Annotated in this window: 100 protein-coding genes and 2 pseudogenes (2 of these 102 cut by a window edge); 44 read left to right on the top strand and 58 right to left on the bottom strand. The window is 64.8% G+C overall.

All coding sequences use genetic code 11. The features are described from left to right. The 5 genes from AAFL97_RS22010 to gmk all read right to left on the bottom strand — a co-directional run. A protein-coding gene (locus AAFL97_RS22010) for a 3'-5' exonuclease family protein (protein WP_341646752.1) crosses the window boundary here: on the bottom strand, positions 1-304 show its beginning. Its footprint begins 1,118 nt before the window's first position; only the first 304 of its 1,422 coding nucleotides appear in the window; the start codon lies at positions 302-304; the stop codon falls past the left edge of the window. A 37-nt stretch (positions 305-341) separates the two neighbouring features. Then, positions 342-530, bottom strand: coding sequence for a DUF3460 family protein (locus AAFL97_RS22005; protein WP_263461093.1), 189 nt, complete (start codon positions 528-530; stop codon positions 342-344). Positions 531-613: 83 nt separating this feature from the next. Next, positions 614-2,818: a RelA/SpoT family protein gene (locus AAFL97_RS22000; protein ID WP_263461092.1), complete on the bottom strand. Its 2,205-nt coding sequence runs from the start codon at positions 2,816-2,818 to the stop codon at positions 614-616. Positions 2,819-2,842: 24 nt separating this feature from the next. Then, positions 2,843-3,058: a DNA-directed RNA polymerase subunit omega gene (gene rpoZ, locus AAFL97_RS21995; protein ID WP_263461091.1), complete on the bottom strand. Its 216-nt coding sequence runs from the start codon at positions 3,056-3,058 to the stop codon at positions 2,843-2,845. A 2-nt stretch (positions 3,059-3,060) separates the two neighbouring features. After that, positions 3,061-3,675, bottom strand: coding sequence for a guanylate kinase (gene gmk, locus AAFL97_RS21990; RefSeq protein WP_341646751.1), 615 nt, complete (start codon positions 3,673-3,675; stop codon positions 3,061-3,063). 174 nt (positions 3,676-3,849) lie between these two features. On the opposite strand from gmk, the gene AAFL97_RS21985 reads away from it, so the two are divergent. From AAFL97_RS21985 to AAFL97_RS21945, 9 genes are all read left to right on the top strand, one after another. Further along, positions 3,850-4,683 carry an aldo/keto reductase gene (locus AAFL97_RS21985; RefSeq protein WP_341646750.1) on the top strand — a complete coding sequence of 278 codons (834 nt, stop codon included), beginning with the start codon at positions 3,850-3,852 and terminating at the stop codon, positions 4,681-4,683. A gap of 98 nt (positions 4,684-4,781) precedes the next feature. Then, complete coding sequence (locus AAFL97_RS21980) at positions 4,782-5,114, top strand: helix-turn-helix transcriptional regulator (protein WP_341646749.1); 333 nt, start codon at positions 4,782-4,784, stop codon at positions 5,112-5,114. Then, positions 5,111-6,370 (top strand): type II toxin-antitoxin system HipA family toxin, encoded by a 1,260-nt coding sequence (locus AAFL97_RS21975; protein WP_341646748.1) that lies wholly within the window; start codon positions 5,111-5,113, stop codon positions 6,368-6,370. Before AAFL97_RS21980 ends, AAFL97_RS21975 begins: the two co-directional genes overlap by 4 nt. 276 nt (positions 6,371-6,646) lie before the next feature. Next, positions 6,647-6,901 (top strand): hypothetical protein, encoded by a 255-nt coding sequence (locus tag AAFL97_RS21970; protein ID WP_341646747.1) that lies wholly within the window; start codon positions 6,647-6,649, stop codon positions 6,899-6,901. Then, complete coding sequence (locus tag AAFL97_RS21965) at positions 6,859-7,596, top strand: DNA-methyltransferase (protein ID WP_341646746.1); 738 nt, start codon at positions 6,859-6,861, stop codon at positions 7,594-7,596. Before AAFL97_RS21970 ends, AAFL97_RS21965 begins: the two co-directional genes overlap by 43 nt. After that, positions 7,593-8,048, top strand: coding sequence for a BglII/BstYI family type II restriction endonuclease (locus AAFL97_RS21960; protein ID WP_341646745.1), 456 nt, complete (start codon positions 7,593-7,595; stop codon positions 8,046-8,048). Before AAFL97_RS21965 ends, AAFL97_RS21960 begins: the two co-directional genes overlap by 4 nt. Before the next feature lie 13 nt (positions 8,049-8,061). Further along, positions 8,062-9,348: a hypothetical protein gene (locus AAFL97_RS21955; protein ID WP_341646744.1), complete on the top strand. Its 1,287-nt coding sequence runs from the start codon at positions 8,062-8,064 to the stop codon at positions 9,346-9,348. Further along, the gene (locus tag AAFL97_RS21950) at positions 9,341-11,167 is read left to right on the top strand and encodes a DEAD/DEAH box helicase (protein WP_341646743.1); all 1,827 of its coding nucleotides are present in this window, start codon (positions 9,341-9,343) and stop codon (positions 11,165-11,167) included. Before AAFL97_RS21955 ends, AAFL97_RS21950 begins: the two co-directional genes overlap by 8 nt. A 46-nt stretch (positions 11,168-11,213) precedes the next feature. After that, positions 11,214-12,020 (top strand): protein NO VEIN domain-containing protein, encoded by an 807-nt coding sequence (locus AAFL97_RS21945; RefSeq protein WP_341646742.1) that lies wholly within the window; start codon positions 11,214-11,216, stop codon positions 12,018-12,020. Positions 12,021-12,295: 275 nt separating this feature from the next. Here AAFL97_RS21945 and AAFL97_RS21940 read toward each other — a convergent pair whose 3' ends face one another. Then, complete coding sequence (locus AAFL97_RS21940; protein WP_341646741.1) at positions 12,296-13,162, bottom strand: YicC/YloC family endoribonuclease; 867 nt, start codon at positions 13,160-13,162, stop codon at positions 12,296-12,298. Positions 13,163-13,254: 92 nt separating this feature from the next. Between AAFL97_RS21940 and AAFL97_RS21935 the strand changes: the two genes are divergently transcribed. The 5 genes from AAFL97_RS21935 (at position 13,255) to hemW (ending at position 17,789) form a co-directional block, all read left to right on the top strand. Continuing rightward, positions 13,255-14,211 (top strand): serine/threonine protein kinase, encoded by a 957-nt coding sequence (locus AAFL97_RS21935; protein ID WP_341646740.1) that lies wholly within the window; start codon positions 13,255-13,257, stop codon positions 14,209-14,211. 11 nt (positions 14,212-14,222) lie between these two features. Then, a complete protein-coding gene (locus AAFL97_RS21930) occupies positions 14,223-15,137 on the top strand; it encodes a PP2C family protein-serine/threonine phosphatase (RefSeq protein ID WP_341646739.1) in 915 nt (304 codons plus the stop codon). 15 nt (positions 15,138-15,152) lie between these two features. Next, a complete protein-coding gene (gene rph, locus AAFL97_RS21925; RefSeq protein ID WP_341646738.1) occupies positions 15,153-15,905 on the top strand; it encodes a ribonuclease PH in 753 nt (250 codons plus the stop codon). Further along, entirely contained in the window at positions 15,902-16,507 is a 606-nt protein-coding gene (gene rdgB / locus AAFL97_RS21920; RefSeq protein WP_341646737.1) for an RdgB/HAM1 family non-canonical purine NTP pyrophosphatase, read from the top strand. Before rph ends, rdgB begins: the two co-directional genes overlap by 4 nt. A 64-nt stretch (positions 16,508-16,571) precedes the next feature. Then, positions 16,572-17,789: a radical SAM family heme chaperone HemW gene (gene hemW, locus AAFL97_RS21915; protein WP_341646736.1), complete on the top strand. Its 1,218-nt coding sequence runs from the start codon at positions 16,572-16,574 to the stop codon at positions 17,787-17,789. 129 nt (positions 17,790-17,918) lie between these two features. Here hemW and AAFL97_RS21910 read toward each other — a convergent pair whose 3' ends face one another. Genes AAFL97_RS21910 through thiS form a run of 5 tightly spaced genes read right to left on the bottom strand, consistent with a single transcriptional unit; the run spans position 17,919 to position 22,239 of the window. Then, positions 17,919-18,545, bottom strand: coding sequence for a YbhB/YbcL family Raf kinase inhibitor-like protein (locus AAFL97_RS21910; RefSeq protein ID WP_341646735.1), 627 nt, complete (start codon positions 18,543-18,545; stop codon positions 17,919-17,921). A gap of 47 nt (positions 18,546-18,592) precedes the next feature. Beyond that, positions 18,593-20,428 (bottom strand): signal peptide peptidase SppA, encoded by a 1,836-nt coding sequence (sppA, locus tag AAFL97_RS21905; protein WP_341646734.1) that lies wholly within the window; start codon positions 20,426-20,428, stop codon positions 18,593-18,595. Positions 20,429-20,441: 13 nt separating this feature from the next. After that, entirely contained in the window at positions 20,442-21,173 is a 732-nt protein-coding gene (gene trmB / locus AAFL97_RS21900; RefSeq protein WP_445954548.1) for a tRNA (guanosine(46)-N7)-methyltransferase TrmB, read from the bottom strand. A 26-nt stretch (positions 21,174-21,199) separates the two neighbouring features. Next, a complete protein-coding gene (locus AAFL97_RS21895) occupies positions 21,200-21,985 on the bottom strand; it encodes a thiazole synthase (RefSeq protein WP_263461066.1) in 786 nt (261 codons plus the stop codon). 50 nt (positions 21,986-22,035) lie between these two features. Then, complete coding sequence (thiS, locus tag AAFL97_RS21890; protein ID WP_068635707.1) at positions 22,036-22,239, bottom strand: sulfur carrier protein ThiS; 204 nt, start codon at positions 22,237-22,239, stop codon at positions 22,036-22,038. Positions 22,240-22,436: 197 nt separating this feature from the next. On the opposite strand from thiS, the gene metX reads away from it, so the two are divergent. Together metX and metW are read left to right on the top strand one after the other, a co-directional pair. Then, the gene (gene metX / locus AAFL97_RS21885) at positions 22,437-23,564 is read left to right on the top strand and encodes a homoserine O-succinyltransferase MetX (protein WP_341646732.1); all 1,128 of its coding nucleotides are present in this window, start codon (positions 22,437-22,439) and stop codon (positions 23,562-23,564) included. Between the two features lies 1 nt (position 23,565). Then, entirely contained in the window at positions 23,566-24,156 is a 591-nt protein-coding gene (gene metW, locus AAFL97_RS21880) for a methionine biosynthesis protein MetW (RefSeq protein WP_263461064.1), read from the top strand. A 209-nt stretch (positions 24,157-24,365) separates the two neighbouring features. On the opposite strand, the gene AAFL97_RS21875 is transcribed toward metW, so the two are convergent. Beyond that, positions 24,366-24,683, bottom strand: a complete 318-nt coding sequence (locus AAFL97_RS21875; protein ID WP_263461063.1) for a hypothetical protein — start codon at positions 24,681-24,683, stop codon at positions 24,366-24,368. Positions 24,684-24,875: 192 nt separating this feature from the next. Here AAFL97_RS21875 and AAFL97_RS21870 point away from each other — a divergent pair, with 192 nt between their 5' ends. From AAFL97_RS21870 to AAFL97_RS21855, 4 genes are all read left to right on the top strand, one after another. Further along, complete coding sequence (locus tag AAFL97_RS21870; RefSeq protein ID WP_341646731.1) at positions 24,876-26,405, top strand: AmpG family muropeptide MFS transporter; 1,530 nt, start codon at positions 24,876-24,878, stop codon at positions 26,403-26,405. Then, positions 26,405-27,151: an AzlC family ABC transporter permease gene (locus AAFL97_RS21865; RefSeq protein ID WP_341646730.1), complete on the top strand. Its 747-nt coding sequence runs from the start codon at positions 26,405-26,407 to the stop codon at positions 27,149-27,151. The genes AAFL97_RS21870 and AAFL97_RS21865 overlap by 1 nt, the downstream gene beginning before the upstream one ends. Beyond that, positions 27,148-27,474, top strand: coding sequence for an AzlD domain-containing protein (locus AAFL97_RS21860; RefSeq protein WP_341646729.1), 327 nt, complete (start codon positions 27,148-27,150; stop codon positions 27,472-27,474). The genes AAFL97_RS21865 and AAFL97_RS21860 overlap by 4 nt, the downstream gene beginning before the upstream one ends. Before the next feature lie 92 nt (positions 27,475-27,566). Beyond that, positions 27,567-28,304, top strand: coding sequence for a uracil-DNA glycosylase family protein (locus tag AAFL97_RS21855; protein WP_341646728.1), 738 nt, complete (start codon positions 27,567-27,569; stop codon positions 28,302-28,304). A gap of 16 nt (positions 28,305-28,320) precedes the next feature. Here AAFL97_RS21855 and AAFL97_RS21850 read toward each other — a convergent pair whose 3' ends face one another. From AAFL97_RS21850 to AAFL97_RS21810, 10 genes and pseudogenes are all read right to left on the bottom strand, one after another. Then, positions 28,321-28,761, bottom strand: coding sequence for a hypothetical protein (locus AAFL97_RS21850; RefSeq protein ID WP_341646727.1), 441 nt, complete (start codon positions 28,759-28,761; stop codon positions 28,321-28,323). Beyond that, on the bottom strand, positions 28,758-29,513 hold the full coding sequence (locus AAFL97_RS21845; protein ID WP_341646726.1) for an AAA family ATPase: 756 nt from the start codon (positions 29,511-29,513) through the stop codon (positions 28,758-28,760). The genes AAFL97_RS21850 and AAFL97_RS21845 overlap by 4 nt, the downstream gene beginning before the upstream one ends. Before the next feature lie 290 nt (positions 29,514-29,803). Beyond that, positions 29,804-29,971: a DIP1984 family protein gene (locus tag AAFL97_RS24810; RefSeq protein ID WP_445954517.1), complete on the bottom strand. Its 168-nt coding sequence runs from the start codon at positions 29,969-29,971 to the stop codon at positions 29,804-29,806. Between the two features lie 140 nt (positions 29,972-30,111). Beyond that, positions 30,112-31,204, bottom strand: a pseudogene (locus AAFL97_RS21840) (IS5 family transposase). 40 nt (positions 31,205-31,244) lie between these two features. Beyond that, positions 31,245-31,592, bottom strand: a complete 348-nt coding sequence (locus AAFL97_RS21835; RefSeq protein WP_341646725.1) for a DIP1984 family protein — start codon at positions 31,590-31,592, stop codon at positions 31,245-31,247. A 106-nt stretch (positions 31,593-31,698) separates the two neighbouring features. After that, positions 31,699-32,202, bottom strand: coding sequence for a DUF3916 domain-containing protein (locus tag AAFL97_RS21830; protein WP_341646724.1), 504 nt, complete (start codon positions 32,200-32,202; stop codon positions 31,699-31,701). Between the two features lie 65 nt (positions 32,203-32,267). Next, the gene (locus AAFL97_RS21825; protein ID WP_341646723.1) at positions 32,268-32,582 is read right to left on the bottom strand and encodes a hypothetical protein; all 315 of its coding nucleotides are present in this window, start codon (positions 32,580-32,582) and stop codon (positions 32,268-32,270) included. A 343-nt stretch (positions 32,583-32,925) separates the two neighbouring features. Continuing rightward, the gene (locus tag AAFL97_RS21820) at positions 32,926-34,548 is read right to left on the bottom strand and encodes a methyl-accepting chemotaxis protein (protein ID WP_341646722.1); all 1,623 of its coding nucleotides are present in this window, start codon (positions 34,546-34,548) and stop codon (positions 32,926-32,928) included. Between the two features lie 301 nt (positions 34,549-34,849). After that, the gene (locus tag AAFL97_RS21815) at positions 34,850-36,745 is read right to left on the bottom strand and encodes a DUF3857 domain-containing transglutaminase family protein (RefSeq protein ID WP_341646721.1); all 1,896 of its coding nucleotides are present in this window, start codon (positions 36,743-36,745) and stop codon (positions 34,850-34,852) included. A 70-nt stretch (positions 36,746-36,815) separates the two neighbouring features. Further along, positions 36,816-38,906: a DUF3857 and transglutaminase domain-containing protein gene (locus AAFL97_RS21810; RefSeq protein WP_341646720.1), complete on the bottom strand. Its 2,091-nt coding sequence runs from the start codon at positions 38,904-38,906 to the stop codon at positions 36,816-36,818. Between the two features lie 189 nt (positions 38,907-39,095). Between AAFL97_RS21810 and can the strand changes: the two genes are divergently transcribed. From can to AAFL97_RS21770, 8 genes are all read left to right on the top strand, one after another. Next, a complete protein-coding gene (can, locus tag AAFL97_RS21805) occupies positions 39,096-39,743 on the top strand; it encodes a carbonate dehydratase (RefSeq protein ID WP_341646719.1) in 648 nt (215 codons plus the stop codon). 12 nt (positions 39,744-39,755) lie between these two features. Continuing rightward, a complete protein-coding gene (locus AAFL97_RS21800) occupies positions 39,756-40,649 on the top strand; it encodes an ROK family protein (protein ID WP_341646718.1) in 894 nt (297 codons plus the stop codon). A gap of 301 nt (positions 40,650-40,950) precedes the next feature. Next, complete coding sequence (locus AAFL97_RS21795; protein ID WP_341646717.1) at positions 40,951-42,243, top strand: MdtA/MuxA family multidrug efflux RND transporter periplasmic adaptor subunit; 1,293 nt, start codon at positions 40,951-40,953, stop codon at positions 42,241-42,243. Positions 42,244-42,257: 14 nt separating this feature from the next. Beyond that, positions 42,258-45,395 (top strand): efflux RND transporter permease subunit, encoded by a 3,138-nt coding sequence (locus AAFL97_RS21790; protein ID WP_341646716.1) that lies wholly within the window; start codon positions 42,258-42,260, stop codon positions 45,393-45,395. Continuing rightward, the gene (locus AAFL97_RS21785) at positions 45,392-48,481 is read left to right on the top strand and encodes an efflux RND transporter permease subunit (RefSeq protein ID WP_341646715.1); all 3,090 of its coding nucleotides are present in this window, start codon (positions 45,392-45,394) and stop codon (positions 48,479-48,481) included. The genes AAFL97_RS21790 and AAFL97_RS21785 overlap by 4 nt, the downstream gene beginning before the upstream one ends. 136 nt (positions 48,482-48,617) lie before the next feature. Continuing rightward, positions 48,618-50,003 carry an efflux transporter outer membrane subunit gene (locus AAFL97_RS21780; RefSeq protein WP_341646714.1) on the top strand — a complete coding sequence of 462 codons (1,386 nt, stop codon included), beginning with the start codon at positions 48,618-48,620 and terminating at the stop codon, positions 50,001-50,003. 60 nt (positions 50,004-50,063) lie between these two features. Further along, entirely contained in the window at positions 50,064-50,324 is a 261-nt protein-coding gene (locus tag AAFL97_RS21775; protein ID WP_341646713.1) for a type II toxin-antitoxin system RelB/DinJ family antitoxin, read from the top strand. Beyond that, positions 50,324-50,596 (top strand): type II toxin-antitoxin system YafQ family toxin, encoded by a 273-nt coding sequence (locus AAFL97_RS21770; protein WP_341646712.1) that lies wholly within the window; start codon positions 50,324-50,326, stop codon positions 50,594-50,596. Before AAFL97_RS21775 ends, AAFL97_RS21770 begins: the two co-directional genes overlap by 1 nt. A 64-nt stretch (positions 50,597-50,660) precedes the next feature. On the opposite strand, the gene AAFL97_RS21765 is transcribed toward AAFL97_RS21770, so the two are convergent. The 10 genes from AAFL97_RS21765 to AAFL97_RS21720 all read right to left on the bottom strand — a co-directional run bounded on the left by AAFL97_RS21765 (position 50,661) and on the right by AAFL97_RS21720 (position 64,539). After that, positions 50,661-52,838 carry a primosomal protein N' gene (locus AAFL97_RS21765; protein ID WP_341646711.1) on the bottom strand — a complete coding sequence of 726 codons (2,178 nt, stop codon included), beginning with the start codon at positions 52,836-52,838 and terminating at the stop codon, positions 50,661-50,663. 407 nt (positions 52,839-53,245) lie between these two features. Further along, complete coding sequence (gene hemE / locus AAFL97_RS21760) at positions 53,246-54,316, bottom strand: uroporphyrinogen decarboxylase (RefSeq protein WP_341646710.1); 1,071 nt, start codon at positions 54,314-54,316, stop codon at positions 53,246-53,248. Between the two features lie 98 nt (positions 54,317-54,414). Then, positions 54,415-55,872, bottom strand: a complete 1,458-nt coding sequence (locus AAFL97_RS21755) for a TrkH family potassium uptake protein (protein ID WP_341646709.1) — start codon at positions 55,870-55,872, stop codon at positions 54,415-54,417. Positions 55,873-55,887: 15 nt separating this feature from the next. After that, positions 55,888-57,291, bottom strand: coding sequence for a Trk system potassium transporter TrkA (gene trkA, locus AAFL97_RS21750; RefSeq protein WP_341646708.1), 1,404 nt, complete (start codon positions 57,289-57,291; stop codon positions 55,888-55,890). A 92-nt stretch (positions 57,292-57,383) separates the two neighbouring features. Then, entirely contained in the window at positions 57,384-58,631 is a 1,248-nt protein-coding gene (locus AAFL97_RS21745; RefSeq protein WP_263461041.1) for a sigma-54-dependent transcriptional regulator, read from the bottom strand. A 5-nt stretch (positions 58,632-58,636) separates the two neighbouring features. Then, positions 58,637-60,757 (bottom strand): sensor histidine kinase, encoded by a 2,121-nt coding sequence (locus AAFL97_RS21740; protein ID WP_341646707.1) that lies wholly within the window; start codon positions 60,755-60,757, stop codon positions 58,637-58,639. After that, positions 60,754-61,368, bottom strand: a complete 615-nt coding sequence (locus AAFL97_RS21735; protein ID WP_341646706.1) for a DUF4390 domain-containing protein — start codon at positions 61,366-61,368, stop codon at positions 60,754-60,756. Before AAFL97_RS21735 ends, AAFL97_RS21740 begins: the two co-directional genes overlap by 4 nt. Then, positions 61,319-62,569 carry a 16S rRNA (cytosine(967)-C(5))-methyltransferase RsmB gene (gene rsmB, locus AAFL97_RS21730; RefSeq protein WP_341647217.1) on the bottom strand — a complete coding sequence of 417 codons (1,251 nt, stop codon included), beginning with the start codon at positions 62,567-62,569 and terminating at the stop codon, positions 61,319-61,321. Before rsmB ends, AAFL97_RS21735 begins: the two co-directional genes overlap by 50 nt. Before the next feature lie 186 nt (positions 62,570-62,755). Continuing rightward, positions 62,756-63,637, bottom strand: coding sequence for a polyamine aminopropyltransferase (gene speE / locus AAFL97_RS21725; RefSeq protein WP_341646705.1), 882 nt, complete (start codon positions 63,635-63,637; stop codon positions 62,756-62,758). Positions 63,638-63,768: 131 nt separating this feature from the next. After that, positions 63,769-64,539 (bottom strand): TSUP family transporter, encoded by a 771-nt coding sequence (locus AAFL97_RS21720; RefSeq protein WP_341647216.1) that lies wholly within the window; start codon positions 64,537-64,539, stop codon positions 63,769-63,771. Between the two features lie 622 nt (positions 64,540-65,161). On the opposite strand from AAFL97_RS21720, the gene AAFL97_RS21715 reads away from it, so the two are divergent. After that, positions 65,162-66,259 carry a carboxynorspermidine decarboxylase gene (locus tag AAFL97_RS21715; protein ID WP_341646704.1) on the top strand — a complete coding sequence of 366 codons (1,098 nt, stop codon included), beginning with the start codon at positions 65,162-65,164 and terminating at the stop codon, positions 66,257-66,259. A gap of 36 nt (positions 66,260-66,295) precedes the next feature. Further along, positions 66,296-67,555, top strand: coding sequence for a saccharopine dehydrogenase family protein (locus AAFL97_RS21710; RefSeq protein WP_341646703.1), 1,260 nt, complete (start codon positions 66,296-66,298; stop codon positions 67,553-67,555). 77 nt (positions 67,556-67,632) lie between these two features. Here AAFL97_RS21710 and AAFL97_RS21705 read toward each other — a convergent pair whose 3' ends face one another. The 6 genes from AAFL97_RS21705 to rpmH form a co-directional block, all read right to left on the bottom strand. After that, a complete protein-coding gene (locus AAFL97_RS21705) occupies positions 67,633-68,739 on the bottom strand; it encodes a Fic family protein (RefSeq protein ID WP_341646702.1) in 1,107 nt (368 codons plus the stop codon). A gap of 119 nt (positions 68,740-68,858) precedes the next feature. After that, positions 68,859-70,220 (bottom strand): tRNA uridine-5-carboxymethylaminomethyl(34) synthesis GTPase MnmE, encoded by a 1,362-nt coding sequence (gene mnmE, locus AAFL97_RS21700; protein WP_341646701.1) that lies wholly within the window; start codon positions 70,218-70,220, stop codon positions 68,859-68,861. Then, on the bottom strand, positions 70,192-71,844 hold the full coding sequence (gene yidC / locus AAFL97_RS21695; protein ID WP_341646700.1) for a membrane protein insertase YidC: 1,653 nt from the start codon (positions 71,842-71,844) through the stop codon (positions 70,192-70,194). The genes mnmE and yidC overlap by 29 nt, the downstream gene beginning before the upstream one ends. A gap of 20 nt (positions 71,845-71,864) precedes the next feature. Then, positions 71,865-72,074 (bottom strand): membrane protein insertion efficiency factor YidD, encoded by a 210-nt coding sequence (gene yidD, locus AAFL97_RS21690; RefSeq protein ID WP_004350463.1) that lies wholly within the window; start codon positions 72,072-72,074, stop codon positions 71,865-71,867. Further along, complete coding sequence (rnpA, locus tag AAFL97_RS21685) at positions 72,071-72,433, bottom strand: ribonuclease P protein component (RefSeq protein WP_088178839.1); 363 nt, start codon at positions 72,431-72,433, stop codon at positions 72,071-72,073. The genes yidD and rnpA overlap by 4 nt, the downstream gene beginning before the upstream one ends. Position 72,434: 1 nt before the next feature. Further along, positions 72,435-72,569: a 50S ribosomal protein L34 gene (gene rpmH / locus AAFL97_RS21680; protein ID WP_002926183.1), complete on the bottom strand. Its 135-nt coding sequence runs from the start codon at positions 72,567-72,569 to the stop codon at positions 72,435-72,437. 294 nt (positions 72,570-72,863) lie between these two features. Here rpmH and dnaA point away from each other — a divergent pair, with 294 nt between their 5' ends. From dnaA to AAFL97_RS21660, 4 genes are all read left to right on the top strand, one after another. Then, positions 72,864-74,336, top strand: a complete 1,473-nt coding sequence (dnaA, locus tag AAFL97_RS21675) for a chromosomal replication initiator protein DnaA (RefSeq protein ID WP_341646699.1) — start codon at positions 72,864-72,866, stop codon at positions 74,334-74,336. A 47-nt stretch (positions 74,337-74,383) separates the two neighbouring features. Continuing rightward, positions 74,384-75,493, top strand: a complete 1,110-nt coding sequence (dnaN, locus tag AAFL97_RS21670; protein WP_341646698.1) for a DNA polymerase III subunit beta — start codon at positions 74,384-74,386, stop codon at positions 75,491-75,493. 174 nt (positions 75,494-75,667) lie between these two features. Beyond that, positions 75,668-78,163: a DNA topoisomerase (ATP-hydrolyzing) subunit B gene (gyrB, locus tag AAFL97_RS21665; RefSeq protein WP_341646697.1), complete on the top strand. Its 2,496-nt coding sequence runs from the start codon at positions 75,668-75,670 to the stop codon at positions 78,161-78,163. A 249-nt stretch (positions 78,164-78,412) separates the two neighbouring features. Further along, positions 78,413-79,405, top strand: coding sequence for a restriction endonuclease (locus tag AAFL97_RS21660; protein ID WP_341646696.1), 993 nt, complete (start codon positions 78,413-78,415; stop codon positions 79,403-79,405). A 321-nt stretch (positions 79,406-79,726) separates the two neighbouring features. Here the strand turns inward: AAFL97_RS21660 and AAFL97_RS21655 are convergent, their stop codons facing one another. Both AAFL97_RS21655 and AAFL97_RS21650 read right to left on the bottom strand, forming a co-directional pair. Next, positions 79,727-80,824, bottom strand: coding sequence for a hypothetical protein (locus AAFL97_RS21655; RefSeq protein WP_341646695.1), 1,098 nt, complete (start codon positions 80,822-80,824; stop codon positions 79,727-79,729). A gap of 231 nt (positions 80,825-81,055) precedes the next feature. Further along, positions 81,056-81,703 (bottom strand): acyl carrier protein phosphodiesterase, encoded by a 648-nt coding sequence (locus AAFL97_RS21650; RefSeq protein WP_341646694.1) that lies wholly within the window; start codon positions 81,701-81,703, stop codon positions 81,056-81,058. A gap of 170 nt (positions 81,704-81,873) precedes the next feature. On the opposite strand from AAFL97_RS21650, the gene AAFL97_RS21645 reads away from it, so the two are divergent. Beyond that, the gene (locus tag AAFL97_RS21645) at positions 81,874-82,401 is read left to right on the top strand and encodes a DUF3016 domain-containing protein (protein ID WP_341646693.1); all 528 of its coding nucleotides are present in this window, start codon (positions 81,874-81,876) and stop codon (positions 82,399-82,401) included. Positions 82,402-82,459: 58 nt separating this feature from the next. Here AAFL97_RS21645 and AAFL97_RS21640 read toward each other — a convergent pair whose 3' ends face one another. Further along, on the bottom strand, positions 82,460-83,767 hold the full coding sequence (locus tag AAFL97_RS21640) for an MFS transporter (protein ID WP_341646692.1): 1,308 nt from the start codon (positions 83,765-83,767) through the stop codon (positions 82,460-82,462). A 41-nt stretch (positions 83,768-83,808) separates the two neighbouring features. Here AAFL97_RS21640 and AAFL97_RS21635 point away from each other — a divergent pair, with 41 nt between their 5' ends. Beyond that, positions 83,809-84,810: a DUF72 domain-containing protein gene (locus AAFL97_RS21635; protein WP_341646691.1), complete on the top strand. Its 1,002-nt coding sequence runs from the start codon at positions 83,809-83,811 to the stop codon at positions 84,808-84,810. Positions 84,811-84,831: 21 nt separating this feature from the next. Here AAFL97_RS21635 and AAFL97_RS21630 read toward each other — a convergent pair whose 3' ends face one another. The 8 genes from AAFL97_RS21630 to AAFL97_RS21595 all read right to left on the bottom strand — a co-directional run bounded on the left by AAFL97_RS21630 (position 84,832) and on the right by AAFL97_RS21595 (position 90,587). Then, positions 84,832-86,049 carry a diguanylate cyclase domain-containing protein gene (locus AAFL97_RS21630; RefSeq protein ID WP_341646690.1) on the bottom strand — a complete coding sequence of 406 codons (1,218 nt, stop codon included), beginning with the start codon at positions 86,047-86,049 and terminating at the stop codon, positions 84,832-84,834. Further along, positions 86,046-86,918, bottom strand: coding sequence for an amino acid ABC transporter substrate-binding protein (locus AAFL97_RS21625; RefSeq protein WP_341646689.1), 873 nt, complete (start codon positions 86,916-86,918; stop codon positions 86,046-86,048). Before AAFL97_RS21625 ends, AAFL97_RS21630 begins: the two co-directional genes overlap by 4 nt. A 2-nt stretch (positions 86,919-86,920) precedes the next feature. Further along, the gene (locus AAFL97_RS21620) at positions 86,921-87,304 is read right to left on the bottom strand and encodes a hypothetical protein (protein ID WP_341646688.1); all 384 of its coding nucleotides are present in this window, start codon (positions 87,302-87,304) and stop codon (positions 86,921-86,923) included. 49 nt (positions 87,305-87,353) lie between these two features. After that, positions 87,354-88,217: an SPFH domain-containing protein gene (locus tag AAFL97_RS21615; protein ID WP_341646687.1), complete on the bottom strand. Its 864-nt coding sequence runs from the start codon at positions 88,215-88,217 to the stop codon at positions 87,354-87,356. 28 nt (positions 88,218-88,245) lie between these two features. Further along, positions 88,246-88,701: an NfeD family protein gene (locus AAFL97_RS21610; RefSeq protein ID WP_341646686.1), complete on the bottom strand. Its 456-nt coding sequence runs from the start codon at positions 88,699-88,701 to the stop codon at positions 88,246-88,248. A gap of 9 nt (positions 88,702-88,710) precedes the next feature. Continuing rightward, positions 88,711-88,950 (bottom strand): hypothetical protein, encoded by a 240-nt coding sequence (locus AAFL97_RS21605; protein ID WP_341646685.1) that lies wholly within the window; start codon positions 88,948-88,950, stop codon positions 88,711-88,713. Positions 88,951-89,034: 84 nt separating this feature from the next. After that, positions 89,035-90,027 (bottom strand): recombination-associated protein RdgC, encoded by a 993-nt coding sequence (locus AAFL97_RS21600; RefSeq protein ID WP_341646684.1) that lies wholly within the window; start codon positions 90,025-90,027, stop codon positions 89,035-89,037. 86 nt (positions 90,028-90,113) lie between these two features. Next, on the bottom strand, positions 90,114-90,587 hold the full coding sequence (locus AAFL97_RS21595; protein ID WP_341646683.1) for an SRPBCC family protein: 474 nt from the start codon (positions 90,585-90,587) through the stop codon (positions 90,114-90,116). A gap of 61 nt (positions 90,588-90,648) precedes the next feature. Between AAFL97_RS21595 and AAFL97_RS21590 the strand changes: the two genes are divergently transcribed. The 4 genes from AAFL97_RS21590 (at position 90,649) to efp (ending at position 93,616) form a co-directional block, all read left to right on the top strand. Further along, entirely contained in the window at positions 90,649-91,383 is a 735-nt protein-coding gene (locus AAFL97_RS21590; protein WP_341646682.1) for a 16S rRNA pseudouridine(516) synthase, read from the top strand. 202 nt (positions 91,384-91,585) lie between these two features. Next, complete coding sequence (locus AAFL97_RS21585; protein WP_341646681.1) at positions 91,586-91,819, top strand: hypothetical protein; 234 nt, start codon at positions 91,586-91,588, stop codon at positions 91,817-91,819. Next, positions 91,816-92,991 (top strand): elongation factor P maturation arginine rhamnosyltransferase EarP, encoded by a 1,176-nt coding sequence (gene earP, locus AAFL97_RS21580; RefSeq protein WP_341646680.1) that lies wholly within the window; start codon positions 91,816-91,818, stop codon positions 92,989-92,991. Before AAFL97_RS21585 ends, earP begins: the two co-directional genes overlap by 4 nt. Positions 92,992-93,058: 67 nt before the next feature. After that, positions 93,059-93,616 carry an elongation factor P gene (efp, locus tag AAFL97_RS21575; RefSeq protein ID WP_068635665.1) on the top strand — a complete coding sequence of 186 codons (558 nt, stop codon included), beginning with the start codon at positions 93,059-93,061 and terminating at the stop codon, positions 93,614-93,616. 57 nt (positions 93,617-93,673) lie between these two features. Here the strand turns inward: efp and AAFL97_RS21570 are convergent, their stop codons facing one another. Further along, positions 93,674-95,356, bottom strand: coding sequence for a hypothetical protein (locus AAFL97_RS21570; protein ID WP_341646679.1), 1,683 nt, complete (start codon positions 95,354-95,356; stop codon positions 93,674-93,676). 155 nt (positions 95,357-95,511) lie between these two features. Between AAFL97_RS21570 and uvrA the strand changes: the two genes are divergently transcribed. Beyond that, entirely contained in the window at positions 95,512-101,193 is a 5,682-nt protein-coding gene (gene uvrA / locus AAFL97_RS21565) for an excinuclease ABC subunit UvrA (RefSeq protein ID WP_341646678.1), read from the top strand. Positions 101,194-101,321: 128 nt separating this feature from the next. Here the strand turns inward: uvrA and AAFL97_RS21560 are convergent, their stop codons facing one another. Beyond that, a complete protein-coding gene (locus AAFL97_RS21560; RefSeq protein ID WP_341646677.1) occupies positions 101,322-102,206 on the bottom strand; it encodes an SdiA-regulated domain-containing protein in 885 nt (294 codons plus the stop codon). Positions 102,207-102,450: 244 nt separating this feature from the next. On the opposite strand from AAFL97_RS21560, the gene AAFL97_RS21555 reads away from it, so the two are divergent. After that, complete coding sequence (locus tag AAFL97_RS21555) at positions 102,451-103,149, top strand: cytochrome b/b6 domain-containing protein (protein WP_341646676.1); 699 nt, start codon at positions 102,451-102,453, stop codon at positions 103,147-103,149. Positions 103,150-103,254: 105 nt separating this feature from the next. Here the strand turns inward: AAFL97_RS21555 and AAFL97_RS21550 are convergent. Both AAFL97_RS21550 and AAFL97_RS21545 read right to left on the bottom strand, forming a co-directional pair. Next, positions 103,255-104,615 (bottom strand): IS3 family transposase gene (locus AAFL97_RS21550; protein ID WP_341646675.1). Its coding sequence is split into 2 segments (ribosomal slippage): positions 103,255-104,117 and positions 104,117-104,615, totalling 1,362 coding nucleotides; the frame shifts between segments, so codons are not numbered across the junction. A 97-nt stretch (positions 104,616-104,712) separates the two neighbouring features. Continuing rightward, positions 104,713-105,165: a c-type cytochrome gene (locus AAFL97_RS21545; RefSeq protein WP_263460994.1), complete on the bottom strand. Its 453-nt coding sequence runs from the start codon at positions 105,163-105,165 to the stop codon at positions 104,713-104,715. A gap of 277 nt (positions 105,166-105,442) precedes the next feature. Here AAFL97_RS21545 and AAFL97_RS21540 point away from each other — a divergent pair, with 277 nt between their 5' ends. Continuing rightward, positions 105,443-107,065, top strand: a complete 1,623-nt coding sequence (locus tag AAFL97_RS21540) for a methyl-accepting chemotaxis protein (RefSeq protein ID WP_263461121.1) — start codon at positions 105,443-105,445, stop codon at positions 107,063-107,065. A 57-nt stretch (positions 107,066-107,122) separates the two neighbouring features. On the opposite strand, the pseudogene AAFL97_RS21535 reads toward AAFL97_RS21540, so the two are convergent. From AAFL97_RS21535 to AAFL97_RS21525, 3 genes and pseudogenes are all read right to left on the bottom strand, one after another. Further along, positions 107,123-108,590: pseudogene (locus AAFL97_RS21535) on the bottom strand (DegQ family serine endoprotease). A 153-nt stretch (positions 108,591-108,743) separates the two neighbouring features. Next, positions 108,744-109,091 (bottom strand): hypothetical protein, encoded by a 348-nt coding sequence (locus AAFL97_RS21530; RefSeq protein ID WP_341646674.1) that lies wholly within the window; start codon positions 109,089-109,091, stop codon positions 108,744-108,746. Beyond that, entirely contained in the window at positions 109,055-110,848 is a 1,794-nt protein-coding gene (locus AAFL97_RS21525) for a TonB-dependent receptor plug domain-containing protein (RefSeq protein WP_341646673.1), read from the bottom strand. The genes AAFL97_RS21530 and AAFL97_RS21525 overlap by 37 nt, the downstream gene beginning before the upstream one ends. 130 nt (positions 110,849-110,978) lie before the next feature. Here AAFL97_RS21525 and AAFL97_RS21520 point away from each other — a divergent pair, with 130 nt between their 5' ends. Further along, positions 110,979-111,917 (top strand): hydrogen peroxide-inducible genes activator, encoded by a 939-nt coding sequence (locus tag AAFL97_RS21520; RefSeq protein ID WP_263460991.1) that lies wholly within the window; start codon positions 110,979-110,981, stop codon positions 111,915-111,917. 262 nt (positions 111,918-112,179) lie between these two features. On the opposite strand, the gene AAFL97_RS21515 is transcribed toward AAFL97_RS21520, so the two are convergent. Continuing rightward, the gene (locus tag AAFL97_RS21515; protein ID WP_263460990.1) at positions 112,180-114,765 is read right to left on the bottom strand and encodes a DNA topoisomerase III; all 2,586 of its coding nucleotides are present in this window, start codon (positions 114,763-114,765) and stop codon (positions 112,180-112,182) included. Positions 114,766-114,882: 117 nt separating this feature from the next. Then, a protein-coding gene (locus AAFL97_RS21510) for a DUF494 domain-containing protein (protein WP_263460989.1) crosses the window boundary here: on the bottom strand, positions 114,883-115,343 show its 3' portion. Its footprint extends 10 nt past the window's final position; only the last 461 of its 471 coding nucleotides appear in the window; the start codon falls outside the window, past its right edge; its stop codon occupies positions 114,883-114,885.

The raw sequence follows: 115,343 nt of genomic DNA, 5'->3' as shown, positions 1-115,343 counted from the left end.
TCTTGATGAAGCCGAAATCGAAGCGGGCATTGTGGGCGACGAACACGTGGCCGGCCAGCAAGGCCTGCACCTGGTCGGCGAGCTCGCCGAAGCACGGCGCGCCGGCGACCATTTCGTCGCTGATGCCGGTGATCTGCCGGATCAGCGGCGGGATGGGCGTCTGCGGGTCGACCAGGCTTTCCCAGCGGTCGACGAGCACGCCATCCTCGACACGGAGGATGGCGATCTCGGTGATGCGGTCGCGTACCGGATGGGCGCCGGTGCTTTCGACGTCGATGAAGGCAAGCCGGCGCGGCAGACTCATGCGTTCGGCGCCCGGCCCGGCAGCAAGGGGAGACGGCTCAGTGATTGGCGTCGTAGTAGTAGGGCTTCACCGGCACGCGCGCTTCCTGCAGGCGCTGCTGCTCCTCGACCGATTGCGGCTTGTCCCACCACAGGGCGCGGCCTTTCTTCTGCTCGGTCTGCTCTTCGGGATGCTTGGCCATCCACTCGCGCATGAACTTGGTGTGATCGGATTCGTACATCGCCATCGTCGGGCCCCCTGTTCTGAAGTGGCCGCAATTCTAGCAGCCGGCGGCGCCGCTGCGGCGATGCAGCGCCCCGTGCGCAGGCTTCAGACCGCGCGGCCGTCGCCCTTGACGCGGCCGATGCGCACCACTTCCTGCACCCGCCGCACCGCGCGCATGACGCGCGCCAGGTGCATGCGGTCGCGCACCTGCAAGGTGAAGTTGAGCGCGGTGTAGGCCCCCTGCTCGTTGTCCATGTGCACGCTCTGGATGTTGCAGTCTTCCTCGGCGATGGCGCTGGCCACCCGCGCCAGCACGCCGCGCGCGTTGCGCGTCAGCACGCGGATGCCGACGTCGAACAGGCGGTCGTCGCCGGCCTCCCATTCGACATCCACCCAGCGCCCGCGGTCGCCGCGCAGCTTGGCCACGCTCGGGCAGTCGTGGGTATGCACTTCCAGCCCCTGGCCCTTGCGCAGCGTGCCGATGATCGGATCGCCCGGGATCGGATGACAGCAGCGCGCCAGCTGTACCGCGATGCCTTCGGAACCGCGGATCGTGATCGCGCCCGCCGGCTTCGGCTTGATCACGTCGGGCCGGCCCGATTCCATGTCCTGCGCCTGCGCCAGGCGGCGCGCGATGATCGCCGGCAGGCGCTTGCCCAGGCCGAGGTCGGAGAAGATCTCCTTCTTGTGGCGCACGCCGCGGTCGCGCAGGAAGCGCTCCCAGGCGAAAGTCGAGATCTGGCCCAGGGTCAGGCCATGCGGCCGCAGCGCCTGGTTGAGCAGGCGCTCGCCCAGCGCGACGGACTCGTCCTGCTGGGCGTTCTTCATGAAATGGCGGATCTGCGCCCGCGCCTTGCCGGTGCGCGCATACGACAGCCAGGCCGGGTTGGGGTTGGCATGGGCAGCGGTGATGATCTCGACCTGATCGCCATTGTTCAGCTCACTGCGCAGCGGCATCAGGTCGCCGTTGATGCGGCAGGCCACGCAGCGGTTGCCGATGTCGGTATGCACCGCGTAGGCGAAATCGACCGGCGTCGAGCCCTTGGGCATCGAGAAGATCGTGCCCTTGGGCGAGAACACATAGACCTCGCCCGGGAACAGGTCGATCTTGACGTGCTCGAGGAACTCGGTGGCCTCGCCCGAGGCGGACTGCAGCTCGAGCAGGGACTGCAGCCAGGAATGCGTCTTCTGCTGCAGCTCGGTCAGCGTCTTCTCGTCTTCCTTGTACAGCCAGTGCGAGGCCACGCCGGCCTCGGCGATGTGGTGCATCTCGCGCGTGCGGATCTGCACTTCGACCGGCGTGCCGAAGGGGCCGATCAGCGTCGTGTGCAGGCTCTGGTAGCCGTTGGCCTTGGGGATCGCGATGTAGTCCTTGAACTTGCCCGGCACCGGCTTGTACATCGAGTGCAGCGCACCCAGCGCCAGATAGCAGCTCGACACCTCGCCGACGATGACGCGGAAGCCGTAGATGTCCAGCACCTGCGAAAACGACAGGTGCTTCTCGGCCATCTTGCGGTAGATGCCGTAGAGGTGCTTCTCGCGGCCGCTGACCTCGGCCGTGATGCCCCATTGCGGCAGCCGTTCCTCGATCGCCGTGCTGACCTTGCCGACCACTTCGCGGCGGTTGCCGCGCGCCGCACGGATGGCCTTGGCCAGCACCCGGTAGCGCAGCGGGTACTTGTTGCTGAAGGACAGCTCCTGCAGCTCGCGGTACAGGTCGTTGAGACCGAGCCGGTTGGCGATCGGCGCGTAGATTTCCAGCGTCTCGTTGGCGATGCGGCGGCGCTTGGCCGGACGCATGTGGCCGAGCGTGCGCATGTTGTGCAGGCGGTCGGCCAACTTGATCAGGATGACGCGCAGGTCGCTCGCCATCGCCAGCAGCATCTTGCGGAAGTTCTCGGCCTGCGCTTCCTCGTGCGAGCGGAACTCGATCTTGTCGAGCTTGGACAGGCCATCGACCAGTTCGGCCGAGACCTTGCCGAAGCGTTCGGCGATCTCCGCCTTCGGGATGTGGGTGTCCTCCATCACGTCGTGGAGGAGCGCGGCGATCAGCGCCTGCGGATCGAGGTGCCAGTCGGCCACCAGCGAGGCCACCGCGACCGGATGGCTGACGTAGGGCTCGCCGCTGACGCGGAACTGCCCGGCATGGGCATCGGCGGCAAAATGATAGGCAGCCTCCACGCGGCCGACGTCCTCGGCACGCATGTAGGTCAGCAGCTTGGTCTTCAGTCCCTGGAAGTCGAGCGACAGCACGCTCGACGGCGGCGGGCGAAAAGGTTCCTGAGGGGCTTCCCGCTCGCTCTCGTCCATGTGTCTAGCCCCTCACGACCCGGCTCAGGCCTGGCCGCGGTTCAACATCTCCAGCCCGACCTTGCCGGCAGCGACTTCGCGCAGCGCGATCACGGTGGGCTTGTCCTTGTCGGACGGGTCGAGCTCGATCTGCGGCGTGCTGCCGATGGTCAGCTGGCGCGCGCGGTAGGTCGCCGCCAGCGTGAGCTGGAAGCGGTTGGGAATCTTCTTCAGGCAGTCTTCGACGGTGATGCGGGCCATGTTCAATCCTGTTCCAAAAAGTCGAAATATTCGGGATGGCGCTTGTGCTGGCTGGCATGGCGCAGCCGCGAGGCGCGTACCACGGCAACCAGGTCGTCCAGCGCCTCATCGATTTCGTCGTTGATTATAACGTAGTCGAATTCCGCCACATGGCGCATTTCCCCGCGCGCGCCCAGCAGGCGCCGGCTGATGACCTCGTCGCTGTCGGTGCCGCGCCCGCGCAGGCGGGATTCGAGCTCCTCCATCGACGGCGGCAGGATGAACACCCCCACCGCCTCCGGGAAGGCCTTGCGCACCTGCTGCGCGCCCTGCCAGTCGATCTCGAGCAAGGTGTCGCGCCCGGCGGCGATCTGCTCGCGCAGCCAGACCTTGGAGGTGGCGTAGTAGTTGCCATGCACCTCGGCCCACTCGAGGAACTCGCCGCGGTCGCGCAAGGCGCGGAAAGCCGGCACATCGACGAAGTGGTACTCCCGCCCGTCCTGCTCGCCGGCGCGCGGCGCGCGCGTGGTGTACGAGATCGACAGCTGCACGCGCGCATCGCGCTGCAGCAGACCATGCACCAGCGTGGTCTTGCCGGCGCCGGACGGCGCGGTGACGATGAAAAGGGTTCCGGACATGGGGACGCTCGCAAATTCGCAAAAAGCACCGCCCGGTGGGCGGCTGAAGGCTGGGATTGTAACGCGGGCGGGACAGAGGGTCGTGGGCAGCGCCCGCGCCGCCTGTCGGCCGCCCTCTGCGGGCCCGGCTGATCTACGATGCGACGGCAAGCCGACAATCATGGGATGAAAAACATGAAGACCATTGCACTACCCTCCGGAGAGCACGTCCCCGCGCTGGGCATGGGAACCTGGATGATGGGCGAAGACCCGGCGCGCAGGGCCGACGAGATCGCCGCGCTGCAGCACGGCATCGAGCTCGGCATGACACTGATCGACACCGCCGAGATGTACGGCGAAGGCGCTTCCGAGACCTTGATCGGCGAAGCCATTCGCGGCCGCCGTGGCCAGATCTTTCTCGTCAGCAAGGTCTATCCGCACAACGCCGGCCGGCGCTCGATGCCCATCGCCTGCGAGCGCAGCCTGGAACGGCTCGGCGTGGATTGCCTGGATCTGTACCTGCTGCACTGGAGCGGCTCGATCCCGCTCGATGAAACCGTGGAAGCCTTCGCGCGCCTGCGGGCAGCCGGCAAGATTCGCCACTGGGGCGTCAGCAACCTGGACGTCCGGGACATGAAAACCCTGTTCGCCGAGCCGGAAGGGGAACGCTGCGCCGTCGATCAGGTGCTCTACAACCTGTCCCGCCGCGGCATCGAATGGGATCTGCTGCCCTGGTGCCAGGCCCGCAACATGCCGGTGATGGCCTACTCGCCGCTGGAGCAGGCGCGGCTGCTGCGCAATCGGGAATTCGCATCGCTTGCCGCATCGCGGGGTGTCACCGCCGCCCAACTGGCGCTGGCCTGGCTGCTCCATCAGGAAGGCGTGATCGCCATTCCCAAGGCAACGGGCCGCAGCCGGGTGGAGGAGAACTTCGGCGCGCTGGATGTCGTCATCGACGCCGAGCTTCGGGCAGCGCTGGATCGGATCTTTCCGCCGCCGACGGGACCCAGCCCGCTGGAGATGATCTGATCGGAGTTCAATTTTTATACGCCATAGCGACTTATGCCTTGCAAAAAACACGCTTTATCGTATAAATACAGCAAAGATGAATCGCTATGCCGTATAGCATGAAACCGCAATCGCGTGTCCGTAACCCTGAAACGCTCGCCCTGCTGGGCAAGCAGTTGCGCCGTGCCCGCGAAGCGGCCGGCTTGGCCCAGGGCAATGTGAAACACATGCGCCAGGGCACGGTATCGAAGATCGAGAACGGCCGCGAAGTCACGCTGGACACCTTCCTCACCTACGCCAGTTCTCTCGGCCTGGAGGTAGCGCTGGTTCCGATCGGGCAAGCCGCCCTGCTCGAGCAGAAACGGCTTTCCGGCAAATCGACCCCGCCCGTCTCTGAATCAGCCCCCATTGATCTGCTGACCGAATTCGAGCATCTGAAGGATCCGGAATGAATACCGTGCGCACACTGGAAGTGCGCCTGGGCGACCTGCGGGTCGGTCATCTGACGCATTATCCGGACGAAAAGACGGTCTTCGTCGTCAGTGACGACTACATCGACATCGGCGCTGCTCGTCCCATTCTCACACTGTCCATGGCCCGCCCAGGCGATGAGTCACAGACGCTGACACTGTTACGCGACGAGCGCCATAAATCCTCATCGATCAAAGCGCCACCCTTCTTCTCGAACCTGCTGCCCGAAGGGGGCTTGCGCTCCCGCATCGCCCAACGACTCAAGGTCCACGAGGATCGGGAGTTCCTGTTGCTGACCGCGCTCGGTCACGATCTCCCCGGCGCCGTGATCCTGGCGCCCACCGATACGCCGGACCATCTACTGCTGAAACGCGGTTTACCGATCTCGCCAGCAAACGACGAGTTGGCCGAACTGAAGTTTTCGCTCGGCGGCATGCAGATGAAGTTCTCGATGCTGCGCCAGGGCGAACGCTACACGCTCAACACCGGCGGCGATCTGGGCAACTACATCGTCAAGCCGCCGTCCAGGGACTTCGAAGCCCTGCCGCAAGTCGAGGCGGCAACCATGGAAACCGCGCGTGCCGTCGGCATCGATGTCCCCGAAGTGGCGCTGGTGCCGCCCGAACGGATCGACGGACTCCCCGACATGTCCGGCTACGACCGTGGCGAACCGTTCTACACGATCCGGCGCTTCGACCGTCCTGGGGACGGCCGCACGCATGTCGAAGATTTCGCCCAGGTCTTCAACCTGCGCCCCGCGCAGAAATATGGCCGGGTCAACTACGACATGATCGCGCTCACCCTGATGCGCTACGCAGGCGGCCTGCCCGACCTGAAGGAAATGACACGCCGCCTCGTGCTGAACGTCCTCCTGGGAAACGGCGACGCCCACATCAAGAACTGGTCCCTGATCTACGACGACCCGACACGCCCGCGCCTGGCACCGGCCTACGATCTGGTATCAACGGTGGCCTACACTGCCCATGACACCTCGACCGCGCTCAATATGGCAGGCGTCAAACGCTTCGACGCGATCGGCCTGGACACCTTTGCCGCCCTGTTCACCCGGATCGGTTTGCACGACCACGCGCACGACGACCTGCTGGAAGAAGTCCGCACCACGGTTCGCCGGGTACTGGCCACATGGGAAGGCAAGTTTGCAGAGGCTGGAGTGCCAGAAGATCTGACTCGCAGAGTCGGGGCACATGTACTGGCTAGCCCGCTAAAGGAGGCATGAGCCCTCCCGCAGAATTTACTGTTGCTACTATGACAAACAGCACACCGGAATTTGAAAGTATGGACAAGACTCTTGCCATATCTAACCTACTCATCGCCAGCATACATCACCCTAGCCTCCAGACCCTGACCCGAGCTCCAGGCAACTGTGTACAACCCCAAAGCAGCGCAGGACATTCCATAGACATGAAGGTCGCCTATGCCAAATCTGGATCTTTTACCAACAATGTAGGATGATAAAGCCTACACACGGAAATGCACTCAATGAGCCTCGCACATGAACCAAGAGCCTCTATCCACCCCTGCCACGACGGCGGTTCAACTCGTCAAAAGCAAAGCAACCCTGAAAGCGATCGTTGGCATGGATTATGCAGTTTGGCAAGGCGACGCAGAAACTCTACTCAATGCCATCCCCGAACAGCCGCTCTTCGATCTAGTCGTATCGTCCCCACCTTACAATATCGGTAAGTCTTACGAAAAAAAGGAGCATTGGAAGATTACCTTAAATGGCAAGAGCGGATTCTTGACTTAATCATTCCACGTTTGAAGAACACTGGCTCAATATGTTGGCAGGTGGGAAATTTTGTCGACAACGGAATGATTATTCCGCTCGACATTGAGATGGCTTACATTTTCAAGAAGCACGGACTCAAGCTACGCAACCGCATCATTTGGCACTTTGGTCATGGCCTACATAACAAACGCCGTTTCTCAGGTCGGTATGAAGTGGTAATGTGGTATTCGAAAACAGATGACTACCAGTTTGACTTGGATCCCGTTCGCGTTCCGGCAAAATATCCGGGTAAGCGCCATTTCAAGGGACCCAAGAAGGGGAAACTCTCCGGCAATCCATTAGGAAAAAATCCGGAAGACGTATGGAACATTCCAAACGTCAAAGCCAACCATGTTGAAAAAACCGACCATCCGTGCCAGTTTCCCGTAGGCTTGATTGAAAAGCTTGTTCTATCCATGACAAAGCCAGGCCAACTCGTTTTCGACCCATTTGCTGGAGTGGGTTCATCAGGCGTTGCTGCCGCCTTGCATAAGCGTCATTTTTTGGGCTGTGAGTTGATTTCTAATTACGCCAGACAGGCCAAAGAGCGAATTGATGAGGCGTTGGCTGGAAAAGCGCGTTATCGTCCGCACGATAAAGAGCTCTACGATCACACCAAGAGCAAACTATCTCAAGCCGTGCTGCCAGAAGATGAAGGAGTCGAAGGCACGTGAATTTCATAACCTATGATCATTGCAGCGGTTTAGCCGCTGTCCCAGCGGCATTGCGCCAGGAAATCGAGGCCGCAATTCATGCTTGTACCATCACACCAGCTCGTCGCAAGGCATCGGAGATAGGTAGCACCATCGTAGCCGGGTTGATCGCGTGTGGCTGGTCTGGAAAAGTGAAATTGGCGCGGGGCTCAAAAATCACGATCACCAGCACCAAAAACGGTATTGGTCTATGCCTTCAGACAGGAAATATGGCCCGCCTATACGCTGATTTACTCAAACTTCAACAAATGTTTCTTAATAAAACAATTAAGGCGGGCGTGATGATTGTCCCTACTCGCGCCGCAGCTAAGAAACTAGGAGACAATATTGCCCATGCTAACAGATTGCAGTGCGAGTTGGAGATTTTCCGTTCAGTTATCCACATGCCGCTGATTGTAATAGCGGTCGACTAGCTCTGAGGCCCTTATGACTAACCAACGCTTTGGCTATCCGTTTGAACTCAGACTCAAGGAACTCGCGTCGTCCAGGCCCACCACTCCCAGCGCGACGTTTGCGTTGGAGGTCAAGGGTGACAAGATAGAGCTGGTCAAATTCAAGGTTCCCATTGAACTCCCCAAGTATCGTCTCGAGAACGGCCGCACCGCCTCACTGCAGGAGCAATGGCTGGCCGAGAATCCAAGTCAAGACAGCTCCTATTTCAAATCGGACCCAGAACTGGATGTGGTTCAGGAGACGCAACACGAGCTTCTATTGAAGCTCATGAAGGATGCTGGACTGTACGCCTTCTTCAAGGAAAAAACCAACAAGCAAGTGGAACCAATCATCCTGGATGAGAACGGCTTCGTGGTAAATGGGAACCGGCGCCTGTCGTGCTGGAGGAGCCTGTACTATAACGAGCCAGCCGATTATCCGCATTTCTCTCATATCGATGTGGTGGTATTACCTCATTGTGATGACAAGGAAATCGACAAGATCGAGGCAAACTTTCAGATCAAAAAAGATATTCGTGCGGGCTACAGTTGGGAGGCACGGGCGATCATGATGCAGCGTAAGCAAAAGCAACATGGTTTCACCGACTCCGATTTGGCCGATATGTATGACATGACCAAAGCTGAAGTTGAGCAGGCACGCTCAATGTTGGAAATGGCCGACACTTATCTTAAGAGTCGTGGCCGCCAACACCAATGGTCTGACGTGCAAGCTGATGAGGAGGCATTCAAGCAGCTTTACAAGGCGGCACGCAAGAACATGTCCGTAGGTGAGCAGATACTCTTGAAACATACAGCGTTCACACTGATCGACCAGCCCGGCAAGGCTGGCGATCGATTGTATAGCGCTATTCCGAAAATCCAGGAGCACTTGGCCAAAATCAAGGCCAAACTAACCGATGCCTTCCCTGTAGCATCGACAACGCCTGATCCCCTTACGCAAGAGTTATTCGGTGGAGACGTGCCGGGTTCCTCACCGGACATCTCGTTTGCACTGGCTGCTGAGATAGTAAAACCAGAGAACTCAGACAAAGTACGAGGGCTCGTTGTAGAGGTGATCGAAACCGAGAACGAACTGCAAAAAGAGCGAAACAACGCAGGATACCTTCTCAAGCAACTGACCGATGCCAACACAAAGCTCCAAGCAGCGATATCCGATGGCATGAGGGAGGACTCCACGACCGCTGGCGCAGAAGAACAAATCAAGAGCATTGAGACCGCACTCGAAACAATACGCGATTGGTTAGCTAGCCGGAATGCTTAGGATTGCCTATCGTACTGCAGATCAACGCGCGGTCATCTCGTGGGATGATGGCGATGCCGATCGACCCTGGCTGCCGTTAGTCCGAGCACTATTCACCACTACACATCCCGACGCACAAGGAGAAGGTGGCAACGCGATCAGCTTGCCGTGGTGGAGTTTCGTTAGGTTGCGCGTTCAAATCGGCCAGCTCATGCATTCTTTTCAGATGCGCGCAGAGCAGGATTATGTAATCGACGTACCCGCAGCCGAACTCCTCCGACAGTCGGTTCGCAACACAAATTTCTATAAGGACGCCATTGCCGGCAGGCAAGTGGGTGAGCAGGAGTTATTGGCGAAACTTCAAACCACCGGGTTCGGTCGTGTCCTCAAATCTCATCAAATCCGCAATGTGCGCACACTGGCGGCATTACCAGCAGGAGCAACATTCTCCGTTCCAGGAGCAGGAAAGACGACTGAAGCATTGGCTACCTTCGCCTACCGACGCCAATCCGGTGACCGGCTGCTCATCATCGCGCCAAAAAACGCGTTTGCTGCTTGGGACGAACAGTTACAGGAGTGTTTCCCGAACACCCATGATGTGTTCGTTCGTCTTCGCGGCAATAACATTGCACGGGCGTTGCGGGAGGACCCTCCGTTCATGCTTATGTCGTATCAGCAATTGCCCATTTCTCGCGACATCATCACCCCACACTTGGCCAACCATCGTGTCCACGTTTTTTTGGATGAGAGCCATAGGATCAAGGCAGGCCCCCCAAATAAGACTGCCCAGGCCGTTCTGAGTGTGTCCCAGTTTCCTGTCAGCAAGCTGGTCATGTCGGGTACGCCTATGCCACAATCCCGCGACGACCTTCTACCTCAATTCTCATTCCTGTACCCAGAGATTCCTGCGACTGCCGATAACGTAGTAGAGAGGATGCGACCGATCTATGTTCGCACCAACAAGGGAGAACTCGGCCTACCTCCCGTCACACACCTCCGCAAAATCCTGCCCATGAACCCGTTGCAACTGGAGTTGTATCGGTTCATGAAAAGTGAAGTAGCCCGACAGGCTACGGCCTACTTGAGTGATCGAGGACGACAAGCATTCCGCTCGCTAGGCCGATCGGTAATGCGTCTGTTGATGTTTGTGTCGCACCCGGCATTGTTGTCCCGAGAGATCGATTTCGCAAAGCCTGGGCTGTTGTCCGCAGTGTTGGCTGAGGGCAAGGGGCCCAAAATGAATTACATCCTCTACCGGGCTCGCGAACTCGCGCGTCAAGGGAAGAAAGTGCTGATTTGGTCGTCGTTCCGCCAAAACGTGGAGTACATCTCGAACTCACTCCAAGACTTGGGCGCAGTTTATATCCATGGCGGTGTGGATGCCGGTGACGAAGATGACGATGGCACACGCGAAGGCAAAATCAAACTGTTCCATGACGACACGAATACCCGCGTCATGGTGGCCAACCCTGCAGCAGCAAGCGAAGGCGTAAGCCTCCACACGGTGTGCCACCACGCACTCTACTTAGATCGGACATTTAACGCGGCCCACTTCCTGCAGTCCATGGATCGAATTCACCGGCTCGGCTTGCCGCCGGATCAGACAACGATCATTGAGGTTGTGGAATGTGCTGAAAGCATTGATGAAACAGTTCAGTGGCGCCTGAGGACCAAGATCGATGCGATGGCCGCCGCCCTCAATGACACTAGCTTGCAAATTGACCCGATCCCAATGGATCCCGAATCGGTCGATGAAGATGACGATTGGTCAGAAGGGGGCATGGACTCTGACGACGTTCAGGCTCTGCTTCGCGATTTAAGCGGTATTTCCTGTGAGTGAGATGCTCTCACCTGGCGTAGCTTATGGGTGTTTCGAGTTACTCCACTTGCTCGACCAGCAACCTATGCCAATAACCGCCGCTCGCGCCCTTGGCAAGCTCGGAGTTGTATGTGCCAAGAGAGTGACCGACTGCTCAATACTTTTAGGGTGGACCGAAGTAAACAGCGCCGGACTCCTGACACCTAGTTTGCGTGGGCAGGCAATCAACACAATGCCACGCACCGAAGAGAGGTTGCGAGGAGCATTAGTGGATATGGTATCGGCTGTGGCCCCGCCCTGGGTACAAAATGCACGATTCGGCCGCCGTCGCGTGCTGCAATACGCCCCACCAGAAATCGTCCAAATATGTCGGGAAGCAGGACTGACAGACGTATCAACACCAGATGTCGTTGCGTTCTGGGACACTTTAGCAGCCCAGGCGCGTGGTCTTCGCAGCATGCGATTGAACGAAACGGGCCGAACCGGAGAGCGTTTGACTTTGCACTATGAAGAAATGCGGACGGGCCGCACTCCACAGTGGGTAGCACTCGACAGCAACGAAGATGGATATGATGTTCTGTCCAGCCTAAATGCTGAAGACCATACGCCTGTGTGTATCGAGGTCAAGACCAGTCAACTTGGTTTGAGCGGATCGTTCTACTTGACACGTCACGAGTGGGAAGCAGCAAAATCATTTCTGCACTACCATATACACCTATGGGATCTGAGTAACACAGTATCCTGTTTGGCGATCTTGAACCTTGAAGATGTGGCCCAACACCTACCGACCGATCACGGCAATGGCCGATGGGATGTTATTTGCATTCCATTTCACAGCTTCTCCGATCACTTCACCTCTTTTTCATTGAACTAATGGGAACGCACGAGTCACCTAATCATTATTCCTATTGACTTACTTGGCCTCGATCCATCGACACTTCACGGCAAACAGGAACGTGCGGAAGGAATAACGCAGCACATCGTTAACCGCAGTGGGCAAGCCGGCGTTGAGAATCCAGTAAAACACCCTGACGCTATGCAACGGCCGCACCTCTGTCGCGACCAGCTTCCCGACACCCGGGATGCACTGATGAATGGCACATAGCGCTGCCTTGAGATGCCTGTACGCTCCTGAGCTGCCCCCAAAACTCACTCGATGTTCTGCACCTGCTCCCGCATCTGCTCGATCAACACCTTCATCTCCATCGCAATTCCCGTGATATCGGTCGCCGGCGACTTCGACGCCAACGTGTTCGCCTCCCGATTGAGCTCCTGCATCAGAAAATCCAGCCGCTTGCCGGCCGCACCGGGCGCTTTCAGGATGCGCTCGACCTCGTCGAGGTGCGTGCTCAACCGAGTCAGCTCCTCCGCAACGTCGATGCGTTGAGCGTAGAGGGCGACTTCCTGGCGGATGCGGTCTTCGTCCAGGCTGGCGACTGCGTCGCGCAGTTTGGCGGTGAGACGGTCCTGGTATTCGGCGACGATGGCGGGCATGCGCGGCGAGGCGGTGGCGACCAGTTCGCGCATGCGGGCGACGCGCTCGCGGATGGCGTCGGCGAGCTTTTCGCCTTCGCGCTGGCGGGTGGCGATCATTTCGTCGAGGGCTGCGTCGGCCAGCGTGCGGATGTGCGGCAGCAGTTCGTCGAAGCCGAGGCTGTCGTCGGCGAGCATGCCGGGCCAGCGCAGCAGTTCGTTCACCGACAGCGGCGCGGCGTCGGGGAAGCGCGCGCGCAGCGTGGCTTGCGCTTCGGCGAGCTGGTCGGCGAGCGTGCCGTTCAGCGCCAGGCTGCGCGGGGCGCTATGGCCGGCCTGCAGATTCAGGCGGCATTCGACCTTGCCGCGGCCGAGGCGGGCGCTGATGCGTTCGCGGATGGCGGGTTCGGCCTGGCGCAGGTCGTCGACGATGCGGAAGCCGAGGTCGAGATAGCGTGAATTCACGCTGCGCAGTTCGAGGTGCAGGCTGACGCTGCCCAGGTCGCGGGTCTGGACCGCGAAGCCGGTCATGCTTTGGATCATCGGGGGTCTCCGGGAACCCGGCGCGATGGATTACACTGCGGGTCCCACTCAGGAAAGAGGCTGGGAAAGCCCGGATTCTAGCGCCCACGAAGATGCCGCCTCAAGCCAACTGCGCGCTGCCCGCAGGCTTCCAGCTCGACCAGTACCGCATCGACCGCCAGTTGTCGCTGGGCGGGTTCTCGATCGTGTATCTGGCACACGACGAAGTCGGCACGCCGGTGGCGATCAAGGAGTACCTGCCCAACTCGCTGGCGCTGCGCAAGGATGGCGAGATCGAGCCGCAGGTGTCGGAGGAGCATCTGCCCGCCTTTCGCTACGGCATGAAGTGCTTCTTTGAGGAAGGGCGCTCGCTGGCCAAGCTGCTGCATCCCAACGTGGTCCGGGTGCTGAACTTTTTCCGCGCCAACGGCACGGTGTACATGGTGATGCAGTTCGAGCGCGGCCGCACGCTGCACGACATCATCCAGAAGCATCGCGGCGAACTGAAGGAGTCCTTCATCCGCACGGTGTTCGTGCGCATGCTGAACGGCCTGCGCGAGGTGCATGCGCACAAGCTGCTGCACCTGGACATCAAGCCTTCCAACATCTACCTGCGCGCCGACGGCACGCCGGTGCTGCTCGACTTCGGCGCCTCGCGCCAGACGCTGGCGAGCAACCAGCCGGTGCTCAAGCCCATGTACACCCCCGGCTTCGCCGCCCCCGAGCAGTACGACCGCCGCGACCAGCTCGGTCCCTGGAGCGACGTCCCCAGCGTCGGCGCCGCGCTGCACGCCTGTATCGTCGGCAAGGCGCCGCCGCGCGCGGACGAGCGCGTCAAGCACGACACGCTGCAGCCGCTCAGCAGGACGCATGCGGAGAAATACAGCGCGCAATTGCTGGGGCTGGTGGACTGGTGCCTGCAGCTCGACCCGCTGGCGCGGCCGCAGAGCGTCTATGCGCTGCAGAAGGCCCTGGTGCAGAAAGCCACGGCGACGACCGAGGCCACGCCGCACACGCGCTGGTTCACCGATCTCGGCAGCCGGCTCAAGGCCTTCGTCGGCCGCAGTTGAAGGAGCGCAGCATGCGATTCACCATCTACCAGGAAAGCCGCATCGGCCGCCGCTCCGCCAACCAGGACCGCATCGCCTACTGCTATTCGCGCGATGCGCTGCTGATGCTGGTCGCCGACGGCATGGGCGGACATCAGCACGGCGAACTGGCGGCCCACATCGCCGCGCAGTACATCACCCAGGCCTTCCAGCGCGATGCCCATCCGGCGCTGACCGATCCGCTGCACTTCCTGTCGCGCGCGCTGACCGGCGCGCACCACGCCATCCTCGACGACAGCTTCGACCGCCATCTCGCCGAGGCGCCGCGCACGACGATCGTCGCCTGCGTGATCCAGGATGGCACGGCCTGGTGGGCCCATGCGGGCGACTCCCGCCTCTACCTGCTGCGCCGCGGCCGCATCCTGCAACAAACGCGCGACCATTCGCGCGTGCAGTTGCTGCTCGAACAAGGCATCATCAACGCCGCCGAAGCCTCCACCCATCCCGGACGCAACCGCATCTACTCCTGCCTCGGCGGCACGCATGCGCCGCAGATCGACTATTCGGAGCCCTGCGCACTGAAGGACGGCGACCTCATCGCGTTGTGCAGCGACGGCGTGTGGGGGCCGCTCGACGACGACACCATCGTCTTCGGCCTGAACGGCAAGCCGCTTGCCGAGGCCGTGCCGCAGTTGCTCGACCGGGCCGAATTCCACGGCGGCGACAAGGCCGACAACCTGTCGCTGGTGGCCATGTGCTGGCACGACGACACCGGCGCGGCGCAGCCCGACGCCATTTCGACACAGACCATGGCGCTCGACGACTTCGCCACCGAGATGGAGCTTTCCAGCCGCGGCAGCGGCCGCCTCGTCGACCTCGACGAGGACGAGATCGAACGCGCGATCCGCGAGATCAACGCCGCCATCCACAAATTCGACAAACGATAGCTACAGGACATCCCCATGCGACCCAGCCAGCGCAAACCCGAAGAACTCCGCAAGGTCCGCCTCGTCCGCGGCTTCACCTGCCACGCCGAAGGCTCGGTGCTGGTCGAATTCGGCGCCACCCGCGTGCTGTGCACCGCCAGCGTCGAAGACAGCGTGCCGGGCTTCCTGCGCGGCAAGGGCCAGGGCTGGCTGACCGCCGAATACGGCATGCTGCCGCGCGCCACCCACACCCGCGGCGCGCGCGAAGCGGCCAGGGGCAAGCAGACCGGCCGCACGCAGGAGATCCAGCGCCTGATCGGCCGCAGCCTGCGCGCGGTGGTCGACCTCGCCGCGCTCGGCGAGCGCCAGATCATCATCGACTGCGACGTGCTGCAGGCCGACGGCGGCACCCGCACCGCCGCCATCACCGGCGCCTGCGTCGCGGTGCACGACGCCATCGGCGGCCTGGTCGCCGCCGGCAAGCTGGCGCGCAGCCCGATGCGCGAATTCGTCGCCGCGGTGTCGGTCGGCATCCACCAGGGCACGCCGGTGCTCGACCTGGACTACGCTGAAGACTCGGACTGCGACACCGACATGAACGTGGTCATGACCGAAAGCGGCGGCTTGATCGAGGTGCAGGGCACGGCCGAAGGCGCGGCCTTCTCGCGCGCCGAGCTGAACGCCCTGCTCGACCTCGCCGAAGGCGGCATCCGCCGCCTGGTCGAACTGCAGCGCGCCGCCCTAAGTGACGCCACAACTCATGGCGCCGACACGAGGAACCCGACATGAGCAAACGACTGGTACTGGCGAGCAACAACGCCAAGAAGGCGGCCGAAATGCAGGCCCTGCTCACGCCGCTGGGCATCGAGATCATCCCGCAGAGCGCGCTGGGCGTCGGCGAGGCCGAAGAGCCGCACCTGACCTTCGTCGAGAACGCGCTCGCCAAGGCCCGCCACGCCGCCGCGGCCACCGGCCTGCCGGCGGTGGCCGACGATTCCGGCCTGTGCGTCGCGGCGCTGGCCGGCGCACCCGGCGTACAGTCGGCCCGCTTCGCCGGCGAGCCGAAATCCGACGCGCGCAACAACGCCCTGCTGCTGGAAAAGCTGGCCGCCTTCCCCGATCCGGAACAGCGCAGCGCCTATTTCTGCTCGGTGGTGGTGCTGGTGCGCCACGCCGACGATCCGCAGCCGCTGATCGCCGACGGCGAATGGCACGGCCAGATCCTCAGCGCCGAGCGCGGCGAAGGCGGCTTCGGCTACGACCCGCTGTTCTGGCTGCCCGAACTCGAACAGACCGCCGCCGAACTCGACGCCGCGTTGAAGAACACCCTCAGCCACCGCGGCGCGGCCATGCGCCACCTGCTCGCCCGCCTCGAATCACACCCGCTGTAAGCCGCCGGGCGGGCCAGGCGCGCAGTCCGGCGCCGCCCCGCTCCGCCCGGCCCTGGACCCTGCCGTGACCCGTCGCATCATCCCGCTCACCCCCGCCCCGGCGGCGCGCACCGTGCCGCTGCCGCAGCGCCCGCAACTCGATGCCCCGCCGCCGCTGGCGCTGTACGTGCATTTCCCCTGGTGCGTGCGCAAGTGCCCTTATTGCGACTTCAACTCGCACACACCACGCGACAACGGCATTCCGGAACAGGCCTGGCTCGACGCCGTGCTCGCCGACCTGCAGCACGCGCTGCCGCAGGTCTGGGGCCGGCGGGTGCACAGCATCTTCATCGGCGGCGGCACGCCCAGCCTGATGTCGGCGCGCGCGCTCGACGCCCTGCTCACCAATGTCCGCATGCTGCTGCAACTCGACCCGCTGGCCGAGATCACCCTCGAAGCCAACCCCGGCACCGTCGAAGCCGAGCGCTTCCGCGACTACCGCGCTGCCGGCGTCAATCGCATCTCGCTCGGCATCCAGAGCTTCGACGACGCCATGCTGACGAGGATCGGCCGCATCCACGGCGGCGACGAGGCAAAGCGCGCGATCGAGGCCGCCGCCACGTATTTCGAGCGCGTGAATCTCGACCTGATGTACGCCCTGCCCGGCCAGACCCTGGAGCAGGCGCTGGCCGACCTGAACACCGCGCTCGGCTTCGGCACCGAGCACCTGTCCTGTTACCACCTGACGCTGGAGCCGAACACCCCGTTCGCCCACGACCCTCCATCGCTGCCCGACGACGACAGCGCCGCCGACATGCAGGAAGCGATCGAGACGCGCCTCGCCGCGGCCGGCTTCGCGCACTACGAAACCTCCGCCTTTGCCCGCCCGCACGGCCAGAGCCGGCACAACCTCAACTACTGGACTTTCGGCGACTACCTCGGCATCGGCCCCGGCGCCCACGGCAAGCTGTCCAGCCACGAGGGCATCCGCCGCGAGATGCGCCACAAGCACCCGGCGCGCTACCTGGAAGGCGCGGCGCGCGGCGATTTCGTCCAGGAAGCCCGCGAAGTCGCGGTGGCGGAGCTGCCCTTCGAATTCATGATGAACGCGCTGCGCCTGACTGATGGCGTGCCGGCCAAGCTGTTCGCCGCGCGCACCGGCATTCCGCTGGAGGCGATCGGCGGCAAGCTGCGATCGGCGCAGGAACAGGGGCTATTGGAAACGGGCAGCGACCGCATCAGGCCCAGTGCGCGCGGGCAGCGGTTTCTGAACGACTTGCTGCAGGTGTTTCTGGAAGACTGATCAGCCCCCGCCGCCGAAACGGCACTGGCCTGGCGGGGACTTCGTGGAGGGACGAGGACTGTCCGAGCCCGGAGGGCGAGTTCCGCAGCCCCGGAACGAAGTCCCCATCAGGCCCCCCGCGGCACACCATCAGAGCAGCGACGGATTCAGCGTATACGTCCCGGTGATGCGCGCCTCCGCCAGCACGTGGCCGTCGATCGCCGCGCGCACGTCCTGGCCGCTGAAGCGGCCGTCGACCGGGCAGTTGGCCACGTCCAGCGCATACAGCGTGAATACGTAGTGGTGCACCAGTTCGTCGTTCCACGGCGGGCAGGGGCCGTCGTAGCCGTAGTAGTCGCCCTTCATCGATTCGTCGCCGGCGAACCAGGCGGTGTAGTCATTGACGCCGTGGCGGGCGCCGAGCGAAGCGTCGGGCCCTTGCTTGCCGCCGGGCGTCACCTCGTTGGAGAACTGGCCGGCATCGATGGAGCGCAGGTCGGGCGGCAGATCGACCAGCACCCAGTGGAAGAAATCCACCCGCGGCAGGTCGGCCGGCACCGTGCGCCCTTCCTGGTTCACGTCGTCGCCCCTGCTCGGCACGTCGGGGTCGTGGCAGATCAGCACGAAGGACTGCGTGCCATCGGGCACGTCCCGCCACTCCAGCTGCGGATTGTGGTTGCCGCCCAGGCACACATGGCCCTCGTCGGCCGGAATGCAGAAGGCAAACTCGCCCGGAATGGGATTGTCGTCGGCAAAGCTCTGGCTGCTGAGTCTCATGCGGTCTCCTTGTTCACGCTCGGGATGGATGACACATGCGCGCGCCCTCAGGGCGCCTCGCACAGGCAATGCAGGTACTGGTGCTGCGGATCGTTCCATTGCAGCAGGGCGACCGCGGGCGCCTGCGCCTCGGCCAGCAGGCGAAGCAGCGGCGAAGGCGCGGCCTGGGGCAGTTCGATGCCGAACTGCCCGGCGAAGCCCGCCAGCCGGCGCAGCAGGCGTTCCTGCAGCGACTGGCCCGGTTCCGGCCACACCACGTCGTAGTTCTCCAGGCCGGCGTGCGCCGCGGCGGCGGCGACTGCCGCCTCCAGGCCGCCGGTCTGGTCCACCAGGCCCAGCTCGCTCGCCGCCGCACCGAGCCACACCCGGCCGCGGGCGACGGTCTCGACTTCGCCCTGCTTCATGTCCCGTGCCTTGGCGACGACGTCGATGAAGCGGCGATAGCCGTGCTCGATGCCGAGCTGCATCGCCTCGGCCGCGGCCGGGCTGAGCGGCCGGCGCGGATCGAGCGCACCGGCGAGCGGTGCGGTGGCGACGCCGTCGATGTTGATGCCGAGGCGCTGCAAGGGTTCGGAGAACTCCGGGAACATCGCGAAGATGCCGATCGAGCCGGTCAGGGTCGCCGGCGCCGCCCAGATCTCGTCGGCACCGGCGGCGATCCAGTAGCCGCCGGATGCCGCCACCGAACTCATCGAGGCGATGACCGGCTTGCCGGCCTTGCGCGTCAGTTCGAGTTCGCGGCGGATGACTTCGGACGCCCAGGCGCTGCCGCCCGGGCTGTCGATGCGCAGCACCAGGGCCTTGACCTGGTCATCGTTGCGGACGGCGCGGATCAGTTCGGCAAAGGTGTCGCCGCCGACCACGCCGGCCGGCTCGCGGCCATCGACGATCGCCCCCTGCGCCACCAGCACCGCCACCTGCTCGCCATGCTGCGGCTGCTTGCTTCGCGCCACGGCGAGGTAACGATCGATATCGACCATGCGCGGATCACTGTTGTGCGACTTCGTGCCGACACGCTCGATCAGGCGTGCGCGCCATTCGTCGCGCGTGCTGAAGCGGTCGACCAGGCCGGCGTTGCGTGCCGCCAGCGCGCCGTCGCCGCCGGCTGCCGCCAGCGCATCGCGATAGTCGTTCACATGGGCGTCGATCGCTTCCGGCGCCAGCTTGCGCGCCGCGGCGACGTCGTCGCGCAGCATCGCCCACACGCCGTCGAGCAGGTCGCGCGAAGCGGCGCGATCCTCGTCCGACATGTCGTTGCGGGTGAAGGGCTCGGAGAAGGACTTGTATTCGCCGACGCGGAAGACGTGCATCTTCACGCCCAGCTTGTCGAGCGCATCCTTGAAATAGGCGCCGTAGCGCGACAGGCCGTGCAGCAGCACGAAGCCGTCGGGCGACAGGTGCACTTCGTCGGCGGCCGTCGCCAGGTAGTACTGCCCCTGGGTGAAGCGCTCGCCGCGCGCCAGCACCGGCTTGCCCGAGGCCTTGAAGTCGAGGATGGCGTCGCGCAGTTCGCCCAGCTTGGAGAAGCCGCCGGCCATCAACTGGTCGGTTTCGATCACCAGCGCGCTGATGCGTCCGTCGTCCTTGGCCAGGCGGACCGCTTCGAGCAGGTCGGCGAGCACGTTCTGCCCGGTGGGCGTACCGCCGGAGCCGAGGAGGTCCAAGGGCCCGTCGAACACCGCCTGCTCGACGATGGCGCCGCCCGGACGCAGCAGCAGCGCGGAGCCGGCCGGGATCTCGGGCTCGGGGCGGAAGAAGAAAGCCACGATCATGCCGACGCCGAACACCAGCATGGCGTAGAACAGCCCGCGCACGACGAAGTCCAGCGTGCGCACGAACAGCCGCAGCGTGGCGAAGATGAAACGGAACAGGCCCCGGATCACAGGACGCCCCTCCTCAGTCGGCGCGGCGGCGGAACACCAGGTCCCAGACGCCGTGGCCCAGCTTCAGGCCGCGGTTCTCGAACTTGGTCAGCGGCCGGTAGTCGGGCCGCGGCGCGAAGCCGTCGGCAGTATTGTGCAGCAGGGGCTCGGCGGAAATCACCTCGAGCATCCAGTGCGCGTAGTCTTCCCAGTCGGTGGCGCAATGCAGGTAGCCGCCCGGCGCCAGCTTTTGCGCGATCAGGGCGACGAAATCCGGCTGGATGATGCGGCGCTTGAAGTGGCGTTTCTTGCGCCAGGGGTCGGGGAAAAACACATGCACGCCGGCCAGCGCGCCGTCGGCGATCATGTCGCGCATCACCTCGACGGCGTCGTGCTGCATGATGCGCAGGTTGGCGAGATTGCCTTCGGCGATCAGCTTGCACAGCGCGCCGACACCCGGCGTATGCACTTCGATGCCGAGAAAGTCGTGGCCGGGCATCGCCGCGGCGATCTTCGCCGTGGTCTCGCCCATGCCGAAGCCGATCTCGAGGATCTTCGGTGCCTGGCGGCCGAAGGCGGCATCCAGGTCGAGCGGCGCCATGCGGTAGTCGATGCCGATCTTCGGCAGCATCTCGTCCAGGTAGCGCTGCTGCGCTTCGGACATGCGGCCCTGGCGCAGCACGAAACTGCGGATGCTGCGGCTGGAGAAGCGGTGCTCGGGACTGTCGCGGCCGATGATCTCGACACCGGCCACGGCTTGCTGCATGTCGTGCTGCACTTCGCCTGCCTCGCTCATGAACCGATCAGCCCCTGGGTCGGCGAGCTGGGATCGGCCGAGTAGAACTTGCGCGGCATCCGTCCGGCCAGGAAGGCCTCGCGGCCGGCCTCGACCGCCTTCTTCATCGCGCTCGCCATCAGCACCGGCTGGCCGGCGCCGGCGATGGCGGTATTCATCAGCACGCCGTCGCAGCCCAGCTCCATCGCGATCGCGGCATCCGACGCGGTGCCGACGCCGGCATCGACCAGCACCGGCACCTTGGCGTTGTCGATGATCAGGCGCAGGTTCCACGGGTTCAGGATGCCCATGCCGGAACCGATCAGCGAGGCCAGCGGCATCACCGCGGCGCAGCCGATGTCTTCCAGCATGCGGGCCTGGATCGGGTCGTCGGCACAGTAGACCATGACGTCGAAGCCGTCCTTGACCAGGATCTCGGCCGCCTTCAGCGTCTCCGGCATGTTGGGGAACAGGTTGCTCGGGTCGCCCAGCACTTCGAGCTTGACCAGCGCGTGGCCGTCGAGCAGCTCGCGCGCCAGGCGCAGCGTGCGCACCGCGTCGTCGGCGGTATAGCAGCCGGCGGTATTGGGCAGGATGGTGAAGCGGTCCGGCGGCAGCACGTCGAGCAGATTGGGTTCGTCCGGGTTCTGGCCGATGTTGGTGCGGCGGATGGCGACGGTGACGATCTGTGCGCCGCTGGCGTCGATGGCCTCGCGGGTCTCGGTGAAATCCTTGTACTTGCCGGTGCCGACCAGCAGGCGCGAACCGTAGGACTTGCCGGCGATGACCAGGGGGTCGTTCATGGTGTGAAAGCCTGTGTTGTTCTCGATGATGGGGTTGAGCTGCGTCGGGCTCAGCCGCCGCCGACGGCGACGACGATCTCGACCCGGTCGCCCTCGGCGAGCTGCACTTCGGCGTGGCGCGCCTTGGGCACGATGTCGCCGTTGCGCTCGACCGCCAGGCGCTTGCCGACGAGGCCGCGCGCTTCGAGCAGGCCGAGGACGGTGAGACCGGGCGCCAGCGCTTGGGGCTGGCCATTGACGATGACCTGGATCATGACGGTACCGATTGGTGATGCGGAGGAAAATCTTATCATGCCGCGAGGTTTGACTTTTCCCGCGGCGGGCGCTAAGTTCGCCGGACCTAGCGCCGATTTGATCAACAGCTTGCGGGCGCTCAACAAATACGGCTAAAGCGAGGGCACCCAGTCCGCTGCTTCAGCCGACTGGGTTTTTCGTTTTTAACGGCACGAACATGATCCAAGCTCAATCCGTCGGGGTCGTCGCACCGCAGCGGGCGGACTTCGCCGAGCCGCTCAAGCTGCGCAGCGGCGGGCAGCTCGACAACTACCATCTGGTCTACGAGACCTACGGCACGCTCAACGCCGAGCGCAGCAACGCGGTGCTGGTCTGCCACGCGTTGTCGGGCTCGCACCACCTCGCCGGCCACTATGCGGACGATCCGCACAACGTCGGCTGGTGGGACAACCTGATCGGCCCGGGCAAGCCGCTGGACACGCGCAAGTTCTTCGTCATCGGGGTGAACAACCTCGGCGGCTGCTACGGCTCGTCCGGCCCCAACCAGACCAATCCGGCCACCGGCAAGCTGTGGGGCGCCGACTTCCCCTTCGTCACCGTCGAGGACTGGGTCGAATCGCAGGCGCGGCTGGCCGACCGGCTCGGCATAGCACGCTTCGCCGCGGTCGTCGGCGGCAGCCTGGGCGGCATGCAGGCGCTGTCGTGGTCGCTGCAGTTCCCCGAACGCGTCGGCCACGTCGCCGTGATCGCCGCCGCGCCCAAGCTCACCGCGCAGAACATCGCCTTCAACGAAGTCGCGCGCCAGGCCATCCTGACCGACCCCGAGTTCCACGGCGGCCACTACTACGAGCACGGCGTGGTGCCGGCGCGCGGCCTCAAGCTGGCGCGCATGGTGGGCCACATCACCTACCTGTCCGACGATTCGATGGCGGAGAAATTCGGCCGCAGCCTGCGCCACGGCCGCAACACCTACAGCTACGACGTCGAGTTCGAGATCGAGTCCTACCTGCGCTACCAGGGCGACAAGTTCGCCGGCTACTTCGACGCCAACACCTACCTGCTGACGACCAAGGCGCTGGACTACTTCGACCCCGCCTTCGACTACGGCGGCAGCCTGCCGGCCGCGCTGGCGCGCGCCAGCGCCGACTTCCTGGTGATCTCCTTCACCACCGACTGGCGCTTCTCGCCCGAACGCTCGCGCGAAATCGTCTATGCGCTGCTGCACAACAAGCGCAACGTCAGCTACGCGGACATCGACTGCCCCGCCGGCCACGACTCATTCCTGCTCGACGAAGCGCGCTACCACGCGCTGCTGTCGGCCTGGTTCGACCGCATCGAGGTATGACATGACCGCCTATCGTTACGACCATGAAGTGATCGCGCAATGGATCGAGCCCGGCGAAAAAGTGCTCGACCTCGGCTGCGGCGACGGCACCCTGCTCCGGCATCTGGTGGAAGTGCGCCAGGTCCAGGGCTACGGCGTCGAGAACGACCCCGACAAGCTGCAGGCGAGCGTCAGGAACGGCATCAACGTGATCCAGATGGACCTGGAGAAAGGCCTCGTCGGCCTGGAGGACGGCTTCTTCGACCACGTCATCATGAGCCTGTCGCTGCAGGCCATGCACAACACCCAGGGCATCCTGCACGAGATGCTGCGCGTCGGCCGCGAGGCGGTGGTGAGCTTCCCGAACTTCGGCTACTGGCGGCACCGCCAGAGCATCCTCAACGGCCGCATGCCGGTGTCCGAGAGCCTGCCGCACCAGTGGTTCAACACCCCCAACGTGCGCTTCTTCACCATCGCCGACTTCGACGTGCTGTGCGAGATGAACGGCATCGCGGTACGCGAACGACTGGCTTTCGACGAAGGCAAGCTGGTGCTGGAAGAGCCGAACTTCCTCGCCAGCGTGGCGGTGTATCGGCTGGGCCGGGCCGCCTAGGCCGGGCCGGCCGATCAGCCCGGTTCCTGCATAGGCCGTTTGAATCGGCAGGGTGGGTAGAGCCGAAGGCGAAACCCGCCACTTCAAAAAAGGCCCGCGGTGCGCCTGTGGCCCGGCATGATGGGTTCGCTACGCCCTACCCGCCCCATCCGGACCGTTGACCGCCCTGCCGCCACCGTTCATCGACTGGCGGCCCCGGGCAGCAGGGATCAACCGACGGTGAAACCCGCCACGTCGACGCGGATCGCCGGGCGATCGAGCGCAGCCGCCGTCACCAGCGCGAACTTCTTCGCCCACTCGGTGGCCTGCTCGAAGCGGCTCTCGCCGCCGTACTTGGCGACGTTGAGGACCATGTCCAGCACCAGCACCTTGCCCATCGGGTTGGACGGGGTGCATTCGAGCTCCTCAAATTCCTGCGCCAGCCAGCTGCGCGCCTGTTCCTTGGTCGTGCCCGCCACTGCGGATTCATGCAGCGCAAATTCGTACTCGCGGTTGCCGCCGAATACCACGGTCACTGTGTACGACATGAAGGACTCCCTCCTCGAAGCTGGAAATTCTGCAGCCGAACTCGGCTGAATGGCGGCATTGTTGAGGCATCCGCCCGCGGACGCAAGCAACGTATCGAATTGTGTGACTCCCCATACCGCTCCGTATCTGCCGGCGAGGCCTTGCCGATCTGCGATAATGCGCCGTCCCGCCACGCTGCCCGCCCACGCCTCTTGCCCGCCTCTCATCCCCTCGCTCTCGCCCGCAGCTGGCGCCTGTCCGCCATCCTGGTGCTCGGATTCGCCTCCGGCCTGCCGCTGGCGCTGACCGGCCAGGCGATGCAGGCCTGGCTGACGGTCGACGGCGTCGATCTCGCCACCATCGGCTTCTTCGGCCTGGTCGGCGTGCCCTACACCTTCAAGTTCCTGTGGGCACCGCTGATGGACCGCTTCGAGCCGCCCTGGCTCGGCCGCCGCCGCGGCTGGCTGGCGCTGACCCAGTTCGCGCTCGCCGCCCTGCTGTGGTGGATGGCGAGCCTGTCGCCGACCACCACCCCCGGCCTGTTCGCCGCCGCCGCGGTGCTGGTCGCCTTCCTGTCGGCCTCGCAGGACGTGGTCGTCGACGCCTACCGCACCGACCTGCTGCCCGAGGACGAACGCGGCCTGGGCGCCTCGGTGCACGTCTTCGCCTATCGCCTGGCGATGATCCTGTCCGGCGGCATCGCGCTGATCTGGGCCGGGCAGTGGGCCTCGTGGCCGCGGGTGTACCAGACCATGTCGCTGCTGATGCTGGGCTGCGGCATCGTCTCGCTGCTGGCGCTGCCGCGGGTATCGGCGGCGCTGAAGCCGCTCGATTCCGATCCCAAACGCGAACTGATCGGCTTCGCCGCGATGCTGTGCGGCGTCGCCGCCGGCTACTGGATCGCCCGCCAGGCGCTGATCCTGCTCGGGCTCGACCCCGACGACGCAAACCGCTGGATCCAGCTGCTGTTCGTCCTCGCGGAGATCGCGCTGGCGCTGCCGCTGGCCTGGTGGGCGGCACGCCGTGCCGGCTTCGAAACCCTGAACCGCTCGCTGTCGAGCTACTTCGCCCAGCAGGGCGCGGCCGCCTTCCTGGCCCTGATCATCCTGTACAAGCTCGGCGACGCCTTCGCCGGCAGCCTGACCACGCCCTTCCTGATCAAGGGCATGGGCTTCTCGCAGGAAGAAGTCGGCATCGCCAACAAGGTCATCGGCATCTGGCTGACCATCCTCGGCGCCTTCATCGGCGGCCTGATCATGACGCGGCTGGCGCTGTACCGCTCGCTGCTGCTGTTCGGCGTGCTGCAGCTGGTGTCGAACTTCGGCTTCTACCTGCTGGCGCAGCTCGGCAAGGACGCCTGGGGCGCGGTGATGGTGCCGGCCTTCGACTGGGGCATCGTCTCGCTGGACGCCCCCGCCGCGCTCGACCTGCTGCTGCTGGCGGTGATCGCCGGCGAGAACATCAGCGGCGGCATGGGCACGGTGGCCTTCGTCGCGCTGCTGATGGGCCTGTGCAACCAGCATTTCAGCGCCACCCACTACGCCATGCTGTCGGCCTTCGCCGCGGTCGGCCGCATCTACGTCAGCCCACTGTCGGGCGTGCTGTCGCAAAGCATCGGCTGGCCGGCCTTCTTCATCTTCTCGATCGTCGTCGCCGTGCCCGGCGTGGTCATGGTGTGGTGGCTGCGCGACGCGCTCCAGCGCCTGGGGCGACCGAAAGTCGATCCGGCGATGGACGACTGATGGCAGGAAAGGCAACAAGCGCGGGCGGCGAATTCCTCGCCGGCTGCCGCGACGAAGCGCCGCTGCTGCTGGGCGTCGTCCCCTTCGGCATGATCTACGGCATCGCCGCACTCGCCGCCGGCGTACCGGCCTGGATCGCACAACTGGCCTCGGCCGTGGTCTTCGCCGGCGCGGCCCAGCTCGTCATCGTGCAGATGCTGACGGCCGGCGCCGGTGCGCTGCCGATCACGCTGACATCCGGCCTGCTCAACCTGCGCCACGTGCTGTACAGCGCGTCGATGGCCGAATACGTCCGCCACCTGCCCCGTCGCTGGCGCCTGCTGCTGGCCTATTTGCTGACCGACGAAGCCTACGCCGTGGCCGTGCTACGCTACCAGCGCCGCGCAGCCGACACCGCCCGGGCCGGCGACGGCCCAGACCTGCGCCACTGGTATTTCCTCGGCGCCGGCTTCACGCTGTGGGCCGGCTGGCAGCTCTCCACCGCTGCCGGGCTGCTGTTCGGCGCCACCATCCCCGCCGAGTGGGAGCTGGACTTCGCCGTGCCGCTGACCTTCATCGCCCTGCTCACCCTGCTGCTGCGCGAACGCGCCGGCCGCGCCGCGGCCCTGGTCGCCGGCCTGGGGGCGCTGGCCTTCGCCGGCCTGCCCTACAAGCTCGGCCTGGTCGCGGCGATCCTGCTCGGCCTGCTCGCCGGCGTATGGACGGTGCACCGCCTCGAACGCGTGGAACGGAGATCCGCAGTATGAGCACACCCGCGCTGCTCGCCCTGCTGGTCGTCGTCGGCATCCTGACCTTCCTGTACCGCTACGCGATGATCGGCTTCTTCGCCAAACACGCGTTGCCGGGCTGGCTGCATGCGCTGTGCCGTCACATCGCCCCGGCCAGCTTCGCTGCGCTGACCGCCAGCGCACTGTTCGTGCAGGGCGGCGACGTACACTTCGCCTTCGACACGCCCCGCCCCTGGGCCGCGCTGGCCGCCGTCATCGTCGCCTGGCGCACACGCAACGTGCTGGCGACCATCGCCGCCGGCATGGCGACGCTGTATCTGCTGAAGTTCCTGATCTTCTGAATCGGCCACCGCTCCCATCGCCGGCCCATGGCACGCAGCGATGGGCAGTCCGCTAAACTCCGCCCTTCTGCCGGCCTCCCGTTCCGATCTCCATGACTGCAAGCACCCACACCACCCCCATCCTCATCGACGCCGCCCGCAAACTGTCGACCGAAGTCGACGCGATGCGCTTCTCCGCGCCCGTCACCCACGTCTACAACCCGCTCGACTACGCCTGGGAAGTGCACCGCCGCTACCTGGAGCGCTACGGCGAAGGAAGAAAGCGCGTGGTCTTCGTCGGCATGAACCCCGGCCCCTTCGGCATGGCTCAGATCGGCGTGCCCTTCGGCGAAATCGCCAGCGCCCGCGACTGGCTGAAACTGGAAGGCCCGGTCGGCCAGCCGCGCGAAACCAACCCCAAGCGCCCGGTCGAAGGCTTCGCCTGCACCCGCTCCGAAGTCAGCGGCCAACGCCTGTGGGGCCTGTTCCGCGAACGCTTCGGCACGCCCGAAGCCTTCTTCGCCGAACACTTCGTCGCCAACTACTGCCCGCTGATGTTCTTCGAAGGCGGCCGCAATCTCACGCCGGACAAACTGCTTGCAGCCGAGCAGCGCCCGCTGCTGGCTGTCTGCGACGTCCATCTGCGCACGCTGGTCGATGCCTTGCAGCCGGAATGGGTGATCGGGATTGGCAACTGGGCCGAGAAGCGTGCCACGGAAGCGCTCAGCGACACGGCCGGTATTAAGTTTGGTCGTGTGCTGCATCCAAGTCCCGCCAGCCCGGCGGCGAATCGTGGCTGGGCTGAGGCGGCGACGAAACAGTTGGCGGAATTAGGGGTCTGGCCAGTGTAAGTATCCAATTGGAGATTTACGCCAGTTGCTTGCCAAGGCGAAGATGGGCTGGTGACAACCGTTTGACATTGTCAAACGCGTCTTTGTAGGCCAAAACCTCCCATTGCCATGCCTCTTGAATCCGGTACTGAGAGTCATAGAGCACCCAGATCAAGTGGTTCCAGTCGTAGTTTTTAGCTTTAGGAACCCAAGTAACGACACTGCCACGCTTGCCACTGGGACGATTGCCTTTGACTTGGTAGCGTGCGCCATTGAAGTCGAAATCGTAACCTTTTTGAACGGCCGTTCTCCCTTGCATGGCGTAGGAGTATGCACCTGTAGGGCAGCCGATTAGACATGCAGCGTCATATTCCGAGAGGACTGTGGTGATCTGAGGTGCGTTGCCATAGGCTCGCTCCCAAGCCAACGCCACGCTCACCAACTGCTCGCGCAAGTTGATGGAAATGTTGGACGTCATTGTTTGCTCTCAAGTAGCATTCTTATCATGCGCTCAGGATTCGTAATGAACGCTTGCATAGTCTTGAAATGCTCAGTCTCCTTGTACTCGACTCTGGACACTCCATCTCTCGTGAACTGATAGATGCAAGAATCAGGGTACGCCATCAGTATTGGAGAATGAGTTGCAATGATGAACTGCGATTCAGAGCAGGCAAGATCATGTATTCTCGCTAACGCCGCCAATTGACGCTGCGGCGATAGCGCCGCTTCTGGCTCATCTAGCAGATACACACCGTTTTCACCGAACCGGTTCATGAGCAACGCAAAGAAGGATTCTCCGTGTGATTGTTCATGAAGCGACTTGCCGCCGTAGTAGCTGATGACGGGCGGCCCAAAACTCGGTTCAGCGTCAAGGTTCTCAATCTCTGTTGCAACATTGAAGAAACTCTCCGCCCGGAGGAAGAATCCATCTCTTGGACGCCTCACCCCCTTGGCTACACGCAAATACTCGTTCAACACAGAGTGAGACGCCCGGGTTCTGAACCGAAAGTTCTTTGTCCCACCTTCCGGATTAAACCCCATGGACACGGCGATAGCCTCCAGCAGAGTTGATTTCCCAGATCCGTTCTCACCTACAAAGAATGTTATTTTGGGGTGCAGATCAATTCGCTCCAGAGATCTGACTGCGGCGAGACTAAACGGGTATTCCTCAAAGGACTCGACCTTCTCACGCTGCAGCTCCACTCGAATGATGTACTGACTGGAGATCATGACACCCCATGGCTGTAGTAGTCGGAACGGGCCGGCAGATGAGTGGCCTCAACTTGCTTTCTTTTTTATTACCATCCCTTGGAATAAGAATCCCCTAACCCACCCTCACTTCAGCAATAATCAGCACGTGGTAGTTACGTTACTATTTACACATTACACTTGTGACGATACACAGGCATTAAATGTGGCAAGGGAGTCGAACCCTAGGGACGGCCTTTCATCCCACCATGAATCCAACTTAACCCAGTTGGCGGGTTGTGCTCACCTTATTACCGAAGCTACCTAATCCCTTATTCCACAAGATTGTTTAACCAGTTGGCCTGCTGTATTTCACCATCCAGTTCGCGGCATGACTTTCCAATTTTATCCGCTTTCTTTTGAATGTCGGCCACATCCACAGAACTAACAAATTTTATTTCGCTTTTCGAATACCTGTCTTGCTTAGCAGGCTGATGCAAAAGAGCTGAACACCGGACTAACCCAGGGGTTCAAATTGATCTTCACAGGGACTTCGTCGAGAGAATGGGGCTTTCAATGCGACCCACATTGCCGGCATGGACGTTCCGAGACCGATCAGCCCCTGGTTCGTTTGCCCGACTCACGCCGTTCCTCCCGCATTTCCCAATTTCGCGATTCTCAACAAGTTGTAGGCTGCGCCAGAAATGAAGGCCGCCATTTGCGTCTTCGCCTGCCCGATGAATCGCGTCTTGCGCAACCCACCGACCGTCTTGAGCCAGCCGAAGATTTCCTCCACCCGCTTTCGCTTGCGTTGGCTGATCCGATAGCCCTCGGTTCGCGTCGTGCGCCCATCGAGTCCAGGCGTGCAGCGATGGTCGATTCGAGCAATGTGCGGCCGGATACGATGCGCGCGCAGGTGCGCCACGAAATCCTTGATGTGGTAACCCTTGTCGGCCGCCAGACTCTTGGGGTGGATACGCCGTCGGCGGGCGCGGGTGAGCATCGTGCGTGCAGCACGGTGCTCGGCCTGCGTCGATTCCGTGATCAGGATGTCGACACACAGGCCATGACGGTTCTCCATGAGCACATGCCCGCCGTAGCTGAGCCTGGCAGGCTGGCCGTTACCCTTTCGCATGAGCCGTGCGTCAGGATCAGTGCTGCTCTGGTGTGTGGCGTTCGAACGCTTCTCACCTTTGAAATTGACCATCCCCGTGCCATCACCACCGTCTTTCGGCGGCTCGCCGTCCTTGCGCTTGAAACTCTTGAACGAGGCCCAGGCTTCGATGAGCGTGCCGTCGACAAGTGAGGTGATCCGAGGACAGCAAATGTTGCCGGCGCGCCAGGCTCACCACCTCGTCAAAGAAGCGGCGGGCGATATCAGTCGCCACCAGGCGTTCGCGCAGGCGGCTGAAATTCGACTGGTCCAGGCCTGCGCTCTCCAGGTCCATGTCGAGGAACCAGCGAAAGAGGATGTTGTAGTTCAGTTGTTCGCAGAACTGCCGGTCAGACCGGATCGAGTACAGCGCGATCAGCAATTGCCCCTTGAGCAGGCGCTCAGGCGGAATCGACGGGCGGCCGGTACTCGAGTACAGCGCATCCAGGTCCGCCGAAATGGCACTCAGCGCCCGATCGGCCAATTGCTTCACCCTTCGCAGGGGATGATCGGCCGGTACGCGCGATTCCGGCGAGAAATAATGGAACATCGAGGACTGGGGATCGAGTGGGCCGCGCATCGCTGTCAGGACAAGGGATTGAGGAACGGATTTATGACTATCAACTCGCAGGATCGTTCACTAGGTTATGCATCAACCTGTTAGGCGTTGCCTCTGTTGCCAAAGATTTATAAAGAGAGTGCTGCAACTTAAGAGCATCTCTTTTAGCCAGAGCATCTATCATTGGCTCTCCACAACTCAATATTATTGTTTGGTTAGTCTTGTTGATCGCAACGACTAATTTTATAAACTCTTTGGTAACTTTTTCATACTCTTTGAGCAATTCGCTGGGATCTTCGGCGGGCTTATCACCTTCTTGGTGCTTTGCATTTCTAATAATCCGCTCTCGCAAATCTTGAATTTTTCTACTTAATTCCGCTCTTTCAGTTAATGCTTCCGCTAACTTCATAAACTCCTCTTAAGTAGAGCGATCAATTATTATAAATATAACACTCATAGTGGATGAAACGAGGAAAGAACGGGGAGCAGACCTCTATTTGCAGGGCTGGGGCCAATTAGATCGGCTCTCCAATGCACCACCACTCTATGGGAACAATATCATCCGGCTGAGTTACATTGTGACCATGCTCCAGAAAGCCGGACGGCAAGGATAATGCGAGCTTCTCGGAGATAAGCCTTGGAGCTAGGCTGTTGGCGTTCCCGAGAAAGCTCAGATAATAGTCTTTATCGTAGAAAACCGTCACTTCGCTTTGGTGCAACCACGGCCATGTAATGAGGCAGGCCACTCGGCAGTACTCGCCCGAAGCTTCGCGTGATGCCACTGCAAGAGCGCTGGCTGCATTCAGTAGCTGGGCAATGCATCGCGATTGAATTTCAAGGCTGGTTTGGCGCCCCTGAACAAGGGCCTGATGAACGGGTATTTTCCAATTGAAGTAGCGCTCCATTTCGTGAGATCTAGGCCGGATATATCCTTCGAAACTTAATGCCCATTTCTCCAATGTGCGGATACGGCGCGGAATTCCACGTAATTTTTTGTTGGTAAGCGCGATTCGTCTCATGTTACACCCAACAGCTGCAGTAGTCGTGAGCCGGCCTATAGTAACAAGGGAACCCCGGAGACATGCTATCCCTCCAGCAAGGTCCGGTAGATGCCGACCATCTTCTCCCACCGCGCCAGGCTGAGAATGCTGCGCATGTTCTCCGCGCAGGCGTCCGACCTGCGCACCATCGCCAGGCATTTTTCCGCGGCCTCCTGGTAGCGCCCCTGCAGAACCTGCGCGAGTTGGCTCGCGTAGAACGCTTCGGTGATTTCCGCCTCGATGCTGAGCGTGTCGCTATACAGACCCGACCACGTGCCCATGTTCTCAACCCGCCAGTCCTGCGGCTCCTGCTCCGGCATCAGTTCGAGTTCCTCGGCATACATGACTGCCAGCAGCATATATTCAGGAAAGGAACTGTCGGGTGCAGTGCCTTGGCCTCCACGCTGCCCAAACTTACCATCGGGGCTTCGGAAGGCGGTAGCTGCATGGCTTGCATATTCGTGACCTGAGCCTGTACAAGGCCGCCGAACAGGATTGCATACACCCAAGCCAATGCGGGCAGCGCCTTTCGTACTCTTTCATTAATTCTCCTGTGGCGACCACGCCGCCGGGAGCGATGCGTATAGTACGGCACCGGCGGCCAAGATAAGCAGACCTCCCCACCACCTCAGCGCGGCGCATAGCTCGGCGCCACGTCATACTCAATCGCGATCTCACATCTGAACCTGAGTCCGTGAAAACTCACCGGATAAAGCGGAAATAGCCAATCAACTCGCGCAGGCGACCGGTCGCCTGCTGGATCTGATTGCTGCGCACGGCCACTTCCTGAATGGTGTTCGAGGTTTGGCCGATGCCGCTGACGATGTCTTCCATGCGTTGAGCGATTTCGCCGCCCGCTGAAGCCTGCTGGCGGGTGCCGGTGGCAATGTTGCCCGCCAGCAGATGAATCCGCTCGCCCTGATCGACCACCGCATGCAGTCCGTTGCGGGCAGTTTCGGCAGTGGCATTGACGGTTTCCACCTGGGTTCCGGCGACGGCCATGGTGGCGTGCACACTCTGGGTGCGACCCTGAATGTGCTGGATGCTGGCGGTGATTTCACCCGTCTGCTTGCTCGAATTTTCGGCCAGCTTGCGCACTTCGTCGGCAACCACGGCAAAACCGCGCCCGGATTCACCAGCCCGTGCCGCCTCGATGGCGGCGTTCAGCGCCAGCAGATTGGTCTGGTCGGCAATGTCGCGGATGACCTGGCTGACTCGCTCGATGGCCGAAATCGACTGGAACAGCTCGTCCATGGTATGCCCGGCATCCTGCACCGTGACGACCACGTGCTCCGATGCCTGCTGGCTTTGCCGCATGCGCTGCGTCGCCTCTTCGAGCAGGTTGCGCGACAGCTGCACTGCCTGGGACGCCTGCTGCGCGTCCTCTGCAATCCGGTCCACCGATGCCACCATCTCCTCGACCGAGGCGGCAATGCTGTTGGCGGCCTCCGACTGCACCGCCGCTGCCCGCCGGGTGGCGTCGATTTCCCTGCTGAGGTAATGGATGTGGCTGTCGACCGACGTACTCTGCTCGGCAATTTCCGCCATCATCGCCCGCAGGTGGGTCTGCATGGTGATCAGGGCATCGTTCAGCTTGCCCAGTTCATCCACCCGGTGCAGCGGAATTTCGTCGGTCAGATCACCTTGGGCGATATTCTGCAAGCGGCTGGTGATGCGGCTGAAAGTCACCATCATGCCGCGTTGGAAAGTGAGCAGACCGAGCGCGGCAGCGATGCCGGCCACGCCGAACAGCATGACGAACTGCCCGGTCACGTCTGCCGTGAGGCCCAGGCCGGGCCCCAAAACCTGCATACCGATGCCAAGAAGCTGGGCGAGGATCATGACGATGACCAACGCAGCGAATTTGGCCTGCAACGGGATGCGCGCCCAGAGCGTTGTTTTCGGAATGCTGGCGCTGCCGTCGGCAAGTTTCCGGTAGAGCGCTTCGGCATCCGCAATCTGCTTCCGGCTCGGCTTGGTGCGCACCGACATGTAGCCGACTTTCCTGCCGTCCTTGAGTACCGGTACGATCAAGGCATCGACCCAGTAGAAATCGCCGTTCTTGCTGCGGTTCTTGACCATGCCGCGCCACGGGCGGTCGGTCTTGATCGTGTCCCAGGCCCAGGCAAAGGCCGCAGGCAACATGTCCGGGTGGCGAACGATGTTGTGGCTCTTGCCTATCAATTCCTCGCGTGAAAAACCGCTGATTTCGACGAACGTGTCGTCGGCGTAGGTGATGATGCCTTTGAGATCGGTACGTGAAACGATGTACTTTCCGTCGGGAAATTCCCGTTCCACGTTCGTGACAGGTTTGTTGATCTTCATGTCAGGACGGCAATCGAATGAATTCTGATGAGGCTTCGGTATGGAAGAGATCGACGCCGGAAAGCTGCCGCCTGAAGCCATCGAACACATTCGCTGCCAGGCGTTCGTACTTCGCGAGCACGGCCACATGACCATGTGGCCGAATCTCTTCTGGAAACCCCTGTATTACCGCCCTGCGCTTGACTCCGGTTGTTGCTGCACCAGAAGCAGCCAGTGTTGCACTCTATGATTTTTAACCGGGCGCTGATTTGATTCTTGCTAAATCCCTCCGGAACTGCCTTATCAGGCAGTCTGCCCCGTCTCAGCGCGGTGCGTAGCTCAGCGCCGCGTCATACTCGAACGCGATCTCGCGTGCCAACGCCTGCAAGGCGGCATTGCTGGCTGGTGGACACACCGGGCTAGCGGTATCCACCACCAGCTTGCGGCGGATGACGACTTCGCCCTCGCCTTCCAGCGCATGGTCGGACGTGAAGGTGTAAGGCAGCTCCGCATCCTCCGACACCAGGCGGCGGCTCCGCGGCAAGGCGCCGAGCTGCACCTTGTCCGGCCACTTGATGCGTTGCTCCTCGATCATCGTGGTTGCCGGGCACATGAAGGGCGCGCGCCGGGCCGAATCCATGATGGCCTTGCCATAGAGCTGGATACCGCCGAAGCCCACGCCCCGGGTGATCGGGAAGTGGCCTGGTGCATTCAGGTCGAGTCCGCGTGTCAGGCTGTAGCTCAGCCCGGTTTCCACCGCTTCGCCCAGCGCCAGGCTCGCCGGCCGGCGCAGTTGCGCCTGCCCGTGTTCGCCCGCGTTGGTGAGGATGGCCGCGGCAATCTGGGCGTCGGGCACGGCGGTGGTCTGGACCATCATCGCCCGATCCATCTGTGCAGCGATCCCTGACGAACGCACCGTAGTGTCACCCTGCAAGCGCCCGTCGGCATCGACCGTCATCCGCTGCACGATGCTGGCGCCCGAATCCTGCGCCCGTACGGCCGGAGTCTGCACCACGCGGCCGTCGGCGACGACCAGCGCCGGCTTGGCGGCCGACTCGAAGGGCAGGATGCCGAAATCCACGTAGCGCGCAGTCGAGTCGACGTAGAGATCCAGCGTGGGCAGGTAGAGCAGCGCATGGTTGAACGAAGCCAGCGTGGGATATTGCGACAGCCACTGGCTGGTGCCGGCATTGAGCAGCACCGGCGAACTGTCGATGCCCTTGGCCCGCAGCAGCGCGGCCAGCAGCGTGACGTGGTCCTTGCAGTCACCATAGCGGCGCGACAGCACTTCGCCCGCCGCATGCGGCACCCAGCCGCCGCGGCCCATGTGGATGGCGACGTAGCGGATGTTGCCCGCCACCCATTCGTACAGCGCACGCGCCTGCTCGCGCGGCGTCTCCTTGCCGGCGGTCAGTTCGTCGGCCAGCGCCTGGATTTCCGGCGTCACCGCATCGCGGCCGGCGATCATGTCGCGGTAGGCGGCAGCGAATGCGCCGTAGTCGGCAAAAGTACTCACGACCACGCGCGGACTGTAATCGACGGCGGAAACACTGCCCGGCTCGGACGGCCAGGGCTCCTCCACCTTCATCGTCACCGTCCACGTCACCTTGTCGCCGTCAGCCTCGCGCGTGACTTCGGCATCGTGCGCCTCGACGTGCAGCGGCATGTCGGCCGGCAGCGTGAAGCGGATGCGCGTGTCCAGCGAAGCGAAATGGGCCGAGCGCCACTCCAGGGCCGAGAACAGGCCCGGAATCACCGCCTCAAGCCGCTGGGAGCGCGCGGTAGCAATCGCCCTGCTACCGGGCTGCAGGTCGGGAAACACCAGGGTCTTGCGCTTGCGGTCGGTGAATACCGCCGCCTCGGGAAAGGGATAGGCCTCCTGCAGGTGCACGTCATCCGGGCGCAGCACGATCTCGCGGCCATCCGGCTGCGCCACCCGGGCATCGATGAATTCCGCCTTCTCGGTGCCGCTCTGGAATGCCAGTTGCGCCTTGCCGTGCGCTTCGATGCCCTGGGCATTTTCGAAGCGCTTGACGATCTCGGACGTGCGTACATAGGTGCCGTCGCGCGCAACTTCGTAATCGACATGGACACGCTCGAAGACGACACCCGCCGTGTATGGCTGGTTCGCCCACACGGAAGGCGCCAGCAGGATCAGCACCATGGTGGCCGACACGATGGACAGCGGGCGGGATTGCAATTGGGGGGCGACGGACATGGGTTGATGATCTCTCTGTCGGGAAGAAAAGCTGAATGCGTACCCCACGCGGCCGTGATCCGGCCGCGTCTCAACGCGGCGTATAGCTCAACAGCGTGTCGTATTCGAGTGCGATTTCACGCAGCAAAACCTGCAGGGCGGCATTGCTGGATGGCGGGCAGCTTCTGCTGGCGGGGGCCACCACCAGCTTGCGCTGGATGACGACTTCGTTGCCTTCCAGCCTGTAGTCGGACGTGAAGGTGTAAGGCAGCGCCGCATCCTCCGACACCAGGCTGCGCCCGGGCGGCAGTGCGCCAGGCCGCACCGTGTCCGGCCAGGTGATGCGCTGCTCTTCCTCCATCGTCACTGCCAGGCAGTCGAATGGCGCGCGGCGGGGGACGTCCATGACCGATCTGCCGAACATCTCGATGCCGTGGAAACGCACCCCGCGCTTCACCGGCAACACTCCCGGTGCGCTCAGGTCGAGCCCGCGGGTCAGTGTGTAGCTCAGCCCGGCCTCCAGCGGCTCGCCCGGCGCCAGGTTCGTCGGCCGCCGAAGCTGTGCCTGTCCATGTTCGTCTGCACTGACGAGCATCGATCTCGCGATCTGGGCGTCGGTCAGCGGCTTCGTCCGGGCCATCATCTCCCTGAAGGACTGCGCCGTTCTCCCCCGGACCTGTACGGTGGTATCGCCCTGCAGTTGCCCTGCGCTGTCGAGCACCATTCGCTGCAGGACACGGCTGCCGGAATCCTGCGCGGGCGCGACCGGCGTTTGCACTACGTGGCCATCGGCAACGATCAGTGCAGGTTTGCCGGCCAAGCGCGGCGACAGGCTGCCGAAATCGACAAACGGTGAGGATGAATCGAGATACAGATCCAGCGCCGGCACATGAAGCATCACATGATCGAACGACTGCAGCGTCGGATATCGCGGCAACCAGTAGTTGCCACCGGCATCGAGCAGCACCAGCGAACTGTCGATGTTCCTGGCCTTCAGCAACGCGGCCAGCAGCACGGCGCGGTCCTTGCTGTCGCCGTGGCGGAGCGACAGTACGCTACCCGCCGGATTCGGCACCCATGCGCCATGGCCGAGGGGAACGGCGACGTAGCGGATGTTGCCCACCACCCATTCGTACAAAGCCCGCACCTGCTCGCGCGGCGTCTTCAGATCGGCGCTCAGTGCGTCGGCCAGCGCCTGGATTGCGGGCGTCACCTCGTCGCGGCCGGCGATCATGTCGCGGTAGGCTGCGGCGAAGGCGGCATGGTCCGGGAACGTACTGACCGCGACGCGCGGGCTGTAGTCCACTGCTCCGACACTGCCCGACTCACGCGGCCATGGCTCACGCACTTGCATGTGTGCAGTCCACGTCACCATGTCGCCATCGACTTCGCGTGTCATCTCGATGCCATGTGCATCGAGATGCAAGGGCATGTCGGCCGGCAGCCGGTAGCGGACACGCAGATCCTCCACGCCGACATGCGGCGAACGCCATGTCAGCGCCATGAACTGGCCGGGAAACACAGGTTTGAGCCGCTGCATGCGCACGGTCGCAATCGCACGGCTGCCGGGCTGCAGATCGGGAAACACCAGCGTCTTGCGCTGGCGATTGCTGAACAACTGCGCCGGAAGAGAAGAATAAGACGGCTTCATCTCCACCACGTCCGGCTGCAGCACGATTTCACTGCCATCGGGCTGCGCCACCCGGGCGTCGATGAATTCTGCCTCCTCGATGCCCTGCTGGAACATCAGGTGAGCCTTGCCTTCGCGCTCGATGCCCTGGGCATTCTCGAGCCGCTTGATGATCTCGGCCGTGCGAGTGAAAGAGCCGTCGCGCGCAATCTCATAGTCGACGTAAATGCGCTCGAAGACGACGCCTTCCGAATAAGGCTTGCCGTGAGAGTCCGTGCGTGCCGCTTCAGCGCCGCTGGGCTCCTGCCCGGCCATATCGGGTTTGCTCGCGCAACCGGAAAGCGCCAGAACCAACAGCGCTGCAGCGGCGCCAATGACAAGGCGCCCCGGACTCAAATGCAAGGACGGGGAAAAACTCACGAGGGTTCGTGCCTGCCGGCTCATGCAATGGTTTCCTAGCGAAGAAAGGTCTCGAAAACCTGCCGGGTAATGGGCAGGACGACAGTCATGGACAGCCTCGGACTGGAAGCGGGCATGCCGCTCAGCTCCCATCTATAAACAATACTAATTGTTATTATCGGTTGCGATTATCATCAAGCGCTCCCGCATAGTCAATACAGATATGCCGTTTGCCTTGAGTCGCTCGATGCCGGCTTCAAGCCGGCTTCCGGCAGTTGTTCCGCCCCCGGGCTGTCCGTCACAATCACGCCTGTCGCGCGGACGCGCGTTCCTAGGATTTCCATGTCTCACTCCATCGACCACCTCTTCGCCAACAACAAGGCCTGGTCCGAGCGCATGCAGGCGGAGGACCCGGAGTTCTTCTCCCGCCTCGTCGCCCAGCAGTCGCCCGAGTACCTGTGGATCGGCTGTTCCGACAGCCGCGTACCGGCGAACCAGATCATCGGCCTGGCGCCGGGCGAGGTCTTCGTCCATCGCAACGTCGCCAACGTCGTCGTCCACACCGATCTCAACGCACTGTCGGTGATCCACTACGCGGTCGAGATGCTGCGCGTGAAACACATCCTGGTGGTCGGCCACTACGGCTGCGGCGGGGTCAAGGCGGCGCTCAACGACAACCGCACCGGTCTCACCGACAACTGGCTGCGCCACGTGCAGGACGTGCGCGACCGCCACACCGAGCGCCTGGCGCAGATCGACGACGCCGACGCCCGGCTCGACCGGCTGTGCGAACTCAATGCCATCCACCAGGTGGTCAATGTGTGCCAGACCTCGGTGCTGCGCGAAGCCTGGCAGCGCGGCCAGAACGTGACCGTGCATGCGTGGTGCTACAGCCTGGACAACGGCCTGGTGAACAACCTCGGCCTCAGCGCCAACAGCCGCAACGAAGCGCTGGAGCTGTATCGCAGCGCGGTCGAACGGCTGGCCTGAGCGCCGCGCACCATGCGCATCGGCATCGATCTGGGCGGCACCAAGATCGAGCTCGTCGCCCTCGACGAGCGCGGCAGCGAACGCTTTCGCCGCCGCGTGCCGACGCCGCAGGGCGACTATCCCGCCACACTGCAGACCATCGCCGATCTGGTCAGTGAAGCCGAGACGCACGTCGGCCTGCGCGCCACGGTGGGTATCGGCACGCCGGGCTCGGCCTCGCCACGCAGCGGCCGCATGCGCAACGCCAATTCCACCTGCCTGAACGGCCAGGCGCTGCAGCAGGACCTCGAAGCCCTGCTCGGCCGTCCGGTACGCGTCGCCAACGACGCCAACTGCCTGGCGATGTCCGAGGCCGCCGATGGCGCCGGCGCTGGTGCGGAAGTGGTGTTCGCGGTGATCCTCGGTACCGGCGTGGGCGGCGGCATCGTCGTCCGCGGCGGGCTGCTGAATGGTGTGAACGGCGTTGCCGGCGAATGGGGGCACAACCCGCTGCCGCTGCCTACCACCGACGAGTTGCCGCTACCCGCCTGCTATTGCGGCCGCAGCGGCTGCATCGAGACCTGGCTGTCCGGCCCCGGCATGGCCGCCGACCATGCCCGGCACCACGGCGGCAGACTCGATGCCGCCGCGATCGTGGCCGCGGCGAATCATGACCCCGACTGCGGCGCCACCTTGCGGCGCTACGAACAGCGCCTGGCGCGTGCGCTGGCCGGGGTGATCAATCTGCTCGATCCGGACGTGATCGTGCTCGGCGGCGGGCTGTCGCGCATCGAACGCCTGTATACGAATGTCCCCGCGCTGTGGGTCCCCTATGTCTTTTCCGACTGCATCGCCACACGGCTGGTACCGGCCAGGCACGGTGACGCCTCGGGCGTGCGCGGCGCGGCATGGTTGTGGCCGGCCTGAAGCTGCTTCTACGGACAATCGTGCAAGCGCTGCAATCATCCAAATGAACGCTTGACCGCTCCGAATACGGAAAAAACCAAACATCTCCGGGGAATCTAAGCGGCAACATCACGTCAAAGCCCCCGTTCAGCTTGAGAGGACTCGCCGCGCCTTTTATACTTGAGAACGAATCTCACTTAAATCTCCTTTTCAATTTCATTTCAGGCAATTCCGGCGTTTCGCTCCGGGAACGCCGCCGCGCAGCACGCGCTTTCCCGAACCCATGCCTTCCACTTCGTCATCCAAGGGGCGATCGCGCCTCTTGCTGCTGGCCGCAGTCGTTGCGGCGGCCGCGGCCACCTGGTACTTCCTGCGCCCCGCGGCGCAAACATCTGCACCCTCCGGGCCGCCACGGCCGATGATGGGCTGGGGTGGCCCGGTGCCGGTCAAGACCGTGCCCGCCGAACGCGGTGAACTGGACGTGCGCCTGCGCGCGATCGGCACGGTCACGCCGCTGGCCAGCGTCACGGTGCGCAGCCGCGTGGATGGCGAATTGATCAGGCTGGCCTTCAACGAAGGCGACCGGGTGCGCAAGGGGGCGCTGTTGGCCGAGATCGACCCCGCGCCCTACCGCGTCGGCCTCGCCCAGGCCGAAGGCCAGTTGCAGCAGAACCAGGCCCAGCTCAAGAACGCCGAAACCGAACTCGCCCGCTACCGCCTGCTGTTCAAGCAGGACTCGATCGCCCGCCAGCAGGTCGAAGCCCAGGAGGCGATGGTCAATCAATTGCGCGGCACGCTGAAGTCCAACCAGGCCCAGGTCGACGACGCCCGCCTGAAGCTCGGCTGGACCCGCATCGAGGCGCCGATCGAAGGCCGCGTCGGCCTGCGCCGGGTCGATGCCGGCAACCTGATTTCCAGCGGCGACAGCGAGGGCATCGTCAGCATCGTCCAGACCCGCCCGATCGCGGTGATGTTCACCGTGCCCGAGCGCGACCTGGCAACGGTGCGCGAGGAAATGGCGCGCGGCCATACGCTGGAGGTGGAAGCCTGGGATCGCGACGACCGCAAGCCGGTCGCCAGCGGCGTGCTGCGCACTTTCGACAACCAGATCGACACCACCACCGGCACGGTGCGGCTGAAGGCCGAGTTCGCCAATACCGACGACGCCCTGTTCCCGAACCAGTTCGTCAATGTCCGCCTCGCGGTGCGCAGCATCAAGGATGCGGTGACGATCCCCGCCGATTCGGTGCAGTTCGGCTCCAGGGGCAGCTACGTCTACGTCATCAACGAGGGCAAGGCCAGCATCCGTCCGGTGACGCTGGGCGCCTCGGACGGTATCAAGGTGGTGGTGGAAGACGGCCTGGAAGGCGGCGAGCAGGTCGTGCTGGAAGGGCTGGACCGCCTGCGCGAAGGCAGCAACGTGATCCTGGCCGACAGTGACGGCAGCATGGAGGGTGGTGCACGAGCGCCCGGCGCGCCGGGAGCCGGTGGTCCGGCTGCGGGCACGAGACCAGCGAGCGCACCCGCTGCTGGCGTTGGAGTCCCCGGGACGCCGGCCGCAGGCGCGCCGGCCGCCAGCTCCGGCGCCCCCGGCGGCCCGCGCCCGGGCGGCTGAACGACGCTCCAGCGATGAACATCTCCCGCCCCTTCATCGAGCGGCCGGTGGCGACCACGCTGCTGATGCTCGCGCTCGTCATCTCCGGCCTGCTGTCCTGGCGGCTGCTGCCGGTGGCGGCGCTGCCCCAGGTCGATTACCCGATCATCCAGGTGTTCACCTTCCACCCGGGCGCCAGCCCCGAGGTGACGGCCCGCACCATCACCGCGCCGCTGGAACGCCGCCTGGGGCAGATCCCGGGGCTCAAGCAGATGAGCTCGACCAGCTCCGGCGGCGCCTCGGCGATCACCCTGCAGTTCGGCCTCAGCGTCGATCTGGGCGTGGCCGAGCAGGAAGTGCAGGCGGCGATCAACACCGCCGCCAACCTGCTGCCCAGCGACCTGCCGACGCCGCCGATCTACCGCAAGGTCAATCCCGCCGACGCGCCGATCGTGACGCTGGCGGTGTCCTCGGCGGCGCTGCCGCTGCCCGAGGTGTACGACATGGTCGACACCCGCATGGCGCAGAAGCTGGCGCAGTTGCCGGGCGTCGGCATGGTCAGCCTGGCCGGCGGCCAGCGCCCGGCGCTGCGGGTGCAGGTCAATCCGCAGGCACTCGCCGCCCACGGCCTGAGCATGGAGGACATCCGGACCACGCTGGTGGCGGCCAATTCCACCCAGCCCAAGGGCAGCCTGGACGGCCCGCACCGCTTCGTCATGGTCGAAGCCAACGACCAGATCAAGTCGGTCGAAGAATACCGCAACCTGATCGTCACCTGGTCGAACGGCGCACCGCTGCGCCTGGGCGACATCGCCACCATCGAACAGGGTGCGGAAGACCGCTTCCTCGCCGCCTGGGCGGGATACTGCCAGGCCAGCGACCAGGCCACAGATAGCGACGGCGCCTGCGCCGAACCGGTGGACGCGCCGGCCGTGCTGGTCAACATCCAGCGCCAGCCGGGCGCCAACGTCATCGAAGTGGCCGACCGCGTGCGCGAACTGCTGCCCCAGCTCACCGCGACGCTGCCGGCGGCGGTCGATGTGGCGATGCTGACCGACCGCACGCTGTCCATCCGCGCCTCGGTGCGCGACGTGCAGAAGGAGCTGGTGTTCGCCGTCGGCCTGGTGGTGCTGGTGACCTTCATGTTCCTGCGCCGCGCGAGCGCGACGCTGATTCCCAGCGTGGCGGTGCCGCTGTCGCTGGTCGGCACCTTCGGCGTGATGTATCTCGCCGGCTTCTCGATGAACAACCTCAGCCTGATGGCGCTGACCATCGCTACCGGCTTCGTCGTCGACGACGCCATCGTGATGCTGGAGAACATCGCCCGCCACCGCGAGGCCGGCGCCTCGCCGATGCAGGCCGCGCTGAAGGGCGCCGCAGAGATCGGCTTCACGCTGGTGTCGCTGACGATCTCGCTGATCGCGGTGCTGATCCCGCTGCTGTTCATGGGCGACGTGGTCGGCCGGCTGTTCCACGAGTTCGCCGTGACACTGGCGGTGGCGATCATGATCTCGCTGGTGGTGTCGCTGACGCTGACGCCGATGATGAGCGCGCGCATGCTCGGCGACACCGCCGGGCATGAGGAAGGCGGCAATGGCTTCCTCGACCGCGTCATCGACCGCTACGCGGTATGGCTCGACTGGGTGCTGCGCCACCAGACCGCCACCTTGCTGGTCACGCTCGGCACGCTGGCGCTGACCGCGCTGCTCTACGTCACCGTGCCCAAGGGCTTCTTCCCGGTGCAGGACAGCGGCGTGATCCAGGTCGTCACCGAGGCGCCGCAGACCGTGTCCTTCAGCGCCATGGCCGAACGCCAGCAGGCGCTGGCGCGGGTGGCGATGACCGATCCGCAGGTGCAGAGCCTGTCCTCCTTCATCGGCGTCGACGGCAGCAACACCACGCTCAACAGCGGCCGCATGCTGATCAACCTGCACCCACACGGCGAGCGCGACGGCGTGGCGGAGATCATGCAGCGGCTGGCGGAGCGCTTCGCCGCAGTCGAAGGCATCGAAGCCTGGATGCAGCCGGTGCAGGAGCTGTCGATCGAGGACCGCATCAGCCGCACCCAGTACCAGTTCACGCTGTCCACGCCGGACGAGGACGAACTGGCGGCCTGGGTCGACGCCATGGTGACGGCACTGCGCCAGCGCCCGGAGCTGGCCGACGTCGCTTCCGACCTGCAGCGCGGCGGCGTGCAGGCCCGGGTCGAGATCGACCGCGACGCTGCGACCCGGCTGGGCGTCAGCGCCGCGCAGGTGATCGGCGCGCTGCACACCGCCTACGGCCAGCGCCAGATCGCCACGCTGTTCACCCATGCCAACCAGTACCGCATCGTGCTCGAAGTCGATCCGCGCCACGCGGTCGGCCCCGAGGCGCTGGAACGCACCTACATTCCGACCGCCGGCGGCCCGGTGCCGCTGTCGACGGTGGCGCGGATCTCGCTGCGGCCGGCGGTGCTGGCAATCTCGCACCAGGGCCAGTTCCCGGCAGCAACGCTGTCCTTCAACCTGGCGCCGGGCGCCTCGCTCGGCGAAGCGGTGGCGGCGATCGAGGCCGTACGCGACGAGATCGACCTGCCGATGGCGGTAGAAATGCGCTTCCAGGGCGCGGCCGAAGCTTTCCGCGCCTCGCTCGGCAATACCTTGTGGCTGATCCTGGCCGCGGTGGTGACGATGTACATCGTGCTCGGCGTGCTGTACGAAAGCACCATCCACCCAATCACGATCCTGTCCACGCTGCCTTCGGCCACCGTCGGCGCGCTCGCCGCGCTGCACCTGTCGGGCCGGCCGCTCGACCTGGTGGCGGTGATCGGCATCGTGCTGCTGATCGGCCTGGTGAAGAAGAACGGCATCATGATGGTGGACTTCGCCCTCGATGCGCAGCGCAAGCTCGGCATGGCGCCGCCCGATGCGATCCGCCGCGCCGCGCTGCTGCGCTTCCGCCCGATCCTGATGACCACGCTGGCGGCGCTGGTCGGCGCGCTGCCGCTGATGCTGGCCGGCGGCTCGGGTGCCGAGCTGCGCCAGCCGCTCGGCATCGTCATGGTCGGCGGCCTGCTGGTCAGCCAGGTGCTGACGCTGTTCACCACGCCGGTGGTCTATCTGTTCTTCGACCGCCTGACCGGCGGGCGCGCGGCGCAGCCGGACGCCGAGGCAGCGGACGCACGCGCATGAACCTGGCGCGCGCCTTCATCCGCCGGCCGGTGGCGAGCTGCCTGCTCGCGATCGCGCTGGTGCTGTGCGGCCTGCTCGCCTACCGGCTGCTGCCGGTGGCGCCGCTGCCCGAAGTGGAATTTCCGCAGATCGAAGTCACCGCCAACCTGCCCGGCGCCAGCCCGGAAAGCATGGCGGCGAACGTGGCGACGCCGCTCGAACGCGCGCTCGGCAGCATCGCCGGCGTCACCGAACTCACCTCGTCCAGCAGCCAGGGCGCCAGCCGGGTGCGGCTGCGCTTCGACCTCGACCGCGACATCAACGCCGCCGCGCGCGACGTGCAGGCGGCGATCAACGCGGTGCGCGGCCAGCTGCCGGCCGGCATGCCGGGCAACCCCAGCTACCGCAAGGTCAACTCGACCCGCTCGCCGGTGATGGTGATCGCGCTGTCCTCGCCCAGCCTGTCGCCCGGCCGGCTGTACGACCTGGCGGCGACCATCCTGGCGCAGAAGATCGCCCAGATAGAAGGCGTCGGCGAAGTCGCCGTCGGCGGCTCGGCGCTGCCGGCGGTGCGGGTGCAGCTCAATCCCGGCATGCTCGCCCATCACGGCATCGCGCTCGACGACATCCGCACGGCGATCTCCGCCGCCAACGCGCTGGAGCCGCTCGGCGTGCTCGAAGAAGGCGAGCTGCGCTGGCGCGTCGGCACCAGCGACAGCCTGCGCACCGCCGACGACTATCGCGAACTGATCGTGCGCTACCGCGACGGCGCGGTGGTGCGGCTGGGCGACGTCGCCGCCGTCAGCGACAGCACCGAGAACCGCTACAGCAGCGGCTTCCACAACCACGACCCGGCGGTGCTGCTGCAGGTCTATCGCCAGCCCGACGCCAACATCGTCGCCACCGTCGACACCATCCGCGCACAGATGCCGATGCTGCAGGCGCTGCTGCCGGCCGACACGGCGATGCGGGTGGTGGTCGATCGCAGCCCCGGCATCCGCGCCACGCTGGCCGAAGCGCAGCTCACGCTGCTGATCGCTGCCGGGCTGGTGATCGCGGTGGTGTGGGCCTTCCTCGGCGACGGCCGCGCCGCGCTGATCCCGAGCCTGGCGGTGCCGGTGTCGCTGATCGGCGCCTTCGTCGTGATGTATTTCTACGGCTTCTCGCTCAACAACCTGTCGCTGATGGCGCTGATCGTCGCCGCCGGCCTGGTGGTGGACGACGCCATCGTCGTGCTGGAGAACATCGAGCGCCACATCGCCGACGGCATGCGTCCCTACCGCGCGGCGCTGAAAGGCGCGGGCGAAGTCGGCTTCACGCTGCTGGCGATGAACGTCTCGCTGGTGGTGGTGTTCCTGTCGGTGCTGTTCATGGGCGGCGTGCTCGAGCGCCTGTTCCGCGAGTTCGTCGTCACCCTCGCCGCCGCGATCCTGGTGTCGCTGGCCGTGTCGCTGACGCTGACGCCCAGCCTGTGCGCCCATCTGCTGCGGCCGCGCGAAGCGCGCGGCGGCGGGCGCCTGGCGGCCCTCGGCAGCCGCCTGTCGGCCGCCCTGCAGCGCGGCTACGCGGCCAGCCTGGGCTGGGCGCTGCGCCACGGCGTCATCGTGCTGCTGTTGCTGGCCGCAGTGATCGCCTGCAACGTGTATCTGTACATCGCCATTCCCAAGGGCACGCTGCCGGAACAGGACACCGGCCAGCTGCGCGGCATGGTGCGCGGCGACGACGGCTTCTCCTTCCAGTTGATGCAACCCAAGATCGACGTCTACCGCAAGCACATCCTGTCCGACCCGGCGGTCGAGGACGTCGTCGGCACCAGCGGCGGCACCGGCGGCATCAGCAACTCCTGGCTGATGGTCAAGCTCAAGCCGCGCGCCGAGCGCGACGCCAGCGCCCGCGAGGTCATCGACCGCCTGCGCGCCAGCGCGCCCAAGGTGCCGGGCGGCATGCTGTTCATGCACGTAGACCAGGACATCCAGCTCAACCCGCCCTTCAACACCAGCGACTACACCGTGCTGCTGATGTCGCCCGAGACCGAGATGCTGAAGCACTGGGCGGCACGCCTGACACGGGCGATGGAAGACCTGCCCGAGCTGGTCGACGTCAACGGCTACCGCGACGAAGGCACGCAGCAGCTGAGCATCGACGTCGACCGCGAGGCCGCCCAGCGCCTGGGCGTGGACATGCGCATGATCGGCTCGGTGCTCAACAACTCCTTCTCGCAGCGCCAGGTGGCGACGCTCTACGACAGCCTCAACCAGTACCGCGTGGTGATGGAGCTCGACCCGCGCTACACCGAGCACGCCGGCGTGCTCGACGAGCTGCAGGTGGTCACCGCCGACGGCCAGCGCGTGCCGCTGTCGGCCTTCACCCGCTACCGCCACAGCCTCAGCAACGACCGCGTGTCGCACAAGGAGCAGTACGCCGTCGAAGGCGTCGACTACGCGCTGGCGCCCGGCGTCGGCCCGGAACAGGCGATGCAGGCGATCGACGAAGCAGTCACGAAGCTGATGATGCCGTCCGCGCTGTTCGTCCGCCACGGCGGTTCGGCCCAGACCCTGGGCCAGACCAGCCAGTCGCAGCCGCTGCTGATCCTGGCGGTGCTGGTGACGGTGTATTTCGTCCTCGGCATCCTGTACGAAAGCACGCTGCATCCGCTGACGATCCTGTCCACGCTGCCCTCGGCCGGCATCGGTGCGCTGCTGGCGCTGATGCTGTCGGGCACCGAGTTCAGCCTGATCGCACTGCTCGGCCTGTTCCTGCTGATCGGCGTGGTGATGAAGAACGCCATCCTGATGATCGACTTCGCCATCGACGGCGAACGCCGGCTCGGCCTGTCGCCGCGCGCCTCGATCGAGCGCGCCGCGCTGCTGCGCCTGCGCCCCATCCTGATGACCAACCTCGCCGCCCTGCTCGGCGCCCTGCCGCTGCTGCTCGGCGTCGGCGAAGGCTCGGAGCTGCGCCAGCCGCTCGGCATCGCCATCGTCGGCGGCCTGGCGGTCAGCCAGTTGCTGACGCTCTACACCACCCCGGTGGTCTATCTCGGCCTCGACCGCCTGCGGCTGCGCGTGCTGCGCAAACACGGCGCGGCCGGGGCGGTAACGCCATGAAGAACAGCAGCCTTTCCCTCTCCAGCCGCCGCCTCTTCCCTGGCCGGGCACCCAACCAGGGATGCCCAGCCAGGGGGAGCGGGCGTTTCGCCGGCGCTGCCCCGGACCTCTCATCCCTTCCTCCGCCTTTCCCACCATGCGCCTGACCACGCTCTGCTCCCTCTCCGCCGCCTTCGTCCTGACCGGCTGCGCAGTCGGGCCCGACTACCGTGCGCCGGAACTGCCCGCGATGCCGCAGACCTTCAAGCACGACGCCGGCTGGCAGACGGTGCGGACTCCGCTGCTCGAAGACGGCAACTGGTGGAAAGCCTACGGCGACAACACGCTGGACGCCCTGATCGCCGAGCTGGAAGCCGCCAATCCGGGAATGGCGCAGGCCGCCGCCCGCCTGCGCCAGGCCGAAGCGGCCTTGCGCGGCGCCCGCGCCGGCTTTTCACCAACGGTGGGCGCCGAGCTTTCGGGCCGGCGCAGCGGCACGGCCGACGGCGTGGCCAACAGCTATGACGGCGGCCTGTCGGTGAGCTGGATTCCCGACCTGTGGGGACGGGTGCGGCGCGCGGTCGAAGCCGGCGAAGCCGAACTGGCCGGCTCAGCCGCCGACCTGGCCGCGCTGCGGCTGTCGCTGCAGGCCAGCCTCGCGCAGTCCTACATCCGCCTGCGCGTGCTCGACCTGCAGCGCGAGCTGCTGCTGCAGACCGAGGCCGCCTACACCCGCTCGCTGCAGCTCACGCAGAACCAGTACGAGGCCGGCATGATCGCGCGCGCCGACGTGGTGCAGGCTGAAAACCAGCTCGAAGGCGTGCGCGCCCAGTTGCTCGAACTCGTCGACCAGCGCGCGATGGCCGAGAACGCCATCGCGGTGCTCGCCGGCCAGCCGCCTTCCAGCTTCGGCATCGAAGCCAATGGCAGCCTGCTGGCGCTGCCCGCCGTGCCGTCGGCGCTGCCGGGTGAGCTGCTCGCCCGCCGGCCCGACCTGGTGGTGGCCGAGCGCCGCGTCGCCGCCGCCAACGCCCGCATCGGCGTCGCCCAGGCGGCCTGGCTGCCCGACCTGACCCTGGGCCTGTCCGGCGGCTACCGTTCCGGCTCCTTCGCCAACTGGTTCGAGGCCCCCAACCGGGTCTGGGCGCTCGGCCCCACCCTGGCCGCGACGCTGTTCGACGGCGGCGCCCGCGCGGCGACGCTGGACGACGCCCGCGCCGCCCACGAGGCCGCCGCCGAAGCCTGGCGCGAAGCGGTGCTGGCGGCGCTGCAGGAAACCGAGGACGCCTTCGCCAGCCTGCGCGCGCTCGAAGCCCGCGCCGCCCAGCAAGCCCGCGTGGTGGAGCTGGCGGAGGAAAACGAGCGCCTGGTGACCAACCGCTACCGCGCTGGGCAGGTCTCCTTCCTCGAAGTCGTGGTGGCGCAGAACGGCACCCTCGCCGCCCGCCGCAACGCTCTCGACATCACCCGCGACAGGCTGCAGGCCAGCGTGCAGCTGGTCGCCGCGCTAGGGGGCGGGTGGACGGCGCCTGGGGGGCAGTAATCAATGGGTTGTCGCTCCAGTGAGCTACAATTCAAGCATCAATGCGATAGGAGACTCGTCATGGCTGCAACTGCATTTGTCCGGGCGCGGATCGATGAGAAGCTCAAAAACGAAGCTGCCGAGGTGCTGGCTGGCATGGGTCTGACTGTTTCCGACGTGGTACGCATCGCGCTCACCAAGATTGCCAAGGAAAAAGCTTTGCCGTTCGATATGCGCGTACCCAATGCGCAGACTGCGGAAACGCTGGCGAAAAGCGAACGTGGAGAGGACGTACATCACGCCAAGGATGCTGACGACCTGTTCGATCAATTGGGCATCTGATGCGCCAACCCGTCTATTCCGGCCAGTTCAAGCGTGACGTCAAACAGGCGCAGAAGCGTGGCAAGGACATGGACAAGCTCAAAACCTTGCTTGCCCTGCTCATCGAGGGCAAGCCGCTGCCAGCGCCTTATGCCGACCACCCACTCAAAGGCGACTGGCGCAGCTTCCGTGATGCACACATCGAGCCGGATTGGTTACTGATCTACAAGATCGAGGGCGAGGTGGTGCGCTTCGAGCGTACAGGACGGCACTCGGACTTGTTCGACGAATAAAACGACGAACACCTTACGCCCGGGGAGCAAGCGCTTGCTTTCGGCGAGTGAATGGCCCTTGGCCTCACACTTCCAGCGGATCCACATCCAGCTGCCAGCGCAACTCGCGCGCGGTGCGCTGGTGGTAGAGCAGCGCCATCCAGTCCGTCAGGAAGGCCTGCAGCAGGCTGCGCTGGTCGGCTTCGACCAGTAGCTGGGCGCGTTCGCGGCGGGCCAGGCGCGTCATGCGCATCGGCACCGGGTCGTAGATGCGCAGTCCGGCCGGGGCGCGCTCGACGGCCAGGCGGCGGGCGTGGCTGAGGAACTCGACGGCGTCGTCCAGCGCCGGCGCATCGGCGCGCAGCATGGCCTGGTGGCTGAAGGGCGGGAAACCGGCGCTGCGGCGCGCCTGCAGCTCCATGCGGGCGAAGGCGTCGAAGTCGTGGCGGGCAAGGTGCTGGTAGAGCGGATGCTCCGGGTATTCGGTCTGGATCAGTACTTCGCCGGGCAGCGCGCCCCGCCCGGCGCGGCCGCCGACCTGCATCAGCTGCTGGAACAGGCGCTCGGGGGCGCGGAAGTCGGCGGCATGCAGCGAGGCGTCGGCGCCGATGACGCCGACCAGGGTCAGGTTCGGGAAGTCGTGCCCCTTGGCCATCATCTGGGTGCCGACCAGGATGTCGGCGCCGCCTGCGGCGATGGTGTCGAGCAGCGCTTCCCATTGCTTGCGCGTGCGCGCGGCATCGCGATCGACCCGCAGCACCCGCGCCTGCGGATACAGCTCGGCCAGGCGCGCTTCGATGCGCTGCGTGCCGCGGCCGAAGGGCTTGATGTCCTGGTCGCCGCAGCTCGGGCAGGCGTGCGGGATGCCGCCCTCGCAGCCGCAGTGGTGGCAGCGCAGGCGGCGGTCGGCGAGGTGCACGACGAGGTTGGCCGAGCAGTGCGGGCAGCGGCTGACCCAGCCGCAGGACGGGCAGGACAGTACCGGCGCGTAGCCGCGGCGGTTGAGGAACACCAGGCTCTGCTCGCCGCGTTCCAGCCGCTGCGCGATCGCCGCCTGCAGGCCGGGGCTGAGCCCTTCGTCCAGCTTCAGCCGGCGCACGTCGATGCAGCGCACCGCCGGCATCGTGGCCGCCACCGCGCGCTGCTTCAGCACCTGCAGCGCGTAGCGTTCGCTGCGGGCGTGGTACCAGGTTTCCAGCGACGGCGTGGCCGAACCCAGCACCACCGGCACGCCGCGCTGGCGGGCGCGCCACACCGCGACGTCGCGCGCCGAATAGCGCACGCCTTCCTGCTGCTTGTAGGAGGCGTCGTGTTCCTCGTCGACCAGGATCAGGCCCAGCCGCGGCAGCGGCGCGAACACCGCGAGCCGGGTGCCGAGCACGATGTCGGCGTGGCCGCTGAGGGCCTGGACGAAGCCGCGCGAGCGCGCGCCGTCGGCCAGGCCGGAATGCAGGCTGACGATGCGGGCAGCGGCAAAGCGCTGGGCGACGCGCTGTTCGAGCTGCGGCGTCAGCGCGATCTCGGGCACCAGCATCAGCACCTGTCGGCCCTGCGCCAGCATGTGGGCCGCCAGGCGCAGGTAGACTTCGGTCTTGCCGCTGCCGGTGACGCCGTGCAGCAGCCAGCTGCGGAAGCCCTCGCCGGCGTCCAGGATGGCCTTCACCGTGCCGTGCTGTTCCGTGGTCAGTGCCGGCAGGGCGCCGGACGCGGCCCGGCTCGGGGTATCGAGCGCGGCCTCGACCAGCCAGCCGCGACGCAGCAGGTCGCCGACCGCTTCGCCGCCCTCGCGTTCGCGCACCACGCTCCGCCGCCACGGCGGCGTGTCCTGCGCCAGTGCCTGCAGCAGGGCAAGCGCTTTGCTCGGGCGGCGGCCGGCCTGCAAGGCTTCGCTGCTGGCAGGACCGATGTCGAGCAGGGGATCGTCTTCGTCGCCGCAAACGCCGTCGGCCCGGCGCAGGCCGGGCGGCAGCGCGAGGGCGACGACTTCGCCGATCGGCGCGTGGTAGTAGCGGGCGACGAAAGCGACCAGCTCCAGCCAGTCCGGCGGCAGCGGCGGCACGTCGCGCTGGATGTGGTGCACGGCCTTGAGCCGCGCCGGGTCGACGTCGGCCTCGGTCGCCAGGGCAACGATCAGGCCGTTGCGTTCGCCGCGCCCGAACGGCACCTTGACGCAGCGCCCGATGTCGGCTTCGGATGCGTCCGGGGCAAGATAATCAAACACTTGCGGCAGCGGAACCGGCAGGGCGACACGGAGGATGGGCATGCGGCAGCAGTGAGGATCCGAAAAACCGTTGTACTTCAGCGGCTTGAGCATGGTTCGTGAGAATGAACCACGAAAATGCCGGGCAAGCCATTGGCGGGAAAACCAGCCTTGCGCTTGTCCACAAAACCTGTGGATAAGTTTGTGGGAAAGATGGGTGAATCGGCCTCAAACCGGCGCCAGATCAGGCTTTCCGTCACATTGCCTTAACATTGTGCTTTTAAAATTTTCTTTGTTTTCAATTGCTTATGAAAACAGCGGAATAAAACCGAAATCTGATGCTGATCCGGCCGGCGGAACGAGGCGATGTGTATAAGTCAAGCCTCCGGATGCTGATTTAGTGCTTGACAGCAGGCGGCGGCGGCCTTCCGGAAAGCGGCCGCCGCGGCATCGCCGGATAGGGCCTTCGATCAGCCCTGCGCGCGCAGCTTGCGGCTGTGTTCGTGCACGGTATCGACCAGCACCGTGACGTTGTCGGGCGGGGAGAACTGCGAGATGCCGTGGCCGAGGTTGAAGACGTGGCCCGGATGATTGCCGAAGGAATCCAGCACGCGGCGGGTCTCAGCGGCCACGGTCTCGGGCGGGGCGAACAGCACGTTGGGGTCGAGATTGCCCTGCAGCGCGACCTTGTCGCCCACCAGCTGGCGGGCGCGGCCGATGTCCATGGTCCAGTCCAGGCCGACCGCGTCGGAGCCGATCGCGGCGATGGACTCCAGCCACAGGCCGCCACCCTTGGTGAACACGATGCTGGGCACGCGCTGGCCGTCGCGCTCGCGGATCAGGCCGGACACCACCTGTTCCAGGTAGCGCAGCGAGAATTCGCGGTAGGCCGCTTCGGACAGCACGCCGCCCCAGGAGTCGAACACCATCACCGCCTGGGCGCCGGCTTCGATCTGGGCGTTGAGGTACTTCACCACCGCCTGCGCGGTGACGTCGAGGATGTGGTGCATCAGGTCGGGGCGGCTGTAGGCCAGGCTCTTGACCTTGCGGTAGTCGCTCGACGAGCCGCCTTCGACCATGTAGCAGGCCAGCGTCCATGGGCTGCCGGAGAAGCCGATCAGCGGCACGCTGCCGTCGAGCGCGCGGCGGATCTCGCTGACCGCGTCCATGACGTATTGCAGCTCGGCATGTGGATCGGGCGCGCTGAGGTTGCGGATCTCCCATTCGTCCTTCAGCGGACGCTCGAAGCGCGGCCCCTCGCCTTCGGCGAAGTACAGGCCGAGGCCCATCGCGTCCGGCACGGTGAGGATGTCGGAGAACAGGATCGCGGCATCGAGATCGTAGCGGGCCAGCGGCTGCAGCGTGACTTCGCAGGCCATCGCCGGGCTCTTGCACAGCTGCAGGAAGCTGCCGGCGCGCTTGCGCGTCTCGCAGTACTCCGGCAGGTAGCGGCCGGCCTGGCGCATCAGCCAGACGGGGGTGTATTCGGTGGGCTGGCGCAGCAGCGCGCGCAGGAAAGTGTCGTTCTTGAGACGGCTCACGTCGAGTCCTTATGGCGTTCGTTCGGGCACAAGCCGCGATTATCGCCCGTCGACCGCCCGGATGGGCTTGTTGCGCGTCAAACAGGCGCGGAATCGCCTCAGCGCCGCCAGAAAGCCGGCGTCAGCACCACCAGCACGGTGAAGATCTCGAGCCGGCCGAGGATCATCGTGAACGCCAGCACCCACTTGTGGAACATCGACAGGACCTGGTAGTTGCCGCCCGGCCCGACCCCTGCCAGGCCGGGGCCGGTGTTGTTGAGGCAGGCGACCACGGCCGAGAAGGCAGTCAGCAGTTCCAGCCCGGTGGCGGAGAGGATCAGCGTCAGGCAGGTGATCGACACCATGTAGGTGAAACTGAAGCCGAGCACGGCGTGCAGGATGTTGTCCGGCACCGGCTGCTTGCGGATGCGCACCGGATGCACCGCGTTGGGATGCAGCGAACGCACGATCTCGCGCAGCACCTGCTTGTACAGGATCATTGCCCGCAGCATCTTGATGCCGCCGCCGGTCGAGCCCGAACAGGCGATGAAGCTGCCGAGGAAGAGCATCCAGACCTGGGCGAACATCGGCCAGCCGGAATAGTCCTCGATGACCAGGCCGAGCGAAGTCGAGATCGACACCACGTGGAAAGCCACGCTGCGCAGGGTCAGGAGCGGGTCGTCGTGGCTCTCCCAGACCAGCAGGTAGATCGTCAGCAGCGCGATGCTGAAGAGCAGCACGCCGAAGTAGAACGGAATCTCCGGATCGCGCGAGTAGGGCCGCAGCGAGCCGCGCACCAAAGCGAGGTAGTGGGTGGCGTAGTTCAGGCCGGCCAGCAGCGCGAACAGCATCGCCACCATATCGACGTTCAGGTTGGCGAAATGGCCGAGCGAGGCGTCCTTGCTCGAGAAGCCGCCCAGGCCGGTGATCGAGAAGGCATGGATCAGCGCGTCCCAGCCGTCCATTCCCACCCCCCACAGGCTGAGGCCACAGGCGACGGTCAGCAGCATGTAGGTCAGCCACAGCCCCTTGGCAGTCTCGGTGATGCGCGGCGTGAGGCTGGAATCCTTCATCGGCGTCGGCACCTCGGCCTTGTAGACCTGCCTACCGCCGATGCCCAGCAGCGGCAGGATCGCCACCACCAGCACGATGATGCCCATGCCGCCGATCCAGTGCATCTGGGTGCGCCACAGGTTGATCGAGATCGGCAGGTCGTCCAGGCCGGACAGCACGGTCGCGCCGGTGGCGGTGAGGCCCGACACCGCCTCGAAGTAGGCGTCGGTGAAGCTGAGCGCCGGCATGTAGGCCATCAGCGGCAGCGAGCCGAACAGCGGCAGGATCACCCAGGTGGCGACGACGAGGAAGAAGCCGTCATGCACCCGCAAGTCGCGCCGCACGCCGCGGGTCGCCAGCCACAGCAGCAGGCCGGCGGTGAAGGTGGCGAACAGCGCCTTGTCGTAGGCCAGTGCCGCGCCGTCGTCGAGCCACAGCGACACCGCGAGCGGAAAGCCCATCAGCAGGCCGAAGATCATGATGATCAGGCCGAGCGCGTTCAGCGCAGGACGGTAGGCGCGCATGTCGGATCAGCCGTGTCAGAGGAAGTGGAAACCCACCTGGAAGACCTTCTCGACCTTGCGCACCAGATTCTTGTGGGTACAGAACACGATCACGTGGTCGTTCTCCTCGATCACCGTATCGTGATGCGGCATGATCACCTCGCGCCGCAGCAGCCGGCCGTCGTCGCGCTTCACCTCGCGCACGATGGCGCCGATGGTCGCGCCCTTGGGGAAGGGAATCTCCTCGATCGTCCGCCCCACCACCTTGGAATCCTTGCGGCTGCCGTGGGCAATGATCTCCAGCGCCTCGGCGGCGCCGCGCCGCAGGCTGTGCACCGCCACCACGTCACCGCGGCGCACGTGCGCGAGCAGGGTGCCGATCGAGGTATGCGCGGGCGAGATGGCGATGTCGATCGGCCCGCCCTGCACCAGGTCGACGTAGCTGCGGCGGTTGATCAGCGCCAGCGTGCGGCGCGCACCCATGCGCTTGGCGAGCGAGGCCGACATGATGTTGTCTTCCTCGTCGTTGGTCAGCGCGACGAACAGGTCGGTCTCGTCGATGCCTTCGTTCTCGAGCAGCTTCTCGTCGGTCGAGTCGCCGCGCAGCACCAGCGCGCGCGACAACTGGCCGGCCAGCAGCTCGGCGCGCTCCTGCCGCGTCTCGATGATCTTGACGTGGTAGTTCTCCTCGATCGACTGCGCCAGGCGGAAGCCGATGTTGCCGCCGCCAGCGATGATGATCCGCCGCATCGGCTTGTCCGAACGGCGCAGCTCGCGCATCACCTGGCGCACATGCACGGTGGCGGCGAGGCAGAAGACTTCGTCGTCCGGCACGATGACGGTGTCGCCCTGCGGGATGATCGGCACGCCGTTGCGGTAGATCGCGGCGATGCGGACTTCGACGTTGGGCAGGTGGAACTTCAGCGCCTTCAGCGGATGCCCCACCAGCGGCCCGCCTTCGAAGGCGCGCACGCAGATCAGGCTGAGCACGCCGCCGGCGAACTCCAGCACCTGCAAGGCCTCGGGAAAGGCGATCAGGCGTTCGATGTAGTCGGTGACGACCTGCTCGGGGCAGATGGAGAAATCGACGGCGAAATTGTCCTCGTCGAGCAGTTCGGGGTAATCGACGTAATCGGTCGAGCGCAGCCGCGCGATGCGCGTCGGCAGGTTGAACAGCGCCTTGGCGATGCGACAGGCGCACAGGTTGGTCTGGTCGGACTGGGTGACGGCGATCAGCAGGTCGGCATCGTCGGCGCCGGCTTCGCGCAACACCCTGGGCGATGCTGCATTGCCGCACACGGTACGCACTTCGAGCCGGTCGCGCAGCACCCCGAGGTTGTCGGGGCTGGTGTCGACGAGGGTGATGTCGTTGGCTTCGGAAGCGAGGTTTTCCGCCACCGAGGCGCCGACCTGGCCGGCACCGAGAATGATGATCTTCACCGAACGCTTCCGCAGTACGTATCGGCGGGGATTCTACGCTGCCCTGCACAATCGCGGAACACAATTGTTGCAGCGCAACATCCGCTGGCGGCTCAGTTCTCCTCGTGCCGGCGCCCCGCCTGCAGGCCGAGCTGCTTGAGCTTGCGGTAGAGGTGAGTGCGCTCCAGCCCGGTCTTCTCGGCCAGGCGCGTCATGTTGCCGGCCTCCAGCCGCAGGTGGTGCTCGAAATACAGCCGCTCGAAGGCCTCGCGCGCCTCGCGCAGCGGCTGGTCGAAGGACACCCCGATCGAACTGGCCGCGGCATCGGGCGGCAGCAGGCGGCGCACGTCGCCGGCACCGATCTCCTCTTCCAGCGTGCCGAGCGCGAGCGACTTCACCGCGGCGCGCAGCTCAGCGTAGCCGCCCGGCCACTGCAGGTTGCGCATCTGGTTGAGCGCCGCCGTCGAGAAGCTGCGCAGCGGCACTTCGCCGCCTTCGACCAGGTGAAGCAGGATCTGGCTGGCGAGCTCGGGCAGGTCGTCGCGCACGTCGGCGATCGACGGCGGCGCCAGGCTGACTTCGAACAGCCGCGACACCAGCGCCTCTTCCCAGCCTTCGGCCAGCAGCGCCTCGGCACTGCGGTCGGTGGCGGCCACCAGGCGCAGGTCGTAGCGATCGAGGCGGTCGACGGCAAAGGCCAGATTCTTCTGCTGCGCACGCGACAGCCGTGCCAGCTCGCCGACGAACAGCACGCCGCCCTGGGTCGCCTGCAACTGGCTGATGTCGAGCGGCGCCGAGATCGCGGCGAGGTCGAGCCAGGCCGCGCGGCCGTCGTTGACGCTGCGCGCGACCAGTTCGGCGAGGCTGCCCGCGCCTACCCGCAGCAGCAGCAGGCGCGAGCTGCTGGCGATCTGTTCCACGCGGCGGCGCAGTTCGCGCAGCGGCACCGAGCGGGTGAAGGCGGCCAGCGTCAGCGGCGCCGGCGCACCGGGCGCGAGCGGACGCTGCAGCCCGCGCTTGACCGCCGCCAGCAGCTTCTGCAGCGCGATCGGCTTTTCCAGGTAATCGATCGCGCCGATGCGCGTCGCTTCGACCGCGGTGTCGATGGTGCCGTGGCCCGACATCATCACCACCGGCATGTTGAGCTGGCCGTTCGCCGCCCATTCCTTCAGCAGCGTTATGCCATCGGTATCCGGCATCCAGATGTCGAGCAGCACGATGTCGGGCCGCCCGGCATTGCGCATCGCCCGCGCCACCGTGGCGTTCTCGGCGAGCAGGATGTCGTAGCCCTCGTCGCGCAGGATCTCCGACAGGAGCTCGCGGATGCCGATTTCGTCGTCAACGATGAGTATCTTTGCCATTGTGTTCAGTCTTCGTCATTCGTTTCGGCCGGGCGCAGCCGGATACGGATTTCCGCCCCGCCGCCGTCGAGATTGGCCAGGCGGACGTCGCCGCCGTGTTCGTCCACGATCTTCTTGACCATCGCCAGGCCCAGCCCGGTGCCGCGCGACTTGGTGGTGAAATAAGGCTCGAAGGCATGCGCCAGCACTTCGGCCGGGAAGCCCGGGCCATTGTCGCGGAACATCAGCACCACGCGCTCGCCTTCGCGCCGGGTGATCACCCTCACCTTGCCGCCATCGACACCGGCCAGCGCATCCTGCGCATTCTGCAGCAAGTTGTGGATGACTTGCCGCAACTGGCTGGCATCGCCGCGCACGCGCGGCAGGTCGGCGGCCAGCTCGGGCCGGATCAGCGACGCGGCGCTCTCGTACAGGTGCAGCACCTCGCGGATCAGCGCATTGAGATCGATCACCGCCAGTTGCGGCGCCGGCAGGCGGGCATAGTCGCGGAAGGCGTTGACCAGGTTCTTCATCGCCTCGACCTGGTTGACGATCGTCGTCGTGCCGCGCTCGAGCATCTCGCGGCCGCTGTCGTCGAGCTTGTCGGCGAGCTTGAAGGCCAGCCGCTCGGCCGAAAGCTGGATCGGCGTCAGCGGATTCTTGATCTCGTGCGCCAGCCGCCGCGCCACTTCGCCCCAGGCCGCGGTGCGCTGCGCGGCGATCAGGTGCGAGATGTCGTCGAACACCACCACCAGCCCGCCGCCGCTGCCCTCGGGCAGGCGCGAACCATGGATCAGCAGCGTCAGCGGCGTGCTGTCCTTCATCGGCAGTTCGATCTGCGCCTGCCAGTCGCTGTCGTTGGCGGCGAAACCATCGAGCAGTGCATCGCGGAAACCCTCCAGGCGCGGCCATTCGGCCAGCGTGATGTCCTCGAAGCCGGCCAGGGCGTCGTCCAGGATCTGCGCCGCGCCGTGGTTGGCCGCCCGCAGCCTGCCGTCGGGCGTAAACGCGAGCACGCCGGTCGACAGGTTGGCGAGCACGCTCTCCAGGTAGGCACGCGCCGACTCGACCGCGGCGCGGTTGCGTTCGGCGGCCTCGCGGGCTTCTTCGAGCTGGCGCGTCATGCGGTTGAAGGACTGGGTCAGCACGCCGAGCTCGTCGCGCGCCGGCAGCGCCTGGCGCGGGCTGAAGTCGCCCTGTGCCACCGCCTGCGTGCCTTCGGCCAGGATCAGCAGCGGCGCCGCCAGGCGGCGGGCGATGATGAAGGCGGCGGCCACCGCCGTCAGCAGCGCCAGCAGCAGCGTCATCGTCAGCGTCAGGGTGTAGATGCGGTTCAGCCCCTCGCGGCCGAGCGTGAGCTGCTGGTATTCGCGATAGGCGTCCTGCACCGCCTCGGCATGCCGGCCGAAGGTCTCGGGCACGGCCTGGGTCAGCTGCAGCAGGTGGGGTTCGCCGGCCAGCGTGCGCAACGGAATCTGCGTGATCACGCGAATCACCAGGCGGCCGTCGGACTGGCTCTCGACCACATGGAAGACGCGCACTCCGCGCGCCTGGCGCAGCTGGTTGGCGCTGGGCAGGTCCGGGATCAGGCCGGCCGAGGCGTCGGCCGCCATCGCCAGGATCTGGCCGTTGGCCGTCAGCACGGTGGCGCCGCCGACCGCCGCCTGTTCGCGCAGGCGGTTCAGCAGCGCGGGCGAAACCCGCTCCACGCCTTCGAGGTCCAGCGCCATGTCGGCGGCCTTGTCGCTGATCTGGCCGACGAGATAGTCGAGCGCGTTCTGGCCGAGCGCGATGCCGCCTTCCAGCGCGGACTCCACCCGCACGTCGAACCAGCTCTGGATGCTGCGCACGACGAACTGCAGCGACACCGCATACACGACCACGCCGGGCACCACGCCCATCAGCGCGAACATCAGCACCAGGCGGTACTTGAGCCGGGAGCCGAACTGGCGCGTGCGGTACTCGCGCCACAACTGGCGCAACTGCACGCCGACCAGGCCGGCCAGGGCGACGACCAGCACGCCGTTGAGCGCGAACAGGTAAGGATAGCTGCTGACGAAGAGTTCGGTGTTCGAACTGGCCGAGGTCAGCAGGAAGAGCGAGATCGCGGCCAGTGCCGCCGCGACGATGAGCAGGAAGCGCTTCATCGCTGGCCCGCCACCCCGGGCAGGAAGGTCCAGGTGGCCCAATCCGTGCCCAGGTTCCAGTCGCGGCCGCCGATCGCCGTCACCTGGAAAGGCTTGGGCAACTGGCTGGTATCGAGCCGGAAGCGCAGCGCCACTTCGTGCGACTGGCCGGCGGCAAGCTGCGAGGTGTCGGCGATCTGCCAGTTGCGCACGCGCTGCATGGTGCGCACCGCGGCGTCGAGGTCGTCGAAGCTCTGGTGGAAGCTGCCGATCGACAGCCGGTAGCTACGGGTGATCGCATGGTAGGACAGGCGGTAGTGCAGGCTGCGATCGACGACGACTTCGTTCAGCCAGTACCAGCGCGGCCGCTCGATGCGCAGCTCGGTGATGAAATACAGCGACACGCCACGCGCCACCGCATCGGCGAGGCGGGAGTTGAGCTCGATGTCGATGTCGGCATTGAGCACGTAGCCGCCGTCGCCGCGCACGATCTCCGCACTGCGGATACGGGCGTCATCGGCATGCACGGCGGACACGAAGGCAAACAGCACCAGCAGCGTGCAGCAGGCACGCAGCAGGCGCTCAAGCCTTCTTGCGCAGGCGGGCGAAATAGAAGCCGTCATGATCGGCATCGGGCAGCAATTGGCAATCGGGAAAACCGTCGATGGGATCGGATTCGGCATCGGTGTGGCGGCGGAGGAAAGCGGCGAGCTGTGCAGCGTTCTCCTGCCCGAACACCGAACACGTGACGTAGAGCATTGTGCCACCCGGAGCCAGGGTCTGCCAAAGCGCATCGACGATGCGGGCCTGCTGGGCGGCGAAGCCGGCGATGTCCTCGTCGCGGCGCAGCCACTTGATGTCGGGATGGCGGCGCACCACGCCCGATGCCGAGCACGGCACGTCGGCCAGGATGCGGTCGAACGGACGCCCGTCCCACCAGCTATCCAGCCTGGCGCAGTCGGCCACCTGGATGCGCGCCTCCAGGCCGAGGCGGTCGAGGTTGGTCCGGATACGCTGGGCACGCAGCGGGTCGAGCTCGAGCGCCGTCAGCTCGATATCGGCCAGCTCCAGCAGATGGGCCGTCTTGCCGCCCGGCGCGGCGCAGGCGTCGAGCACCCGCTCGCCGGCCCGCGGCGCCAGCAGCAGCGCGGCACGCTGGGCACCGGCATCCTGCACCGACACCCTGCCTTCGGCGAAGCCCGGCAGCCGCGCGACCGGCACCGGCTGGGCCAGCAGTACGGTCGGGCCGCCGACCGCCCGTACCACGATGCCTGCTGCTTCCAGCTCGGCGACGACCGCATCCACCTCCGCCCACCGCCGGTTCACCCGCAGTGCCATCGGCGGGCGCTGCCTGCCTGCTTCCAGGATGGCGCGCCAGTGCTCGGGATGATCCGCCCTCACCCGCGTGATCCACCAGCGCGGATGCGCATGGCGCGCCTCCTCGTCCGCTTCGACCCAGGATGGCCATTGCTGCCGCTGGCGCAGGGTATTGCGCAGCACGCCGTTGACCATGCCCTTCAGCCCCGGCATGGCCACCGCCACGGCCTGCACCGCCTGGTCCACGACGGTGTGCGCCTGCTCCGGCCGCTGTTCGAGCCGCGTCAGCGCGACCAGCAGCAAACCATGGATGAGCACGGCCGGCGGACTGTGCAGGAACTGCTGCAGGACGGCATCGCCCGTCCCGTAGTCCCTCAGCGTCGACCAGGCCAGATCGCGCACCGCGCCGCGGGTGGCGTCCGGCCACGCGGCGTGGTCCGCAGCCATGCGTTCGAAGGCGTCGGTCAGATTGCCGCCTTCCATCACGCCGGCAACGAGTTCGGCCGCGCGCAGCATGGCGTAGCCGAGGCTGTCTTCGGGCAGCACCGGGCGCGGCGCGGGTGCGCTACGGCGCCCCGGCGAAGAAGGACGCACATTGGCCGTACTGCGGGGACGGGAATGCGGGGGCGCCGCACGCGGGCGCCTGGGCGGGGAAGGACTCACTGGATGTCGAAACCTTGCGGCGCGCGCTGCCGACCTTCGTCAGGCCAGCAATGCGCGCAGATGATTGGGGAGCGCGAACTGCGCGTGATGTACCGCGCCATTGTAATGTTGAAGCCCGCCGATTCGCCGCGCCGCGATGCGGCGATCGATCTCGTCGGCATTCACGACGAGCGGATCGAGTCGATCGGAAGCGGTTGCCAGCCCCCACAGGCTGCCATACAAGGGAATGTGGACAAGATAAGGTCGCACGCAGGCGAACACCCGGCGCAGGCGCTGCATCAGGCTGCTGACCCGTTCGGGCTGGAAGAAAGGTGCGCCCAGGTGCAGGCTCAGCGCGCCACCCTCAGCGAGCAAGGCACGGCAGGCGCAGAAGAAATCCTCGCCATACAACGCCTCGGCCAGGCCTTCCGGATCGGTCAGGTCGAGCACGATCAGGTCGTATCGGCTGGCGGCTGCCGGACCGTCGGTGACATGGCGCAGGCCATCACCAATCTGAAGCTCGACGCGCGGGTCGTCGAGGGCGCCGTGGTGCACGCCATGCAGGTAGCGGCGCGAGATGTCGACGACCTTCTCGTCCAGTTCGACGATCTTCACCTGCTCGATCGTCGGGTGCTTCAGCAACTCCTCGGCCGAACCGCCGTCACCACCACCGATGACCAGCACCCGGCGCAGCCCATCGTGCGCCATGCCGGGCACGTGGACCAGGTTCTCGTGGTAGAGGAACTCGTCCCGCTCCGAACTCATGAAGCAGCCGTCGAGCCGGAACAAGCGGCCGAAGCGCGGCGTTTCCCAGACTTCGTAGCGCTGGAAACGGGATCTCCCTGCCTCCAACAGGCGGCCAGCCTTGAGGAAGTATCCGGCGTCCTCGCTCAGCCATTCGGACAACAGCTCTTCCGGCAGCGAGGGTTTCGTATCAGCCATGCTGCTGGCCTCCCTTGAACAAACGGCGATTCACCGATTGTGCGAGCACCCTTCGGTAGCAATTCCAGGACGGGCAAGCCGGGTGTTTCCTGGCTACCGCCTTCACTTGTTCCACGTGAAACAAAACGCCGTCAGCGAAGGAAGGTATCGTAGGCAAGCCGCGCGATCAGCACCGTCACCACCACAAGGAACATCTTGCGCACGAAGCCGGAGCCGCGCTTCAGCGCCAGGCGGGAACCGACGACCGCCCCGCAAAGATTGCACAGCGCCATCACCAGGCCCAGCTTCCACATCAGTTCGACCGTACTGGCGAAGTAGGCGATCGCCGCCAGATTGGTCGATACATTCAGGATTTTCGCCGACACCGAAGCCCGCAGGAAATCCATGCCCAGCAAGCGGATGAACAGGAAGATCAGGAAGCTGCCCGTCCCCGGGCCGAAGAAGCCGTCGTAGAAACCGATCACCGCACCGATGCCCAGCGCCAGCACAACCGAGCGCCGGCCGTGCGCCGGCTCGGTGGAAACCGTGCCCAGATCCTTGCGCACGAAGGTGTAGAGCGCAACGAGGATCAGCAGCACCAGTATCAGCGGCCGCAGCACGGCCGGATCGAGAAACACCACCGCCTTGGCGCCGTACCAGGAACCCAGCAGCGCCGCGACCGCACCTGGGCCGACCACTCGCCAGGGTATCTCCACCCGCCGACTGTACTGGACTGCCGCACTCATGGTGCCGACGATGCTGGCGATCTTGTTGGTGCCGAACAGGTTTGCCGGTGCACTGGCAGGGAAAGCCGCGAGCAAGGCAGGAATCTGGATCAGGCCGCCACCACCGACGATTGCATCCACGAAGCCGGCAAACATTGCGGCAAGGCCCAGCACTACGAAAAGAAATTCGGCATCCATCATTTGTTTCACGTGGAACACATCGGGGTGTCGACATCGTGGATGCCGGCACGCAACGCCAAGACGCCCGTTTTTCCTCCGGCAGCCGTGCTACCCAAGCGTTTGAACGTGCGTCGCGCGCCTGCGATCTTACCCGGAATGGAAGCCTCCACGCGCCGGACATGCGCAGTCCGCGACACCACCTGTGGATATCCTGCAGAGAGCCAATGGAAACAATGGCTTGAGACTCCGGGATACTTGACTTAGAATGGCGCGTCCGGCACCCCGCCGGGCCATCTGCTGGTTGGAGAGGACGCCATGTCAATAGACGCCCTGTTCCAATTGGGGATCGTCTCAGTTCGCCTGAACACCTCCCAAACGGAAAACAGCCCAAGACCGCGATTTTCGCAAGGGTCTGGGTACCGCCTGCCCGTCGTGCGCATCAGCTGTCATCGCACGCCCCTCGATCTCAGGCCATTCAGCCGCAGGCCTTGCCAGGCCCTGCACCACCGCCGAATACCCCATTGAATCTGGCCCTCCTGGCCAGTGCCTTTACGACACGCCCGCGGCATGACACAGCACGCCGCGGCCCGATTCATTTGCACCCGGCTTTTGAAAGGTGCAGTTTGGCCATTGCGACATCGTGATTCAGACACCTTACTACCTGATCGACAAATCGCGCCTGCTGAAGAATCTGCAGCGCATCGACGTCGTCCGCAAGCAGTCCGGCGCCAAGGTCCTGCTCGCGCTCAAGTGCTTCGCGACCTGGTCGGTCTTCGACCTGATGCGTGAATACATGGACGGCACCACTTCGTCCTCGCTGTACGAGGTGCGGCTGGGGCACGAGAAGTTCGGCGGCGAAACCCACGCCTACAGCGTGGCCTACGCCGACCACGAAATCGACGAAGTCGTCTCCCACGCCGACAAGATCATCTTCAACAGCCTGAGCCAGTTCGAGCGCCACGCCGGCCGCGCTGCCGGCAAGCCGGTCGGCCTGCGCCTGAACCCGGGCGTCAGCAGCTCCGGCTACGACCTCGCCGATCCTGCCCGGCCGTTCAGCCGCCTGGGCGAAGCCGATCCTGCGCGCGTCGCGCCCTTCATCGGCCAAATCAGCGGCTTCATGATCCACAACAACTGCGAGAACCGCGACTTCGCCCGTTTCGACGCCCTGCTCGGTGAAATCGAAACGCGCTTCGGCACCCTGCTCTCGCAGGTCGAATGGGTCAGCCTGGGCGGTGGCATCCACTTCACCGCCGACGACTATCCGCTGGAAGCCTTCTGCGCCCGCCTGCGCAGCTTCTCGGAACGCCATGGCGTGCAGGTCTACCTGGAGCCGGGCGAAGCCGCGATCAGCGACAGCGCCAGCCTGGAAGTCAGCGTGCTCGACACCTTGTACAACGGCAAGCAACTGGCCGTGGTGGACGCCTCGATCGAAGCCCACATGCTGGACCTCCTGATCTACCGCCTGCAGGCCCGCGTCGAACCCCATGCAGGCCCGCACCGCTACCTGATCTATGGGAAGTCCTGCCTGGCCGGCGACATCTTCGGCGAGTTCGATTTTCCGCAAGCGCTCGAAATCGGCCAGCGGCTGTCGATCCGCGACGCCGCCGGCTACACGATGGTCAAGAAGAACTGGTTCAACGGTCTGACCATGCCCTCCATCGTCGTGCGCGAGCTCGACGGATCGGAACGGGTGGTACGCCAGTTCGGCTACCACGACTACGCAGACAGCCTGTCCTGAGCGCAAGCCAGGCATTCCATCGCAAGGAGCTGACAGATGAAACCCAATGTCCTCATCATCGGTGCCGGCGGCGTGGCCCACGTGGTCGCGCACAAATGCGCACAGAACAACAAGCAGTTCGGCGACATCCACCTCGCCTCCCGCACCCTCGGCAAATGCCAGGCGATCATCGATTCGGTGCACGCCAAGGGCAGCCTGCAACGCCCCGGCGTGCTGCACGCCCATGCGCTGGATGCGCTGGATATATCCGCCACCGAAGCCCTGATCCGCGACACCGATGCGCGCATCGTCATCAACGTCGGTTCGGCCTTCCTGAACATGTCGGTGCTGCAAGCCTGCCTGCACACCGGCGCAGCCTACATCGACACCGCCATCCACGAAGACCCGGCCAAGATCTGCGAAACACCGCCCTGGTACGGCAACTACGAATGGAAACGGCGTGAAGCCTGCAAAACCGCCGGTATCACGGCCATCCTCGGCGCCGGCTTCGACCCCGGCGTGGTCAATGCCTACGCCCGCCTGGCCTGCGACGAATACTTCGACCGCATCGACGCCATCGACATCATCGACATCAACGCCGGCCGCCACGACCGCTACTTCGCCACCAACTTCGACCCCGAGGTCAATTTCCGCGAATTCACCGGCACCGTCTGGTCCTGGCAGGACAGGCGATGGACGCCCTCGAAGATGTTCGAGTACCGCAAGGACTGGAACCTGCCCGTGGTCGGCAAGCAGACCGCCTACCTCACCGGCCACGACGAATTGCACTCGCTGTCGCAGAACCTCGACGTGCCCAACATCCGCTTCTGGATGGGCTTCAGCGAGCACTACATCAACGTGTTCACCGTGCTCAAGAACATCGGCATGCTGTCCGAAAAGCCGGTGCGCACCGCCGAAGGCCAGGAAGTCGTCCCCCTCAAGGTGCTCAAGGCCGTCCTCCCCGACCCCGCCTCGCTCGCCCCCGCCTACACCGGCAAGACCTGCATCGGCAACATGGTGCGCGGCGAGAAGGACGGCAAGGAACGCACGGTATTCATCTACAACATCTGCGATCATGCAGAGAACTACCGTGAAATCGGCAGTCAGGCGATCTCCTACACCGCCGGCGTCCCGGCCGTCGCCGCCGCGCTGCTGATCGCCGACGGCACCTGGGACGTGCGCCGCATGGTCAACGTCGAAGAACTGCCGCCTCGCCCCTTCCTCGCGCTGATGGCGAAGATGGGCCTGACGACCTGGGTGCGGGAAGGTGAACGCGACGTGCTGCTGGAGGAGCAGGCGGAGACGGTGGGGGTGTAAGGGCTGGAAATGGACTGCTTCGTGGATCGGGGCTGTCCTTCCGCTGAACTATCCGGAAATTCCGGATAGTTCAGCCATCAATGTTCTCCCTGAGCCAGCAACTGCACTAACGGCACGTTGATGAAGTACAGATGCTTGCCTTGGCTATGCTCCTGCACCAAATCCACCTGTGCCAGCTGCCGAAGATAACGCGCCGCCGTTTGCCGTGTGATACTCAAATCGCGCTGCACAAACTCGATGCGCGTGTAGGGATGGCGAAACAAGTTGTTGAGTAAGTCCTGAGAATACAACTTTGGCAAGTTTGTGCGCATGCGACGCTTGGTCTCGGCCATCAACTCGCGCATGCCACCCACCAGTTGCACGGCACGCTGAGCCGTCTCCGCCACCGCGTACAGCATAAATCTTACCCAGTCGTGCCACGCAGCCGCATTCGGTGTCTCGTCGCGCACTGCCTGCAACAAGTGATAGTAGTCCCTCTTGTGCTGGTTGATATAGCGCGACAAATACAAAACCGGCGTATCCAATAGACCAGCCTGCACCAGATACAGCACGCACAGAATCCGGCCAATGCGGCCATTACCGTCGCTGAAAGGGTGAATACTCTCGAACTGGTGGTGAATCAAAGCCATTTTGATGATCGGGTCCAAGTCACAGACGGTTTCATCGTTGATAAAGCGTTCCAAGGCTTGCATATGCGCCAGCACGCTTGCACCATCCTGCGGTGGCACGAACACCGTGGCCCTTGTCCTTTCATTCTTCAGTACGGTACCTCCACTGGAACGAAAGGCTTCGCTGCTATTCTTGAGCAATTGAAACAGCCCTATCAGCGTTCCGTTGCTCAAAATGCCTTGCTGCTCCCGCATGCGTTCGAACCCGTGCATCAGCGCCTCACGGTAGCGAGATACCTCCTTGGCTGCGGGTGACATCCATTCCGCGATGTGCAGATCGGCCTGAAACAGTTCGTCCTGGGTCGTCACGTAACTCTCGACCTCCGAACTGGCTTTGGCCTCTTGCAATGCCAAGGTATTGATCAGAATTCCCTGGTTCGGAATGCTTGCGGCACACCCCTTCAGCTCCGCCAGATGGCGGTGCGCCGTCACCAATGCCTTGAGGAGTTCCGGCGTATGGAAATCCACACCTGCCGGGGGCAACTCGGGGATGACGTAGTTGCCTTGCAGGGCCATGTCAGGACTCCATTCGATTCAACACGCGAATTATGTATGAGAGCATGCTTCATGTTCTAATTTTCCGTATTTTTTAACATGAAAAACAACTCATGTTAAAAAAAGCTCTCACTACTCGCTCACTTGCCGATGCAAAACCTCGAAAAGATCACCCCCAGCAGATCGTCCGCACTGAACTCCCCGGTGATCTCGCCGAGGCTTTCCTGCGCCAGGCGCAGTTCTTCGGCGAAGAGTTCGAGGGCGGCGGACTGGGTGGCGGCGGATTCGACGTGGGCGAGGGCGGCGCGCAGGGCGTGGAGGTGGCGTTCGCGGGCGAGGATGACGTCTTCGCCGTGGGCGTGCCAGCCGGCGATGCGCAGCAATTCGGCGCGGACGAGGTCGATGCCGGTGCCGTGGCGGGCGGCGACCTGAAGGCGGACGTGGCCGCTTTCGTCTTCGATGCGGCCGGCTTCGAGGCCGGCGAGGTCGATCTTGTTGGCGACAATGATGCGTTCGGCGTCGCGTGGCAGGCGGGCGTCGATGGCTTCGGGGGCGCTATCCGGCGCGGTCGCGCTGGCGTCGATGAGGCGCAGGATGACGTCGGCGCGTTCGATTTCGCGCCAGGTGCGCTCGATGCCGATGCGTTCGACGGTGTCGGCGGTTTCGCGCAGGCCGGCGGTGTCGATGATGTGCAGCGGGATGCCCTCGATCTGGATCGTCTCGCGCAACGCGTCGCGGGTGGTGCCGGCGATGTCGGTGACGATGGCGCGGTCTTCACCGGCGAGCTGGTTGAGCAGGCTGGATTTGCCGACGTTGGGTTCGCCGACCAGCACGACGTTGAGACCGCTGCGCAGCAGCGCGCCCTGGCGGGCGCGGTCGAGCACGCTTTCGAGCTTGTCGCGGATTTCTTCGAGGCGCGGCATCGCACGCGCGCGTTCGAGGAATTCGATTTCTTCCTCGGGGAAGTCCAGCGTGGCTTCGACCAGCATGCGCAGGTCGATCAGCGCATCGACGATGCGGTGGATTTCTTCCGAGAAGCGGCCGGACAGCGAGCGCACCGCGGAACGGGCGGCGGCGGCGGTCGAGGCTTCGATGAGGTCGGCGACGCTTTCGGCCTGGGCGAGGTCGAGCTTGCCGTTGAGGAAGGCGCGGCGGGTGAATTCGCCGGGTTCGGCAAGGCGGGCGCCGAGTTCGAGGCAGCGCGCCAGCAGCATCTGCATGACCACCGGACCGCCGTGGCCTTGCAGTTCGAGCACATCCTCGCCGGTGAAGGAGGCGGGGCCGGGGAAATGGAGCAGGATGCCCTGGTCGATGGCCTCGCCGGCGGCATCGGTGAAGGTCGCCAGCATGGCCTTGCGCGGCTGCGGCGCGCGGCCGCAGAGCGCGGCGGCGAATTCGCTCAGGCTGGCGCCCGAGACGCGAACGACACCGATGCCTCCCCGGCCCGGTGCCGTCGCGATGGCGGCAATGGTGTCAGGCGTCCTTGCTGCCGGGTTTTGCACTTTCGATCATCCGCGTGATCTGCCATTGCTGGGCGATCGACAGGATGTTGTTGACCACCCAGTACAGCACCAGGCCGGACGGGAACCACAGGAACATGAAGGTGAACACGATCGGCATCGCCATCATGACCTTGGCCTGGATCGGGTCCGGCGGCGTCGGGTTCAGCTTCATCTGGATCAGCATGGAAGCGCCCATGATGATCGGCAGGATGAAGTAGGGGTCCTTCGCCGACAGATCCTGGATCCAGCCCAGCCACGGCGCGTGGCGCATCTCGACGCTGCCCAGCAGCACCCAGTACAGCGCGATGAACACCGGGATCTGCACCAGGATGGGCAGGCAGCCGCCGAGCGGGTTGATCTTCTCGGTGCGGTAGAGATTCATCATCTCCTGCTGCATCTTGGCCTTGTCGTTGCCGTACAGCTCCTTCATGCGCTGCAGGCGCGGGCCGAGCACGCGCATCTTGGCCATCGACTTGTAGCTGGCGGCCGACAGCGGGAAGAACAGCAACTTGAGCGCGACGGTCACCAGGATGATGGCCCAGCCCCAGTTGCCGGTCAGCTTGTGGAACCACGACAGCACCCAGAACAGCGGCGCGGCGATCACCGTCAGCCAGCCGTAGTCGACCACCAGGTCGAGCCCCGGGGCGATGCCTTCGAGCTTGTCCTGCTCCTGCGGGCCGGCGTACAGGCGGGTGCCGACCGTGGCCTGCGCACCCGGTTCGATCGCGGCCACCGGCATGATCAGGCCGGCCGAGAACAGGTTGTTGCCCAGCGGACGGGCGAAGTATTCGCGCTGCGCGCCCTGCTCCGGCAGCCAGGCGCTAACGAAGTAGTGCTGCACCATCGCCACCCAGCCGTCGCTGGCGTTCTTGACGAACTTGGCCTTGCCTTCGGTGATGTCGTCGAAATGCACCTTCTGGAACTTCTCGGCGTCGGTGAAGAAGGCCGGGCCGGTGAAGGTATTCACGCCGAAAGCTTCGACCTGCTCGGCGGCATTGCCGTCGCGGGTGAGCTGGAAGTAGGCGTGCGGAGCGATGGCCTGGCCGCTGCCGTTGTTGATCTCGTAGCTGACGTCGATCAGGTAGCTGCCGCGCTGGAAGCGCATCACCTTGGTGACCTGCAGGCCGTTCTGCTCGGGCGCCTGCAGGCGCAGTTCGACCTGGTCCTCGCCGTCCTTCAGCGCCAATTCGGAGGCCGGCAGCGCGAACAGCGTCTTGTGCGTCGGCAGGCCTTCGCCGATCAGGCCGGATTGGGCGAAATACTGGTGGCGGACCGAGCCGTCGTCCAGCAGCACGAAGTTGGCGTCGCTCTCGCCGCTGGCCTGGTGCTGCTTGAGTTCGAGGCGGACGATGTCGCCGCCCTCGGCGGACACTTCGGCACGCAGCAGGTCGGTTTCGACCACGGTGCGCGGCGCCGTGGCAGTGGCGGCCTGCCCGCCGGGCACGGCGTTCTGGCTCGCAGCCAGGCCGGCCGACGGCGTCGGCACCGAACCGTCGGCCGCTGCGCCGGCGGCAGCCGTCGTCTGGGCTGCCGGCGCAGGGTTGTTATGCTTGATCCAGCCTTCCCACAGCATCACCAGCGAGAAGGAGAAAACCAGGAAGAGGATGAGGCGGCGTTGATCCATCGGATTCGTTCTGTCTCAGGTCAGGGAACGGGATCATACCCGCCCGGATTGAAAGGGTGACAACGCCCCACCCGTCTTGCCGCGAGCCAGCCGCCGCGCAGTGCGCCGTGGCGCTGGACGGCTTCGATCGCGTACTCGGAGCAGGTCGGATGAAAACGGCAGTTGCGCCCCAGCATGGGGCTGATCGCATAGCGGTAGAAGCGCAGCAGGGCGATCAACAGGGTTTTCATGGCCGGGGCAGCTTTTGCAGCAAAGCGAGCAGGTCCTGGTTCATCTCGGCCCGTGTCGCCTTGGCGACCGGTGCATGCAGGCGGACGACCATGTCGACCGCGGGCAAGGATTCACGATTGCGGCGAAAGATCTCGCGCGCGATGCGCTTCACCAAGTTGCGGGTGTTGGCGCGCTTGGCGAGCTTCTTGGCCACCACCACGCCCAGCCGGGCCGTGTCGAGGCCGTTGGGGCGATAGTGCAGCATGTAGAAGCGCCCGCGCAGTGCCCGCCGAAAAGCAAAAACGGATGAATACTCATCCGTTTTGTGCAATCTGTGAGCGCTGCGGAAACCCTGGTCAGCGCCCGGGGGCAACGTCACCTCAGACGGCGAGGCGATGACGGCCCTTGGCACGACGTGCGCGGATGACCGCACGGCCGCCACGGGTCTTCATGCGGACCAGGAAACCATGGGTGCGCTTGCGACGGACGACGGAGGGCTGGTAGGTGCGTTTCATGATCGACTGCCAATGTTAGGTCAAACGCGAGAGTTAAATGGATAATCCCATGTTTGTCAATCATAATTTTTGGCCGAGCCTGTGGATAAGTCCTGCTCGCAGGGTTAGAATAGCCGGTCCATGAGCTTCGCCGGCAACGGCAGGCGCCGACGTCGAACATCCGGCCGCCAAGAAGCCGCCCATGCAGCATCCCCCTGCCCGTGCCCGCCAATGCGCCGCCTGAGCGCGCATGCCGCACGACTTGCTGTAGATAGCGCCTACAAACAACACGAACCGAACGCCCACGAACCCGCCGTGACCGAAGAATTCTGGCCTTTCTGCCTGTCGCGCCTTGAACAGGAGTTGCCGCAGCAGCAGTTCAACACCTGGATCAAGACCCTGCGGGCCGAGTCCGGCGAGGACGGCGTATTCAAGCTGATCGCGCCCAACCGCTTCGTGCTGCAATGGGTGCGCGAGCGCTACCTGCGCCGCATCCACGAACTGGGCGAGGAACTCGGCGGCAGCCCGCTGCAGGTCGAACTCCAGTTGCCGCCGGTCGGCGCCACGCGCGCCAGCCGCCCGGCCGCCGCCGCTGCGGCCGCAGCAGCCCGTCCCGCTGTGGCTGAACCGGCCGCCGATGCCAGCCCGGCACCGGCTGCGGTGGAAGCCGCGCCCGCCCGTGCCCCGCGCGCACCGGCCGCCGCCAGCCGCGACAAGGACACCGCCGCTGCGCCGGCTGCATCGTCCGGCCTCGAGCTGGCCTACGAGAAAACCCGCCTGAACCCGGACTTCACCTTCGGCACCTTGGTCACCGGCCGCGCCAACGACCTCGCCCGCGCCGCGGCGATGCAGGTATCGCAGAACCCCGGCACCTCGTACAACCCGTTGTTCGTCTACGGCGGCGTCGGCCTCGGCAAGACCCACCTGGTGCACGCCATCGGCAACGCGGTGTTCAGGCACAACCCGCGCGCGGTGATCCGCTACGTGCACGTCGAGGACTACTACGCCGACGTCGTGCGCGCCTACCAGCAGAAGAGCTTCGACGCCTTCAAGCGCTACTACCGCTCGCTGGACATGCTGATCATCGACGACATCCAGTTCTTCAACAACAAGAACCGGACGCAGGAAGAGTTCTTCCACGCCTTCAACGCCCTGACCGAAGCGCGCAAGCAGATCGTCATCACCTGCGACACCTACCCCAAGGACATCCAGGGCCTGGAAGACCGCCTGATCTCCCGCTTCGACTGGGGCCTGACGGTGCAGATCGAGCCGCCCGAGCTGGAAATGCGCGTCGCCATCCTGAAGAAGAAGGCCGAGGCGCTGCGGGTGGCGGTGGACGACGACGTCGCCTTCCTGATCGCCAAGAACCTGCGCTCGAACGTGCGCGAGCTCGAAGGCGCGCTCAACAAGGTCGTCGCCTATGCCCGCTTCCACGGCCGCCAGATCGGCCTCGAAGTGGCCAAGGAAGCGCTCAAGGACCTGCTGCACGCGCACAACCGCCAGCTTTCGATCGAGCACATCCAGAAGACCGTCGCCGACTACTACAAGATCAAGGTCGCCGACATGCACTCCAAGAAGCGCACCCGCGTCATCGCCCGGCCGCGCCAGGTGGCGATGTGGCTGGCCAAGGAGCTGACGCCGATGAGCCTGCCGGCGATCGGCGAAGCCTTCGGCGGCCGCGACCACACGACGGTGCTGCACGCCTGCCGTACCATTACCGAGCTGCGCCTCGGCGACCACCAGCTCAACCACGACGTCCACGTGCTCACCCAGGTGCTGCGCGGCTGACCCTAAACTGACTCCTTCCGATCAACTCAACGACCCGATCTGACGCCATGCTCCTGCTCACCACCACCCGCGATGCGCTCCTGGCCCCGCTGCAGTCGGTTGCCGGCATCGTCGAAAAGCGCCACACGCTCCCGATCCTGTCCAACGTGCTGATCGAGAAGCGCGGCGACCAGCTCACGATGCTGGCCACCGACATCGAGATCCAGATCCGCACCATCACCGCCGGCCACATCGGCGGCGAAGACGCCTCGATCACCGTCGGCGCGCGCAAGCTGCAGGACATCCTGCGCGCCCTGCCCGACGGCGTCGACATCAACCTGACGCTCGACGACAAGCGCCTCACCGTCAAGGCCGGCCGCAGCCGCTTCCAGCTGCAGACCCTGCCCGCCGCCGACTACCCGCGCCTGTCGCCGCCGGACGAAGCCGCCGCACGCATCACCATCAGCCAGCGCAGCTTCAAGCGCCTGCTCGCCCAGGTGTCGTACTCGATGGCGCAGCAGGACATCCGCTACTACCTCAACGGCCTGCTCATCATCGCCGACGGCGGCGAACTGCGCATGGTCGCCACCGACGGCCACCGCCTGGCCTATGCCGCCGCCGACCTCGACGCGCCGGTGGAACAGCGCACCGAAGCCATCCTGCCGCGCAAGACCGTGCTCGAACTCGCCCGCCAGCTCGCCGACAGCGAGGACCCGCTGGAAATCGTCCTCGCCGGCAACCAGGCGGTGTTCCGCTTCGGCCCGATCGAGCTCGTCACCAAGCTGATCGACGGCAAGTTCCCCGACTACGAGCGCGTGATTCCGCAGGCCCACCCCAAGCTGATCAACTTCGCCCGCCAGCCGCTGCTGGCCGCGCTGCAGCGCGCCGCGATCCTGACCAACGAGAAGTTCCGCGGCGTGCGCATGGTGCTTGAGGACGGCCTGCTCAAGATCGTGTCGACCAACGCCGAGCAGGAAGAGGCGATGGAAGAGCTCGAAATCGACTACCACGACGACAAGCTCGACATCGGCTTCAACGTCACCTACCTGCTCGACGTGCTCAACAACCTCTCGTCCGAGACGGTCGACTGGCGCTTCAACGACGGCAACTCCAGCGCCCTGATCACCCTGCCCGGCAACGACAAGTTCAAATACGTCGTGATGCCGATGCGCATTTAGTGGAGCGCGAATAAACCTGTTGCGCGGGTCGGCGTCGCCGCTGTGATGCTCGCCATACAGCAGTATGGCTGCGCTTCTCGCGCCAACGCCGACCCGCTCGCTACGGTTTCTTCACGCTCCACTGTGGCAATTTTGTTTCTTAGCAGCAGCGTTCTTTGAATCACCGAGATGACCATGTCCGAACCGCAAAACACGCCGGCCCCGCAAGGGAGCAACGACTACGACGAATCCAGCATCCAGCAGCTCGAAGGGCTGGAGGCGGTGCGCAAGCGCCCGGGCATGTACATCGGCGACACCTCCGACGGCACCGGCCTGCACCACATGGTGTTCGAAGTCGTGGACAACTCCATCGACGAGGCCCTGGCCGGCCACTGTGACGACATCGTCATCACCATCCACGCCGACAACTCGATCTCGGTGACCGACAACGGCCGCGGCATCCCGGTCGGCGTCAAGATGGACGACAAGCACGAACCCAAGCGCTCGGCGGCCGAAATCGTCATGTGCGTGCTGCACGCCGGCGGCAAGTTCAACCAGAACAGCTACAAGGTCTCCGGCGGCCTGCACGGCGTCGGCGTGTCCTGCGTCAACGCGCTGTCGAAGTGGATGCAGGTCATCGTCTCGCGCGACGGCAAGAAGCACCAGCTCGAATTCGAGCGCGGCAAACCGCAGAACCGCGTCATCGAAGTCGTCGATGGCGTCGAGGTCAGCCCTGCACGCATCGTCGGTGAAACCAGCAAGCGCGGCACCAAGGTGCATTACCTGGCCGACGACGAAATCTTCGGCACCGTCGAATACCACTACGACATCCTCGCCAAGCGCCTGCGCGAACTCTCCTTCCTCAACAACGGCGTCAAGATCCGCCTCGTCGACCAGCGCACCGGCAAGGAAGAGGACTTCGCCTTCGCCGGCGGCGTCAAGGGCTTCGTCGAGTACATCAACCGCGCCAAGACGGTGCTGCACTCCAACGTCTTCTACGCCACCGGCAACACCCGCATCCCCACCGGCCAGGGCCACGATGCCGAGCTGACGGTCGAAGTCGCCATGCAGTGGAACGACAGCTACCAGGAACAGGTGCTGTGCTACACCAACAACATCCCGCAGGCCGACGGCGGCACCCACCTCACCGGCCTGCGCGCGGCGATGACGCGCGTCATCAACAAGTACATCGAAGAAAACGAGATCGCCAAGAAGGCCAAGGTCGACATCAGCGGTGACGACATGCGCGAAGGCCTCGCCTGCGTGCTATCGGTCAAGATGCCCGACCCCAAGTTCGCCAGCCAGACCAAGATGAAGCTGGTGTCCTCCGAAGCCCGCCCGGCAGTGGAAGAGGTCGTCGCCAGCAAGCTCGCCGACTTCCTGCTCGAAAACCCGATCGACGCCAAGACCATCTGCAACAAGATCGTCGAAGCCGCCCGCGCCCGCGACGCCGCCCGCAAGGCCCGCGAAATGACCCGCCGCAAGGGCGTGCTCGACGGCGTCGGCCTGCCCGGCAAGCTCGCCGACTGCCAGGAAAAAGACCCCGCGCTGTGCGAACTCTACCTGGTCGAGGGCGACTCCGCCGGCGGCTCGGCCAAGCAAGGCCGCGATCGCAAGTTCCAGGCCATCCTGCCGCTCAAGGGCAAGATCCTCAATGTCGAGAAAGCCCGCTTCGACAAGCTGCTGCAGAGCCAGGAAATCGCCACCCTGATCACCGCGCTCGGCACCAGCATCGGCAAGGACGACTACAAGCCCGAAAAGCTGCGCTACCACCGCATCATCCTGATGACCGACGCCGACGTCGACGGCGCCCACATCCGCACCCTGCTGCTCACCTTCTTCTACCGCCAGATGCCGGAACTGGTCGAACGCGGCCACATCTACATCGCCCAGCCGCCGCTGTACAAGATCAAGCACGGCAAGACCGAGATCTACATCAAGGACGACCACGAGCTCAACGGCCACCTGCTCAAGCTCGCCCTCGACGGCGCCAGCCTGACCCCGCGCGAAAGCGCCGCGCCCATCGTCGACGAAGCCCTCGGCGGCCTCGCCCGCAGCTACCTGCTGGCCGAAGCCGTCATCAAGCGCCTGGCCAACTACATCGACCCCGAAGTCCTGCAAGTCATGCTCGCCCACGACCTGCAGGTCAGCCTCGACGACGAAACCGCCGCCCGCGCCTCGGCCGAAAGCATCCAGCCCCACCTGCCCGACGGCCTCAGCATCTACCCCGAGTACAACGAAGAAGCCGAAGCCTGGCGCCTCGTCATCGAGCGCCTGCACCACGGTAACCTCAAGTACGGCTGGATCGAACAGGACTTCCTCGTCTCCGGCGACTACCGCAGCATCCGCAACGCCGCCGAAGCCATCGCCGGCCTGATCGGCCCCGGCGCCGAAACCCGCCGCGGCGAAAAGCGCCAGCCCATCACCCGCTTCGCCGATGCCATCACCTGGCTGCTGCGCGAAGTCGAACGCGGCCTCACCAAGCAGCGCTACAAGGGCCTGGGCGAGATGAATCCCGAGCAGTTGTGGGAAACGACCATGGACCCTGCGGTTCGCCGCCTGCTGCGCGTGCAGATCGATGACGCGATTGCGGCGGATGAGATCTTCACGACGCTGATGGGGGACAACGTGGAGCCGCGACGGGCGTTCATCGAGGGGAATGCGCTGTATGCGCAGAATATTGATGTGTGAGATTGTTGGTGACAGAGATAATGAAAAAAGCTCCCCAGGGAGCTTTTTTCATGGAAACCTCACAGAGCGAGCGTCAGAATTCAAGCCAAAGCTAACCGCCAGGTAGGATGCTGATAACATCCGCTATCGGCCACCTGCGGTCCTTCACGGCCGGCCCGACAACTGACCGCTTCAAACATTCAGGGCCACGATGACGAAAAACCAGAACGTTCGGCCATGGACACTCAGCGTAAGAATTAATATTTTGTCATGTCAAAGGAAAAGCCATTCATTACCGCACGCGACCTTACTCTGGAGGAGTGGCTAAAACACGTTATCCAACCCAAGCATGAACGCAAAGTGCAACTAACGGATTACGAGTTTCCAACGGATGACCATCGAAATCAATTCCTAGAGGAAATTAACAGTTATCCCGAAGCGGTGGTTAAATGCATTCTGCAAAACTTTCTTTTTGAAGGCGGCTCGTTGGGTGCTGATCAGCATACGAGAAACTACCTGTACACCTTGCCTAACGAGGAGCTGGAGCACCTAATGGAGACAAGCGAGTTCATCAGGAGAATGATGGAACCTCCATTCCTGCCTTGGCAGGGGAACACGTGGGTTCTTGATCTTCTCCCCGATCATCCGTCGAAAGCAATCAGTGCTTTGGATGCTTACTTTTTGGCTCATTGTGAACACTTCCCGGATGGTCGTGCTCGTGGTCTGGTGGATGCCGAGGCTGTCATCAAGGCACGCTATTTTCATCGAGAGAACCCACGAGATGAGTTACTCGCACTGGCTCCAGAAGACTTCGAGTTCCTAGTCGCTGCACTCTATACACGGCTTGGGTATAAGACTAGGCTAACCGGAAAGTCATACGATGGCGGTGTCGATGTGGAGGCGTTTGGCATGGATGCAGGAGCAAAGGCAACCATACTTATCCAATGCAAGCGATATGAGGATGCAGTCGGAGTCCGTCCGATCCGAGAGCTTTTAGGGGTGGTTTCCCGACGCCAAGCAAATAAAGGGGTCGTCATTGCCACATGCCGCTTTACGCGCGCAGCCCACAAAGAAGCGAACGAGAATTCGATGATTGAGTTGGTGGATTTTCCCGCGTTGAACCAACTGCTCAATAAGTGTCTTGGTTCAGACTGGCCACGAAAGATGCACTACGAGATTCGACGCATGCAGCTTTCTAACGCCAAGGAGAAGGATAGCGTACAGTCTCAGCAGCAATCACGTGGACCTGTAATGGACGGGTAGCGCGGACTCTGCGCCATCGCTAGAATAGCTGCTTGCTTCTACTGCAAACAGTCACTGGACGTGCAGAATCGAATGCCCGCAACGGGTCGACAACTGTCGATCAAAGGCCGGGCGACGACGGAGCGCTCCAACCGAAAAGCAAACATCTTCACCTACCTAGCACATACCGTGAAATGCTTCTCGATTCGCAATTGATACGACTTGCCAAGCTAGCGCACACAAACCAGACGAACCGCCCGGCGAAGCAACAAGGAACTGAGAAACGAGAAATCGAGGTGGTTCAACCTGCTTCTCCGTTGAAAGGGATTCCATCCGCAACGGCTAGAGAAACGACTGTCGCTCATCTGTACCGAACCAGCATGTTCCATGGAGGAAGGTGTCGCGCTCGTCTGCCCGGGTGAGTGGAAAGTTGGCGTTGTGGGTATGCAGCATCTGCTCCAGTTCCTGGCGCGCCTGTTCCGCGAGCTCACCCGATTCTTCCGCGAGGTGGCGGTACCCCTCAACAATCACGGAATCGAGTTCGACGGGCGGGTGCGCCTCGGAGCGCAATCGCGCGCGCAGGGTGTGCGAACAGATCTCCACGATCAGCCCGGTCAGGTCGTGACTCAGTACTTCCCGCAACAGCCTGAGCTTGCGCTGCGTCGCGAAGTTCGTCTTCCGGAACATCACGTTGTAGGGCGGCTGGAAATAATTGATCAGGGCCGCTTCTGCCAGCGAGATGCGCGCCCGCCGGTCGATCCTCGCATCGCACAGCCGCTTCAAGTGAAGCCCATCCTCATTGGTTCCGGCGGCGACCTCGAGATTCATGTCGCCGCCCGTGCTCACGATCGTCCTGGACTGATCAAACCGGTACAGCAACAACAGGACCTCCGTATCCGGGTGGTAGGTATGCATGTCCGCCAGGATGCGCTGCAGCGTCGCATGGTTGGAAAGGCGGTCGATCGCCAGCTTGGCGCGGGTGCGACCGACGCCCTGGCCAACGTACAGGACATGCAGGTCGCGTTCTTCGGCGGTGAGATCACATTCCGCCTGGGCGATGATCACATGCGAGGCGATGAAGATCGTGGCGCCGCCGCGCTGCACGGCCACATGCGTACCTCCGGTCGAAACCATCACCTCCAGGGATTCAGGATGGCCCAGGTGATGCTCGAACGATAGACGGAATCGGAACGGCAGCGCCACCCAGCCTTCGCGAGCGACGCAGAGGTGGCCGGTGATCGTGTCTCCACTTAGATCAATGGACCTAGGATCGACCAGAATACGTCGGCGACAGGTCACCAGATAAAGATTGCAGCCGACGAGTTGCGCCCTCAGTTGCTCGTCGTCGATCGCCTGGAAAATATGGGCTGGGCACAGCGCGCTGGGCAGCCCGGAAAAGAGATGCAAGGCGCCTTCGGCGGTGAATTCGCGTACTGCCATCTGTGGTATCTCCCCCTATGAATGTTGGAATCGCCAGATTGCCTCGTGATCAACATTCTTATATAAGCCGCGCCACCGCGCCTGCGGCTCCATTAGTTGGACGGCACGGTCACCACCGCCTTCTGCGCCCGGATAGCTGGATATTTAAGCAAGAGATCTCTGACCCGGTCAGAGCCGCAAAACCATAGATCACCGTGCGGCCATAATGCAGACAGCCTTCCCTGCGCGGATTCAGCTCATGTCCCCCCGACCCTGGTCTTTCACGAGGAAGCGCTCCCGCTGCACCGACCCCGCGAACGCCAGCGCATCCGGCAGGAACACCATGAAATCCTCTTCAAAACCCGTGTAATTCTCCAGCAACTCCTCCCCCGCCCCCTTCAACTGATTGGGCTGTCGCAAGCGATATTCCCCGATACGATCAAGGGCCAAAGCCACCGAAGCCGGGTCGCGATAACTGGCCAGCCAATCCTGCGCGGCCATGCGGGCGAACACCTCACGGAACGCCGGCGGCAAGGGCTCGGGATGGATGGCGACGAGCCGATAGGTGTTGGCAGTGAAGCATTCCAGCTCGCTTTCCCCGGGCAAATCCTTCGCCAGTTCCGTCCAATGCACGGCAAGGAAATGGTCATAGAACAGATCGACCATGATGCCGCCAACACGGCGGCGTTGGGCGCTGACGCGGGCGCGGCTGCGCTGGAAGGCGGGATGCGTATCGGCGTAGGCGTCGATGCGGCGGTGCAGGACGAGGCCGGCGCCGAGCAGGGGGCCGATGCCAGGCGGTAGCGGGTCGAGCGGGCCGCGGACGAAATCGCCGGCGATGCCGCCGACGCGGTCGGAGGACAAGGGACCGGCGAGGAAGGCGTGGGCGAGATAGTTCATGGCGCTGTGGGTGAAGAGCGGAAACCGGTATGAAAAATAAGCCGTGATCGATGGGTTTCGCTACGTTCCCTGCTCATCCTACGACACGGATCGCTGAAACAACACCGCCGTATCAGCACCTTTTGCACCGCAGCCTTGTCGAAGGATTGTATGAGCAACGGAGAACAGCCATGCTCCGCAAACACTTTCTCGCCGCAGCCGCTGTGCTGCTGGCCTTCCCGATCACAGCCCCGGCGGAACCATCACCGCAGGTCACGGTGGAATTCGTCGAGCCGGAAGGCTACATCGACGTTGGCCGCTACGGATACGACCGCGAACGCAACCTGAAGGCACTGGAACGCCACTTTGCCACCGAGGGCAAACGTTGCCTGAAACCGGGCGAACGCCTCGAAGTGCGGGTGCTCGACGTCGACCTTGCCGGGCGCCAGGAATGGTGGCATCACGGCAACGACAACCTGCGGATGATGACCGACATCACCTGGCCACGGCTGGAGTTCGAATTCACCAGGCATGCGGCCGATGGCACTGCGCTGGAAAGCGGCCGCGAACGGCTGAGAGATATGAACTATCTGCGCCGCAGCGCCTGGGTACGCCACGACGGCAAGCCGCTGCCCTATGAGCAGGCCATGCTGCGCGACTGGTTCGACAAGCGCTTCTGCCGTCCCCAAAGCGACAACCTGGCGTCACACCGTCCGTGAGAATGTTGGAGGCGCCGACCGATCGGCCACGAAGAGGGTGATCCGATCGGTTCCCCGCCTACGGTGCTTCGTTCTTGCGCTCCCCGGCCTCCGCCGCCAGCAGATGCGGAAACACGTCCATCCTCGCCAGCACCGGGAACAGCTTCATCCATCCGCCGGCCACGGCGAGTGTCGCCGCGCCGCCGAACACGACCGCCGGCACCAGGCCGAGCAGGCGCGCGGCAACACCGGATTCGAAGTCGCCGAGCTGGTTCGAGGCGCCGATGAACACCGAATTGACCGCACTGACACGGCCGCGGATTTCGTCCGGTGTCTCGTGCTGCACCAGGATCTGGCGCACATAGACGCTGACCATGTCGCCCGCGCCGCTCAACGCCAGCGCAACGACGGACAGCAGTAGGCTGGTGGACAGGCCGAACAGCACCATCGAGGCACCGAACAGGGCGACACCACCGAACATCCAGGGCCCGACGTTACGGCGGATGGGCCGCCATACCAGCATCACTGCGGCCAGCGCAGCACCCACCGCCGTCGCTGCACGCAGCAGGCCGAGGCCAGCGGCGTCGGTATGCAGCACGTCGGTCGCCATTGCCGGCAGCAGCGCCACCGCACCGCCGAACAGCACCGCGAACAGGTCGAGCGATACCGCACCCAGCACCACCGGGCGCGAGAACACGAAGCGCAGGCCCTCGAACACCGCGCCGGCACCGCGATCACTTTCCTGTACAGACACGTGGCGCAAGCCGCTGCGCACCCGGCTCATCAGCAGCACCGCGCAGCAGAACAGCGTGGTCGAGGCGACATAGACCGCGTGCGGCCCGCCGAGATAAACCACGCCGCCGAGCACCGGACCAACGATCACCGCGATGTGGAAGGACGAGGAGTGCAGCGCCACCGCCTGGGCAAAACGCGGCGCCGACACCAAGTTGATCAGCACCGCCTGGCTGGCCGGCATCATGAAGGCCCGCGCGCAGCCGAGCAGCACCAGCACGGCGTAGATCAGGCCGACTTCGCGCCAGCCCGACAGCGTGATGGCCAACAGCGCGGCGGATGCCAAGCCTTGCAGGGCGAAGCACACGGCGATGATGCGGCTGCGCTCCTTGCGATCCGCGACCTGGCCGGCGGGCAGGATCAGCACCACGAACGGCAGGAACTGCGCCAGCCCGACCAGGCCGAGCGCGAGCAGGTCGCCGGTCAGTTCATAAACCTGCATGCCGACCGCGACGCTGACCATCTCGGCGGCCAGCGTGACCAGGATCTTCGCGCTCAGGAAGAAGACGAAATCCCGCTCCTGCAGTACTTCCAGCCGCTCGCGCATGCTCAATTTCGTCTCCGCGGGTGTTTCGAGCGGGCGATTATCGCGCATCGGCTTAGAATTCCGCTCATTGCGCCCGTCTCTCACTAGCCATGCAGAATTCGCTTTTCGCCAATGACGAGGCCGGCCTGCCGCCCGTAGTCGAGGCTGCAGCGCCCGACCCGGCGCTGGTCGAGCTGGCCGCCGCGCTGCCTCCTCGGCTGCGCTTCGGCACTTCGTCGTGGAACTACCCAGGCTGGGCCGGAATGGTGTGGAAGCGCGACTATCCGGACGCGGTGCTGTCCAGCCACGGCCTGCCGGCTTATGCGCAGCATCCGCTGTTTCGCACGGTCGGGCTCGATCGCAGCTTCTACCGGCCACTGAGCGCAGCCCAGTACGCCGACTATGCGGCGCAGGTGCCCGAGGATTTCCGCTTCGTGATCAAGGCGCCGGGCGCCGTGACCGATGCCATGCTGCGCGACTCATCGGGCCGCGGGCGCCAGCCGAATCCCGATTTCCTCGCCACGGAGCCTGCGCTGCGGGATTTCATCGAGCCCGTGCTGGCCGGCATGGGCAAGAAAGCCGGCGCGCTGGTGTTCCAGATCAGCCCGCTGCCCACCGACTGGCTGACGCGGATACCGGAATTGATCGCGCGCCTGCACACGATGCTGGCTGCCATCCCCGAGCTGCGCGCCACTGCGCCCGATGCCGTGGTGGCGGTGGAAGTGCGCGATCCGCAATGGCTGGTGCCGGCTTTCACCCAGGCGCTGCGCGACACCGGCGCGACCTACTGCATGGGTCTGCATGCCAAGATGCCACGCATTACCGATCAGATTCCCATTCTGCGTGCACTGTGGCCGGGGCCGCTGGTGTGCCGCTGGAATCTCAATCCGCTGCACGGCGCCTTCGGCTACGAGGAAGCACGCCGCGTGTATGCGCCCTATGACAAGCTGATCGATCCGGATCTGGACACCCGTGCCGCGTTGGCACGGGTCATCGCCGGCACGGTCGGCGCCGGCCGGAACGCCTACGTCACGCTCAGCAACAAGGCAGAAGGCAGCTCGCCGCTGTCGGTGCGGGCCCTGGCCGAAGCCGTCCGCGCACTGCGGCGCTGAACGCACGGACCAGGCCGCCTTTCACTGCTCGCGCTTCTTGTTGGCGTACATGGCATGGTCGGCATGGGCGAGCAGGGTCACGCTGTTCGTACCGTCGGCGGGGAAACAGGCCGCACCGATGCTGGCGCCGACTTCGAGAATGTGGCCGTCGTACTCCAGCGGCGCGGAAATGGCCCTGTACAGCTTGTCGATCAGGACCTGGGGTTCGTAGGGCCAATGCAGGTTCTCGACAATGACGACGAACTCGTCGCCGCCGAGGCGGACCACGGTATCGGAACGGCGCACGCTGCTCAACAGGCGGCGCGCCGTTTCCTTCAGCACGGCATCCCCCGCCGCGTGGCCATAGGTGTCGTTGATCGGCTTGAAACGATTCAGGTCGATCAGCATCACGCAGCCGATCGTTTGCTGCCGCTCGGCACGCGCCACCGCGTCGGACAGTTCTTCTTCCAGCACCAGCCGGTTGCCGAGCTTGGTCAGCGGGTCGAGACGGGCGATCTCCATCAGCACCCGTTCGTTGTCGCGCAACCTGTCGATCACGCTGGCAAGCTCGACCATCAATTCGTCATAGGCGCGCATGACGTCGCCGAGCTCGTCGTTGTGCTTGCGGATCTCGTCGTCGAGCCGCGGCAGATCGTCGCCGCCGAAGCCCACGCCGGTGCGGATGGCTGCCTGGAAGCGCGCCAGCGGCTGGCTGATGGTGCGCCTGAAGACCAGGATCGCGCCCACCATCATCACACCGAGCATGACGAAGAACAGCACCAGATAGCGCCACATCATGTCGAGCGCGGCATTGGCGATGGAAGCCGGATGGAAGGTCACCGTCAGCTCGCCGACGGTGTACTGGCGTCCCTGCTGGTCGACGTAGATCACGCGCTGGCTGTATTGCTGCGTTTCCGTCTGTGCAGACCCGACCTCACCCGCCTTCAGCGACAGGTTGTTGCACAAATCCTGCAACTGGGCGCCCGCTACCGTCGGCAGCGAGGCCAATGCATCGACCACGCCTTGCGAGGCCGTGCTGTCGCAATCCCACAGCGGCTTGACCAGGGCGTGCGAGAAGACGCGAACGAGATCCTCCCGGTGCGAAACCTGCGCCGCAAGTTCGACCCGGTAGCCGATGAGCACCGTGCCGGCGGCAGCCAGCACGAAGGCGATGACCAGGGGAATGAGCAGCTGGCCGATGAACTGCCGATACAGCGGCCGGCGGGGCCGGGTATCGCTCCACGGAAATCCGAGGCTCACTTCGCCCTGTCCTCGAAAAGAAGATGGCGATACTTCGGCGGCACCAGGTCGTAGCCGTAGAAGGGGTTGGGGATGTCGATGATGACACGGTCCTTGAAGACCGAATCCGGCGGCGGCTTGCGATACTGCTGCCAGATCTCCAGAAAGCGGCCGTTGGCGACCATTTCGTCGAAGCCACGCTGCAGTACATCGAAGACTTCGTCGGCCTCGGGCTTCGGCGACACCCACACGAAGCGAAACCACGGATAGCGCACGATCACATGCGGATCGATGGTCAATTGCGGGTATTTCCTGCGGAAATGCGGCAGGAAGTGGGTGAGCGTCTCTTCCAGCCCGAGCGGGAAAAGATCGAGAAAGCCGGCCTCCATCTGCAGCGCGAACTCACCGTCGGCCCAATCCTTGATCTCCTTGGTCGGGATGCCGGCCGCACGGTAAATCTCGACGTCCATCCAGCCGACGTTCTGCCCCAGGCTGAAGGCCCGCAGGTCTTCCGCAGTCCGGACGCCGGCAAGCATGTCGCGCCGGCTCTCCAGCAGCAGATTGACCCGGTATCCCAGCAGGCCGCGGTCGAGCGGAATCGGGATCATCCTCAGCTTGCCGCTGCGTACCAGCTCGAGACGGATGGGCGTGGCCGGCATCATGTCGATGTGGGTCAGCCCCTCGGAGATCAGGGCCACGTTGCGCCGCTCGTTGCCCTTGGACGCATCGACCATGTCGACCGTCAGCCCGCCGACGCGCAAGGCCTCCTGCACCAAGGCGCGGGCATGCGCCAGGTGAGGTTCGTTCTGCACCGTCAGCGTCATCGCAGCGGCGCCGGCAGCCGCGAACAGGCCGCAGACGAGCAGGCAGAAACGGATCGGCAAGGCCATGCTCACCTGCTGGTCAGGATGCCTTCCGAAACCTTCTTGCCCTTGGAATACAACGCGACCTGGCCGTCGTCGAATTCGACTTCCATGCAGCCGGAATTGCCCTGGAGCTTGCCGTCCAGCCATTCGCGGCAGTAGCGCCCCTGCTCATCCACCCACCAGCGGCCGTTGGCGCCGGTGGCGTCGGTCAGCTTGCCGTCGGTGCCGAAACTGAGCGTGTAGGCGGACTCGGTGCGCAGATAGACGCCGATGAAGGTCGCGCCGCTCAGCATCTTCTCGACTTCGGCCTTGTCGGTGACGAAGTTCTGCGCCATCGCGCCGCCTGCGGCGGCAGACAGGGCCGTGGCGGCCAGCAATACGCGTCCTGCATTATGGATTTCGAGTTTCATGGTCCTCTTCCTGTTGCTTGGTTTGGTTCGATTCATGCAGCCGCGGCTTTCAGCCGCGCACCCCCAGCCGGCCGACGAGGCCGCGCAGGGTTTCCTGCAGGTCGGCCGGCATCACCACCACCTTGGAGCCGCTGCCTTCACCCAGCTTCTCCAGCGCAGCGATGTACTTCTCGCCCAGCAGATAGAGCATCGGCGTGGTCTGGTCGCCGATGCTCGCCGTCACCCGGCGGATGGATTCGGCCGAAGCCTCGGCCAGCATCACCTGGGCATTGGCGTCGCGCTTGGCCGCCTCCAGCCGGGCTTCGGCTTCGAGGATCGCCGCCTGCTTGGCGCCTTCGGCCTTGGTCACCGCGGCCTTGCGCTCGCGTTCGGCGGCGGCCTGCAGCTCCATCGCCTTCTGCATCGACGGCGACGGCTTGATGTCCTGGATCTCGACCGACTTCACCGTCAGGCCCCAATCCACCGCCTCGTCGGCAATGCTCTCGCGCAACCTGGCCTTGATCTTGTCACGCGACGATAAGGCCTCGTCCAGCTCCATTTCGCCGACGATCGAGCGCAATGTCGTCATGATCAGGTTGCGGATCGCTTCGGAGAAGTCGGTCACGCCATACACCGCCTTGACCGGATCGGTCACCTTCACGAAGGCGATGGCATTGGTCAGGATCACCGCGTTGTCGCGGGTGATCACCTCCTGCTCCTGCACGTCGAGGATGATGTCCTTGGTCACCAGCTTGTAGGCGACGTTGTCGAGATAGGGAATCAGGATGTTGAGGCCCGGCCGCAGCGTGGCGTGGTACTTGCCGAGCCGTTCCACCACCCATTCCTCGCCCTGGGAGACGAGCCGCACGCCCTTGGCGATGGTGATGACGATGAAGATCAGGACGGCGAGCGCGATGGCGAGGCCTTCGGTCATGGATGTGTTTTCCCGTGGATTGAAACGATCAGGCTTTCGCCACCTTGACGAAACTGCCTTCGACGCTGACGACGCGCACCCGCTCGCCGGCCGCGATCGGACTTTCGGCCATGCAGGCCCATTCCTCCGCGCCCAGCACCGGACGCTGGAAGCGTACCTTGCCACGCTCGAACGGCGCCACTGCGCTGACCAGCAACCCTACTTCGCCGATGACCTCGCCCGCAGCGGTACCGATCAGGGTCTTGTGCTGCGAGCGCTTGAACACCCGGAACCACAGCACCGCCATCGCCACCGACGCCACCGTCCAGGCGGCGATCTGCGTCGGCAGGGACAAATCCGGCATCGCCAGCAGCAGCAAGCCGACCAGCAGCGCGCCAAGGCCGAACCAGATGACGAAAAAGGCCGGGATCACCAGCTCGAGCAGCACCAGCCCGACGCCGACGATTTCCCAGTGCCACCATTCGATGAGTGATGTGTAGTCCATGGCGCGACTTTAGCGCAGCTCGGCTGCTGCCGGTTCGATTCCCCAGTACGGATGGGTATCCGGTGCAGTGGAAAAACTGTGGTCCTGAAGGGGAGGAAACTGTGGACAAAGCCGGTTCTGCCGCACATGGTGTTTTTCATCAACAAAGCATCCAGTGCTTCCAGACGAACCATGCACGGCCTTATGCAGTGCACAAACAACTGTTTTTAAAGTAATAAAGAAGCTTATCCACAGAAACAGGGCGTACATGATGTTTACAGTCTTTTAAATATATAGAACCTGTATACACCAAAAGAAAAGGCCCTTTCCTTGCGGGAAAGGGCCTGAAAGAGGTCAGAACGGCGGATCGTCTGCCGCCACACTCGTTGCTGTTTCAGGAGCCGGCACCTTCATCGCCGGCGTGGCGTCCGGTTTTGCCTCGGCCGGTGTGGCCACGATCTCGCCACCCAGTGCCTGCACGATTGCCGGCAGCAGCTGCGCCAGCTCGCCGGTCATCAGCGCGAATTCGGCGTTGAACAGCGCTTCGGCATCGTCCTGCTCGCCGTCGATCTGGTCGCGCACGACGTCGAGGAAATCCAGGCGCTTGATTTCCAGCTTCTCGGTCAGCACGAAGCTGATGCGGTCGTCGAAAGTCAGTGCCAGCCGGGTCGGCAGCTTGCCGGCCTCGAGGTGGCCTTTCACCTCCTCGCCTTCCAGCGTGTGGCGCACGTAGCGCACGGCCGCCTTGTCCTCGCCGATCGAACGCAGCTCGCAGTCCTGGTCGATGGTGAAACCTTCCGGCGCCTCGCCACCGGCCAGCCAGTCGGCCATCGCCGAAGTCGGCGAGCGTTCGGTACGCAGCAGGCTCAGCGGGAAGCTGTCGAGGGTATGGCGCAACTGTTCGAGCACGTCCTCGGCCTTGCTCTGGCTGGCGGCGTCGACCACCAGCCAGCCGTTGACCGGATCGATCCAGGCGAACATGCGCCGGCGGCGGGTGAAGGCGCGCGGCAGCAGCTCCTGCGTGACCTGTTCGCGCAGCTCCTTCATCTGCTTGCGGCCGAGCTTGTAGCCCTGCTGCTCGGCCATTTCCTCGGCACGCTCATCGGCTTCCTGCTTGACCACGGCCGAAGGCAGCAGCCGGTGCTCGAAGCCCAGCGACACCAGCCACTGGCCGCCGACGGCATGCACCAGCACCTCGTTGTTCAGCGGCGACAGCCAGCCGCGGCTTTCCATGTCCTGGCTGCCGCAGGGGTGGAAGGGCTTCTTCGCCAGTTGCTCTTCCAGGCGCTCGGCGCTGATGTCCCAGTTGGCGGGCAGGCGATAGATCTGCAGGTTCTTGAACCACATCGGTAGGGGTCTTCCTTGTTGTGAACGAAAACACGCCCGCCATGGCTGCAGCGGGCGCGGTAAAGATTGGAATCAGTGTGTCAGGGTCACTGCTGCAAGCCGCCGGATGCGGCGATCATGCGGATGACGCGGACGGTATCGACGTCGGACTGGTGATAGGCCGAACGCACGAACTCGACATAACGACCGTCCTCGCTGCCGGCGCCTTCCGGCAGCGTGGTGCGATAGCGGAAGCGCAGGAACAGCGAGCCGGTCTCCGGCTCCTCGATGCTGATCCTCAAGCTACCGCCGGCATGCTCCTCGTTGGCTTCGGATTCGAAGCAGATCCACTCCATCGCCTTGAAGGTCACGCGGTCGCGGACGATCGCATGGCCAAAATGCAGGTCGCGCACCAGTTCGCCGTCCCTGCGCTCGACGATGTTGCAGGCTTCCAGCCCCGGCAGGAAGGCGCGCGCGTCTTCCGCCCTGCACAGCAGGCCGAACCACAGCTCCTCGCGTGTCAGCACGTCCTGCTGCGGATCGGCGAGGTCATTGACTTCGACCAGGTGTTCGAAATTCACGGGCATCTCCTGAACGGCGAGCGCCACAGTTTACCCCGACGCCCGCCATGGCCGGGATAACATGCGCCTCATGCAGATCGAACGACTCCTCCATTCCCAGGGATTCGGCAGCCGCAAGGAATGCCGTGCCCTGATCCGTGCCGGCCATGTCAGCGTCGCCGGCGTTCCGTGCGAAGACCCTTCCGCCGATTTCGACCCGGGCAGCAGCGACGGCTCGGCGGGGCTCGAATTCAGCGTCGGCGGCGAGAGCTGGCGCTACCGCGCCAAGGCCTGCCTGATGCTGCACAAGCCTGCCGGCTACGAGTGCTCGCACAAGCCGACCTTCCACCCTTCCGTATTCACCCTGCTGCCGCAGCAGATGCTGCTGCGCGGCGTGCAGTGCGTCGGCCGGCTGGACCAGGACACCACCGGATTGCTGCTGCTGTCGGACGACGGCCAGTTCATCCACCAGTGGAGCTCGGGCAAGAAGCGCACGCCGAAAGTGTATGAGGTGACGCTGAAGCATCCGGTGGATGAAAGCTTCACCGCCCGCCTGCTTGCCGGGGTCGAATTGCACGACGAGCCGGCGCCGATCGCTGCAGCCGCCTGCGTGCTGACTTCGCCGACGCAATTGCAACTGACCATCTGCGAAGGCAAGTACCACCAGGTCAAGCGCATGATCGGTGCCGCCGGCAACCGGGTGGAAGCCCTGCAGCGCAGCCGGATCGGCGGCTCGTCGCTGGATCCTGCGCTCGAACCCGGGCAATGGCGTTGGCTGGAAACCGGCGACTTGCAGGCCTTGGCCGATTTCGTCTGAGTAGTTGCTTTGGCCACCAGGTACGGGCCGTACCGGTGGCATCGAAGGTGAAACCCGGCACGAAGTTCTGTGTGGCGGGTTTCGCAGGCTATGGACCTGCCTGGCCTGACTCCCGGTCCACCCTCGTGTGTTTCCAGTCCTGCCACGAGGTCTTCCATTTTTGTTTTCTACCTGCCGGCAACGCTGAGGAAAGGTGCCAAGTTTGTTCTATATGTTTTTCTTTTTATTTAAAGATAAAGATGTAAACAGTAAGGCAAAATCTGTGGATAAGTCCGTCAAGGCCTTGAAGCGCACTGGTTCCTGGACTGTAGAACAGCGTGGACAAGGCAAGCGGATGCCTGTGCGCCGATTGTCCATGGTTTTTCCGGCAATGCGATTTTTCCCCTTTGTTCACAAGCTTTCCCCTCTTTCTACGCAAAATTATCCACATCCATGAATGCCGCCCATGAACCCTCTGTTCCCACCTGGGAGATCTTCTGCCAGGTTGTGGATAATTTTGGGGATATCGGCGTGTGCTGGCGGCTGGCACGGGATCTGGCGGCGCGTACGGGTGCCGGCGTCCGGCTGTGGGTGGATGACTGGGCGGTGCTGCTGCGCCTCTGTCCGGCAGCCGGAAACATCGACCCGGCCGTGGGCGGCGTCATCGCAGGCGTGGAACTGCGGCAGTGGGCCGCGCCCTTTCCTGCCGTGGAACCGGCCAGTGTCGTCATCGAAGCCTTCGCCTGCGAGATCCCTGAAACGCATCTGCAGGCCATGGCGCGGCGGCAGCCGGCGCCGGTGTGGATCAACCTCGAATACCTGTCGGCCGAGGACTGGGTGGCGGGCTGCCACGGCATGGCTTCGCCGCATCCGCGCCTGCCGCTGGCCAAGCATTTCTTCTTTCCGGGTTTCGGTGATGGAACGGGGGGCCTGCTGCGTGAGCCAGGGCTGCTGGAGCGCCGCGCCGCTTTCCTGCGCGACCGCTGCGGGCGTGAGCAATGGCTTGCACGCAGAGGCGTGCGGCGCGAGGCGGGCGACACTTGCGTGTCCTTGTTCGCCTACGAGCAGCCGGCTTTGCCTGCCTTGCTGCAGGCCTGGATGAAGGGGCTTCGGCGGACGCATCTGTTCGTTCCCGAAGGGCGGGTGCTGGCGGACGTGGCGCGCGCCCTCGGCCGCGGCGGGCTCGGCGTGGGTGATGCCGTGAGCAAGGGCGCGCTGGACCTGCATGTGCTGCCCTTCACCGACCAGGACGGCTACGACGAGCTGCTGTGGGCCTGCGATCTGAACTTCGTCCGCGGCGAGGACTCCTTCGTCCGCGCCCAGTGGGCCGGCCGGCCTTTTGCCTGGCACATCTATCCGCAGCAGGACGAGGCCCACTTCGACAAGCTCGAAGCCTTCATGGCGTGCTACACCGCCGGCCTGCCGGCGCAGGGGAAGACTGCACTGAGCGATTTCTGGCTGGCCTGGAACGGCCGTGGAGATCCGGCGGCGGCATGGCCGGCCTTCGCCGCCGCGCTGCCGGCGCTGGGCCGCCATGCGGCCGCCTGGGGTGATTCCCTCGCCGTACGGCCGGACCTGGTGACGCGCCTGGTGGAATTCTGCTCGCACAGCAAGGCATCGGCAGGGTAGAATCCCGCGGCTAAATTTTTCAAGGACATGCGGCAGCCGTGCCGCATCGACTCAATCAGGAATCAGCATGAAAACCGCTCAGGAACTCCGCTCGGGCAACGTCATCATGGTCGGCAGCGACCCGCTGGTGGTGCAGAAGACCGAATACAACAAGTCCGGCCGCAATGCCGCGGTCGTGAAGATGAAGCTCAAGAACCTGCTCACCGGCGCGCCGTCCGAGTCGGTTTACAAGGCCGACGACAAGTTCGAAGTCGTGGTGCTCGACCGCAAGGAAGTCACCTACTCCTACTTCGCCGATCCGATGTACGTGTTCATGGACGCCGACTACGAGCAGTACGAAGTCGAAGCCGAGAACATGACCGACGCGCTGAAGTACCTCGAAGACGGCCTGCAGTGCGAAGTCGTGTTCTACAACGGCAAGGCGATCTCGGTCGAGCTGCCCAACAGCGTCGTGCGCGAAGTGGTCTATACCGAACCGGCCGTCAAGGGCGATACCTCGGGCAAGGTCATGAAGCCGGCCCGTATCGGCACTGGCTTCGAGCTGCCGGTTCCGGCCTTCGTCGAAATCGGCGACAAGATCGAAATCGACACCCGTACCGACGAGTACAAGAACCGCGTCAAGTAAGCATCTGCTTGCATGCCGCACGAGAGGCCCCGTCACGGGGCCTTTCTTTTTCGGGCTTCATTCGCGTCCAGGCCGCCATACCGCGGCGAAAGCCTTGACCTTGCTCCAGGTTGACAGGCGTTCGTCGGACACCGCGTCGAGGAAGTCCGACAGCCGTTTCGATTTCACCATGGTGTAGATTGTCAGCCCGCTGAAGACGCCGGCCACCAGCACGAACAGGAGCAGCCGCCGGGACAGCGGCGAATTCGCTTCCGCCAGCAGGTTCATGCCGAGAAAGCCGGTGGTCATCGAACCGATCAGGCCGAAGATCGTCACCACCGTCAATCGCACCACCGTGTTGGCCTGGCGGCGCAGGCCGTCGGCGTCGAGATAGGTGTTCATGTCGGCGGTGCGCTCCTTGACTTCGGCGTACAGCGAATCGGTCTGCAGGTGCTCGGTGGTCATGCGGAACAGCGCGCGCGTCTGCGCCTGCTCGGCGATGTCGTGGAACCAGTAGCGGTGGGTGAAGCGCAGGAAGCGTTCGAAGCTGGCGCGGATCGCGCGCTTGAAGCGCCGCACGCTGGTCGGGTTGCTGACCCGCAGCGGCTTCAGCGCTTCGACCAGGCGCTCGGAAAAGGTCAGCAGGGCCGCTTTCTGGAAGTGCGCGATCAGGAACAGCAGGAAATGCTGGTGGCGGAACTGCGCCAGTACGCCGTGCTGGCGGTCGGTGAAGAAGGCCGAGCGGGCATCGCCCACCACGATCAGCGCATGGCCGCTGCACAGGTAGCGGGTATGCGGCGCGGCGCCGCCGGCGCTCCAGAAGCGGTCGTAGCAATAGCGGCGCTCGAAGTCCGCGAGATGGAGTTCGGCATAGGGCGGCGCGGCAGCGTCGCCGTCGATGGCGGGTGCGGTTGAAGGCTTACGTGGCCCGGCGCCGGTCACCAGGCCGAGGCGGATGAAGTCGTTGCGTGTCAGCGCACTCGGATCGTCGAGCGCCAGGTAGGCTGCCAGCGGCATGCGGTGGTATTCGATCTGGCGGTAGCGCAGCGCGCCTTCCTCGTCGGCATGGGCGCTGACCAGCGGGCGCATCAGGAAAGCCCAGTTCGCCGCGATGCGCGGCGAGCGGTGGCGGCTGACGTGGGTCAGGAAAGCCTGCTTGTCGTGGGCGTCGGAGCGTGCCAGCACCGTGCCGTCGGCGGCCAGCCATTCGGATCGCGCCAGGCCGTGCAGCGCCTTGCCGTGCTCGTCCCAGCCCGACGGGTAGGCGCGGCCGATGCGGTACATCAGGTCCTGCACCTGCGGCAGCGGCATGTCCTCGCCCTTGACCTCGACGTTGAGAATCACCACATCGACGTCGAAGAAGAAGTACAGATGCACATGCACGACGTCCAGCGTCACCGGTTCGTCGTGTTCGTGCGCGGCGATGCGCATCCTGGTCACGTCGCGGCGCTTGAAGACCCGCATCGGCGCGCCTGCGCCGGGTTCGCCGCCAGCCGCCGAGCGGCCTTCGCCGTACAGGAACTGCTGTACGTAGGGCAGGAAGGTGACGAACTCGCTGTAGTGGCGTTCCTCGAAAAAGCCGCCTTCGCGCTCGATGTCGTGCTCCACTTCGCGCCACGGCGAGGCTTCGCCCATGTCGCGCAGTACTTCCCAGGGCCGCAATTGCGCTTCGGCCATGCCGGGCGCCGGCAACAGGCGCAGCGGCCACAGCAGGGCCAGGCGGAATTGGGACACCCTCGGTGCGGCGGCGGATTCATCCATCGCCTGTCTCCTGTTCATCGTTTTTCTGCAGCGGGGCCTTTGCCGTGCAGTGTAGCGGCCCTGTCGTTTCACTGCTGGTCCGCAGGCTGGTAACGGATTCGGTGCGGCGCGGGCCAAGCCTTAGAATGTCGCCTTGTGTCACTTTCCCGCGAGCCATGTCCGCCGCCGACCACGATCCCGCCACCATCCGCATCCGCGGCGCGCGCCAGAACAACCTGCGCAATCTCTCGCTCGACCTGCCGCTGAACCGCCTGACCGTGGTTACCGGCGTGTCCGGCTCGGGCAAATCCTCGCTGGTGTTCGACACCTTGTACGCCGAGGGCCAGCGCCGCTACGTCGAGACCTTCTCGCCCTACGCGCGCCAGTTCCTCGACCGCATGGACAAGCCGCAGGTCGACCGCATCGAAGGCGTGCCGCCGGCGATCGCGATCGACCAGACCAACCCGGTGCGCACCTCGCGCTCGACGGTCGGCACCATGACCGAGCTGGCCGACCACTTCAAGCTGCTGTACGCGCGCGCGGCGCATCTGCACTGCCGCTGCTGCGGCAAGCCGGTGCGGCGCGATTCGGCGGCCAGCATTGCCACCAACCTCAGGGAGTGCGCCGCGGCAACGGGCGATCCGCGGCTGGTGGTGTGTTTCCCGGTACCTGTGCCGTCGAACTTCAGCGAGGAAGAGGTCGCCGGCCTGCTGAACGCCCAGGGCTACACCCGCATCCAGCAGCGCACCGCCGGCAGGAACGGCGAAGGCGACGTGCTGCAGGTGGTGCAGGATCGCTTCCGCGCTTCCAGCGTGGACGATGCCCGTCTGGCCGAAGCGCTGGAAACCGCGCTGCAACGCGGCAATGGCCGCATGTCGGTTCATGCCTCGGGCGAGGGCGTGAAGCCGGATCCTGCTTCGGTGGACGGCGAGGCCATATGGCGCTACTCCTCCGGCCTGCACTGTGCCGAGTGCGACATCCACTATGCCGAGGCCACGCCCGGCCTGTTCTCGTTCAACTCGCCGATCGGTGCCTGCGAAACCTGCCGCGGTTTCGGCCGCGTGATCGGCGTCGATTACGGCCTGGTGGTGCCGGACGAGTCGAAGACGCTCGCCGAGGGCGCAGTGAAGCCCTGGCAGACCGAGAGCTTCCGCGAGTGCCAGGACGACCTGGCGAAGATGGCGAAGAAGTACGGCGTGGCGATGAACATCCCGGTGCGCGAGCTGCCGCCCGAGCATCGCCAGTGGCTGTTCGAAGGCGACCCGAAGTGGAAGAGCTGGGACAGCTCCTGGCCGCGCCTGTGGTACGGCGTGCGCCACTTCTTCGACTGGCTGGAGAGCAAGGCCTACAAGATGCACATCCGCGTGCTGCTGTCGCGCTACCGCAGCTACACGGAATGCCCGGCCTGCCACGGCGCGCGGCTGAAGCCCGACGCCTTGCTGTGGCGCCTGCCGGTGTCTACCGGGGGTGAAAAAGACGGGCGCGGATTGGCGATCCACGAGCTGATGGCGCTGCCGATCGATCGCGTCCGCGAGGCGGTGGCGGCGCTCGGCCTACCCGGCGCGGCCGACGAGGCCACCGAACTGGTGCTGGGCGAGATCCGCAGCCGGCTGGACTACCTCGCCGACGTCGGCCTCGGCTACCTGACGCTGGACCGCCAGTCGCGCACGCTGTCCGGCGGCGAGGTGCAGCGCATCAACCTGACCACCGCGCTCGGCACCTCGCTGGTGAATACCCTGTTCGTGCTCGACGAGCCTTCGATCGGCCTGCACCCGCGCGACATCGGCCGCATCCTGGGGGTGATGACGCGGCTACGCGACGCCGGCAACACCCTGGTGGTGGTGGAGCACGACCCGCAGGTGATGGTCGCTGCCGACGAACTGCTCGAGATCGGCCCCGGCCCCGGCGAACGCGGCGGCAACATCGTCGCGCGCGGCACGCCGGCCGAGATCGCCGCCGATCCCGGCTCGGTGACCGGGCCGTGGCTGGCCGGCCGCAAGCGTATCGACATCGACCGCCCGCCGCGTCCGGTCGATGCGGCCACGCCGCGATTGGTGCTGGCCGGCGCGCGCCAGCACAACCTGCGCAACATCGACGTCGCCTTCCCGCTGGGCCGGCTGAGCTGCCTGACCGGGGTGTCCGGCTCGGGCAAATCGACGCTGATCCAGGACGTGCTGTATCCGGCGCTGGCCAAGCATTTCGGCGAGTCGATCAGCGAAGCGCCGGGCGATTTCGATCGCCTGGAGAATGTGGATAACTTGCGCGGCGTGGTCATGGTCGACCAGTCGCCGATCGGCAAGAGTTCGCGCTCCAACCCGGTCAGCTACGTCGGTGCCTGGGACCCGATCCGGGCCTTGTTCGCCGCCCTGCCGGAGGCCAGGCAGCGCGGCTACACCCCGGGAACCTTCAGTTTCAATGCTGGCCACGGCCGCTGCCCGACCTGCACCGGCTCGGGTTTCGAGCACGTCGAGATGCAGTTCCTGTCCGATGTCTGGCTGCGCTGCCCGGACTGCGACGGCAAGCGCTACCGGCCGGAAGTGCTTGAATTGAAATGGAACGGGCTGTCGGTCGCGGACGTGCTCGAACTCACCGTGCATGAAGCGCTGGACGTCTTCCGCGAGCATCCCAAGGCGCTTGCCGCGCTGGCGCCGCTGGCCGATGTCGGCCTCGACTACCTGCGCCTCGGCCAGCCGGTGCCGACGCTGTCCGGCGGCGAAGCCCAGCGCCTGAAGCTGGCCGGCCACCTGGCCGAGGCGGCGCAGAAAAAGACTGTACGCAAAACCAGGCCTGTGGATAACTTTGGGGAAAAAACCGGGGGCAAGTCCGCACCCGGCCTGCTCTTCCTGTTCGACGAACCCACCACCGGCCTGCATTTCGAGGACGTCGCCAAGCTGCTCGGCGCCTTCGACAAGCTGTTGCAGGCCGGGCATTCGCTGATCGTCATCGAGCACAACCTGGACGTGATCGCCGCCGCCGACTGGATCATCGACCTCGGCCCGGAAGGCGGCGAGGGCGGCGGCATGATCGTCGCCGAAGGCCCGCCGGAGGTGGTGCGTGCCCATGAAACCTCGTTTACCGGCGCCGCGCTGCGCGAATACGCCGAGGCGCTTCAACGCACGCGCAGCGAAGCGGCCGACCAGGTTTCCGGCGCCGCGTTGCTGGCCGCCGAGCCGGCCGTGCGCTACCGCGCAGTTGCGGCGCCGGCGATCGAGATCCGCCATGCGCGCGAGCACAACCTGAAGAACGTCAGCCTGAGCATTCCGCGCGACCGCTTCAGCGTCATCACCGGCTTGTCGGGCTCGGGCAAATCGACGCTGGCCTTCGACATCGTCTTCGGTGAAGGCCAGCGCCGCTACCTGGAATCGCTCAACGCCTATGCGCGCCAGTTCGTGCAGCCGGCGAGCCGGCCCGACGTCGACGGCCTGTTCGGCATTCCGCCGACGGTGGCGATCGAGCAGCGCACCAGCCGCGGCGGGCGCAAAAGCACGGTGGCAACGCTGACCGAAATCCATCCCTTCCTGCGCCTGATGTACGTGAAGCTGGGCGCCCAGTTCTGCCCGGATTGCAAGGTGCCGGTGACGCCGCAGAGCTTCGAGGCCATCGTCGCCCAGATCCAGCGCGAGCTGCGCGGCGCTTCGGTCGAAGTGCTGGCGCCGCTGGTGGTCAACCGCAAGGGCTTGTACACCGATCTCGCCAAGTGGGCGCGCAGCAAGGGCCATACGCAGTTGCGCGTCGATGGCGAATACCTGCCGACGGCGAAGTGGCCGCGGCTCGACCGCTACAAGGAACACAACATCGAGCTGCCCACCGGCATGGTGGTGGTCGAGCCGGAGCACGAGACGACGCTGCGCGAATTCGTGCGCCAGGCGCTGGACATCGGCAAAGGCGTGATCAAGGTGCTGGCGCTCGGCAGGCTGGGTGCGGAACCGATCACCTTCTCCACGCTGCGCGCCTGCCCGAGCTGCGGCACCGGCTTCCCCGAGCCCGATCCGCGCCTGTTCTCGTACAACGCCAAGCACGGCTGGTGCCCGAAGTGCTTCGGCACCGGGCTGAAGACCGCGCCGCGCATCGAAGACCCGGATGCGCTCGATCTCGGCGATGCCGAAGGCGTCATCGTCAGCGACGAGCCCTGCCCCGCCTGCCACGGCGCGCGGCTGAACCCGGTGGCGCGGGCGGTGCGTTTCCGCGAGCTCGGCCTGCACCAGCTCGCGGCCTGGCCGGTGGATAAAGCTGCGGTCTTCTTCGGTGATCTGGCGCTGAACGAACGCGAAACCGACATCGCGCGCGACCTCGTCGCCGAAATCCGCGGCCGGTTGGCCTTCCTGCAGCACGTTGGCCTGGGTTACCTGGCGCTGGACCGCGCCGCACCCACGCTGTCCGGCGGCGAAGCGCAGCGCATCCGCCTGGCGGCCCAGCTCGGTTCCAACCTGCGTGGCGTCTGCTACATCCTCGACGAACCGACGATCGGCCTGCATCCGCGCGACAACCGCCTGCTGCTCGATACCCTGGAAGCTCTGCGCGACCGCGGCAACACGCTGCTGGTGGTCGAGCACGACGAGGACACCATCCGCCGCGCCGACCACGTCATCGACCTCGGCCCCGGCGCCGGCGTGCGCGGTGGCCGGGTGGTGGCCGAAGGCGGCATCGCCGATCTGCTTGCTTCACCTGCGTCGGCGACCGGCGAGTGCTTCCGCCATCCGCTGCAGCACCCGCTGCGGCCGCGCCGGCCGGTGCTCAAGGATCATCCGTCGATCCGGATCGAAGGCGCCAGGCTGCACAATCTGCAGGACGTCTCGGTGCGCATCCCGCTCGCCCGCCTGAGCGTGGTCACCGGCGTGTCCGGCTCGGGCAAGTCCAGCCTGGCGCGCGACGTCATCCATGCCAACCTGCGCGCCCGCCTCGGCGACCCCGAAGCCACCCGCGCCCGCCGCCGCGGCCAGGCCCAGCCGGCCGAAGTCGATCAACCGCTGGTCGGCTGCAAGGCGATGCACGGCTGGCAGCAGGTCGGCCGCGTGCTGGAAGTCGACCAGACCCCGATCGGCAAGACACCGCGTTCCTGCCCGGCGACCTACGTCGGCTTCTGGGATGCGATCCGCAAGCTGTTCGCCGACACCTTCGAGGCCCGCACGCGCGGCTGGAGCGCATCGCGCTTCTCCTTCAACACCGGGGCCGGCCGCTGCCCGGTATGCGACGGCGCCGGCCAGACCACGGTCGAGATGAACTTCCTGCCCGACGTGAAGACGCCGTGCGAAGGCTGCGGCGGCGCCCGCTTCAACCCCGAGACGCTGGCGGTGCGCTGGAAGGAGCGGACGGTGGCCGAAGTGCTGGCGATGCCGGTGGACGAGGCGGTCGATTTCTTCGCCGCCCATCCGGCCATCGCCCATCCGCTGCAGCTGCTGCAGGACGTCGGCCTCGGCTACCTGACCCTGGGCCAGCCCAGCCCGACGCTGTCCGGCGGCGAGGCCCAGCGCATCAAGCTGGTCACCGAGCTGGCCAAGGTGCGCCGCCGTCCCGGCGATGCCGAGGACACCGGCGGCGTGCCGCTGCCGGCCGACAAGCACAGCCTGTACGTGCTCGACGAGCCGACCGTGGGCCTGCACATGGCCGACGTCGACAAGCTGATCCGGGTGCTGCACCGCCTCGCCGATGCCGGCCATACCGTGCTGGTGATCGAGCACGACCTGGACGTGATGGCCGAAGCCGACTGGCTGATCGACCTCGGCCCGGAAGGCGGCGACGGCGGCGGCCGGGTGGTGGCCGAAGGCCCGCCGGAAACGGCGATGGCGACCAAGGGCTCGCACACCGGCCGGTATCTGCGGGAATTCCTCGCCAGCCGGGCGAAGGACGCAGGCTGGTAGCAGGGTGGGTCGGGCCGCGCAGGCAGAGCGAAGCGAGACCCACCCGTCAAGCCTCGGGCGAAATCCACCCATCATCGAGATCGGTGGGTTTCGCCTGAGGCTTTATCTACTCTACGGGCTGATCCTTCTCATCGCTTCTCGACCCACTGCGGCCGCGGCTCCCGCTCGAAGCGGTAGAACAGGTTGGGTTCCGACAGCACGTAGATGGCGCCGTCCGGCCCGGTCGTGAGCCCTTCGGCCTGCGGCACCATCGATGAAAGCCCGTGCAGGCCACGCCACATCGGCAGCATGCTGACCGGGCTGCCGTCCGGCGCGTATTCGACGATCAATGCCGATTCGTCGCTCAGCAGCAGCATGTTGCCGGTCGGTTCGTGGACGGTCAGCGAGGACAGGTCGGTCATGAACAGCGCGGATGCTTTCGACGACGTCCATTCGCTGATCTGCAGGTCGAGGGTGCTGCCCTTCAGCAGTCCGGGCAGGCCGGCGATGGCGAACACCCGCAGCGGCGCCTTTTCCTTGGCGACGAACAGGCGCTGGGTGGCGGAATCCCACGACACGCCCTCGAATCCGCGATTCTTGTACAGATCGATCGCCAGCCCCAGGCGCGGCACGCCGTGCAGGTCGATATTGTCGGTGTCGGCGTCGATGATGACGCGGTAGAGCTGCTGGTCCGGCTCGTCGGCGATGACGAAGACGTCGCCATCGATGTGGGCGATGCCTTCCGGGTCCTGGCCGCCGTGGATCGGAATCCGCCGCAGCAGGCGGCCCTCGGTATCGAGCTCGATCACTTCCTGCGGTGCATTGGTGACGGAGAACAGCGTGCCGGTCGCGGGGTTGAAGGTCAGCCCCGAGGCATTACGCTCGATGCCTTCGATCGGCCGGGCCTCGACCGCGACGCGGTAGAAGGGCAGCCAGACACTCTTCTCCTGCCACTCGGCCGAGCGGCTCTTCATCGTCATCCAGTAATATGCGAACGGAACGGCCTTGAAGTGCCAGGCGGCGAAAGCCAGCATGGCGAGCAAGATGCTCAGGCCGAGGATTCGTCTTTTTTCTTGGTCATTGCGCGGTTTTCCGCAAGAGGGTGGGGCTGCCGGGGAGCCGATTCTAGCGGTCCTCGCCGACGGGCGACGATCGCCCGTTTGCTACAGTCTGTACTGCTGCCTGCAATGCTGCGGTGCGGAACTTCAGCCGATCGGATTTGTCGTTTTTCGGATCGCCGAACATTCCGGATCATTCAATAGGGACGATGAACAATTCATGAACATCCGCAAGATACTTGTCTGGGATATTCCCACGCGCATTTTCCACTGGACGCTGGCGCTGCTGGTCGTCGCGGCCTACTGTACGGCGCTGATCGGCGGCAACCTGATCGTCTGGCACGGCTGGCTGGGCATTGCCATCGGCGGCCTGCTGGCCTTCCGCCTGGTGTGGGGCGTGCTCGGCTCGACCTATGCGCGTTTCGCCAACTTCGTGCCGGGGCCGGGCGGCATCGTCGCCTACCTGCGCGGGCAATGGCGCGGCGTCGGGCACAACCCGCTCGGCGCCCTGTCGGTGCTGGCGCTGCTGGCGATCCTGGGCTTCCAGGTGGTCAGCGGGCTGGTGGCGAACGACGACATCGCTTTCGAGGGGCCGCTCTACGCACTGGTGAGCAAGGACACCAGCGACTGGCTCAGTGGCCTGCACCGGCAGAACTTCTGGATCATCATCGCGCTGGTTGCGCTGCACGTGCTGGCGATCATGTTCTATGCGCACGTGAAGAAGGACAACCTGGTGAAGCCGATGATTACCGGCTTCAAGGAGGTGTCCGATCCCGAACTGAAGTCGGCGCAAGGCGGCGGCACGGTCGCCTTCATCGTGGCGCTGGCGGTGGCGGGTTTCGTGGTGTGGGCGGCAATGGGCGGGCTGCTGCCGCCCCCGCCGCCACCGCCTCCGGTCCAGGCCGTTCCTGCCTGGTGATCGTGGGCAGGGAGCCTGCCACCGCGTGAGCGCCCTGCCGGTCGGCAGGCATGAATGAAAAAAGCCGCGATTTGAACTGACCCCAAGAAGTTGGACAGTTATAAGCTAGACGGCCAAGGCCTGAGTTCGGTACTGCACCGGGCTCAGGCCTTTTAATTTGGTCTTGATACGGTCGTGATTGTAGTAATGGATGTATTGTCGGATGCCGGCCTGTAGCTGCTCGATGCTGTCAAAGCGGTTCAGGTGGAAGAACTCTGACTTCAACGTACCGAAGAAACTCTCCATGGCGGCGTTGTCCAGGCAGTTGCCCTTGCGCGACATGCTTTGGATCAGGCCGCGTGCGGCGAGCTGGCGCCGATAGGCGGACATCTGATACTGCCATCCTTGGTCGGAGTGCAATAGCGGCGCCTCCTTGCCGGCCAGCTTGGCCAAGGCCTTGTTGAGCATGTTGGCCACCAGTGAGAAGTACGGCCGTTTTTGCATCGCATAGAACACGATTTCCCCGTTGTAGAGATCCATCACGGGCGAGAGGTACAGCTTCTGGCCACGCACATTGAACTCGGTCACGTCGGTCACCCACTTCTGGTGGGGCCGTTCGGCCTGGAACTGGCGCGCCAGAATGTTGGGCACCTGAGCCTGCTGTCCCCTGTAGGAACGATATTTCTTGGGGCGCACCAGCGACTTCAGCCCCAGCGCCCGCATCAGGCGCTGCACCGCCTTGTGATTGATCGCCGCGCCGGCCTGGCGCAGCGCCGCCGTGATGCGCCGGTAGCCATAACGCCCCTTGTGACGCTCGTAGAGGGCGCGAATACGCGATTTCAGATCAGCCTGCCGGTCGCCAGCCTGCTGCGCCTTCACCTGGTAGTAGAACGTGCTGCGCGATAGCCCCGCCGCCCTCAACAACATCGCCAGATCGTGGCCTTGCCTCAGTTCAAGCACTACCCGCGCTTTTTCTGCGCGGCCTGCTCTTTGGCCTGACGCAAGGCCCTCAATTTTTTTAGGTACGCCACCTCCGCGCGCAGATACTCGTTCTCTTTGCGCAACTGCTCGAGCGTGCGCGTATCTTCGGACTTCGATGGCAAGGGCTCTGGGGTCTCGGGTATCGTCATCTTCTTCGGCCGGCCGCGAAGCTTGGGATTCAGTGCTTGCAGCCCGCCCTCATCATACTGGCGTTCCCAAGCTCTGATGACCCCCACGCCGCCCCGGATGTCGAACATCGCAACCGCTTGGCGAACCGACAACCCTTCCCGCTGCATCCGCTGCAGCACCGACAATTTGAACTGCGCACTGTAGTGGCTGAACTTCTTGCTCAAGCCCTCCTGCCCGTGGTGCTCGTAGCTCTTGACCCAGCGCCTGACCGTCCCATGGTCCAGACCGTACTCATGAGCCAACGCCTTGAAACCCCGATCACCCAGTTCGTAGCTCTGCACCACCCTCAGCTTGAATTGCTCATCGTACTTCGCCATGTAAAACACCCCAAAAGTTGGATCGGTGTCCAACTCTTGGGGTGCAGTTCAATTGCGGCTTTTTTCATGGCCCGGGCTCACGTGGCCCGTGCGCTTCTTACTTGGCGCGATACTTGTCGTGGCAGGCCTTACAGGTGCCGCCGGTATCGCCGAAAGCCTTCTGCACTTCGGCCTTGTCGCCGGTGGCGGCAGCGGCAACCAGGTTGTTCGCCGCGCTATTCAGATCGGTGGCGAGCTTGGCGACATCGTCCATGTTCTGGAAGAACTCGGGCTTCACGCGCGTTTTGACGTTGCCGATGGCCTTCTCGGTGCCGGGGCCGAACAGCGCGCCCATGCCGGAGCCGGAGATGGCGGCGATGGCGTTGGCGGCGGCCTGGACCTGCTGCGCGTTGAATTCGCCATCGAGGTTGGCCTTGATCTTGCCCATGTTCCAGGACATGAAGCTGTAGCCGGCCTGGCGGTACTTGATCTGGTCTTCGGGCTTCACCTGGGCGGATGCGGTGCCGGCGACGGAAAGGGCAAGGATGCCGAGTGCGATGATCTTCTTCATTGTTACCTCGTTGCTGCTTTGAAGCGTGGTTGAAAAAAATGACGTCGAGGAGGGCGACGGGCGCGTCTTGGAACCGAGACCGTCCTGCGACAGCACAGGTTCCATATTGGTTCAATGCATCTTATATCAGCGCCGAATGATATTCGGTTTGCACGGCAGCGATCAAATCCCCTGCCGCCGGCTCAAGAATGCGGGTTTGCCGGCCGTTGATGGGAAACGGGCCCGCCGATGGGGCGTCTCGGCCCGCCATCGTAAATGTGGATAGAGAGAGCGAATGATGCGCCGCTTTGCGGATACTCCGATCTGGTTCAGGCTGACCGCCGCGATCTGGCTGATGCTGGTGCTTGCCTGGGGAAGCATGATCGTGTGGGAAACGCGCGTGACCCGCGACATGGCGATCGAGCAGGCGAAGGATTTCGCCGCCACGGTCAACGAAATGACCATGGCCGGGCTGACCGGCATGATGATCACCGGCACCGTGGCCCAGCGCGACGTGTTTCTCGACCAGATCAAGGAACTGTCGGTGGTGCGCGACCTGAAGGTGATCCGAGGCGAGGAGACGAGCCGGATTTTCGGCCCGGGCGAGGCCGGCGAAGTTCCGCTCGACGAGGCCGAGCGCCGGGCGCTGGCCGACGGCCGGACCCACATGGCGGTGGAGCACGGCGCGGAACATGGCGAGCATTTGCGCGTGGTCATACCGGCGCTGGCATCGAAAGACTGGCTGGGCAAGGACTGCATTACCTGTCATCAGGTTGCCGAAGGAGTGCCGCTGGGCGCGGTCAGCATGCGCGTCTCGCTCGACCGGGCGGAGGCGGCAGTGGCCGAGTTTCGCAACAAGAGCATCGTCTTCGCCGTGTTGGTGTCGCTGCCGCTGCTGGGCTTCGTGTTCTTCTTCATCCGCCGCTTCGTTGCCCGTCCCCTGTCCGGTCTGGCTGCCGGCCTCGCCGAAATCGCCCAGGGCGGCGGCGACCTGACGCGCCGTCTCGAACGGGCCGGCAAGGACGAAATCGGCCGTACCGCGGATTCATTCAACGACATGATGGCCGTCATTGCGGTGCTCGTGCGCGAGGTCGGCGCGGCAGCCGACGAAGTGGCACGGGCGGCACGGCATCTGGCGGAGGGTGCCGATGATCTCGGCCAGCGCTCGCACCGACAGAACGAACGTTCGGCAACGGCCAGCGCCGCAGTCGAGCAGATGAGCGGCAGCATCACGCACATTGCCGCCAATGCGGCCGAGGTGCGCGAACGTTCGCATGCCAGTCTGGCGCATTCGCGAGAAGGCGAGCAGAGCGTGCGGCAACTGATCGGCGAGATGGAGCAGGTCGAGTCGGCAGTGCGTCAGATGGCAGGCACGGTCGGTGATTTCATCGAATCGACGCAAGCCATTTCACGCATGACGCAGGAGATGCGCGAGATTGCCGAGCAGACCAACCTGCTGGCGCTGAATGCCGCGATCGAAGCGGCACGCGCCGGCGAGCAGGGGCGCGGCTTTGCGGTGGTTGCCGATGAAGTGCGCAAGCTGGCCGAGAAGTCGGCGCGTTCGGCGGGCGAGATCGACGGCATCACGCACGAGGTCGGGCGGCGTTCGGATTCGGTGAGAGGGGCGATCGAGAGCGGCCTGGCCCACCTCGAATCGAGCCGCGTGGCGGCGGATGGCGTTTCGCAGGTGCTGGGTGCGGCGAACCTGCTGGTCGCCGAAGTAGGCGAAGGACTGGACCGCATTGCCACCGCAACGGCCGAGCAGCGCCGCTCCAGCGCATCGGTGGCATCCGGCATCGACGACATTGCCGGCATGGCGAGCGAGAACGATCTCGCCATCGGGCAGACGGTACAGGCGGCGCGCGAACTGGAACGGCTGGCGGCACGGCTGCAGGAATCGGTCGGGCGCTTCCGGGTGTGAGATGCCGGGCCTGAACGGATGCGTGGGGGCCGGGGCGGGGCCGGCCCCCGTCTTGCGTCATTCCAGCCGCAGCGGCACGTAGATGCGCGATTCGCCGCGCTGGATCAGCAGTGCGAAGCGTTTGCCGGCGGCCCGGACCAGCTTGCGGAAGTCGGCGACGTTGGTGACGGCGTTGTTGTTGAGCGCGATGATGACGTCGCCGTTGCGCAGGCCGGCGCGTGCGGCGGCGCCATCCACGCTTTCCACCACCAGGCCGCCGCGCAGCTGCAACTGGGCTGCCTCTTGCGAAGTCAGTGCCCGCACGCCGAGGCCGAGGCCGGCATCGACGTTTTCGACCTGGCTCGGCGCCGGGGCGGCGGCGATGTTGTCGTTCGTCATCTCGTCCAGCGTCGCCACCACGTCGCGGCTGCGGCCGTCGCGCCAGATTTCCATGCGGATGCGGGTGCCGGGGCGCTTCTCGCCGACTGCGCGCGGCAGGTCGGCCATGTCGTCGATGCGCTTGCCGTCCAGGCTCAGCACCACGTCGCCGGCCTGGATGCCGGCCTTGTCGGCGGCGCTGCCCGGCTCCACGCTGGCCACCAGGGCGCCGCGCGCGTCAGGCAGGCCGAAGGACTGGGCGAGATCCTTGTCGACGCTCTGGATGCCGATGCCGAGGCGGCCGCGCTGTACGCGGCCATGAGTGGCAAGCTGATCCTTGACGTTCATGGCGACGTCGATCGGGATCGCGAACGAAATGCCCATGAAGCCGCCCGAACGAGAATAGATCTGCGAGTTGATGCCGATGACCTCGCCGGCGAGGTTGAACAGCGGCCCGCCCGAATTGCCGGGATTGATCGCGACGTCGGTCTGGATGAAGGGCACGTAGGTCTCGTCCGGCAGGCGGCGCGCCTTGGCCGAGATGATGCCGGCGGTGACGGTGTTGTCGAAGCCGAAGGGCGAGCCCATCGCCACCACCCACTCGCCGACGCGGGCCTCGTCGGCCTTGCCGATCCTCACCACCGGCAGGTCCTTGGCCTCGATCTTCAGCAGCGCGACGTCGGTGCGGCGGTCGATGCCGACGACCTTGGCCTTGAATTCGCGCTTGTCGATCAGCGTCACGGTGACTTCGGACAGCGCCGCGTCGCCGTCCTCGCCGGCGACGACGTGGGCGTTGGTCAGCACGTAGCCGTCCTGGCTGACGATGAAGCCCGAGCCGATGCCCTGCCGGGCGCGCGGCCCCATGCCGGGCTGGCCGGGGAAGCCCGGCATCGGTACGCCGAAGCGGCGCAGGAAGTCGTAGAAAGGATCGTTGGCGAACGGATTCTGGCCGCCCGCCGTCTGCTGCTGCTGCACGACGCTGATGTTCCACCACCGCCGGGCCGACCTCTTCGACCAGATCGCCGAAGTCCGGCAGGCCGTAGCGGTTCGGCGACACCAGCGAAGCCGCCGGCGCGGCCTGGGCATGGGCGGCGGGAATCAGGGCCGTACCGGGCAGCGCGGCAGCGATGGAGAGAGCGATAACAGTGGTCACAAGATGTTTGCGCATGATCGATTCCGTAGTTGGTCAGTGCCGACGACAGCAGTGGACGTCGATTCGCCGAGACTGTTCCACTGCACACATCTGATTGCAAATTTGGGGTGAAGCACGCTGCGATCAAGCCTTCCGGTCGATTTTTCCGCCGCAGGGTCCCGGCCAGCCTCAAAGAGGCATGTTTACGCTCAGGAAGACCTGCCGATCCGCCTTGTTGGGCTCGCGATGCCGGTGCTGCGGCATCGACTGCAGCGGCTTGTGCGCCAGTTCCTGGTGCCTGCCGAGGAGGTTGATGGCCGTCAGGCGCACATCCATCGAACGGTCGCCGATGCGCAGGCTGCGGGCGACGCTCCAGTCCAGGCTGGTATAGGAGGGCACGGTGTAGTGCAGGCCGGGAACATCGCCGGTCGTGGCCGCGAGCGGCCCCATGCGCAGCAGGCTCATCGTCGATCGCCAGTTGCCGATCCGCTCCATCCAGGTCAGCGTCGCCGTGTAGGGCGGGACGCTGCCCCGCACGGCCCTGTCGTCGGCGTGGCGCTGGATGAGGGTGTGGTGAACAGCAGCGTCGTGGCCGCTCGCGGCTTCAATGAAAGCTGGTATTCCAGGCCGCGGAGGCGAATGCTGCCGGGCGCGTTGGACCACTGCGTGGAACCCATGATGTGATGGATCAGGAAGGGGTCGCCATTGGTCGCATCCTCCAGGGCTTCGCTCGGATCGAAGGGGTTCGAGAGCCTGATGGGCCTGCGCTGGATGTAGTCCCTGACGTGTTCGTCGAATATGCGCACGTCGAGCAGGCCGCCCCACGGGGTGCTGCCGAGGTAGCCGATTTCCCAGGTATCCAGCCGCTGCGGACGAAGATGGGGGTTGGGGGTGTAGCGTTGGTTGACCACGCCGAGCCCATCGACTGATATCCGCACGTTGGTCCAGAGCTCGTGCAGCGTGGGCTGGCGCCAGGCGCGCGAATAGCCCACGCGCCATGTCACGTCGTCCCGCGGCTGCCAGTTCAGGAATACGCGCGGTGCGAAGCGGACGCGGTCGCCTTCGACCTGTTCGGCCATGGCGCCGAGGTTCCACAGCCATTCGGATGCGGAGTGCCATTCGGCGTTGCCGAACAGCCGCCATTCTTCCCGTGTGCGCCGGCGGCGGCTGTCATAGAGGAAATCCGAATCGATGCGGTCGTAGCGCCATTCGGTACCCCACAGCAGGCGCAGCGCATCCGTTGCGGCGAAGCGATGCTGGAGCGAGACGTTGTCGCGCAGGGTGTCGCGGTTGTTATTGACGTTGCCGCGATAGCGCGGCATTTGCAGCAGCCTCGAGCAGAGCTGTCCCACGCGGAGGTCGTGGACGGGGCAGTTGGCCCGGGAATCCACCCACCAGTCGTCCCGGGTGTGTTCACGGTTGCGGTACCACGATACGATCCATTCTTCGTCGAATGACGGCAGATGCCGCCAGGTTGCGTGGATCGTGTAGTCCTGCTGTTCGAGCTCGCGGATGCCGCTGCCGTTGAACAAGGTGTCCGGATAGCCTTCGTCCTGCGTGGCAGTAGCGTAGCTGGCGGAGAATTCCAGCGTGTCGGTGGTTCCGAGGTCCAGGTCGCCGCGGAGGTTGAAGGAACGCAGGTGCTGGCCGTCGTGCAGCCCGGACCAGCCGTCGTCGCGCTGTTCGTGCGCGCTCAGCCGCAGGCCGAGCGCGCCGCTGCGCAACAGCGCCCGTCCGCTGACGTCGGCGATGCCATGGCTGCCGATGCGTGCGCTAACGGAATGGCCGGCTTCGGCGCCGGTATGGCGGGTGACCAGATTGACCACGCCGAGAAAGGCGTTCGAGCCGTAGCTCGCGGAATTGGAGCCGCGCACGATCTCGATGCGCTCGATGTCCTCGAGCAGGACCGGAAGGGCGCGCCAGTTGGTGCTGCCGGAATAGTGGGGCGAATAGATCGAACGGCCGTCGATCAGCACCTGCATCTGGTTCGGATGGTCGGCGCTGAGGCCATGATAGGTCACCCACTGCTGGTTGCCGCGTTCCTGCGCGACCATCATGCCGGGTACGAGCCGGAACAGCCGGGCGAGTTCGCGGTAGCCGGTGGCTGCGATCATGTCGGCGTCGATGACGGTGACGGCGCCGGGTGTATCCTGCAGGGGCTGAGGCAGGCGCGATGCGCTCAGCACCACCGGGAGCGGCTGGAAGAAGGCATCCTCTGCAACGGCATCGCCTGCCGGCATGAAGGCGAGCAGAGGCAGCATCATCGCGCTGACGTGGTGCAGGCGGAGCGACATTCGTGTCCGTCGAATGGTTGCAGAACATCGAAGTATAAGCGGGCGGCTACTGAAGCACGCAGGGGCTTGATGGGCAAGGTAACATCGACAGCCCATCCGGAGGGAAACCCATTTTCAGCGGGAGCAGACCATGACATTGACCGATCTGCGCTATCTCGTCGCGCTCGCCCATGAGCGCCATTTCGGCCGCGCCGCGGAGAAATGCCACGTCTCCCAGCCGACCTTGTCGGTGGCCGTGAAGAAGGTCGAGGAAGAACTCGGCATCCAGCTCTTCGAGCGCAGCGCGACCGAAGTCAAGATCACCGAAACCGGCCGCCGCATCGTTGCCCAGGCCGAGAAGGTGCTGATGGAAGCGAGCCAGATCCAGGAGATCGCCGCCGCGGGCAAGGACCCGCTGGCCGGCCCGCTGCGTCTCGGCGTGATCTACACGATCGGCCCCTACCTGCTGCCGCGGCTGATTCCGCGCATGCACCAGCTGGCGCCGCGGATGCCGCTGATCATCCAGGAGAACTACACCGCCCGGCTGGCCGAAGCGCTCAAGCGCGGCGAGCTGGACGTCATCATCATCAGCCTGCCGTTCGAGGAGGCCGGCATCGTCGCCCAGCCGGTGTATGACGAACCTTTCCGCATCCTGATGCCGGCCGATCATGAATGGACGCAGGAGGCGGCGGTCGATGCCCGTCTGCTGGCCGAGGACCAGTTGCTGCTGCTCGGTGCGGGCAACTGCTTCCGCGACCAGGTGCTGGAAGTCTGTCCGAGCTGCCGCAACGTCGGCGGCCTGCAGCGCACGCTGGAAGGCAGTTCGCTGGAGACGATCCGCCACATGGTCGCCACCGGCCTCGGCGTCACCGTGCTGCCGAGTTCCGCGGCAGACGATGCGACGATGCAGTATCCGCTGGTGGCGGTGCGTCCGTTCTCGCAGCCCGAGCCGGCGCGCCGGGTGGCGCTGGCGTGGCGTGTCACCTATCCGCGCAGCGGCGCGATCGACATCCTGCGCACCGCGATCCTCGAGAGCGGCCTGCCCGGTGTGCGCCCGGTCGGCCGGATGCCGGTGAAGGAGCCTGCCTGATCGGCAGGGTCGAGCGTTTCAGATCGGGAACGGCAAACCGCCGCCCGAGCGCGGTGGTGAATGCTGTGAGCTTGGCCTAAGGCTCTATCCAGCCGCGTAGGGTGGGTAGAGCGAAGCGGACTCACTGCACTTGGCTACAGGCAAGTTCATCTACCACCGCGATCTTCGCCGGCGTTGATGGGCTTCGCTTTTGGCGCGACCTACGCGGCCCGACCCATCCCGTGCCGGGTTGGTCCGACGGCTTATCCAGATTCGGGCCGGCTCAGCCGGTCTTTCGGGCCGTGCGCTTCTTGGCGGGTACTTCGGGTTTGGCAGCCGGGGCTTCCTTGTCGGTCTTCTCGGCCTTTGCCGCAGTGGCCTTGGCGCCGGCTTTCGGCGTCTTGGCCTCGAACTCGAAGCCGACCTTGCCGTCCTTGCCGCGCACCAGGAAGGCCGAGAACTTGCGCCGCGTGCGGGCCGAGACGAAGCCTTTCAGCAAATCGGTCTTGCCTTCGGCCAGCAGCTTGGCCATCTGCTCACGCTCGATCGGCTGCTGCAGGATGATCTTGCCGGAGCGGAAGTCGCAGCTCTTGCCCGGGCCGACCGATTTCTCGCAGACGTAGGCCATGCCATGCTCGAACACCCGGCTGCTGCACTTCGGGCAGGCGCCGACGCTCTGCTGGTCGGAGAAATCGACCGGCTCGGCTTCCTCGCCTTCCTTGGGCTGGCCGAAGTCGAAGGCGGGCTGCTTGTCCTCGTTGAGCACGATCTCGGCGTTGAACAGGCGGCCCATCTTGTTGCGGAAGCCGAGCAGCGGGCCGACCTTGCCTTCGCGCAGCAGGGTTTCGATCTCGTCGTATTCGAACTGGCGGCCGGCGACGATCTTCCAGGTGCTCCAGTCGCAGCGCTGGCAGGCGAACTTCTTGTAGTTCTCCTTCACCACGCCGCCGCACTTCGGGCAGGGCGTCTTCAGCGTGACGAAATCGCCCGGCACGGTGTCGGATTCGTAGCGCTTGGCGCGCTCGACCACTTCGCGCGCCATGTCGGCGATTTCCTGCATGAAGGCTTCGCGGCTCAGCTCGCCCCGCTCCATGCGCGACAGCTTGTATTCCCAGCCGCCGGTCAGTTCGGGCGAAGTCAGTGCGTTCACGCCCAGGCCCTTCAGCAGCGTGATCAGCGAGAAGGCCTTGGCGCTGGGGATCAGCTCGCGGCCTTCGCGGTGGATGTACTGCTCGGTGATCAGGCCTTCGATGATCTGCGCGCGCGTGGCCGGCGTGCCGAGGCCGCGTTCGGCCATCGCCGCGCGCAGTTCCTCGTCGTCCACCATCTTGCCCGCGCCTTCCATCGCCGACAGCAGCGTGGCTTCGTTGAAGCGTGCCGGCGGCTTGGTCTGCAGGGACTTGAGCAGAATGCTTTCGGTGGCGACTGTCTCGCCCTGTTTCACCGGCACCAATTGCGGGCCGCCGTCCTTGCCGTCCCCCGCCTTGCCATCCTTGTCGTCGCCGGCGGCTTCCTTGCCGTAGATCGCCAGCCAGCCCGGATTGACCAGCACCTTGCCCTCGGTCTTGAAGGCTTCGCCTTCGACGCGGGTGATGCGGGTGGTGATCTGGTATTCGGCCGCCGGGTAGAACACCGCCAGGAAGCGCTTGGTGACCAGGTCGTAGATCTTCTGCTCGGCCTCGGACAGGCTCCTGGGCAGCGTGCCGGTCGGGATGATGGCGAAGTGGTCGGAAATCTTGGCGTTGTTGAAGATGCGCTTGTTCGGCTTGACCCAGCCCTGCTTGGCGATCTCGGCGGCGAAGGGGGCGTACTGCTCGGGCAGGTTGCGCATGACTTCGCCGACCGTGCCGAGGTAGTCCTCGGGTAGCGCGCGCGAATCGGTACGCGGGTAGGTCAGCACCTTGTGCTTCTCGTACAGTGCCTGGGCCAGCTGCAGGGTGACGCGGGCGGAGAAGCCGAAGCGGCCGTTGGCCTCGCGCTGCAGGCTGGTGAGGTCGAACAGCAGCGGCGACAGCTGCGTCGAGGGCTTGGATTCCTCGGTGACCACGCCCGGCTTGCCGTCGCACTTGGCGCGAATGGCCTCGGCCTGGGCCTTGTCCCAGATGCGATAGGCGGTGGCGTGCTCGTCGCCTTCCGGCTTCTTGAACTTCTCGTCGAACCAGCGTCCGGGGTAGTGCCCGGCCGCGGCGGCGAAATCGGCTTCCAGCTCCCAGTAGTCGCGCGGCTTGAACTTGCGGATTTTGTCCTCGCGCTCGACCACCAGCGCCAGCGTCGGCGTCTGCACGCGGCCGACGGTGGTGAGGTGGAAGCCGCCGGTCTTGGAATTGAACGCGGTCATCGCCCGCGTGCCGTTGATGCCGATCAGCCAGTCGGATTCGGCGCGGCAGATCGCGGCGTTGCGCAGGCCTTCGACGTCCTGCGCGGCGCGCAGGTGGGCGAAGCCGTCGCGGATCGCCTGCGGCGTCATCGACTGCAGCCACAGGCGCTGCATCGGCTTTTTGGTGCCGGCGTGCTGGGCGATGAAGTTGAAGATCAGCTCGCCTTCGCGCCCCGCGTCACAGGCGTTGATCAGGCCGGTGACGTCCTTGCGCTTGATCAGCCGGGTCAGCAGCTTGAGGCGGTCCTCGGTCTTCTCGATCGGCTTGACGGCGAAGTGCGGCGGGATCACCGGCAGGTGGGCGAAGGTCCATTTGCCGCGCTTGACTTCGAATTCTTCTGGCACCGCCAGTTCGAGCAGGTGGCCGACGGCCGAGGACAGCACGTATTCGTCGGACTCGTAATAGTCCTTTTCCTTGGTGAAGCCGCCGAGCGCACGGGCGATGTCCTGTGCGACGGAAGGTTTTTCCGCGATGATCAGTTGCTTGCTCATGCTCTCTGGCTGTCGGGCGGGCCGGCATATGCCGGCTGGGGGGTCGGGAGGCTGGAGCCGCGGATGATAAAGAGGCCGCGCCGCGCCTTGCAAGCAGTCGGGACTGCCGTATTTTTCCTAATGTATCGTGGGACTGTAATCCCAGTCTTCATCGACGCTCAGTAGTTCATCGACCATCAGCGTGTCGATCGGTTGCTCCTGCTGCCACAGCACCATCAGCACGATGACCTTCAGGCGGTCGAGCGTGATATCGACACTCTCCAGCGCGAGCGCGCGTTCGATGATCAGTTCGCGATGCACGCCGTCCAGCACGCCGGCGCTTTCCATCAGCGCCAGGAAGCCGCGGCAGTCGGCATTCAGGTGAAGCTGTTCGTCTTCGGTGTAGATGCGGACCGAGCGTTCGTCGGGCGCGCCGGCCGGATGGGTTTCGCGCGCCACGTGCTGCAGCCCGGCCAGCCATTCCAGCGCCCTGGCGATTTCCGCTTCCTCGAAGCCGGCAGCGGACAGCTTGCGCGCAAGCTGGTCGGACTCCGGGCAGGCGTCGGCGTGGATGTAGCTTTCGTAGAGATAGACGAGGA

It is taken from the genome of Thauera sp. SDU_THAU2, from assembly GCF_038260575.1.
Taxonomy (GTDB): Bacteria; Pseudomonadota; Gammaproteobacteria; order Burkholderiales; family Rhodocyclaceae; genus Thauera.
This window is presented reverse-complemented; position numbering and strand designations above follow the sequence as displayed.

Coding starts and splice junctions, on each gene's coding strand:
- AAFL97_RS21875 (WP_263461063.1), bottom strand. CDS start 24,683: ATGTCGTACACAGTGACCGTGGTATTCGGCGGCAACCGCGAGTACGAA.
- AAFL97_RS21800 (WP_341646718.1), top strand. CDS start 39,756: ATGCGCATCGGCATCGATCTGGGCGGCACCAAGATCGAGCTCGTCGCC.
- AAFL97_RS21620 (WP_341646688.1), bottom strand. CDS start 87,304: ATGAAACTCGAAATCCATAATGCAGGACGCGTATTGCTGGCCGCCACG.
- efp (WP_068635665.1), top strand. CDS start 93,059: ATGAAAACCGCTCAGGAACTCCGCTCGGGCAACGTCATCATGGTCGGC.
- AAFL97_RS21975 (WP_341646748.1), top strand. CDS start 5,111: ATGAATACCGTGCGCACACTGGAAGTGCGCCTGGGCGACCTGCGGGTC.
- rph (WP_341646738.1), top strand. CDS start 15,153: ATGCGACCCAGCCAGCGCAAACCCGAAGAACTCCGCAAGGTCCGCCTC.
- AAFL97_RS21940 (WP_341646741.1), bottom strand. CDS start 13,162: ATGATCCAAAGCATGACCGGCTTCGCGGTCCAGACCCGCGACCTGGGC.
- AAFL97_RS21785 (WP_341646715.1), top strand. CDS start 45,392: ATGAACCTGGCGCGCGCCTTCATCCGCCGGCCGGTGGCGAGCTGCCTG.
- AAFL97_RS21735 (WP_341646706.1), bottom strand. CDS start 61,368: ATGCCGATCATGACGGCTTCTATTTCGCCCGCCTGCGCAAGAAGGCTT.
- AAFL97_RS21820 (WP_341646722.1), bottom strand. CDS start 34,548: ATGAAGATCAACAAACCTGTCACGAACGTGGAACGGGAATTTCCCGAC.
- AAFL97_RS21955 (WP_341646744.1), top strand. CDS start 8,062: ATGACTAACCAACGCTTTGGCTATCCGTTTGAACTCAGACTCAAGGAA.
- AAFL97_RS21645 (WP_341646693.1), top strand. CDS start 81,874: ATGCTCCGCAAACACTTTCTCGCCGCAGCCGCTGTGCTGCTGGCCTTC.
- AAFL97_RS21710 (WP_341646703.1), top strand. CDS start 66,296: ATGAAACCCAATGTCCTCATCATCGGTGCCGGCGGCGTGGCCCACGTG.
- AAFL97_RS21650 (WP_341646694.1), bottom strand. CDS start 81,703: ATGAACTATCTCGCCCACGCCTTCCTCGCCGGTCCCTTGTCCTCCGAC.
- rsmB (WP_341647217.1), bottom strand. CDS start 62,569: ATGCTGCGCGCGGCCGAACTCGTTGCCGGCGTGATGGAAGGCGGCAAT.
- AAFL97_RS21855 (WP_341646728.1), top strand. CDS start 27,567: ATGACTGCAAGCACCCACACCACCCCCATCCTCATCGACGCCGCCCGC.
- AAFL97_RS21895 (WP_263461066.1), bottom strand. CDS start 21,985: ATGAACGACCCCCTGGTCATCGCCGGCAAGTCCTACGGTTCGCGCCTG.
- AAFL97_RS21660 (WP_341646696.1), top strand. CDS start 78,413: ATGTCAAAGGAAAAGCCATTCATTACCGCACGCGACCTTACTCTGGAG.
- thiS (WP_068635707.1), bottom strand. CDS start 22,239: ATGATCCAGGTCATCGTCAATGGCCAGCCCCAAGCGCTGGCGCCCGGT.
- AAFL97_RS22005 (WP_263461093.1), bottom strand. CDS start 530: ATGGCGATGTACGAATCCGATCACACCAAGTTCATGCGCGAGTGGATG.
- AAFL97_RS21605 (WP_341646685.1), bottom strand. CDS start 88,950: ATGTACGCCCTGTTTCTGTGGATAAGCTTCTTTATTACTTTAAAAACA.
- AAFL97_RS21720 (WP_341647216.1), bottom strand. CDS start 64,539: ATGGATGCCGAATTTCTTTTCGTAGTGCTGGGCCTTGCCGCAATGTTT.
- gyrB (WP_341646697.1), top strand. CDS start 75,668: ATGTCCGAACCGCAAAACACGCCGGCCCCGCAAGGGAGCAACGACTAC.
- AAFL97_RS21545 (WP_263460994.1), bottom strand. CDS start 105,165: ATGAAGAAGATCATCGCACTCGGCATCCTTGCCCTTTCCGTCGCCGGC.
- AAFL97_RS21540 (WP_263461121.1), top strand. CDS start 105,443: ATGCGCCGCTTTGCGGATACTCCGATCTGGTTCAGGCTGACCGCCGCG.
- AAFL97_RS21625 (WP_341646689.1), bottom strand. CDS start 86,918: ATGGCCTTGCCGATCCGTTTCTGCCTGCTCGTCTGCGGCCTGTTCGCG.
- AAFL97_RS21520 (WP_263460991.1), top strand. CDS start 110,979: ATGACATTGACCGATCTGCGCTATCTCGTCGCGCTCGCCCATGAGCGC.
- dnaN (WP_341646698.1), top strand. CDS start 74,384: ATGCTCCTGCTCACCACCACCCGCGATGCGCTCCTGGCCCCGCTGCAG.
- metW (WP_263461064.1), top strand. CDS start 23,566: ATGACCGCCTATCGTTACGACCATGAAGTGATCGCGCAATGGATCGAG.
- metX (WP_341646732.1), top strand. CDS start 22,437: ATGATCCAAGCTCAATCCGTCGGGGTCGTCGCACCGCAGCGGGCGGAC.
- AAFL97_RS21865 (WP_341646730.1), top strand. CDS start 26,405: ATGGCAGGAAAGGCAACAAGCGCGGGCGGCGAATTCCTCGCCGGCTGC.
- AAFL97_RS21850 (WP_341646727.1), bottom strand. CDS start 28,761: ATGACGTCCAACATTTCCATCAACTTGCGCGAGCAGTTGGTGAGCGTG.
- uvrA (WP_341646678.1), top strand. CDS start 95,512: ATGTCCGCCGCCGACCACGATCCCGCCACCATCCGCATCCGCGGCGCG.
- AAFL97_RS21825 (WP_341646723.1), bottom strand. CDS start 32,582: ATGCTGCTGGCAGTCATGTATGCCGAGGAACTCGAACTGATGCCGGAG.
- AAFL97_RS21815 (WP_341646721.1), bottom strand. CDS start 36,745: ATGTCCGTCGCCCCCCAATTGCAATCCCGCCCGCTGTCCATCGTGTCG.
- AAFL97_RS21830 (WP_341646724.1), bottom strand. CDS start 32,202: ATGAGACGAATCGCGCTTACCAACAAAAAATTACGTGGAATTCCGCGC.
- AAFL97_RS21950 (WP_341646743.1), top strand. CDS start 9,341: ATGCTTAGGATTGCCTATCGTACTGCAGATCAACGCGCGGTCATCTCG.
- AAFL97_RS21930 (WP_341646739.1), top strand. CDS start 14,223: ATGCGATTCACCATCTACCAGGAAAGCCGCATCGGCCGCCGCTCCGCC.
- AAFL97_RS21770 (WP_341646712.1), top strand. CDS start 50,324: ATGCGCCAACCCGTCTATTCCGGCCAGTTCAAGCGTGACGTCAAACAG.
- AAFL97_RS21980 (WP_341646749.1), top strand. CDS start 4,782: ATGAAACCGCAATCGCGTGTCCGTAACCCTGAAACGCTCGCCCTGCTG.
- AAFL97_RS21985 (WP_341646750.1), top strand. CDS start 3,850: ATGAAGACCATTGCACTACCCTCCGGAGAGCACGTCCCCGCGCTGGGC.
- rdgB (WP_341646737.1), top strand. CDS start 15,902: ATGAGCAAACGACTGGTACTGGCGAGCAACAACGCCAAGAAGGCGGCC.
- can (WP_341646719.1), top strand. CDS start 39,096: ATGTCTCACTCCATCGACCACCTCTTCGCCAACAACAAGGCCTGGTCC.
- AAFL97_RS21745 (WP_263461041.1), bottom strand. CDS start 58,631: ATGGCAAAGATACTCATCGTTGACGACGAAATCGGCATCCGCGAGCTC.
- AAFL97_RS21640 (WP_341646692.1), bottom strand. CDS start 83,767: ATGCGCGATAATCGCCCGCTCGAAACACCCGCGGAGACGAAATTGAGC.
- AAFL97_RS21635 (WP_341646691.1), top strand. CDS start 83,809: ATGCAGAATTCGCTTTTCGCCAATGACGAGGCCGGCCTGCCGCCCGTA.
- rpoZ (WP_263461091.1), bottom strand. CDS start 3,058: ATGGCCCGCATCACCGTCGAAGACTGCCTGAAGAAGATTCCCAACCGC.
- speE (WP_341646705.1), bottom strand. CDS start 63,637: ATGGCTGATACGAAACCCTCGCTGCCGGAAGAGCTGTTGTCCGAATGG.
- AAFL97_RS21615 (WP_341646687.1), bottom strand. CDS start 88,217: ATGACCGAAGGCCTCGCCATCGCGCTCGCCGTCCTGATCTTCATCGTC.
- AAFL97_RS21560 (WP_341646677.1), bottom strand. CDS start 102,206: ATGCTGGCTTTCGCCGCCTGGCACTTCAAGGCCGTTCCGTTCGCATAT.
- AAFL97_RS21780 (WP_341646714.1), top strand. CDS start 48,618: ATGCGCCTGACCACGCTCTGCTCCCTCTCCGCCGCCTTCGTCCTGACC.
- AAFL97_RS21600 (WP_341646684.1), bottom strand. CDS start 90,027: ATGTGGTTCAAGAACCTGCAGATCTATCGCCTGCCCGCCAACTGGGAC.
- AAFL97_RS21655 (WP_341646695.1), bottom strand. CDS start 80,824: ATGGCAGTACGCGAATTCACCGCCGAAGGCGCCTTGCATCTCTTTTCC.
- AAFL97_RS21860 (WP_341646729.1), top strand. CDS start 27,148: ATGAGCACACCCGCGCTGCTCGCCCTGCTGGTCGTCGTCGGCATCCTG.
- trmB (WP_445954548.1), bottom strand. CDS start 21,173: ATGCAGCAAGCCGTGGCCGGTGTCGAGATCATCGGCCGCGACAGTCCC.
- AAFL97_RS21515 (WP_263460990.1), bottom strand. CDS start 114,765: ATGAGCAAGCAACTGATCATCGCGGAAAAACCTTCCGTCGCACAGGAC.
- AAFL97_RS21810 (WP_341646720.1), bottom strand. CDS start 38,906: ATGGGAGCTGAGCGGCATGCCCGCTTCCAGTCCGAGGCTGTCCATGAC.
- gmk (WP_341646751.1), bottom strand. CDS start 3,675: ATGTCCGGAACCCTTTTCATCGTCACCGCGCCGTCCGGCGCCGGCAAG.
- AAFL97_RS21935 (WP_341646740.1), top strand. CDS start 13,255: ATGCCGCCTCAAGCCAACTGCGCGCTGCCCGCAGGCTTCCAGCTCGAC.
- yidC (WP_341646700.1), bottom strand. CDS start 71,844: ATGGATCAACGCCGCCTCATCCTCTTCCTGGTTTTCTCCTTCTCGCTG.
- AAFL97_RS21610 (WP_341646686.1), bottom strand. CDS start 88,701: ATGGACTACACATCACTCATCGAATGGTGGCACTGGGAAATCGTCGGC.
- AAFL97_RS21970 (WP_341646747.1), top strand. CDS start 6,647: ATGAACCAAGAGCCTCTATCCACCCCTGCCACGACGGCGGTTCAACTC.
- yidD (WP_004350463.1), bottom strand. CDS start 72,074: ATGAAAACCCTGTTGATCGCCCTGCTGCGCTTCTACCGCTATGCGATC.
- AAFL97_RS22000 (WP_263461092.1), bottom strand. CDS start 2,818: ATGGACGAGAGCGAGCGGGAAGCCCCTCAGGAACCTTTTCGCCCGCCG.
- AAFL97_RS21835 (WP_341646725.1), bottom strand. CDS start 31,592: ATGAAGTTAGCGGAAGCATTAACTGAAAGAGCGGAATTAAGTAGAAAA.
- AAFL97_RS21755 (WP_341646709.1), bottom strand. CDS start 55,872: ATGCGCGCCTACCGTCCTGCGCTGAACGCGCTCGGCCTGATCATCATG.
- AAFL97_RS21790 (WP_341646716.1), top strand. CDS start 42,258: ATGAACATCTCCCGCCCCTTCATCGAGCGGCCGGTGGCGACCACGCTG.
- AAFL97_RS21910 (WP_341646735.1), bottom strand. CDS start 18,545: ATGAGACTCAGCAGCCAGAGCTTTGCCGACGACAATCCCATTCCGGGC.
- AAFL97_RS21555 (WP_341646676.1), top strand. CDS start 102,451: ATGAACATCCGCAAGATACTTGTCTGGGATATTCCCACGCGCATTTTC.
- AAFL97_RS21570 (WP_341646679.1), bottom strand. CDS start 95,356: ATGGATGAATCCGCCGCCGCACCGAGGGTGTCCCAATTCCGCCTGGCC.
- AAFL97_RS21590 (WP_341646682.1), top strand. CDS start 90,649: ATGCGCCTCATGCAGATCGAACGACTCCTCCATTCCCAGGGATTCGGC.
- rpmH (WP_002926183.1), bottom strand. CDS start 72,569: ATGAAACGCACCTACCAGCCCTCCGTCGTCCGTCGCAAGCGCACCCAT.
- earP (WP_341646680.1), top strand. CDS start 91,816: ATGAATGCCGCCCATGAACCCTCTGTTCCCACCTGGGAGATCTTCTGC.
- AAFL97_RS21765 (WP_341646711.1), bottom strand. CDS start 52,838: ATGCCCATCCTCCGTGTCGCCCTGCCGGTTCCGCTGCCGCAAGTGTTT.
- AAFL97_RS21775 (WP_341646713.1), top strand. CDS start 50,064: ATGGCTGCAACTGCATTTGTCCGGGCGCGGATCGATGAGAAGCTCAAA.
- AAFL97_RS21705 (WP_341646702.1), bottom strand. CDS start 68,739: ATGGCCCTGCAAGGCAACTACGTCATCCCCGAGTTGCCCCCGGCAGGT.
- AAFL97_RS21525 (WP_341646673.1), bottom strand. CDS start 110,848: ATGTCGCTCCGCCTGCACCACGTCAGCGCGATGATGCTGCCTCTGCTC.
- AAFL97_RS21845 (WP_341646726.1), bottom strand. CDS start 29,513: ATGATCTCCAGTCAGTACATCATTCGAGTGGAGCTGCAGCGTGAGAAG.
- AAFL97_RS21740 (WP_341646707.1), bottom strand. CDS start 60,757: ATGAAGCGCTTCCTGCTCATCGTCGCGGCGGCACTGGCCGCGATCTCG.